Genomic DNA, 114,278 nt, shown 5'->3' on the forward strand with positions numbered 1-114,278 from the left:
CCGGGCGCAAGACCCGACCGGCAAGATCCAGAGCCAGCTCACACAGGAACATTGCCCGAGGCATGTCCACTGCGCTCAATCCACTCATATTGGGGGCCATATCGGAAATCACAAGGTCTACCTGTGTATTACCTACAGCTTCCAGAATTTGAGCGAGAACGGCGTCCTCGGTGAAGTCACCCTTGATGAAGGTCACATCGGGGATGCTGTCCATCTCCAGAATATCGGACGCAATCAGGCGACCCTGACCACCAATCAGACGACTGGTCACCTGCGACCACCCGCCTGGAGCCGCGCCCAGGTCGATGACCGTCATGCCCGGACGGATAATCTTGTCCTTCTCCTGGATCTCCAGGAGCTTGTAGCTGGCACGAGAACGGTAGCCGTCCTTCTGCGCCATTTTGACGTATTTGTCATCAAAGTGTTCTTTGAGCCAATTATGGCTTGTCTTGGAACGGGCCACGGGGCACCTCAAAAATAAAACGAGTCGTGATTAACTGGGCGGTCCCGGACTCGCTCGGGTAAACTGGCCGCCGCTTTTTTACAAGATCAGACGCAGGGGTCAGATTATGCCGCTCACTCAAGAGCAGAAGAAACAATACAAATCCATTGGCCACCATCTGAAACCAGTATTGATAGTGGCTGACAATGGTTTGACTGAAGGTGTGCTCGCCGAACTCGAGCGCGCACTGAGCGATCACGAGCTGATCAAGATCAAACTCAATATCCTCGATCGCGAAAGCCGCCTTCAGACCATTGCAGAACTCTGCAAGGCCGGTTCAGCGGACCTCGTACAGGTCATCGGCAAAATGGCGCTGATCTATCGCAAGAACCCAAAGGTAAACAAGCAACTGTCCAACGTCCACCGCGCAAGCTGATTTTAAAAGCCAGGGCGCCTTCAGCGCGCCCTGCTGCTCCTTCCCGGCACCGGCTGCAAGACCAGCAACAAGCCGCTCAATGCCAGCACCAGATAACTCAGCAGTTGCCAGTGCAATGCACCGGCAAACCAGTGCCGCAGCACGTAATAAGCCGCTGACGACAACAATGCAATTGAAAGCAATTGCCCGCGAAAATCCCGCCAGACACTTGCCAGACGCTCGAAGCGAACCAGCAACGTCAGTTGCAACACCACACAGGCTGCCGCAAAAGCTACCAGCAGAGCACTCGCACGATTGGCGAACTGATCGATGAACAGCGGCGCAAGGCCTGTCTGATCGAGCACCGCCAATGTCGCCAGGTGCAAAAGGACCAGCCCGCCCACCCATAAGGTCTGGACAAGCTGCCAGACTATTGCGCCCGCTGGAAACGGGCGCAACCCATCAAACGTGACGGACTTCAACGATCTCGTACTCGATGACACCGCTAGGCGTTTTCACCGTCACCACATCGCCCTCTTCCTTGGCAATCAATGCACGGGCGATAGGCGAACCAACGGAAATTTTGCCCAGCTTGATATCGGCCTCATCTTCACCCACGATCTGATAGGTCACAGACTCGTCGGTTTCAACGTTGGCGATCTGGACAGTCGTCCCGAAAATCACCTTCCCGGTATGAGGAATGGTAGTGACGTCGATGATGACCGCATTCTGCATGCGGCCTTCGATATCACGGATCCGCGCCTCGACCATACCCTGCTGCTCGCGGGCAGCATGGTATTCGGCATTTTCCTTGAGATCGCCCAGCTCACGCGCAGTACCGATGTCCTGGCTGAGTTTTGGACGAATCACCTTGGTCAGATGCGTCAACTCTTCTTCCAGGGCGCGAGCGCCCTGGACAGTCATTGGGTATTTGATCATGCCTTCAGTCCTGCATGTAGATCCTGCAAGCGACGCACGGTCTTTTCCGGACCGAACTTGAGCGCTTCGCAGATGGCTTCGCCTGCAGCAATAGTAGTGGTGCAGTAAATCTTGTGCTGCAAGGCGTTACGACGAATGGAGTAGGAGTCAGCGATGGACTGACGGCCTTCTGTGGTGTTGATGATCAGAGTGACTTCGTCATTCTTGATCATGTCGACCACGTGTGGACGACCTTCGGTCACCTTGTTGACGCGACGCACCTTCAGGCCAGCAGCTTCGATCAGCTTGGCCGTACCGGCGGTCGCCACGATCTCGAAACCGAGGTTGATCAGGTCGCGAGCGACGCCGGCCACCAGAGGCTTGTCGTCATTGCGCACGCTGATGAATGCAGTACCACCTGTCGGCAGAATCTCGCTGGCGCCAACCTGGGCCTTGGCAAAAGCTTCACCGAAGGTGTCGCCCACGCCCATCACTTCACCGGTCGACTTCATCTCTGGGCCGAGGATCGGGTCAACACCAGGGAACTTGGCGAACGGGAAGACCGCCTCTTTCACACTGTAGAAGTTCGGAATGATTTCCTTGGTGAAACCCAGCTCTTTCAGGGTTTTACCCGCCATGACGCGAGCAGCGATCATCGCCAGGGAAACACCGATGCACTTGGACACGAAAGGCACGGTACGGGATGCACGCGGGTTCACTTCGATGACGTAGATGTCCTCGCCTTGCAACGCCAGCTGAACGTTCATCAGACCGACAACGCCCAGCTCCAGAGCCATTTTCTTGACCTGTTCGCGCATCTCGTCCTGGATGTGAGCCGGCAGCGAGTAAGGCGGCAGCGAACATGCGGAGTCACCGGAGTGAACGCCCGCCTGCTCGATGTGCTGCATGATCGCACCGATCACGACATCGGTACCGTCGCAGACAGCATCGACGTCCATTTCGATGGCGCAGTTCAGGAAGTGGTCCAGCAAGACCGGGCTATCGTTGGAAACCTGAACGGCTTCACGCAGGTAGCGCTTAAGCTCTTCTTCCTGGTAGACGATTTCCATCGCCCGGCCGCCCAGTACGTAGGATGGACGCACAACCAGCGGGTAACCGATTTTTGCGGCGGCACGAATGGCTTCGTCTTCGCTGCGCACGGTGGCGTTTGGCGGCTGACGCAGGTTCAGGCGCTCAACCATCTGCTGGAAGCGCTCACGATCTTCTGCACGGTCGATGGCGTCAGGGCTGGTGCCGATAATCGGCACGCCAGCAGCTTCCAGGGCGCGAGCCAGTTTCAGAGGGGTCTGGCCGCCGTACTGGACGATGACGCCTTTAGGCTTCTCGACGCGCACGATTTCCAGAACGTCTTCCAGAGTGACAGGCTCGAAGTACAGACGGTCGGACGTGTCGTAATCGGTAGAAACGGTTTCCGGGTTGCAGTTGACCATGATGGTCTCGTACCCGTCTTCGCGCAGCGCCAGAGCCGCGTGTACGCAGCAGTAGTCGAACTCGATGCCCTGGCCGATACGGTTAGGACCGCCACCCAGGATCATGATCTTGTCACGAGTCGACGGGTTGGCCTCGCACTCTTCTTCGTACGTCGAGTACAGATAAGCGGTGTCGGTCGCGAACTCGGCAGCGCAGGTGTCGACGCGCTTGTAGACCGGGAACACTTCCAGCTTCTGACGATGAGTACGCAGGTTCTTTTCGGTAACGCCCAGCAGCTTGGCCAGACGCGCATCGGAGAAGCCCTTGCGCTTGAGGCGGAACATCAGATCACGATCGATGGCCGAAAGACCCAGGGTCTTGACCTTTTCTTCTTCCTTGATCAGATCTTCGATCTGCACCAGGAACCAAGGGTCGATCATGTTCATTTCAAAGATTTCTTCGACGGTCAGACCAGCACGGAAAGCGTCGGCGACGTACCAGATGCGCTCTGCACCCGGAACGGTCAGCTCGCGCTTGAGGGTGCTCATGCTTTCCGGATGGCTCAGATCCAGCTTTGGATCGAGACCGCAGACGCCGACTTCCAGACCGCGCAGGGCTTTCTGCAGGGATTCCTGGAAGGTACGGCCGATAGCCATGACTTCACCGACCGACTTCATCTGAGTGGTCAGGCGAGCGTCGGCCTTGGAGAACTTCTCGAAGGCAAAGCGCGGCAGCTTGGTCACGACGTAGTCGATGGACGGCTCGAAGGACGCCGGGGTCTTGCCGCCGGTGATGTCGTTCTGCAGTTCGTCGAGGGTGTAGCCGACCGCCAGTTTGGCAGCGACCTTGGCAATCGGGAAACCGGTAGCCTTGGAGGCCAGCGCGGAGGAGCGGGAAACCCGTGGGTTCATCTCGATCACGACCATGCGGCCAGTGTCCGGGCAGATACCGAACTGCACGTTGGAACCGCCGGTTTCGACGCCAATCTCGCGCAGAACAGCCAGGGAGGCGTTACGCAGGATCTGGTATTCCTTGTCCGTCAGGGTCTGTGCTGGCGCAACAGTGATCGAGTCACCGGTGTGCACGCCCATCGGGTCGAAGTTTTCGATGGAGCAGACGATGATGCAGTTGTCCTTCTTGTCGCGGACAACTTCCATTTCGTACTCTTTCCAGCCGATCAGCGATTCGTCGATCAGCAGCTCTTTGGTCGGCGAAAGATCCAGACCACGAGCGCAGATTTCTTCAAACTCTTCACGGTTGTAGGCGATACCGCCACCGGTGCCGCCCATGGTGAACGATGGACGGATGATGCAAGGGAAGCCCAGTTTTTCGAGAACTGCGTTGGCTTCTTCCATAGTGTGGGCAATGCCGGAGCGCGGGCATTCCAGACCGATGGATTTCATGGCCTTGTCGAAACGCGAACGGTCTTCGGCCTTGTCGATGGTGTCGGCATTGGCGCCGATCATTTCAACGCCGAACTTCTCCAGAACGCCTTCGCGCTCCAGATCCAGTGCGCAGTTCAGTGCAGTCTGGCCGCCCATGGTAGGCAGTACTGCATCCGGACGCTCTTTTTCGATGATCTTGGCAACGGTCTGCCACTTGATCGGCTCGATGTAGGTCGCGTCGGCCATGGCCGGGTCGGTCATGATGGTCGCCGGGTTGGAGTTCACCAGGATGACGCGGTAACCCTCTTCGCGCAGTGCCTTGCAGGCCTGGGCGCCGGAGTAGTCGAATTCACAGGCCTGACCGATCACGATAGGACCGGCGCCGAGAATCAGGATGCTTTTAATATCTGTACGTTTTGGCATGGGGTTGTCACTCAAATCCGTAGGTCAGTCGGCAAGCCGTCTTGAACATTTCTTTGCGGTGACCTGGGTGGCGACAACCGGATTCATTATCCGGGGCCACCCTGGGCACGTGCTTACTACATTCTCAAGGCAGCCGGTCAGCGTCGCTTGGCCATGGCTTCGATAAAGCGGTCAAACAGGGGAGCCACGTCATTTGGACCCGGACTTGCTTCAGGGTGACCCTGGAAGCTGAAGGCGCTCTTGTCGGTGCGCTCGATACCTTGCAGGGTGCCGTCAAACAGCGACTTGTGGATAGCGCGAACGTTGCTCGGCAGAGTCGATTCATCAACCGCAAAACCGTGGTTCTGGCTGGTGATCATGACGACGCCGGTGTCCAGATCCTGGACCGGGTGGTTGGCACCGTGGTGGCCGTGACCCATTTTTACCGTCTTGGCGCCGGAAGCCAGAGCCAGCAACTGGTGACCCAGGCAGATACCGAAAACCGGAATCTCGGTTTCCAGGACTTCCTTGATGGCCTTGATGGCGTAGTCGCATGGCTCTGGGTCGCCAGGGCCGTTGGACAGGAAAACACCGTCTGGGCTGTAGGCCAGTACATCGCTGGCAGGCGTTTGCGCCGGAACAACAGTAACGCGGCAACCGCGCTCGACCAGCATGCGCAGGATATTGACCTTGACGCCGTAGTCGTAGGCCACGACGTGGTACGGCAGCTCGGCAGCGGCGATTTCAGGGTGGCTGTCGGTTTTCAGGCTCCAGACGCTGGAACGCCACTCGTAGCTTTCCTTGGTGCTGACTTCCTTGGCCAGGTCCATGCCCTTGAGGCCCGGGAAGCCGCGAGCGGCTGCGATTGCGGCCTCTTCGGAAATGTTGTCACCGGCGATGATGCAGCCGTTCTGAGCACCTTTCTCACGCAGGATGCGGGTCAGACGGCGGGTATCGATACCTGCGATGGCAACAACGTTGTTGGCCTTGAGGTATTCGTCCAGAGGCTGCTTGTTACGCCAGTTGCTGGAGACCAGAGGCAGGTCACGGATAACCAGGCCTGCGGACCAGACGCGATTCGACTCGGCGTCTTCAGGCGTGGTGCCTGTGTTGCCGATGTGCGGGTAAGTCAGAGTAACGATTTGCTGGGCATAGGAAGGATCGGTAAGGATTTCCTGATAGCCGGTCATTGCGGTGTTGAACACCACCTCACCAACGGTCTGGCCGTCGGCTCCAATGGCTTCGCCGCGAAAAATGCTGCCATCAGCAAGGGCAAGTATGGCTGGCTTAGTCAAGAAGACCTCCCGTAAATAAAGCCTGAAAGGGCGTTCGCAGGTTGCAAAAAAGCGGAATGACGTAGATACGTCACCCCGCTTTCTTATAGATTCATCTGCGCGCTTTTAGTGGACACACTAAAGCTGTAGCTTACAGAAAAAGCCTTTTTTGGTCTACCACCAATGAGCCCGAAAACCCACGGAATGCGACAAGGCTGAATCCGGCACTCACAATCAACGCAGCTCCAGCACGTCCTGCATGTCATAAAGACCAGGAGCCCTACCATCGAGCCACATGGCAGCCCGGACGGCTCCCTTGGCAAACGTCATCCGGCTGGATGCCTTGTGGGTGATTTCCACGCGCTCGCCATCAGCGGCGAACAAGACCGTATGGTCACCCACGATATCGCCAGCCCTGATGGTCGCAAAACCAATCGCCTGACGATCACGAGCACCGGTCTGACCTTCACGACTATGGACAGCGACCTTTTCCAGATCACGACCCAGCGCCTCGGCAACCACTTCGCCCATACGCAATGCAGTACCCGAAGGCGCATCGACCTTGTGACGGTGGTGAGCTTCGGTGATTTCGATATCGACGTCGTCGCCCAGCACGCGAGCAGCCGTATCCAGCAGCTTCAGGCAGAGGTTCACACCCACGCTGAAGTTGGCAGCGAAAACGATAGGGATCTCTTTCGCTGCCTCAACCAGTTGCAGCTTCTCTTCAGCACTGAAACCCGTGGTGCCGATGATCATGGCCTTGCCCGCCTTGCGGCAGAAAGCCAGATTCTTGAGCGTCACCGTAGGGTGCGTGAAGTCGATCAACACATCGAACTCATCGGCAACCCGGGCAACATCACCCGACAACGGCACGCCGATACGACCCAGCGCAGCCAGCTCTCCGGCATCAGCACCCACCAGCGTGCTGTCCGGACGATCAATGGCTGCCGTCAGCCCGGCGCCCGGCGCCGACAGAACCGCCTCAATCAAAGTCTTACCCATGCGCCCGGCGGCGCCTACCACAGCAATACGTCGCATAACCTTCTCCTGCCCAGTCAGCCCTTACAAGTCACCGAAGAAACGCTTCACACCCTCGAACCAGCCACTGGCTTTCGGAGAGTGAGAGTCGTCGCCTTCAAGCGAAGTACGGAACTCTTCAAGCAGTTCACGCTGACGCTTGCCGAGGTTGACCGGCGTTTCAACCGCAACACGACACATCAAGTCGCCAGCACCGCCGCCACGCACCGGAGCCACACCCTTGCCACGCAAGCGGAACTGCTTGCCGGTCTGGGTGCCTTCAGGGATCTTCAACTTGACCCGACCATCCAGCGTCGGCACTTCAAGCTCGCCACCCAGCGCCGCGTCAGTGAAGCTGATTGGCACTTCGCAATACAGATGCTTGCCGTCGCGCTGGAAAATGGCGTGTTCACGCACATTGATCACAACGTACAGGTCGCCGGTCGGCCCGCCCTGGGAGCCCACCTCGCCTTCGCCGGACAGACGAATGCGGTCACCGGTATCGACACCTGGCGGAACCTTGACCGAGAGGGTCTTGGATTCTTCGACACGGCCTTCGCCATGGCACGAATCGCACGGATCGGAAATGATCTTGCCGTGACCATGGCAACGAGGACAGGTTTGCTGCACGGAGAAGAACCCCTGCTGCATGCGCACCTGACCAATGCCGCCGCATGTCGGACAAGTGACCGGCGAAGAACCTTTCTTCGCACCGCTGCCATCGCAAGGTTTGCAATTGACCAGCGTCGGAACACGGATATTCACGGTCGTACCGCGAACCGCTTCTTCGAGGTCCAGTTCCAGGGTGTAACGCAGATCGCTACCGCGCTGTGCGCCGCCACGACCGCCACCACCACGGCCACCACCGAAGAAGTCGCTGAACACGTCACCGAAAATATCGGAGAAGTTCGCACCGCCAGCGCCGCCACCGAAACCACCGCCACCCATGCTCGGGTCTATGCCGGCGTGGCCGTACTGATCGTATGCCGCACGCTTGCTGGCATCGGACAGAACTTCATAGGCCTCATTGGCCTCTTTGAACAGCTCTTCCGCAGCCTTGTCATCAGGGTTGCGGTCTGGGTGGTGCTTCATCGCAAGGCGGCGATAAGCCTTCTTCAGCTCAGCCTCGCTGGCACCCCGCTCCACCCCCAACACTTCATAATAATCACGCTTTGCCATAATTCTTCCGCACTCTTGAGGACGTTCGGCAAGACCCTCCTGAGCCTTGCCAAACTCGTTGAGCCCCATACAGGCCCGGACCCAACTCACGTCAATTCAACGATCCTGGTCTTGTTTAGACAGCCAGTTGCCTGACCGAGAAAGCGGCAGAACGAATCGCCACGCAGGAGCATGACGACCTTGCCACAGGGCGTACGGACCTTGACCCGAACGCCGGAATTTTGCCTGCTCCAGACACGCCAACGCGGGAGCAAGCTCCCGCGCGGCGACATCCTACCAGCCACCGCTCGGAACGGGTCAACTGGCTTTCAAGCAAGCCTGCGCTTACTTGTTGTCTTTCACTTCTTCAAACTCGGCGTCGACCACGTCGTCAGCCTTGGCTTTCTCTTCAGCAGGCTTGGCAGCCGCTTCAGGGTTTTCAGCCTGCTCAGCGTACATTTTCTGAGCGATTGGCGCGGAAACCTTGGACAGCTCTTCGATCTTGGCTTCGATAGCAGCCTTGTCGTCGCCTTTCACGGCAGCTTCCAGAGCAACCAGAGCAGCCTCGACAGCGGTCTTCTCTTCTGCGGTCACTTTGTCGCCAGCATCGCTGATCATCTTGCGAGTCGAGTGAACCAGCGCATCACCCTGGTTACGGGCAGATGCCAGCTCTTCAAACTTACGGTCTTCTTCGCTGTTAGCTTCAGCGTCGCGGATCATCTGCTGGATTTCTTCATCCGACAGACCCGAGTTAGCCTTGATCACGATGGACTGCTGCTTGCCAGTCGCCTTGTCTTTCGCGCCTACGTGCAGGATGCCGTTGGCGTCGATGTCGAAGGTGACCTCGATCTGCGGAACGCCACGTGGAGCTGGTGGAATCTCGGCCAGGTCGAACTTGCCCAGGGACTTGTTCTGACCGGCTTGCTTACGCTCACCTTGCAGTACGTGAATGGTTACAGCGTTCTGGTTGTCATCGGCAGTCGAGAACACTTGCGATTTCTTGGTAGGAATCGTGGTGTTTTTCTCGATCAGCGCAGTCATCACGCCGCCCATGGTTTCGATACCCAGAGTCAGCGGGCTGACGTCCAGCAGCAGAACGTCCTTGACGTCACCGGCCAGTACCGCGCCCTGGATAGCAGCACCCATGGCAACCGCTTCGTCAGGGTTGACGTCCTTACGAGCTTCTTTACCGAAGAACTCGGTTACCAGTTTCTGAACCAGCGGCATACGAGTCTGGCCACCGACCAGGATCACGTCATTGATCGAACCGATGTCGATACCGGCATCTTTCAGAGCGATACGGCATGGCTCGATAGTGCGCTGAACCAGGTCTTCAACCAGCGATTCCAGCTTGGAGCGCGAGATTTTCACGTTCAAGTGCTTTGGACCGGTAGCGTCTGCAGTGATGTACGGCAGGTTGACGTCGGTCTGCATGCTGGAAGACAGCTCGATCTTGGCTTTTTCAGCAGCTTCTTTCAGACGCTGCATCGCCAGCGGGTCACCTTTGAGGTTCATGCCGCTTTCTTTCTTGAATTCGTCGACGAGGTAGTCGATCAGACGAATGTCGAAGTCCTCACCACCCAGGAAGGTGTCGCCGTTGGTTGCCAGCACTTCAAACTGATGCTCGCCGTCAACTTCAGCAATTTCGATGACCGAAACGTCGAAAGTACCGCCACCCAGGTCATAAACGATGACAGTGTGGTCGCCCTTCGCCTTGTCCATACCGTAAGCCAGAGCGGCTGCGGTTGGTTCGTTGATGATACGTTTGACGTCCAGACCCGCGATGCGACCGGCATCCTTGGTAGCCTGACGCTGGCTGTCGTTGAAGTAAGCCGGAACGGTGATGACCGCTTCGGTGACCGTCTCGCCGAGGTAGTCTTCGGCGGTCTTCTTCATTTTCTTCAGGATTTCGGCAGAAATCTGAGGAGGAGCCATTTTCTGGCCATTTACTTCAACCCAGGCGTCGCCGTTGTCAGCCTTGGCGATTTTGTACGGAACCATCTGGATGTCTTTCTGTACGACGTCTTCTTCAAAACGACGACCGATCAGACGCTTTACTGCGTACAGAGTGTTATGCGGGTTGGTTACCGCCTGACGCTTGGCGGACTGGCCGACCAGGATTTCGCCATCGTTGGCATAGGCAATGATCGAAGGAGTAGTACGAGCGCCTTCGGCGTTCTCGATAACCTTGACGTTGCCGTTTTCCAGAATAGAGACGCAGGAGTTGGTGGTCCCCAGGTCAATACCGATAATCTTGCCCATCTTTGACTCTCCCGAAACTTTTGATTGGGTTGCCGCAACTGCGTTTACAAATTGCGGTAGCTCTTAAACGCTTGGCCTATAAATGGGGGCCAGACAGCTGATTTCAAGCCTGCTCATCAATTGATGGCGAAACAGGCGACGGTGCCTTGCTGACCACGACCATGGCCGGACGCAGCAGACGACCGTTGAGCTGATAACCCTTCTGGAACACTTTCAGAACGCTGTTTGGTTCGACATCCGCGCTTTCCTGCATCGCCATTGCCTGATGATGTTCGGCATTGAATGGCTGACCGTGCGGGTCGATGGCCTCCAACTGATAACGCTTGAGGGTGTCGTTGAACATCTTGAGCGTCAGCTCGATACCTTCACGCATCGGACGAATGCTTTCGTCGTCCGGATTGGACAGGTCCAGACCACGCTCCAGGCTGTCCACGATAGGCAGCAGATCGCCAGCGAACTTCTCAAGAGCGAATTTGTGAGCCTTTTCCACATCCTGTTCTGCACGACGACGTACGTTCTGCAGATCCGCAGCAACACGCAGGGACTGGTCCTGTGCCGCAGTCAATTGCTCTTCGAGCACCTGCACACGAGTTGCCAGATCATCACCCGAAGCTGTCTCGCCAGCCTGGTCCTGGGTTTGCGCATCCAGATTCTGTTCGTCAGCCATAGTGTTCTCCTCTCAAAAACGTCCGCGAACCCATCTCGCGCTTCTGCCCCCTATATGGGAACGGATTTTCAGGCTTCAAGGGCTCGACACGACGGATATGCGCATTGCCTGAAAATTTTCTTGAGCGATGCATACGCTGAGCGGAGCCGTTTTCATCACGGTCCGGACTAAAAAAGCTCGATAACCGATCAAATCGAGCTAAGTTCAAGCATTGTCAGAACCAAATAAAACACTGTATAAATAACCAGACAAATCGCTTGGGAGCCACTCCATGCTGGTGCACCTTTCCGTACATAACTACGCCATCGTCGAACACCTTGATCTGGAACTGGATCGAGGCATGAGCGTAATCACTGGCGAAACCGGTGCCGGCAAGTCGATCATGCTCGACGCTCTGGGCCTGACGCTCGGCGATCGCGCCGACAGCGGCGTCGTTCGCCCCGGAGCCGACAAGGCCGATATCCTGGCCACCTTCGATCTGTCCGATATTCCCGAAGCGCAAACCTGGCTGAAAGAGCGCGACCTGGACAACGACGGCCCGTGCATTCTGCGGCGAGTCATTACCGCTGAAGGGCGCTCACGCTCCTACATCAACGGCACGCCATGCCCCCAAGGCGACCTCAAGGCCCTGGGCGAACTGCTGATCGATATTCATAGCCAGCATGAACACCAGTCGCTGTTGAAAACCGATACCCACAGACGCTTGCTGGATGAGTACGCCGGCGCGACCGAACTGGCGCGCCAGGTTCAACTGGCCGCCCAACGCTGGCGCCAGACCCGTCAGGAGCTGGAACGGCTTTCCAACTCTGGCGACGAACAGCGCGCACGGCACCAGTTGCTCAGCTATCAACTGGAAGAGCTGGAAAGCCTGAGCCTGGGCGAGAACGAACTGGAGCAGCTCGAGCAGGAACACAAGAACCTGACCAACGCCGAAAGCCTGCTGAGCATCTGCCGCCAGGTCGTCGAGCAATGCAGCGAGAGCGATTCGGGCAATGTGCTGAATGCATTGACCGCCAGCCTGAACCGCCTGGGCAGCATCAACAATTCACCCACAGCCCTGAGTGAAGCCACCGGCCTGCTGTCCAGCGCACAGATACAGATAGAAGAAGCCGTCGGCGAACTGAATCGTTTCCTGGATCACTTCGATGCCGACCCGGCCCGCCTGCAACAGCTCGAAGAGCGTCTGGACAGCATCTACACACTGGCTCGCAAGCACCGCATCCAGCCAACCGAGCTGAGCGAACTGCAACAGAAGCTGCTGGATGAAATTGAAACCCTGAATGCCAACGACGAATCCATCGAGCGACTCGAGCACGAACTGGCTTCATTTGCCCGCCACTATCAGGAAAAAGCCAGGGAGCTGAGCGATTCGCGCCAACGCGCATCTACCGAACTGGCCAGCGCAGTCGAGGAAGAAATCCAGCGTCTGGGCATGCCCGGCGGTCGATTCACCATCGAGTTGAAACCCAATACTGGCAACGACCTGCTTCCCCATGGGCTGGAACAAGTCGAATTACTGGTCAGCGCCAACCCTGGGCAGCCACTGAAAGCACTGGCCAAGGTAGCCTCGGGTGGCGAGCTGTCACGTATCAGCCTCGCCATTCAGGTGATTACCGCACAGACCTCCCGCGTACCAACGCTGGTATTCGACGAGGTCGATGTAGGCATCGGCGGCCCGACAGCCGAAATTGTCGGCCAGCTACTGCGCCGCCTGGGCGAGCGCGGGCAAGTGATGACCGTGACCCATCTGCCGCAGGTGGCAGCGCAGGGCCATCAGCATTTGTTCGTACACAAGGTCAGAGGCAGCGACGCGACCCGCACCGCCGTCTCGAAGCTCAACAAGAACGAACGCATAGAAGAAGTGGCGCGCATGCTCGGCGGCATCGACCTGACCAAGGAATCCCTGGCGCACGCGAAGAAAATGGTCATCACCGCCAAAAACTGATGATCCATAAAGCACAAAGGCGACCCTGAGGTCGCCTTTGTCGTCGCAGGCTTACGCCTTTTTGTTACGAACGTAGAGCACAAGATTGTGATCTACCAGATCGTAACCGTGTCTCTCGACGATAGCCTTTTGCAGCTTTTCGATTTCTTCGTCGAAGAACTCGATCACCTCGCCGGACTCCACATTGACCATATGGTCGTGGTGGCCGCCATCAGCCAGCTCGAACACAGCATGACCGCCGTCGAAATTGTGGCGAACCACCAATCCAGCAGCTTCAAACTGAGTCAGAACACGGTAGACCGTGGCCAGACCGACATCCTCGCTAGCCTCCATCAGCGCCTTGTAGACATCTTCGGCACTCATGTGGCGCTGCTCGGCAGAATCGAGCATTTGAAGGATTTTGACCCGTGGTAAGGTCACCTTAAGTCCTGCTTTACGTAGTTCGCTATTTTCAACCATGGTCAGCTTTCTCGCAGACGCTGCTTCGCAGCTTCTCTTAATGCAGGTATGATCCGGGTTTACGTTGTCCCAGCCAAGATAGTGGAAGTCGCCCACCGATGCAAAACACCAAGCTCTTGCTAACCAGTTTCACCCTTGTGGGACTGCTCGCACTCGCCGGTTGTTCATTCCCCGGGGTTTACAAAATCGACATCCAACAGGGAAATGTCGTCACGCAGGACATGATAGACCAGTTACGTCCCGGAATGACCCGGCGACAAGTACGGTTTATCATGGGCAACCCTCTGTTGACAGATACATTTCACACTGATCGCTGGGACTATCTGTACAGCCTGCAGCCTGGTGGCGGTGAACGCCAGCAGGAACGCGTCAGCCTGATCTTCAACGGTAACGACCAACTGGTCAGCCTGTCCGGTGACTTCATGCCTGGCGTAAGCCGCGATGAAGCCATTCTCGGTAACAGCAGCAACCAGACAGCTCCAGCTGAAAACCAGCCACAGCAAGCGCCCGAAGCGCCAGCCAAGCCAGGCTCGCTACTGGACCAGATCCAGAAGGACGTGGACAGTGTCGAAACTGTTCCAGTGCCTGTGCAGGAACCCCTGGAAACAACTCCGCATTAATCGGAAACAGTTTCCACAAAAAAGCCCGGCATGCCGGGCTTTTTGCTGTCTGGCGCTTTTAAAAAATCAGGACCCGGCACCTCTGTTCAAGCGCGCCTTGGCCGCACGCAAGCGCCGCACTTCCATGGGGTCAGCCAGCAGCGGGCGATAGATCTCGATGCGATCACCCGCCTCCAGCAAACGAACCGAAGGATCTTTCACGGCCTTACCAAAAATGCCCACAGGGCATTCAGCCAGATCCAGCTCGGGAAACCGGCTCTGCATGCCTGATGCAAAAAGCGCCTGACGAACCGACGAGCCCGCTGGCACCGAGACGCTGAGCAACACCTGGCGATCAACGGCAGCATGCACCACCTCGATCTGGATCAGTTCGTCAGACATGCAGCTCTTTGGCTCGCTGACAAAAGGCATCCACCAGGGTATTGGCCGCCTGATTGAACAGTGGCCCCAGCGTGGCGCGCACAATGGAGCCGGCATAATCAAAGGTGAGGTCCAGGCTGATCTTGCAGGCCTTGTCACCCAGTGGCTTGAATGTCCAGACACCATGCAATTGACTGAAAGGCCCCTCGACCAGATCCATCACAATGGATTCTCCGGGCACCAGTACATTGCGCGTTACAAACTTCTGGCTCAGGCCACCTTTGGCGACCTCCAGACTTGCACGCATGTGCGTCTCGCTTTCCTCAAGCACCACCGCCGCAGCGCACCAAGGCAAAAACTCGGGATAACGAGCCACATCATTGACCAGGTCGTACAGAAACCGGGCCGGATACGGCAAAAGAGCCGAGCGCTGAATATGCGTAGTCATGTGAGCGTCATTTCCAAAGCTGAGCGGCAAACAATAGAGACAAGCATTGTCCGGGATTCATCCTTCGTGCTCAAGCGCACGCTTTCCCGTAGCCGACATTGAAGCAACTCCCTATAATGCGGCCCCTATGGCTAAGCTCAAGAAACATCCCACAGGGACCATCGCGCAAAATAAAAAAGCGCGTCACGATTACTTCATCGAACACAAGTTCGAGGCCGGTCTGGTCCTGGCTGGCTGGGAAGTAAAAAGCCTGCGTGCCAACAAGGTGCAGCTGGTTGACAGTTATGTGCTGCTCAAGGATGGCGAGGCCTGGCTGATGGGCAGCCATATCACGCCGCTCAAGACCGCCAGCACACACGTCATCGCTGACCCGACACGCACCCGTAAACTGTTGCTGAACCAGCGCGAGCTTGAAAAGCTCACAAGCTCGGTGCAGCAGAAAGGTTATGCCTGCGTAGCCCTTTCCCTTTACTGGAAGCAGCACTTGATCAAGTGCGAAATTGCTCTGGGCAAAGGCAAGAAGGAATACGACAAGCGCCATACCGAGCGAGAGCGCGATTCGGACCGCGAGCTGCAACGGGCCGTGCGCAGCAAGGGCAAAGACGACTGACCCAAGCCCAACCCGTGGGAACGAATTCATTCGCGAATAACTGTTTTCGCGAATGAATTCGCCCCTACACCGCCCTCTGTTTGCTGCGAGACAGCGCAGTGCCAGGGACACGGCGGAGCCTCTGCTGCATCACATCTTGTTTCGGCGCTCCGCACGCGCTGTGCGTTGAACCTGTTGCCGTACTTCTTCCAACACTTCCTGCACATAGGTCAGGTGGCGGCTGGACACCTCCCGCGCATCCTCGGCACGCCCTTCGATAATCGCCAGATACAACTCACGATGCTGCTGGATGAGCATGTCGCGGGTTTCAGCGCGCTGCTGGTACATGCCGCCGATATTGATCACCACATTGCGCTTGAGCAGGTCGAATAACCCCCGAATCGTATGCAGCAAAACGGTGTTATGGCTGGCCTCGGCAATCGCCAGGTGGAAGCTGGCATCGGCAGCGCCCTCCTCGGCCCGACTCACCTCGTCGGTGCAGGTGTAGCAGGCCTGCAAGGCATCGAAAGCCTCACGCAGGCGCTCACGGTCCACATCGGTGGCGCGCAGGGCTGCGTAGTAGGCGCAGGAAGCTTCCAGCGTGTGGCGAAACTCCAGCAGGTCGCGCTGGGCATCGGGGCTGCTTTCCAATAGATGCAGCAACGGGTCGCTGAAGGTCGACCCCAGGTTTTCGACCACATAGTTACCACCGCCCTGACGGCTGACCAGCAACCCCTTGGCCGTCAGTTTCTGGATGGCCTCACGCAGGGAAGGACGGGAAACACCAAACTGCTCGGCAAGCGCCCGCTCTGCTGGCAGGCGTCCACCTGACTTGAGCGTGCCTTCAAGAATCATTCGCTCAAGTTGCTCGACAATGTCATCAGACAAACGGCGCTGACGCACCTGATCAAAACCCATAACCCCTCACTTCATACCCGACTCTATTAGCGGGACCGCACATTCTGGTTTATCGCAGCCCTTCAGGCATCAGCCAGATGCAGCAGGCTGACCGTATTTTCAGGCGCACCCGACCAAAGTCCTGGCGAGACAAATTGACACATCAATAGCAAGGCTTCTAACCTAGCAATCAGACATTATAAATTGGTATTACCAATTTTCCAATGCCGGCGTCTGATGGCTGACCTCCATCACGCTGCAAGACCTTTCGATCAGAACGGCTTGAGCTGGTGAACTGTGCGATTCGTTGATCCACATCGGCCATGCGCACGACACAGAACACCGGGCCTTACCAAAAACAATTAGGGGCCACCTACATGCAGACCTGGCAACAACTCTATACACCTCTGGGCAGCCTGGGCATTTCCGCCGCCGCTGCACTCATCCCCATCGTCTTCTTCTTTCTGGCACTGGCCGTTTTCAGGCTCAAAGGCCATATAGCGGGCAGCATCACCCTGGCGCTGTCGGTGCTGGTGGCGATCTTCGCGTTCCAGATGCCTGCCGACATGGCACTGGCCGCGGCCGCTTACGGGTTCGCCTATGGCTTGTGGCCCATTGCATGGATCATCGTCGCGGCGGTCTTCCTTTACAAACTGACCGTCAAAAGCGGCCAGTTCGAGATCATCCGCAGTTCGGTCATGTCCATTACCGATGACCAGCGCCTGCAAGTGCTGCTGATTGGTTTCTGCTTCGGTGCCTTCCTGGAAGGCGCAGCCGGTTTCGGTGCGCCGGTGGCGATTACCGCGGCATTACTGGTGGGGCTGGGGCTCAATCCGTTGTACGCCGCAGGCCTGTGCCTGATCGCCAACACCGCACCCGTGGCCTTTGGCGCGCTGGGTATTCCGATCATTGTGGCCGGGCAGGTTTCGGGGATCGATGCGTTCAAGATCGGCGCCATGGCTGGCCGCCAGCTACCGCTGCTATCAGTGTTCGTGCCGTTCTGGCTGATGTTCATGATGGACGGTGTACGGGGTGTCAAGGAAACCTGGCCTGCCGCGCTGATTGCCGGCCTGAGCTTTGCGATTACCCAGTACCTCACTTCCAACTTCATCGGCCCCGAGCTGCCGGACATCACCTCGGCGCTGGTCAGCATCGTGTCCCTGACGCTGTTCCTGAAAGTCTGGCAGCCGCAACGTGCTTCGGACGCGGTCGTCGTCAGCGGTGGCTCGGCAGCTGTCGCTGGCAGCTCCGGTGGCTTCGGCCAGCCACGCACCACCGTCAAGTCGCCTTACAGCCTGGGCCAGATCATCAAGGCCTGGTCGCCCTTCCTGATTCTGACCGCCATGGTGACGGTCTGGACCCTCAAGCCGTTCAAGGCCATGTTCGCCGCAGGCGGTGCCCTGCAAGCCTGGACCATTAACATCGCAGTGCCATACCTGGACCAACTGGTGATCAAGGGCGCGCCCATCGTTGCCAAGGCCACCGCCATGCCAGCGGTCTACAAGTTCGACCTGATCGCCGCGTCGGGCACCGCGATTCTGTTCTCGGCGATTCTGGCCATGATCGTGCTGCGCATCAGCCCGAAGATTGGTCTGACCACCTTCAAGGAGACACTGATCGAGCTGCGCTGGGCCATTGTCTCCATTGGCATGGTGCTGGCCTTCGCCTTCGTCATGAACTACTCGGGCATGTCCTCGACCCTGGCGCTGGTGCTGGCCGGCACCGGCGCAGCGTTCCCGTTCTTCTCGCCGTTCCTTGGCTGGCTGGGCGTGTTCCTGACCGGCTCCGATACTTCGGCCAACGCGCTGTTCGGTTCGTTGCAAGCCACCACGGCACACCAGATCGGCGTCAGTGATGTGTTGATGGTTGCCGCCAACTCCAGCGGCGGCGTGACCGGCAAGATGATCTCGCCGCAATCCATCGCCGTAGCCTGCGCTGCGACCGGGCTGGTGGGCAAGGAATCGGACCTGTTCCGCTTCACCCTCAAACACAGCCTGTTTTTCGCCACCATCGTGGGCTGCATCACCTATGCCCAGGCCTACTGGTTCACCGGCATGATCGTTCACTGATTACAAAAAAGACGCGAAGCCCTGACGCCGGACCCAACCACTGGCGTCAGCCATTCATGCCCCGAACGGATAACCGGGCCCACCCGGAGAAACACCTGATGAGCGAGCTTTTCTACAACGCATCACCCAACGCCACCCGCGTCGCGCCACCGCGTCATGGGCCACGGCAATACCCGACTGAAAAACCGCAGCGGGTTTACCTGTTCGGCACCTGTGTGGTCGACCTGTTTTTCCCTGACGCCGGGATGGACGCCATTCACCTGCTCGAACGCGAAGGCATCCAGGTCGACTACCCGCAAGAACAAAGCTGCTGCGGACAACCGGCCTACACCAGCGGCTACACCGATCAGGCCCGGGAAGTGGCGCGCGCCCAACTGGCGCTGTTCGCGGGGGACTGTCCGGTAATCGTGCCCTCCGGCTCCTGCGCCGGCATGTTTCGCGAGCACTACCCCGAACTGTTCAAGGACGAGCCTCACACCCTTGAACAGGTTCGCGCCCTGGCCGCACGCACCTATGAACTGACCGAATTCCTGCTGTTCGTTTGCAAGGCCCGACTGAACGATCAAGGCCAACCGATCAAGATTGCCCTGCACACCTCCTGCTCGGCACGCCGCGAAATGAACACCCATCTGCATGCTCGCGAACTGCTGTCGCAGTTGGGCAATGTAGAGCGTGTCGAACATGACCATGAAAGCGAATGCTGCGGCTTCGGCGGGACATTCAGCGTGCGCATGCCGGATATTTCCGGAGCGATGGTGGCCGACAAGACACGCGCCCTGAAGGCGTCCGGTGCAGACCAGATTCTCACCGCCGATTGCGGCTGCCTGATGAATATCAACGGCGCACTGGAGAAACAACGCGAATCCCTGCGCGGCCTGCATCTGGCCAGCTTCTTGTGGCAACGCACCGGAGGACAGCGATGAACACGCAAACCCGGATTCCGGCCGTGGAAGTCGAGACGGACTTCCGCTCCCGCGCCCATCAGGCCCTTGGCGACACCCAGTTGCGCGGTAACTTCCGACGCGCCATGGACTCGCTGATGACCAAGCGTGCGGCAGCCTTCAGCGACCCCGAAGAACGTGAAGACCTGCGCGAACTGGGCAATGCGATTCGCGCACGAGCCTTGTCCAGACTGCCGGATCTGCTGGAGCAGCTTGAACGCAATCTGATCCGAAACGGCGTGAAGGTGCATTGGGCCGAAACCGTCGAGCAGGCCAATGACATCGTGCTCTCCATCGTCAACGCCCACGAAGCCAGGCAAGTGATCAAAGGCAAGTCGATGGTCAGTGAAGAGATGGAAATGAACGACTTCCTGGGCGAGCGCGGTGTCGAGTGCCTGGAAGCAGACATGGGCGAATACATCGTGCAGATGGACCACGAAAAGCCCTCGCACATCATCATGCCGGCCATCCACAAGAACGCCGGTCAGGTGGGCAAACTGTTCCATGAAAAACTGGGCGTCGATTACACCACCGACGTCGATCAACTGATCCAGATCGGCCGCCGTGTGCTGCGCCAGAAATTCTTCGAGGCGGATATCGGCGTCTCCGGCGTCAACTTCGCGATCGCCGAAACCGGCACTTTGCTGCTGGTGGAAAACGAAGGCAACGGGCGCATGGTCACCAGTGTGCCACCCGTGCATATCGCCGTGACCGGCATCGAGAAAGTCGTCGAAAACCTGCGCGACACTATCCCCTTGCTGTCACTGCTGACCCGCTCGGCACTGGGCATTCCGATCACGACCTACGTCAATATGATCTCCGGCCCGCGCAAGCCACACGAACTGGATGGCCCGCAGGAAGTGCATCTGGTGCTGCTGGATAACGGCCGTACCCAGGCTTTTGCCGACAGCGAATTACGCCAGACCCTGAACTGCATTCGTTGCGGCGCCTGCATGAATCATTGCCCGGTCTATACCCGCGTCGGCGGCCACACCTACGGCGAGGTGTATCCCGGCCCCATCGGCAAGATCATCACCCCACACATGGCGGGCCTGAGCAAAGTGCCGGATCACCCCAGCGCCTCATCACTCTGCGGTGCATGCGGCGAAGTCTGCCCGGTGAAGATCCCGATTCCGGCCTTGCTGCGCCGCCTGCGCGAAGAAAACGTCAAGGCACCGGATGCGCCCGACCGGGTGATGCGCGACCAGGGTCGCAAGTACTCGCGCAAGGAACGCCTGATCTGGAACGCCTGGTCGAAACTCAATACCTCGCCGGGCCTGTATCGCGCATTCGCTTACCTCGCCACACGCTTGCGCAGCCTGATGCCAGGTGATGTCGGGCCATGGACACAAAACCATAGCGCCCCAAAACCCGCAGCCCGCTCCCTGCATGAAATGGCCCGCGAGCATCTGAAAAAGCGGCCCGGAGAACTCTGATGAGCGCCAAGCAAAACATCCTCGCCAAACTGCGTCAGAGCCTGACAGGAACGACGCCGATTGCTGACAACTTCAATGAAGCCCTGGTGACAGAACCCTGGACCTACGCCCCTGAAGAGCGGATCGCCCAGCTACGCAAGCTGATGGAGGCCGTGCACACCGAAATCCACCTGTGTACGGAATCGGACTGGCCCCGAAGGCTTGGCGAGTTGGTGCATGATCGCCAACTGCCCAGCCTGCTGATCGCGCCCGGCACCGCCCATGGCCAACGTGTCACTGAACACTGGGCAACCCGCCCCGAACTGCCAACGCTCAAGCACTACGACCGCCCCATCGAGCAATGGAAAAAAGAACTGTTCGATGACACACCGGCTAGCTTCACCGCTACCGCCGGGGCAATCGCAGCCACCGGCAGCCTGATCCTCTGGCCGACCCGCGAAGAGCCGCGCTTGATGAGCCTGGTACCGCCCGTGCATTTCGCCCTGCTCAAGGCCAGCGATATCTACAACAACCTCTACGAAGCGCAGCGCAAACAGGACTGGACCGGCGGCATGCCGACCAATGCCCTGCTGGTTTCCGGCCCCTCCAAGACTGCCGATATCGAACAGGTGCTGGCTTACGGCGCCCACGGCCCCAAAGACCTTGTGGTCCTGATAGTGGAAGACGCATGAGCCTGTCAGAAAACTTCATCCGCGAAGCCCGACGCCTGATCCCCGAACACCGCCGCTTCGACGATCCGCTTTCGACACTGGCCTTCGGTACTGACGCCAGCTTCTATCGACTGATCCCCCAGTTGGTGATCCGAGTCGAGTCCGAAGACGAAGTGGTGGCCCTGCTCAAGCTGGCCCAGACCGAGAAAGTCCCGGTGACCTTTCGCGCAGCAGGCACCAGCCTTTCCGGCCAGGCCATCAGCGATTCGGTATTGCTGGTGCTGGGCGATAACTGGAACGCCCGCGAGGTCCGTGAACAAGGCGCGCAGATTCGTCTGCAACCCGGCGTCATCGGCGCACAGGCCAATGCCTGGCTAGCGCCGTTCGGACGCAAGATCGGACCGGACCCGGCCTCGATCAACGCCTGCAAGATCGGCGGCATCGTCGCCAACAACGCCAGCGGCATGTGCTGCGGTACAGCCCAGAACACCTATCACACGCTGGCAGGGATTCGCCTGGTACTGGCTGATGGCACACGCCTGGATACCGAAGACCCGGCCAGCGTGCAGGCCTTTCGCGCCAGCCATATCGTCTTACTGGAACAACTCGCCCACCTGGGCAGAAAAACCCGCGCCAATACCGAACTGGCCGCCAGAATCCGCCACAAATACCGCCTGAAAAACACCACGGGCCTGTCACTCAACGCCCTGGTGGATTTCGATGAGCCGCTGGATATCCTCAGCCATTTGCTGGTCGGCTCCGAAGGCACGCTGGGCTTCATCAGCGCCGTGACCTACAACACCGTGCCCGACCATCCGCACAAGGCCTCGGCCTTGATCGTCTTCCCGGACGTGGAAACCTGCTGCAACGCCGTCACCGTACTAAAAAGCCAGCCGGTCGCCGCCGTCGAACTGCTGGACCGACGCAGCATGCGCTCGGTGCAGGACAAACCCGGCATGCCAGCCTTTGTCCGTGAACTCTCGGAAAACGCTTGCGCGTTATTGATCGAAGCACGGGCGGCGTCCGAGGCTTTACTGCATGAGCAACTGGCACACATCATGGCGTCGCTGGCGTCCTTCCCCGTCGAGAAACAGGTCGACTTCACCGAAGACCCGCTGGAAAACGCACGCCTCTGGGCCATTCGCAAAGACACCTTCCCCGCCGTAGGAGCCGTACGCCAGACCGGCACCACTGTCATCATCGAAGACGTCACCTTCCCGGTCGAACAACTGGCCATTGGCGTTCGCCGCCTGATCGCGCTGTTCGACAAACATCACTACGACGAAGCCATCCTGTTCGGCCATGCGCTGGAGGGCAACCTGCACTTCGTCTTTACCCAGGGCTTCAACAATCCCGAAGAAATCGCCCGTTATCAGGCCTTCATGGAAGACGTTGCAGAACTGGTGGCCGTGGAGTTCGGCGGTTCACTCAAGGCCGAGCACGGGACCGGACGCAACATGGCACCCTTCGTCGAAAAGGAATGGGGCAGCGACGCCTATCAATTGATGTGGCAACTCAAACGCCTCCTCGACCCCAACGGCATCCTCAACCCGGACGTGGTGCTCAGCACCGATCCGCAGATCCATTTGAAGCACCTGAAACCGCTGCCAGCAGCTGACGAAATCGTCGACAAGTGCATTGAGTGCGGTTTCTGTGAACCGGTCTGCCCTTCCAAAGGCCTGACCTTGAGCCCGAGGCAACGCATCGTCATCTGGCGCGACATTCAGGCGAAGAAACGGGCCGGAACCGACACCCAGAAACTGGAGCGCGATTACCACTATCAAGGGATCGACACCTGCGCCGCCACCGGCCTGTGCGCCCAACGCTGCCCGGTTGGCATCAACACCGGCGAACTGGTCAAAAAGCTGCGCCATCAGGAAGCACACCATGCCAGGACAGCCAACTGGCTGGCGCACAATTTCAAGACAGCGGTACAAGGCGCACGCTTTACCCTGCATGCCGCCAACGGCGCGCGCATGCTGCTGGGTGCGCCGCGACTGGCAAAACTGTCAGCCAAACTGAGCAAGCTTTCAGCCGGCCGCATCCCGCAATGGACACCGGCCATGCCACAGCCGGAACAGGCCATCCGCTTCACCCCGCCCATCGAGGACCAACGTCCCAGAGTGGTTTATCTGGCAGCCTGCGTCTCTCGCGTGATGGGGCCAGCGGCCACTGATCGCGAGCAAACCTCACTGCTGGACAAGACCCGTGGCCTGCTGGAAAAAGCCGGTTATCAGGTCGTCTTCCCGGACAATCAGGACAGCCTGTGCTGCGGCCAGCCTTTCGCCTCAAAGGGCTACAACCAGCAAGCCGACGAGAAACGCCAGGAACTGCTGGCCGCGCTGATCAAAGCCAGTCGTGGCGGGCTGGACCCGATCTATTGCGACACCAGCCCTTGCACCCTGCGACTGGTGCAAGACCTCAAGGACACACGCCTGGATCTCTACGACCCGGTGCGATTCATCCGCACGCACCTGCTGGACAAACTCACCTTCACCCCGCAACAGGAACCCATTGCCGTTCACGTCACCTGCAGCACCCAACACCTTGGCGAAAGCCAGGCACTGATCGAACTGGCTCGCTTGTGCAGCGTCAATGTGGTCATCCCGGAAGGCATACATTGTTGTGGATTCGCCGGAGACAAAGGCTTTACCACCCCCGAACTGAATGCCCACGCCTTGCGATCTCTCAAGGATGCGGTGCAGTACTGCAACGAAGGCATCTCCACCAGCCGCACCTGTGAAATCGGCCTGTCGCAGCATGGCGGCATCGACTACCACGGGCTGGTGTATCTGGTTGACCGGGTGACCCGGGCGAAACCCGTTTAATGGGCCATGAAAATAAATAGAACCCCTGCGTTTCGTCACAGTCCATCCTTTTAACCCCTACACGAACGGGTTTATCCACCTCATGGGCATCCGCCCAAGCAACCGGTAATCAAGGAGAGACATATGAAGCGTACCGCCCTGACTGGACTACTCCTCAGCTCTGTCATGCTGGCTTCCCCGGTGTTCGCCGCCGACGACCTGTGCGGCAGCAACTTGCAGACCCTCAAGGATGCCCAGGTTTCCACCAACGCCAACCTGAGCCCCGACCTGAAACAGTCCCTGGCCAAAACCGAAACCGACGCACGCGCCGCCCAAGCCAAAGGCGACAACAAGACTTGCGTCGAACTGACCACCCAGGCCATCACCGAACTGAAAAACATCGGCTCGGGCAGCGAAGGCGGCAGCAAGTAAGAAAGAACCGCCCACCGATGCCAGCGAGCTGGCGTCGGTCGGCAAAGCAAGACGCGGGTCGACGCGCCGCCTCAATTGGCGTAGACTCCCGCCCAATGACTGCGAAAGCAGTCTCGGGGCCGATTAGGATTCGACGCCGGTGATGAAACTTTAGGTGCATGCCGACTTGGTAACAGAAGTCGTAAATCCACTGTTGCAACTTTCTATAGTTGCCAATGACGAAAACTACGAGGGCTACGCTCTCGCTGCGTAAGCGGCGCGACTAGCTCTTCTGGTAGCTTCGGCTCCAGCAATCATCAGGGGATGCCTGTAAACCCGAAATGATTGTCATATAGAACAGGATCGTCGCCTAGTACGTTGTGGACGAAGCGACTAAAACTTACACAGCTCGCCCAAAGCACCCTGCCCGTCGGGTCGCTGAGGGTTAACTTAATAGACACGGCTAAGCATGTAGTACCGACAGCGGAGTACTGGCGGACGGGGGTTCAAATCCCCCCGGCTCCACCACTTCAACATCTAAAGACGTCCAAGGACGTCTTTTTTTGTGCCTGAAATCCAGTGAATACGGGGATTTCAGGGCTGCGGGGGACTTTCCAGGTTTTTTGAGTTCCAGGCGGTTTGGTATTCCCAATGGTATTCCCGACTACCCGGAGCTAATCTTGGGAATACCAAAAGGTGTCATGGAGTACTTCTCATGTGCGCTCAAACCACCCGCCTCTCCGACCGCCAGCTCAAGGCGGTCAAACCGAAAGACAAGGATTACGTCCTCACCGATGGCGACGGGCTCCAGCTGCGAGTCAGGGTCAATCGCTCGATGCAGTGGAATTTCAACTACCGGCATCCAGTAACCAAGAACCGAATCAACATGGCTCTCGGCTCCTATCCCGAGGTTTCTCTTGCGCAAGCCAGGAAGAAAACCGTTGAGGCCAGAGAGCTGCTTGCACAGGGCATCGACCCCAAAGCTCAGCGTAATGAACTGCAGGAAGCCAAACGAGCGGAAACGGAACATACGTTCGAGAACGTAGCCACCGCGTGGTTCGAATTGAAGAAGGATTCCGTCACCCCGGCGTATGCCGAAGACATCTGGCGCTCACTCACGCTGCATGTATTTCCGAGCATGAAATCAACGCCGTTATCAGAAGTGAATGCCCCCATGGTCATCAAGCTCCTTCGGCCGATTGAGGCCAAGGGCAGCCTCGAGACGGTTAAGCGAGTGAGTCAGCGCCTTAACGAAATCATGACCTACGGGGTCAACTCCGGAATGATCTTTGCCAACCCTCTCAGTGGCATTCGAGCGGTGTTCAAGAAACCTAAGAAAGAGAATATGGCCGCGCTACCACCTGACGAGCTTCCGGAGCTCATGATGGAAATCGCGAACGCCAGCATCAAGCGGACGACCCGCTGCCTGATCGAATGGCAACTTCATACCATGACACGCCCTGCCGAGGCGGCCACCACTCGATGGGCAGACATCGACTTCGACAAACGCATCTGGACCATCCCTCCGGAGCGAATGAAAAAGCGTCGGCCACACACAATACCGCTGACCGAACATGCACTCTCGTTATTGGAGACGCTTAAGCACCATAGCGGCCACAGGGAATATGTGTTCCCGTCAGATAGAAACCCGCGCACCCACGCGAATAGCCAAACAGCCAACATGGCGTTGAAACGAATGGGCTTTCAGGACCGCTTGGTCAGCCATGGAATGCGCTCCATGGCCAGCACAATCCTGAACGAGCATGGATGGGATCCGGAGCTGATCGAAGTCGCGCTGGCGCATGTCGATAAAGACGAAGTTCGAAGCGCCTACAACCGGGCGGATTACATCGAACGCCGGCGTCCAATGATGGCCTGGTGGAGTGAACATATCCAGAAGGCGGCCACCGGCAGCCTGTCGGCATCTGCCATCAATCAAACCAGGGACCGTAAAGTGGTGCCGATACGCTGAACATCACCGGCGACAATCCATGTCATCGGCGTTGTGGAGCATGTGACAGAAATGATGACTGTCGATAAATCTCGCGCTTGGCTGTGCTTCTTCAGCCAAGCCCCTGAGTATGGGAAGGCTCCGCATTCCCATACTCAGGGGCTCACGCTTAAAGCGCCTATCAAACAATTACGACTTGCGCCTTTCTGCGGCGGATCAGTCCAGCTGTTAATTCGTAGTAGTAGACGGTCGCTGGTGCTGAGCATCGCAGGTAGTGTTCCAGGAACCATCTCACGTGCTTTTCTCTCCAGGACCAGGGAGTCGTGCATCCCCAGCGCTCACGAATCACCTCGTGCATCCTTTCTGCCTGCCTGATGTGACGCTGCCGCGTGGCATATGCACCTTTGAGCATCGGGTTCAGAAATAAGGCCATGTCAAACTCGGATGTCATCGCCGACCTCCGATGTAGGCACTGACCACATCGACGCGGTTATGTCCCAGCTCGTGGCTGATTTGCTCTCGTGCACGCTGATCAAGCTCTTGATCCTCCCGATGACCACGACCGCCATTGACGGGTGCAGGGAAACCGGTCAGTTGCTCATAGCGCTCACAGGCGTAAGCCGCCCGCAGCTCATGAAAACCTTTCAACCCATGCTCATGCAGGATATCCCGTGCCGGCCGCACGACTGTCTGTACGAAGTCTTTGTAGCTTTCGTCGGGCGCCAACAAATTCCGACTGCCACTGGGCGACGCATCGCTGGCTCTATCCAGGGCCTCTCGGACTTGATCCGTGACCGTAATCCAGCGCGGCGCCGATGCCCCTGATCGACCACCTTTGGTGCCGTCCTGGATATTGATCTTTCCCAGTCGCTGAGCCTCTCGTTGCAGGCGTGGCAGGTCGGCCAAGATCGCTTCACGCAGACGCATACCAGTCTCCCGGGCCAGATGCACAATTGCGGCCACTCGTTGCTGACCTCGCTCTGAGAGTGCGCGTTCGATCAATTCAATCTGAGCACGATCTTGGCCTTGCGGGGCCTCCCCACGCACGTTTGAGCGCTGCAGACCCAGCGCCTTGCTCGGACTGGGGATTTTGACGTACTGATCACCGCGCAGCGCAGCCATCGTTCGGTTCACGCTGGACAGTCGGTTCTGCGCGGTGGCGATGCCAACGTTGCCCTGGGCAACTTGCTCCCGCATATAGGCGGCGTACCGCATGAGGATCTCGCGGTCGATCTGTCGCGCGTCATTGAGTCCCGGTCCTTCATTGGATCGACCCCATTGCACGAAGGCCTGCCAGCGATCGCTATGGGCTTTGACGGTAGCAAAATGGCCGTCGCCAAACAGATCTTTCAAGGCTTGCGGTCCGGCATAGCTGAGCTGGCGACCGAAGCCAAAATTACGCCCAGCTCGCTTACCGACCCGAGCCATTTTTCTGTTCCTGATCGACTGCAGCGAGATCATGCAAAAGGGCTCGCCAGTTCGCACTCACGATAGCGAACTGGGACCAATCAGTCGGGCGAAAACACAGCGTGTTGTCGACGACGTAGAGATGCGCCCCCTCCTTTTCTAACCACTGGATAATGGCTGTCGTCGAGGTGATAGTTCTACGATCGGTGGCGACAGCGGCGACAGCGTCGACAACCCTTGTCCTACCTGGTTTTGAGCGTGGCGACAAAGTGGCGACACTCGCGGCGACAAACCGCACTTTCGGCTCACTGTGACGTTTGGCTAAGTGGTTGCGCAGTGCTTCATCAAGATTAAACATGGCGCACCTCGAAGGTGTGGCCGTCAGTGATCAGCCACTGATGATCAAGCAACTCGACTAACAGTTTGGTGGCATGGCGACTGCTTTTACGGGCAAAGCGGGGGCCGTTGCGGTTCAGGTCTCGAATACTAAAGCGCTTCCAATCTTTGACCTGCAGCCAACGCAGCAGCCGGTCTGCCTCCTCTTTTACCCGGCACACCGGTTCCTGTTCGGTCAGGCGCTGGATCTCGGTGAGGTAGTAGCCGACTAAGGCCGAGGCCCGTTGGATATGATCGACCTCCACGACGCTGCTCTCCTCCACTACTGCCAGATTGCCGGCGACGCGCAGCAGGTTGTCGGCGGCCTTCGATCCGCTAGGCCGTACGCTTGCCAACTCGCCAAACTCACCCAACTGGGCCTCGATGGCATCATGCAGATCAATCCAGCGACGACGAGCCAATGGACTGAGGCTCAGCGGTGACAGCCGCAAGGCACCGTCAGCGGAAAGCGACCAAGGCTGATGAAACAGGGCCGAAAGACGGTGGTGATATGGCTTTAGGACGGGGTCTTTGGACAAGTCGACAGCCTGGTAACTGCGTTGTCCGGCCAGGCTGGTGGGCCAGGTCATGAGGCAGCGACCGAGAATGCCTTGCCCCTGCAGCAACGGGTCACTGAGTAACTGCATGGCTAGATACGGTTGCAGCATCAGGTGCAGGCTTAAGCGTCGATCGTAAGCTCGCAAGCTTTCACCCAACATGGACCGCGCGCGATCTATCGGACTGCCGTCCCAGAGTGACGACAAGGTCGTAACCGCTTTCAAACGGTTATCCCGACTCATGGTGCTGCTACCGAGAAATTGTCCCCCCTCGTCACAGAACAGGCCCATGCTCGGCAAGTCATGGCAGAGTCCCTTGATCAGGGCCTCGATAGTCGGATCCGTGGTTATCAGCCTAGGTGCAGAGGGCTCCGCTTCAAGCGGTACGCCGTTTGTGGAGTTGGGATCGCGGGGGTTGATACGCTGCGCCTGTCGCTGCGCGACACGGTACCGGGCGAGTTGTTCGCGATAGCGCTGCCACTGCTCACGCTCCCATTGCCGTGCGGGCAGCAATGCAAATCGATCTGCCGCCGTTTTGCGATCGCCGGACGCGGCCACGGTGATCAGGTACAGCGACAGCGGATAATTTCTCCCATCGAGCTCTAAGCCCGCATGACCTTGAGTAGCCAGCGCCGAAGCAGCCAGCACGGATTGTGCAGCCAATGCCTGGGGCACCCCGATGACCTCAGCCATGCGTTCGACTGCAGGCCCAAGAATCCCACCCAGTGCCTGCACCGGATAAGGCTGGGCCACGGGATTCGACTCAATCAGCGGTCGAGGTGGTTGTGGTAGTTCAAGCTCCGGATCTAGCTGCTGCATGGGCCCTCTCCTCGTCATTGCTGGTTGTCCTCACGTAGTCCCGCCACGGCTGTTGAGTGTTATCAGGGATCAAGGCCCCTGCGGCCTGTGAGGTGTTCACTGACGCGGAACGAACGGCTCATTACGACCGAGAGCAAGGGCATGAACCCATGAATCTGGCCTCCTTAAACGCATCCGAAGATGCGGGCGGGTGGAGGCTGTGCCGACTGACGAGTTCGGCAGCTAGAGATCCAGGGTGAGAGAAGGCAACAACATCGACACCTCGGGCATGCCTGACTGTCAGTCAGGTGCAGCCTTTCCATAGGCTGCGGCACCGGTGCCTGTGTCCTTGCGGATGGCGACAAATCGGATTTGTCAGTCCGATTGTCACGAGGAGAGTTGCGGCAATGCCATGTACGACGTGGCTTGCAGCATTGGTACGAGCGCCCGTCTCTTTCCGGGAGAAAGAGACGGGCGCAGGTTGGCGCACGGGAATGGCCAAGTGGATAGGTTGCTGCAGGGCAGCTATGAAAGGGGAAGAGTTGCCGCAGTGGGCACACTGGTAAAAGTAGGCATCCATCACATCGCTGTGACCGTGCGAGCCGCCGGACGCTAATCGCACTTTGGGAGAACCACCACCGTGTGGCGTAGCCTTAAAGGTTCTGGCTACCTGGGCAGGTGCTGTCAACGACAGCGATCCGTGCGCCAACTTTTATACCCACTCGAAAAGGCGGTCAAGCGTCACGGCCAATGCGCTCAGAAAGTGGCGACTGTCGCCACTTTTGTCGCCATTCCCCAGGCCTCGTTCTACGTGGATTGTCGCCGGTGTCGCCACCGTCGCCACACTTACATCCATACCCAACGAAAAGATCCGCACATACACTGAATAACGTTGCGCTCGATGGAAATCGCGGGGAATTACTGACGGGTGAAAGCAGATGTGGTGTTAATCAAATTTTAAACAGGAGGGTATAACGCGGCGACGGCGAGAAAAAGCGAGTGAACCCTCCGATCGGCGCGATCAAAGATCGCTTGATCGGAGGGTTTGGCGGGAAAAGCAAATCTTAAACGTCAACGTTTTCCGTCGTCGTTTTAAGTCGAACTGGCGCATGAATAATCGTCGCATCAACGATGGTGCCTTGGCGTAGAGAAAGACCTTTTTCCTGTAAATAACTTTTGATTACGGCAAGGATCGCAGGGGCCAACTTATGCTTCTCCAGCAGGTGCCGGAAGTTCATGACCGTGGTGTCTTCCGGGATCGGCGCGCTCAGCGTCAGATGCGCGAACTGGCGCATGGGCGTGATTTCATACAGTGCTTCTTCTACAGTGCTTCTTCCATGGCCGGATCGCTCAGGGAGAACCAGTTCTGCAACAGGCGAATACGCAGCATGGTTTCCAGCGGATACGGTTTGCGGCCACCGCCAGCCTTCGGATAGCACGGCTCGATCAACGCCAACAAACCGCTCCAGGGCACGACCTGATGCATCTCGGCGAGGAACCGTTCGTGGCGTGTTTGCTTTCGCTTGCCGGCGTATTCGAGGTCGGAAAAGCTCATCTGGCTCATGGAGCGCTCGGGTCAGATAGTGAGGCCGTATTTCAGCATACTTGGGGACTTGTTCGGAGTTTCCCTAACGGCGAGTGCAGCGGCGCCATGTTAAATGTGGGCACAAAAAAACCTCCGCACCTGGTCAAAGTGGAAGGCGAGTTTTGTCGTGCTATTAGCAGCACGACGAGTTACTCAATACTCAAGGCGTTCGGATTACCGAATCATCGGCGATCATCTGACCTACGACTTCAACGATTTCTTCAGCGATTCGCCGACAGCGTTTTTGATTTTGCGCGTGACTGGCAGCAGACACACCAGACCTGCCCTTCGCGATCGGCCAATCGGAGACGACGGATAATTAGGGGGGCAATATTGATGAAGAGAAGAGTTTAATCATCTTACTCACCCGTTTTCATTACAAGTTCGTCATTCCTATGTATTGTTCAAATAAAAAGGCAACTCGTTCCGCGTCCGACCGCCAGGTTTTTTTTCCGCTAGCACTGGCATAAGCGTGATCTACAGCGCGATCTAAATCGCGATGAGATTTGATTAAATCGGACGGCATCGTCAATGGATCGTACAAATCAGCTAAAGAGGAGTCTTTGTATCTTGCACGAGTTGCAAGAATAGTCTCAGCCGCATTTTCAATTGCTTGTTTTTGCTGAGTAGTGATTTTTACCGGCCAAGGGAAATTATTATAGACGATTCCCACCGAGTATCGATAATCCGACTTCATTCGCCCGCACACGTTACGTGTCCAAGCGTTGTGCATGGTTGAGTTTAACACCCCAAAGTGAAACAGACTTGCATCGGGCATGATCTTTACTAGGTTACTGGCCATTGTTTCGGGTTTTTCGAAGCCGATGGGTATGAACTGGCGGCGCTCCGAAGAAACCTCTGGAATGACCAAGTAGTTACCTTTGGGCATATTCTCTACATGGAAACGAGTGGGCGTATCTGCGAGCTTGCGTGTGGGAGGACTTTTACTGGCCAGCCGTGATTCTCTAACCCTCTTGACTCGTTCGCATGCCATAGGCATCGCTCGCAAATCCTGAGGCGGGCATTCTCCTAGCCAAAGGCACCAACGCTCAAAGCCGTTAATGAACTCGTCTGCACCAATCCACCGCCGAAACCATATTTTCGACTTGGGCTCGTGCTTAATGAAATCCTCCATCTCATCGGTAGTGAACAAGTAATGACCTCCATCAATAGGCTTGTTTCCGATTCCTATTTTCGGTACGTCGCAAAGAGGGTTGGTACGGTTCTGTAATACCACATCAGCGGCATCGACCAGATATGGGTTGATATTGCTGGCAGGAATCGCCTGAGGTTCGCCGCGTATATCATGATAGTCGTAGAGCATACGCTTAGAAGGCTTAGAGTGGCTGAAGCCGATGATGACACAGTGAACAGCAGCAACACCTTTGGCCTCGTTGCGCCATTGGAAGGTACGGTGGGCGAAATGGATAGATATGCCCATGTTCAGCATCACTTGCCAGAGAGCACCAGCCTGCTCACCTTGAGTAATTGAGTTAGTGGATACGAATGCGCACATTGTCTCAGGGGATGCAAAACGAGCGGCCTTGATATACCAAGCAGCCACGAAGTCTAGGAGACCCGCATTCTTGATTCCACCTAATACTAATTGCATTTCTCGACGCTGTTCATCACTCAACATTTTCGCACCAATGAACGGTGGGTTACCCAGTACGAAATTGCATCGTTCAGCTTTAATCACCTCATTCCATTCAAGGTTCAGCGCATTGCCATGCACAATGTTCGCTGACTTTACCAGTGGAATGCGTACCAAGGCGTCGCCAAAAGTCTGTCCTACGAGAACGTTCATTTGGTGATCCATCAGCCACATGGCTACTCGAGCAATTTGAGCGGGCCACTCTTCTATTTCTATGCCGTGAAACTGATCGACATCAACCTTTACATAGTGCGATACCGCGTCCATAGAAAGCTGCTGCTGATCACGTTTATAGAGTCGCTTGATAACCTCGAGCTCCAATAAGCGTATCTCTCTATAAGTGATAACCAGGAAGTTACCGCATCCGCAAGCAGGGTCAAAAAAGTTCAGACGCCCAAGCTTTTCGTGAAATGCTCGAAGCTTTGTTGTTTGAGTTTTTACCTTTTCAAACTCAGCCTTCAGATCATCGAGAAAAAGCGGGGAAATGAGTTTGAGGATGTTTTTTTCGCTGGTGTAGTGTGCCCCTAAATTACGACGCACTTTTGCATCCATGATGCCCTGAAACAGCGAGCCGAAAATAGCAGGACTAATCGTGCCCCAGTCGAGACCACAGCACCACAGCAGCAGGTCTCGCATTTCTCGGTCGAAACTTGCCGTACGAAGGTGCTCTTCAAAAAGCTTGCCGTTAACATAAGGAAACGCGGCTAGTTGCTCATCAAGATTACGAAGTCGCTTGTTCGGGGGAGTATTTAAGACCTCAAACAACTCATTCATGCGTGCAGCAAGATCAGAACCATCTTCGCTGGTGCGAGTTTGAATAAAATCCTCAAACGCATCGCGAGGCATGAAAATGCCTGTGTCGTCAGCGAATAGGCAGAATAGGAGACGGACTAGATATACTTCGAGCTGGTGTCCGTCGTAGCCGACGTCGAACAACTTGTCGTGGAGCTTTCCAAGGCGCTCGGCTGCATCGATGTTCACCGGATCTTGCTCTCGGAACGTCCTCGCCTCGTACCCTGCGATAAATCCAAACGCAGTAATGTGTTGTGGTAATTCTTCCAAACGAAATTCGAATTCGGTATTTGCTTCCAAATCGTACAGCCGAAAACGTGCGAAATCTGAGACAACGATATATCGAGGAAGCTCTTTGTCTGACAGGCCGGGGAAGTAGTCAATGGCTTGATCATGGGCACTAGAGAGGTCTTTTCCCCTTGACTTGTGCTCGGCAAGCATTACGCCTGGCCAGAAGAGGTCTATGTACCCGTTCTTGCCGGTCGCCTTACGTACCAATTTTTCGAACTGAGCGATACGGCGTCGCGGTATTCCGAATACATTGAAAAACGCATCCCAGAAGCTTTTAGCTTCCGCGTCTTCGGACGACTCGGTCTCCCATTCGCGAACAAATGCTGTAGCACGATCTCGGATTTCGTTCCATGACAGCGGCATTGCGGTATTTTCCTCGTTGAGCTCGTGCGAATCGCAGCAAGGCTAATGTGAATAAAAAATTATGACCGGGTAGTATGCTAACGGTCGACGCCCAAGGACGTCGACACTACAAGAGGTTCTGCGAGGTATTATTCGAGTAGGCTACCTAGCTGCGATTGGTGCAACAGTTCCTATTAATAACTGCCCAAGACCAGCAGCTACCTGTTTTGAGAACTCCAGCGAAAAATACCCCGAAACTTTCGGTATTGGATTTGACTCTCCAGTACCGCGCTGCAACTCCGCTTCTGGAACATTCACTAAAGTAGTACGAGTTGAGTCATGGACGCCTGACGGATTATCTAATGTAACTCCAATGTGAATTTCCGCACTACGCATCATAATATGAGTATCATGCGGCGTCTCTAGATCGATATTCACATATGCATCTAGCTTCGACATTTGAGTTCCTGAGTCTACGCCCACGATAGCCTCAACGGTTTTTCCGAATTTACTCCATACGATCTCGGGAAGCGCCATCCGTCCAGATGCAAACTGGCCGGGGGATGCCGTAGACTGCCTCCAAGGAGTTGCAACACAACCTTGGGTCGCCGCAGCGAGCTCTCTACCTAAGGCATTGGCAGATTCAATAGGCATGTAAATATCAATTCGATTTTTGGTCTGAGGATTTTTCTTTACCTTGAAGAGTAAATCTTGACCTTCGATGAAAATTGAATTCCCATTTGTAGTAACTTCGAGCATCGGTGCATGACCTAAATCATGTGCGTGGCAATAAAATATCGGATGGCCACTATCTCGATGGGCTAAAAACTGAATTTTCGTAATATTGACAGCCATGTCTATTCTCAGTGTGGTTGTGAAAACGTATCCATAATGATGTCACATGGGCATCATCCTGCACAGTTTCTCCGCTCAAATTAGGTCTCTGTATAGTAGAGGGGACGTTGGTTTTTGGGCTTTTTCTCCCTATGAATGCACCAAACGTCTCGGACTACGAGCGACCGTTTTTGTCCGGTTTCTGCCATTCACCACCTTCAGCCTCTTATCAAGCATAACCTGTGTCTCGGGAGCGACAGGAAGATCACCCCTGATGCTAGATGAGAAGCAAGGGCGTAAAATCGATTACAAGCGATGGGCCAGAGCATGGATATGCTCGTGGGGTATTCCAATTGGTATTCCAATTAAAATTTAAAAATAAACTTTACGATAATAATCAATAGGATAGGGGACTAATTCAGATTACCCCGGCTCTAAAGAGATACACGGACGTCTTTTTTCGTGCCTGAAATCCAGTGAGTACGCGACCTCCAGCGCTTTTACGGTCTTCCGCGTTTCTTGGATTCCAACCATTAGGGTATTCCAAGCCACCCGCTGCTATTTTTTGGAATGCCGAATTCAGTGCCTGAAGAGAATCTCATCCCGGCTCAAAATCTCCGCCTCTCCGATCGACAGCTCAAAGGAGTCAAACCTCCTCACCAATAGTGACGGTTTGCAGCTCCTCGTACGCAGCAACGGCTCATAGTAGCGGTGGAGTTTCAACTACCGCGAAACGGTGACAAGAAGAGCATCAACATCAGTTTCGGGACCTACCCCCGACTGTCACTGGCGAACACCCGAAAGATGGCAGCCGAAGCACGCGAGCTGCTCGCCCAAGGCACCTGCCTGACCTGCCAGACACCGAAAAAATTCGATTCGGCCTGTCCCTCACATGCTGTACACATTCTCCCCTATCGCGGTTTGGGCACCGGCATCCCGCGCGCCATCGATGCTTGGCCAATGATCAGGCTGGAGGACGACCGGCAGAGTAATCAGTTCAAGGTGGTGATTCAGCGCGCCGTTGAAAAAGGGCCTCTTTCGGGACCAAGTGGGGACTAAGTAGGGACTAAGTCGGGACCAAGTAGGGACTGAGTCTGCTGCCGAAGAAGAACAAGCCGAAACTCGCCTGTCTTTACAGCAAGATCAGGTAACGCTGCTGTGCAAGATGACAGGCGATCACACTGTGCCAGAGCTAATGACCTTCGTCGGGCGCAGCAACCGCAGCAAGTTCCGCGAGCAGGTTTTGACCCCACTACTGACGCTTGGCGTGGTCGAGATGACCATTCCAGACAAGCCCAACAGCAGCAAGCAACGCTATCGCCTGACGGCGGCCGGCAGAGCGCTAAAAGCCGAACAACACTACCCGGGCGCCTGAACCTAGCAATCCTCGAACTGCGCACCAGCATCGCAGGCGACCAGCTAGACAGGCTGTTGCACAGCCTGGGCTACGGTGCGAACCGTCAGGCGCTGCAGCAAATCGGAAAACTGCGCCACATTCCTCATCCAAAATGGCGCAGTTCTAAAAACTGCGCCATAACTGCGCCAACAGCCGCTAAACGCTACCAACTCAGCAGCATCCGAGAAGCGGGAAGCAGACTGACACTGCCCAAGCACCCTGAACCGAAAGATCCCTCCCTTTCCTTCGCAAGAAATTTCCGAGAAAATCCCAACCGCTTGCGCCCATGAAATCCGGTCACTACTCTCCCTCCGTCGCTGCATATCAGCGAACGGGTTTAGTCGCCCGGGATGACTGGCGCACTGCGCCACCTTTTGCGAGGCGCTTTTTTATGGCCTGCATTTTATGGTGGCCGTGCGTAGGGCACCTTCGGGTGCGCCGGGTACCAGTCTCCGGTCGACTAACCTGCGCATGGCCGCCACCCATCGTTTAGTCGCGAGCATGGCGGCCCCCACTTCTGACTGGAGTTACATGATGCTCAAGATGACGTCCGAACTACCCTGCAAACACCCCGCTCGCAACCTTGAAGATCTCCTTGCGCGTGCCTCCGAGCTATTGAGTTGTGCCGCTGCTACAGCCTATGAAAGCGGCGACCGCTTGAGTGGTTCGCATCGGCATCTGGCCTTGTCTGTCGTCCATCTGGTGGAGATGGCCAAGGCCGAGGTTGATCGTTCGCTGGAGGGTCTTTCGATTCGTTGATGTGTGGATTACAAAACCTGCATTGCGCAGGTTTTGTATTTGCGTCGACTCACTGCGCGGTATTCATCGCATAAAACTCATGCAACTTGGCCTGTAATAGCTGCTTATCCGGCAAGCGGGTCTGGTACTCGGCAATCAAGGCTGGCGACAGGCTGCGGTTGAGGGCGTATTCGACCACTTCGTCGTCTTTGCTGGCACACAGCAGCACGCCGATGGCGGGGTTTTCATGGGGTTTGCGTTCGTTACGGTCCAGTGCTTCCAGGTAGAAGTCGAGCTTGCCCAGGTATTCCGGCTCGAAGCGGCCCACCTTTAGCTCGATGGCCACCAGGCAGTTGAGGCCGCGATGGAAAAACAGCAGGTCCAGGGCAAAATCACGCCCGCCGACCTGCAGCGGGTATTCAGAGCCGACGAAGCAAAAATCGCGACCCAGTTCGATCAGGAAATCCTTGAGCCGTACCAATAACCCCTTGTGCAGATCGGACTCGGCATGGCCACCGGGCAGGTCGAGAAACTCGACCATGTAGGCATCGCGAAACACGTCCAGAGCGGCAGGGTGCGATTGCTTCAGCAAGGCCGAGGCTTTTGCTGGCTGGGTGACGTTGCGCTCGAACAGTTCAGCTTTGAACTGGCGCTCCAGTTCACGCTTCGACCACTTTTCCTGAACGGCCATACGCAGATAGAACTCGCGCTCCTCTGGACGTTTACTTTGGCTGAAGATGATCAGGTTATGGGTCCAGGACAATTGTCGCACCAGTGGCGCGACTTTCTCCTCGGTGCGGTAAACCTCGTAGAACTGACGCATGCGGAACAGATTCGATCGGGTAAAACCGCGCAGTCCCGGTTGGGTCTGGGCCAGATGATCAGCCAACTGGCTGACAACGGCATCGCCCCACTCTGCTTTTTCCAGCTTGCGGCTGATGTAGGCACCGACCTGCCAGTAAAGCTCGATCAGTCGGCTATTCACGGCCTGCATGACCTGCTGCCTGGCGTTGTAGATCAGTGCGAGCACTTCATCAAAGCGTTCGTCTGCCAAAGGGCTGGGAGTGGCGGGCTCACTCATGTCGACAATATCTCCATCATCTGCTTGCAGTCATACCGGAATAGCCTGACGTCGCTGCGCAGCATGTTGTTCAGCCTCTGCCCTTCTTACCAGCCAGCCCCATCTGTGTCCCTTGAGCGAAGTTTCCGAGAAAATCTCGGCAGATTGCAGGTATGACTGGCGCGCTGCGCCACCTTTTGCGAGGCGCTTTTTACGGCATGCGTTTTATAGGGTGGCCGTGCGTAGGGCACTTTCGGGTGCGCCGGGTGTCTGTCTTCGATCAATAAGCTGTCACCAAGGAATGGTATGACTCCAACAGCTCGACTTGGCGATATGCACCTCTGTCCTATCCCTGGGCACGGTACATCGCCTATCGTTTCCGCATCACCCGACACCCAGATCAACTTCATGGGTGCAGCCCGAGTGGGTGATGTTTGTGGTTGCGGCGCCGTAATCACTACAGGCTTTCCATCCATCATCGTCGACCACCGCCCATTGGCTTATTTGGGGAGCCCAACCAGCCACGGCGGCACAATAATTTCGGGTAGCTCGGATACTTTCGGCGGTTTCCAGTTTGGTGGTACGGGAATTCAAGCCATCATCGACTTTGCCAAACTAGGTGCCGTGCGCCCGGATGGCTCAGTGGACGACCAACTGATGTCCGAGCTATTGGCTGATCCACAACTACAACAACGTGCTCTGCTATCTGGCGCTCTGGTGCAGCCTGGCAGCTCACCTTCAGCAACCGCCACGGAGCCGGTGACTCCCGAGCTGATCGCCGTTGCTGGCAGCCAACACGATACGGGGTCGGGGAACAAGATGATGTTTATCGGCCAGGCCGTGGGGGAACTTGCCGAGTTCAGGCGCAGCAAGAGCAACCTGACACGAACGCTGATAGTGTTCACGCCGTCATATAGCACCGAGATGCTTAGCGCGGCACGTAACTCTGCCAAGGCCTATGGCGCGGGCTATGTCAGCGTGGCTAATGCCAAGGAACTGATTGACTACTTGAATCGTGGCAAAGACCGGAAGCAGTCCCCCATCGAACACCTGTCACTGTTTAGCCATGGCGTGCCTCAACGGATTGCCTTCGGTTATCAACTCGTCGAAGACCCGCAGATGTCCCTCGATGTACTGAATTACAAAGATATTTCTGTACTGGCATTCTCCAGCGCAGCGCAGATTGACAGCTATGCCTGTAGAACAGGCATGGGCAACCGCTCCGAGTACCGCATAGAAGAGGGCATCCAGTTTTTCCCGCAGACCAACGAGAGTTTGGCGCAGTTGCTGGCTGATCATTTACAGATCAAGGTACGCGCTTTCATACGGCGCTCGGACTACAAGAATACTTGGGGTTCGTTTGAAGAACGCCAGTTAGGCAAGCTGTGCGGCATCAGTACCAGCACGTCGGAGAATCCGTGGTGCAAGCAGTGGAACACACTGAAGGATGAGCGGAGTATGCATCACCGAAAATACAAGTTCACCTACCAGACCATGGGAGCCATCAACCCTGTGATTTCTGGCGATACTCCCATTGGCGTACCAGGAGGCTACTTTGAGTTTTTACCGAAGTAAGGCCTGCTGGATTGCAACAGCCATTTTCTTTCCGCTACTACTGGTCGCGAGCTACTACGGGTTCAAGGTGATGATGAGCGTGTACAAAACGGATTTGGGTAATGGCGTAGTGATTTATGCCGACGATTACGTGAAGACCGGTCGATGGGTGTTCGATTGCGAGTATTCGCGATTGATCAGCCGCGAGCCGCTCCCCGTGCCATTCTCCGAGCTGGAAAATGTCGGGAAACTCTCTATTGGAAATGCACTTCTGAAAGAGGCAGATGAGCAACCAGCCATGGAAGCGTTGAACGCCATAACGAGCACTCGCGACTGGTACAAAAATCTTCGGTATCTCTACTCGGCACTGGATGAGAACAGCGATTTGAACTCCCACGCCTTCTATCTGGTTGCCCAACACGCTGGCCGTTCATGGGCTGTGGAAGTAGAACAGTCAATAAGCTATGACGGAAAGTCTCACTTCACCGTGACGATTGCCCCCTATGATGCGGATATCTACGTGGACTACGCCAAAGCGCTTCAGGCTGCCGCCAAGAGCTGTCCGGCTCCGCAGTGAATAAGATGCGACTGGGTATGAATGCCCCTACGGCAGATGCCATAAGGGTTCAACACCCTCACGTACCTGACTGGACACTATTCTGATGCGCGTTTTCGTAGCCCTGCTCGGCGTACTTTTAATAGTGGGTTGTCAGGCCTCAGATGCCTTACCGGGAAAAAGCTCTCCAAAAGACGCATGGTGGAGTCTGGATTTCATGGCCCCCACTTATATGCCAGGTTTGGTCGAACACAGTTCTGTGGTGGACATCCAGGACAGGACATTTGAGCGCCCCGGAGGCGGAGCAATAGGTACTGGCAACCCGGGCGATGCCACAGAGGTAGCCAAGGGCTGGGATCGAATAGGGGGAAACATAAAACCTGTAGTTGGGGCCGATCTGCCAAAACGAATTTTCGTACGATGGCAGTCAGTCGTAGAACCCCAGACTTACCGGGCCTGGATTGATATTCCGGAAAGTGCGCGTGAAATCATGCAAGCATCAACCCACCAACGCTGTCCACAGAAGCCAGAACAGACTGCTCGTTTCACAGCATCGGTAATTGTGGGCCTTGCCCCAGGCGGTGTTGTTCAGATGTGGGTACGCGACAGTTGCAACAAAGCAATCAACGTCACCCGAACTCAAGCCGAAGTGGAACCCCTGGGTCCGCATCTTGGCAAGTCAGGTGGTCGTTACTATCAGCAGCCTGATGCCTCCAGACGCTACATTGAAAAATATGGCATTCCTTACGGCAGTTGGTGAGTATTCCCTTTGTTGCTCAATCATTTCGACTATTGCGTTTTTCTCTTTCAAATAAAGCGCTGATCAGCGACCGCAGTTACGTCGTATGAACATGGAAATACTCATGACCACCGTCGACCTCTCTCGCATAGCTCTCCCAACCCAGAAAGAAATCGCTGCGGCTGTGGCGTCAAGCCGTCAGTTAGCCGCATTTCTTTCGACAAAATGTGAAACTCAGTGCATTGAGTTGATTGATGACACGCAGCAACGCAAAGTCGTTGAATTACCCACTTTCGCCCTGCGCTTACTCGGCGAAATCCTGAGTGAGCTTGCGTTGGGCAATGCCGTCAAAGTCGTTCCTATTCATGCAGAACTGACAACTCAGGAAGGCGCAGACATGCTCAACGTTTCGCGGCCCCATTTGGTAAAACTCCTTGATCAAGGTGCATTACCGCACACAAAAACAGGTCGACATCGCAGGATCAAATTCGCAGACCTGATGGCTTACAAAGAGCAGCGCGACCAGGCAAGCAGGGATGCCATGGATGAACTCGCAGCACAAGCACAGGAGTTGGGGATGGGGTACGAATGAGGCATTCACCGTTCACTGCTTTCTATGACGCGAATGTTCTCTATCCTGCGCCTTTGCGTACCTCGACAAGTTGCTAACCGTAAAATTGCTGTCTGGTTTTGAATTCCTGATTTGACGGCTCTACCGGGGCAAAAAGCCTTGGTGTTGGCCAAGACCTTGCTCATAGCGGTTATTTCAAGAAGTCTGGACACTCACTGCATCTTCATCGTCAGAAGTAACGCCTTCCCGGATAAATCCGGTCCCACAAACAACCCATCACAAAAACCGCTCCCCCAACTCCCGCCCCAAAAACCGCGTAAACGCCGATATCCGTTGCGGCACGTGCTGGCGATGTTGATAAACCACATACACATCCGCTCTCGGCGCGTGGTATTCGGGCAGTACGGCAATCAGTTCTCCACGGGTCAGATGCTCCTGTGCATCCCAACGGGAGCGGAGGATCAGGCCGTGGCCGTCCAGGGCCAGGCGCATGGCGACTTCGCCGTCGTTGCTGGACAGGGTGCCGGTGACTTTCTGGCTATATTCTCGTCCGTCGCGGGTAAAGCGCCAGATGGCGTAGTCGCTTCCGTATTGTTTGAGCACGATGCAGTTGTGTTGCGCGAGGTCGGCGACGTCTTGGGGTGTGCCTGCACGTTCGAGGTAGGCAGGTGAGGCGCAGAGGATGCGGGGGTTGTCGAGGACGTGGTGGGCGATCAGCCGTGAGTCGGGTGGTTCGCCCACGCGGATGTCGATGTCGATCCCCGCATCCAGCAGGTTGACCGGCAGGCTGGAGAGTTGCAGCGACAGTTCCAGATGCGGGTGTTGGGCGGCGAACTCGGACAGCAGCGGTGCGATATGGCGTCGGCCAAAGCCGAACGAGGCATTGATGCTCAGTTTGCCTCGCAGCACCGGCTGGCGGTTGTCGAGGGCGCTTTCCAGTTCTTCCAGTTGGCGCAGGATTGGCCGGGCACCTTCCAGGTAGATCACGCCCTCCGGCGTCAGGTCCAGCCTGCGGGTGGTGCGGCGGATCAGTTGCACGCCCAGGCGCTGTTCAAGCTGGGTCAGGCGTTTGCTGACAGCGGGCAGTGACAGGCCCAGCTCTCGGGCCACGGCGGTCAGGCTGCCGTGGGTCGCCACGCGATTGAAGAAGCTGAGGTCATCGGTATTGGTGACCAACTCTTTACTTGAATTCAAGAATGGATTTCCCGTAAGCCAAATTGTGCTTGATGGACGAATCAATACACTGGAGCACACCACCTGACAAGCACGAGAACCGATGCCATGACTCAATACAATTACAAGATCGCCGTCATTCCCGGAGACGGTATTGGCAAGGAAGTGATGCCCGAAGGCGTCCGCGTCATGGACGCCGTCGCAGAGAAATTCGGGATCGGTCTGCAATGGGACTGGTTCGATTTTGCCAGCGCCGACTATTACCTTGAGCACGGCAAGATGATGCCGGATGACTGGTTTGAAACCCTCAAGCAATACGACGCGATTTACTTTGGCGCGGTCGGCTGGCCGGATGTCGTACCGGACCACATTTCGCTGTGGGATTCCTTGCTGAAGTTTCGCCGCGACTTCGATCAGTACGTGAACCTGCGCCCATGTCGCCTGATGCCCGGCGTGAAAGCGCCACTGGCCGGTCGCAAGCCGGGGGATATCGATTTCTATGTGGTGCGGGAAAATACCGAGGGCGAATACTCCAGCGTCGGCGGCACCATGTTTGCCGGCACCGAGCGCGAAGTCGTGATTCAGGAAACAGTGATGACTCGCGTCGGCGTCGACCGCATTCTCAAGTATGCGTATGACCTGGCCCAGAGTCGGCCCAAGAAGCACCTGACTTCAGCCACCAAGTCCAACGGCATCGCCATCACCATGCCGTACTGGGATGGGCGTGTCGTGGAAATGGGCAAGCAGTACCCCGAGGTATTGGTCGACAAATATCACATCGACATTCTGACCGCGCATTTTGTGCTGCACCCGGATCGCTTCGATGTCGTTGTCGCGAGCAACCTGTTCGGTGACATCCTTTCCGATCTAGGGCCGGCCTGTACCGGCACCATCGGCATTGCGCCTTCGGCCAATATCAACCCGGACCGGACGTTCCCCAGCCTGTTCGAGCCGGTGCATGGTTCGGCACCGGATATTGCAGGCAAAGGCATCGCCAACCCCATCGGGCAGATCTGGTGCGGCGGCATGATGCTGGAGCATTTCGGTCATGCGGAGGCCGGGGCTGCCGTGCTGTCGGCGATTGAAGCAGTGCTGGCCCAAGGGCCGGAGAATGCACCACTGACACCTGACCTGGGTGGTACGGGGTCAACGGTTACGCTGGGCAAGGCCATCGCGGAACAGGTGCAGCGCGGGGAATAGACGTGCGTGTTACTGGCAGTAAATGTCCTCGATGCGGTTCTGCCCGTTGACCTCGATGTTCAGCCGCAACGGGCTGTAGCTCAGGTCTCTGGGGCCACCGCTTGAGGTGATGCGCGAGCTGGGCGCACGGGCGAGTCGCTCGATCTCTCTTCTGTTTTCCGGAGTGAATTCTTCGCCAAGCAGCGCAGAGGCTCGGGCGGCGTAGCAACCGTATACGGTTATCTTGCCGTGAATGGATTTGGCAGGTGCGGGGTCAGGCTCGACCGGCTGCTCACTGGCGAAAGAGCGCTCAGCGGGCAGGACAAAAAGCAGGCAGAATACTGTCGCGGCGAATGCACGCATGCGAGGTAAAGGATTGATTTTTTCCATAAAAAGAAACTCCGAAGTGGCTGTGAGACATCGCATCCCACAATCAGTTCGTCACAAACCCGCGCTGCATAGCCCCAATAGCAAGAGGCCTGTCTTTCCCTTGAATGGAATTTCCGAGAAAATTTCGACCGCTTGGGCCTGTGCATGAAAACCCTCTACCCGCCTGCTAGCCTCTCTCCTGCCCGTCAACAGGGCCACGACCAACAAGGAGTCAGCCATGCAGTATCCCGCGGTTGCAGTATCTTTTGTCTTGTTCGGACTGCTCAGCAGCACTGCCCATGCATTGGGCACTGAGGAAGTCTCGCAGCAGACATTGCAGGCCTATGGAGCAACACTCGATGCTTCGGCAGGAAGCTCTCAATGGCAGCAACTCTGGAAGCGCACTCGAGACCAGGGCATGTTCAGTTATCAAAGCCCGACGCATTTCACGATACCGAACAATCTGATACCCGATATGGTCAGGAGGACTCTGAGTGGGTCCCAAAGCGTCAAACCGATGAACACTACACAAGCCATGTATCGCTTTGACTTCGGCAGGCCGGTAGGCGTCGAAAGAAATCAGCCAGTGAATGCAATCTGCCTGACCGTCGACTGGCGGACGCTGCCTGCGGATACGGCCATAGACGACGTCTCTCGCATGAGCAGTGTCAGCCTGTTGGTGGCCCACCCCTGCGCCTGATCGAGTATGGCTGCGCGAGCCTCACTCTCGGGCAGCCATGCATGACGCTCCAACGACTCAATCACTCAACTCATGCACCAGAAAATCCAGAAACGCTCGGGTCTTCAAAGGCACACGCCGGGCGGACGGATACACCGCATTGATGGAAATCGGCGGAGCCTGCCAGTCGCACATCACCGGGATCAGTCGTCCTTGCTCCACAGCCTTTTCGACGATGAAGGTCGGCAGCAAAGCGATGCCCATACCCGCCTCTGCCGCTTGCGCCAACAGGTCGCCGTTGTTGGCGTGCAGCGGGCCGGTGACATGGACTTTCTGGGTTTCCTTGCCGTTGCTCAGTTGCAGGCTGACGCCGCTTTGCAGGTAGCCGTAGTTCAGGCACTGATGCGCCGCCAGGTCGCGGGGAACTTGCGGAGTTCCTGCGCGAGCCAGATAAGCGGGTGACGCCACCAACATGCGAGGTGCCGGGGCGAGATGGCGGGCAACCATGGAGGAATCCGCCAGGCTGGCGATACGGATGGTCACATCGAAGCCGCCCTTGACCGGATCAACCTGCTGGTCGCTGAACACCAGTTGCAACTCCACCTTGGGGTGTTGCTCATGGAATTTGGGAATCAATGGCCCCAACCGGCACAGCCCGAATGACATGGGCGCGTTGACCCGCAACACACCCTGCACCTCCCCCAGCCCACTGCGCGCCCGCTGCTCGGCTTCATCCAGCGACGCCAGTACTTCACGACAGGCATCGTAGTACTCGGCCCCCGCTTCAGTCAGATGCAGGCTGCGCGTCGTCCGCAACAGCAGTTGCACGCCCAGGTTTTCTTCCAGGGCCTGGATCTGCTTGCTGACTTTCGAGCGCGGTACATCCAGCACCCGAGCCGCCGCAGCGAAGCCATTGGCGTTCACTGTGGCAACGAATGTACGCATGCAGTCGATGCGATCCATGAATGTCCCTTTTCTGGAAACAATGAGTCTCAATTTTAGGGAATTGTCTCAACAACTGCCAGCCCGTAAATTTACTCCCAAGCCAGCAAGCAAACGCCAAGACAGGCAAAGCGGCTAACCCTTTAACGATTCGTACTGACTCAACTTGAAAGGAAATCATCATGTCCAAACTCGAACTGCTGAACCCGACCAACTCTGCACTGATCCTGATCGACCATCAGCCACAAATGGCTTTCGGCGTGCAATCGATCGACCGCCAGACACTGAAGAACAACACCGTGGGCCTGGCCAAGGCCGCCAGGCTGTTCAACGTGCCGACCATCCTGACGTCGGTGGAAACCGAAAGCTTCAGCGGTTACATCTGGCCAGAGCTGCTGGGTGTGTTCCCCGATCAACAGCCCATCGAGCGCACTTCGATGAACTCCTGGGAAGACAAGAAACTGGTTGAAGCGGTCAAGGCCACTGGCCGCAAGAAGCTGATCATTGCCGCACTGTGGACCGAGGTCTGCCTGACGTTCCCGGCGCTGGAAGCCATGGCCGAAGGCTACGATGTCTACATCGTCACCGACGCCTCGGGCGGTACGACCAAGGAAGCTCACGACATGTCGGTACAGCGCATGGTGCAGGCCGGCGCGATTCCTGTAACCTGGCAACAAGTGCTGCTCGAGTACCAGCGTGACTGGGCGCACAAAGAAACCTACGACGCCGTCATGGCGCTGGTTCTGGAGCACAGTGGTGCTTACGGCATGGGCGTCGACTACGCCTACACCATGGTGCACAAAGCACCGCAGCGGACCGTTTCCTGATAACCGATCGCAACAAGGCCGGCACGTCTTCCTGACGCGCCGGCTTTTGCTGTTTTGACGTGGCAGCTTGTCGTCTGGTGTTAATAAGCCATGAAGCCTTTGAGCAAATATGTCACGATCAGCCCAGCCGCAATGGCACACTGAAAATCAACAGGCTCGATATACCGCTACGCCTTGGAGTACAGCATTTTGAACAGCACATTGACGGCAGCAGAACTGGCCGTAATCAGTGAAATAGAAGCGACATCCAGCCTCTTGAAGCTGGTGACGCGGCTGACCGGTTTGAGATTTGCTGCCATCGCCAAGGTGACCGAAACCAACTGGACCGCCTGTGCGGTCTGCGACGAAATCCAGTTTGGTGTCGAGCCTGGTCACGAGCTTGAGATTGAAACCACCATCTGCAACGAGATCCGCGCCAGTCGCCATATCGTAATGATCGACGAAGTGGCGACGGACCCCGTCTATGCCAACCATCCGGTGCCGAAGCTCTACGGGTTCCAGAGCTACTTTTCCATGCCGATCATTTTTCCCAATGGCGTGTTCTTCGGCACCTTGTGCGGGCTCGATCCGTTGCCGGCCAAGCTTGGCAATCCGGAGACCGTCGATACCTTGAAGGTCTTCTGCACATTGCTGGGCAGCACGCTGTATGCCCATGAGCAGTTGCTGGAAGGTCAGGTGGAGATGAGCTGTTAAGGTGTTCGCGAATGAACGGAGCGCTGCCCAATTAGCTCCTGCCCGGGCATCTGATATGTGGTCCAAAGCCGTTCTCCCGGAGAATGGCGATGCCGCTATCAGGCAATTACTAAGCGCATGGCTGGGCTCGGTCCAGCGCTATATCGACATGCTGACTAACGATAACTGCTGGTGGCATAACGAACGCGCCAATATCAGCACACTGGCCGGCGCGGCATGGTCAATTGGCTGGGTGGCGCTCGAGGAATATCCCACACGCAAACATCGCCCCACGACCTCACATATAGATCAGCCCGAAACAGGTGGGCGTGGACGCTGCGACCTTTACATCAGCAATCACCACGAGGATTTCGCTTTCGAGGCCAAGCATGCCTGGCAAAGACTCGACGGGCCGGATGTCGTGAAAGTCGCAATGGATGCAGCAAGAAAAGATGCGCTGGCACTCAAGAAAGGAGAGGCTGGCCGTCATTTCGCCGCGACCTTTATCGTGCCGTTCCTGCCGAAAGCAGAGGTTCAAGGCATGACGGAGGAAGACTTGCGAGGGCGACTCAAGGAGTGGCTGGACAGTCAGAATACGTTTATCGGCGACACACAACGAAACATTGCCTATGCCTACACCTTTCCAGGAACAGGCACGGAATCATGGAGTAATGACATCAATCACTTCCCTGGCGTGGTGCTGGTACTGGAAGAGGTCCCTGTCGCGTAAAGATAAAGACCAACGCCCGCACCGCTTCTGCGATACGGGCATTCAGGCGGACGACGAGTCCATAGCCGCCTACAGCGAGCAAGAGAAACAATCACGTTTCCTGCCCGGTCCTTCACATTTACTCATCACTGCCTTTATTACTGCTCTGCCCACCCTTCTTGCCCGCTTCAGAAGCCTTTTCAGAATCCCTGGCGAAATGGCCGGGATTGTTGTCTCCAGTGCTAGCCATCTCCCTATCCTCCAGGCTTCATCGACCGCTTTAGTGCGTGTCGTATTTATTGAGAGGAAAGGGAAAATCTGTCGATCCATGAAAGCCGCTTCTCTTCGACGAGTGGTCAGCACTGAACTCCATAGCTACAGGCCAAGGCTATCAAGGCGTGTAGGTTTACCGGAGGTGGAAATATTTTTCTTCGGAAAACCTTGTTACTCGGTGATCAAAACAGTGGCACCAGTGTCTGATAGAGTGACCACTGCGTAGTGGCAATTAGTCACCACCCCGTTGATTCGAGAGTTCTATGAGCACCGGCGCCCCTCTTCCGCTGAACGAAACGCAACGTTTGTTGCGTATTACCGAACTGTGCGTGCTTGAAAACACGGTGGATGATGTCTTCGAGGAGATCGTGGCGATGACCGCCGAGTTCTTCCAGGCTCCCATCGTGCTGATTTCCATCGTCGACGAACATCGACAGTGGTTCCGCGCACGGGTTGGTCTGCAGGCTCAGGAAACGCCGCGTGATGTCTCGTTCTGCGCCTATGCGATTCTCACGGACGCCTCGCTGGAAGTGGTCGACGCCACCCTTGATGAGCGCTTCAAGGACAACGGCCTCGTGACCGGGGAACCGGGCATTCGTTACTACGCCGGCGCACCTCTGATTACCGACGACGGTATTGCGCTGGGCACGCTCTGCGTCATCGACACGGTGCCTCGCGAGGCCATGAGCGAGCGCGATGCGTTGATGCTCAAGCGTCTGGCCGGGCTGGTGATGAAACGTATCGTCGATCTGCGCCGCAGTTGCTTCGTCGATCAGACCACCGGACTCTACAACCGTCTGCGCCTTGAAGAAGACATTCTTCTGACGCTCAAAGCCGGTAAAGAGATGCGCCTGGTGGCCGTCGACATGATCACTCCCGAATTCCTCAACGATATCGTCAAAGCCTTGGGCTACAACTTCGCTCAGGATCTGATCGTGGCGATGAGAAACCGTCTGCAGGCCATGCTGCCGTCAGAATGCCCGCTGTATAAGGTGAGCCCTACGCGCTTCGGCTTTCAGTTGCCGGGCGATATGCCGGATGAGTCGATCTACCGCGCCATTCTCGAAGACCTTCAGTCTCCCGTGATATGCCACGGCATTCCGGTGCAGTTGCAGGTCGGCCTTGGGATTGTGCCTCTGCCGGGTGGTCAGGCAGAGGAGCAGGACTGGGTGCGCCTGGTCATCAGTGCCGCCGACGATGCCCGCGCTCGTCAGGTTGGCTGGGCCTTGTACGAACCGCACATGGACGCGACCCAACAACGCTCGTTCCAGCTTCTCGGCTCACTGACCAGTGCCGTGCATGCCCACGATCAATTGCGTCTGGTTTATCAGCCACGCGTTGATCTGGCCTCAGGTGAATGCACATCGGTCGAGGCGCTGCTGCGCTGGGTTCATCCGACACTGGGCCCCATCGGGCCTGCCGAGTTCATTCCCCTGGCTGAAAAGACCGCGCTCATGCGTCCCCTGAGCCTGTGGGTGTTGCAGACGGCCGTTGAACAGGCTGCCAGCTGGCAGCGCAAAGGTTTCGATATCCGTGTAGCAATCAACGTGACGCCTGACGACCTGACAGGGCCAGTGTTCACTGACCGGGTGATCTGGCTGCTGAAAAAGCATGACATTTCTCCTTCACTCTTCGAGCTGGAATTCACCGAAAGCGCGTTGATGCAGAACCCGACAGAAGTCCGCAGCCAACTGGAACGCTTACGCGAACTGGGCATGCATATCGCCATCGATGACTTCGGCACGGGCTACAGCAACTGGAACTACCTGCGGCAATTACCTGCCACAACCGTGAAGATTGACCAGTCACTGATGCGCAACCTCAACGTTGAAGAAGCGGACCAGCGCCTGGTCAAGGCCTTGATCGGCCTGGCCAAGAAGCTGTGCTATTGCGTGGTGGCCGAAGGTATCGAGACAGAGGCCGCCCGTAAACTGGTCAAGCAATGGGGCTGCGATGAAGGGCAAGGCTATCTGATTGCCAGACCTATGGAAGCAGACGCTCTGCTGAACTGGTTGCAACCCAGCCAGGTCATGCAAATCGCTGTCGACGCGCCGCCTGAAATCCGGATCCTGTAAAAACGGTTATAACCTTAGACCACATATTCATAACCGCTCAGAACATAAATCGTTATGCTGCCCGCCGGTTTTTACCTGACAACAGGTCTTACAGGGTCATATATGGACGTCGGCGGTCTGGGTTTTGTAGTAGCGGGTTTGGTGGTCGGTTTCATTGTCGGGATGACAGGCGTAGGTGGGGGTTCATTGATGACGCCCATTCTGCTCTGGTTCGGCATCAATCCGGCGACCGCCGTGGGCACAGACCTGCTCTATGCCGCGATCACCAAGGCCGGTGGCGTGGTGGTTCACAAAAAGAACGACAACATCGACTGGAAGATCACCGGCTGGCTGACCCTGGGCAGCGTACCGGCGGTGTTGATGACGTTATGGTTTCTGAGCACTCTGGACTCGGCACCCGATGCCCTGAATGCAATCATCAAGCAGGCGCTTGGCATCGTCCTTCTTCTGACGGCCATGGCCGTACTGTTCAAGAAAAAACTCCTGGCCTTTGCCCACAGTCGCGGCGACGGAGTTTCGTTCTTCAGCGGCTCTAAACTGAACGTTCTGACGGTGGTGACCGGGCTGATCCTTGGCACCATGGTGGCCTTGACGTCCATTGGCGCTGGCGCACTGGGCACAGTGGCGCTGTTCATTCTTTATCCCTTGCTGGCCACCCGGCGTCTGGTGGGCACGGAAATCGCGCATGCCGTGCCGCTTACGCTGGTCGCAGGCCTTGGGCATGCCAGTATGGGCAACATGAACTGGGAGTTACTGGCCTGGCTGTTAATGGGCTCATTGCCCGGCATTTACCTGGGCAGCCACATGGCCGGGCGCATATCCGACGACCTGCTGCGGCCCTTCCTGGCAATCATGCTGGGGATGATCGGCTTCAAGCTGGCGTTCTGATCGAGGCCAGAACCCGGTTGACGGCTTCTGGCACCGCAAGCTCGGAGGTATCGATCGTCACAGTGGCACTGTGCGGTGCTTCATAGACGCTATCGATACCGGTCATGTTCGGGATCAGCCCGCGGCGGGCCTTCTTGTACAGCCCCTTGGGGTCACGCTCTTCGCACACCTGGATTGGCGTGCTCACATAAACCTCTGTGAAGTCGTCCTCACCAATCACCTGCCGGGCCATTTCCCGCTCCCGGTGAAAGGGCGAGATAAACGCCGTAATCACGATGAGCCCGGCATCCATCATCAAGCGGGCCACTTCCGCGACCCGGCGAATGTTTTCCACCCGGTCTGCGTCGCTGAACCCAAGGTCCCGGTTCAATCCCTGACGAACGTTGTCGCCATCGAGCACGTAAGTCCGTTTGCCCTCGGCATGCAGAACCTGCTCCAGGGCATTGGCCAGGGTCGATTTGCCGGAGCCCGACAGACCGGTCAACCAGATAACCTGCCCGGTATGGCCATTGAGACGTTCTCTGCCCTGGCGGGTGATGCTGAGCGTCTGGCGATGGATATGCGGCTGGCTTTCATTGGCCATTATCAGACCTGTCCTTGTGGTTTGCCCGGTCCCGAACAGTACCGTTTCCGGCACCCTTGCCGCTGGATGTTATCAACAAGTTGATCCCGATCAAGGGAGATGAAACACGCTCATCGGGATATGTAATTTTTTGTAGCTCAATCGGCATTTTCGGCGCAGGATTTCGTGCGTCAACTTTCCGTGCCGGTGACTCGGCATCTGCTCACCTTACAAAATGGAGATGCGTACAATGCTTATCCGAATTGAAGAAGGTAATCACGGGGCAAACTGGGTAGTGAAACTGGACGATTACCCAGTGACCTGCCGGAGCTGGCAAGAAGCCAGGGAGTTCGCCGAGCGAATGAAATCGCGCATTGATGCGCCTCACCCCCTCCCACGCTCTGCCAGACGAGCAACGCCGGAACGCACTGCTGCAACCTGACACCCTCTCACCAGCCCTCCGGTGCTTGACGGATAAACTCCGGGGGGCCTGCTTTCGCTGCATCGAGCCCGCTATTTTCCGTGCATCGCCTACCTAAAAATCCGTTCTCGTTTTGCCAACATTCATTTCACATCCTCTTCACGTTTGGCTCTGTACATTCACATCACTCCTTTGATGAATCCCATTTGGCCCGCCGTGTTGTGGGCCATTTTTTTGCCTGTAAGAAACCGGTCAGTCCCGCCTTCGGCAAACCGCTCTATTCACCCTGACTGGCAAATGCGTTTTCCTGAACCGCAACCGATTTGCCACTCACGCCACCATTCAGCAAAACGCTCTCGTTCAACTGTGCCAGACGATCACTTCCCGAACCGCTGACAATCGTGCTGCTCCATTGCCCCACAACGGTCGCCATCCAGCCGAGCAGAAACAAGGCAACAACCTGCAACGCCCACTTTGCAATTATCGACATGTGTTTTCTCCATAACGGATTCGTGATGGCGAGGATATAAACATCCCTGCATTGCAGAAGAATTGCAGAAAACGGCGTTTTATCCACTCCGGTCACTCATCTCGTCGGCGGAACTCCTGCAGACGACCTCGATTCATAACCCATGAGGCCAGAAAAAACCTGTCCAGGCTGTTTCACTACGAGAGGAGAAATGCCATGCCTACCTCGAACAAAGACCTGTACACCGCCAAACAGAAACGCAAAGCCGCCAGCATCGAAGAAAGCTACGAGCAAAAAGGCGTGCCCAAAGACGAAGCACAAGCACGTGCATGGGCCACGGTGAACAAACAATCCGGTGGCGGCGAGCGTAAGGGAGGCTCGGGAACCCGCACATCCGCCGAGGCCAAGACCGAGGCACGTCAGGACTCGGCCAAGCGTGCCGCCGAAACCAGAAAAGGCATCCCGCGCAACGACCTTCCCCTGGAAGAGCAGACCAAAAACGATCTGATGCAGCGCGCACGAGCGCTTGAAGTTGCCGGTCGCTCGGCCATGAACAAACAGGAGCTGATCCAGGCCCTGAAAAAACGCTCATGAAAGGAGTTGCCTTATGAGCGGGTCAAGAACAGCACCAACAAAGCCGAGGTTGCGCGCAGTGAAAGCATCGAGATAAACGTTGAAAACCAATCCATCTCCGGAACCATCCTGACTCCCGGCGCGAAGATACCCGGCATACTCTTCGTTCACGGCTGGGGTAGCAGTCAACAGCGCGACCTGGCTCGCGCCAAGAACATCACAGGCCTTGGCTGTGTGTGCCTGACCTTCGACCTGCGCGGTCATGAGCGCCCCCGACAATCGCGCCCTGGCTGCCTGCAAGGATTTCTGATCGAGTCAGAACAGGACGACTACGTGCCCCATGCCACGCTGATGAGCTATCGCAGCGCCTTCGAGCTTGCCCATTCTCGAACTTATCGGCTGGTGGATGGCGCCGACCATGCGCTGAGCAGTGACATCAGCCAGAGCATTTACAGCTCCATGCTGACGAACTGGATCAGCGAAATGGTCATCGGCGCACGGCAGCTCAATTACCCTCACCATTCGGCGAAGTATTCCTGAAGCCGACATCAATACTTGCTGGCTTCCTGAGCCGGGTCCGCGGGTTTGGAGACATGCCGTGGCCCGGTCAGTACCCACAACAGCACACCGATCACTGGCACGGCAACGATCACGATGAACCACATCAATTTGTTGCTGGAGGACGTATCGCTCTTACGCACCCGCAGGACAGCCCAGATATCGGCCAGCACAATGAGTGCGACCAATGCCGTAAAGAGCCATAAACCACTTTCAGATATCCAAGGCATTTGAAACCTCCCACCTGTTTGAACAGAGGCCACCGAACAGGCGCCCTTGAAATAGAAGAGGTCCCGACAGGCCAGAAAGTTCAGAGAAGTAGGAAAACTCAATGCGTTCATGGCTCCGACCGTCCCATGGGTCGAAACCATTCAGGCATCAGCCAGTAAAGTCTATGGGGGCTCGCAGGAAGCAGGGAAAGTTGCGGGCAGACACTGAGAGGGATTCGCCATGAACGCGCCATTGATCGTCAAACTTTTCATCCAGCCCAGAGACGCCTGGCGAACCATCCGGCACAAGGAGGACCAGGAACCCCGGCATTACCTGCCCCACTTGATACTGCTGGCGCTGATACCGGTCGTCTGCCTGTATATAGGCACCACTCAGGTCGGCTGGAGCCTGGCTGAAGGTGAAAACGTGAAACTCAGCACCAAGAGCGCACTGCAGCTCTGTGCGTTGCTGTACGTGGCTTTTCTGATCGGGACGCTGATTATGGGAGGCTTCATTCGCTGGATGTCTCGAACCTTTGAAGCCCGACCGCCCCTCAACCAGAGCATCGGCTTTGCCACCTACACCACGACACCCTTTTTCCTGGCGGGTATTGCGGGCCTGTATCCCAGTCGCTGGCTGGCAATTCTGGTGCTGGGGCTTGCTTCGATCTATTCGACGGTGCTGCTGTTCGTGGGCATAGCCCCTTTCATGCGCCTGCCCGAAGGCAAGGCTCCGCTCTACGCCGCAGCGGTCTGGGCGGTAGGGCTGCTGGTGCTGGTCACGATTCTGGTATCGACGATTCTGCTTTGGTACAACGGCCTGACGCCGGAGTATGTGCGCCATTCGCTGGGTGAGGTAGAGGGTTGAGGGGCGTCGCGAATGAATCCGCCCGTGCAGGAGCGAATTCATTCGCGAAGCGTCTATCAGGTAATCGGAGCCGGGTTGAACAGGGTGATGTCGTTGTGCAGACGGTAATGCTCGGTCCAGGTCTTTTTCTTGCCGCTGGCCACATCCAGATAGAAGTGGAACAGCTCCCAACCCAGGTCTTCGATGCTCGCGCGACCGGTTGCAATGCGTCCGGCGTCGATATCGATCAGGTCGGGCCAGCGCTGGGCCAGTTCCGTACGGGTCGAAACCTTGACCACCGGGCTCATGGCCAGGCCATACGGCGTACCACGTCCGGTAGTGAACACATGCAGGTTCATCCCGGCAGCGAGCTGCAAGGTGCCGCACACGAAGTCACTGGCGGGCGTCGCACAGAAAATCAGCCCTTTACTCTTGAACCGCTCGCCCGGGCCAAGCACGCCGTTGATGGCGCTGTTACCGGACTTGACGATCGATCCCAAGGACTTCTCGACAATGTTCGACAACCCGCCCTTCTTGTTGCCCGGCGTGGTGTTGGCGCTGCGATCCGCTTCGCCCTTGGCCAGGTAACGGTCGTACCAGTCCATCTCGCGTACCAGTTCCTGCGCAACGGTTTCATCCTGTGCGCGGGAAGTCAGCAGGTAGATGGCATCGCGCACCTCGGTCACTTCGGAAAACATCACCGTCGCGCCAGCACGCAACAGCAGGTCCGAAGCGTAACCCAGTGCCGGGTTGGCGGTGATGCCGGAAAACGCATCACTGCCGCCGCACTGCATGCCCAGAATCAGTTCAGACGCCGGCACGGTTTCGCGACGACGCTGATCCAGCTTTTTCAGACGCACTTCAGCCAGTTCCATGATCTGTTCGACCATTTCATTGAAGCCATGGCTGGCATCCTGAAGCCGGTACAGCCATGGCTCGCTGAGATCCACGGAGCTGTCGTCTTCATGCATGACCTGCCCGGCCTGCAATTTCTCGCAGCCCAGGCTGATGACCAGCGCTTCGCCGCCCAGGTTCGGGTTGCGAGCCAGGTTGCGAACGGTACGGATCGGAATGTAGGCGTCAGTTGCAGAGATCGCCACGCCACAGCCGTAACTGTGGGTCAGGGCCACCACGTCATCGACGTTGGGATAGCGCGGCAACAGTTCGTCACGGATACGCTTGACCGCAAAATCCAGAACACCGGTCACGCACTGAACAGTGGTGGTGATGCCCAGGATATTACGAGTGCCCACAGTACCGTCGGCGTTGCGGTAGCCCTCGAAGGTGTAACCCTCCAGTGGCTCCCCTTTTTCCGGTACCGCATCGGACATCGGCAGGCTGTCCAGCGCCGGCGCAGAAGGCATGCGCAACAGGTCTTCCCTGACCCAACTGCCACGTGGAATAGGCTGCAGAGCATATCCGATGGTGTGGCCGTAACGAATCACGGCCTCCCCTTCAGCCAGATCCACCGTACTGACCTTGTGGCTCTGCGGTACGTTATCGACAGTCACCAGCCCGTTGTCGAACTCGGTTCCGGCTGGAACGCCCTGGTCATTGACCACTACCACCACGTTATCCAGCGGATGCAGCTGGATGTACCGTGGAGAGTCGGCATGTTGAATCAGGTTCATCACGGTTACCTCAAGATTTGGCTTGTGAAAGGTCGCTGGCCTGGTCGTCCAGCAAAGGCCCCTTGGTTGGCGGCTCTTTCAATTCCACTCGCTTGATTTCACCCACTATGAAGATGTAGCTGATTACCGCCAGCAGCGCGTTCGCGCCGACGAACACCAGTGCCCACTTGAAGGAACCAGTAGAGCTGATGATGTAGCCAATCACGATCGGAGTCGTGATCGAGGCAATATTACCGAAAGTGTTGAACAGGCCACCGCTCAAACCGGCGATCTGTTTTGGCGAGACGTCGGACATCACAGCCCAGCCCAGCGCACCGACACCTTTACCGAAGAACGCCAGCGCCATGAAACCTACGACGACCCATTCAACATCGACATAGTTACAGGTGACGATGGAGGTCGACAGCAGCAGGCCGCAGATGATCGGTGCCTTGCGGGCGAAGGTCAGCGAGTGGCCTTTACGCAGCAGGTAGTCGGAAATGACACCACCAAGCACGCCGCCGATGAAGCCGCAAATGGCCGGCAAGGACGCAATGAAACCTGCCTTGAGGATGGTCATGCCGCGTTCCTGCACCAGATACACCGGGAACCAGGTCAGGAAGAAGTAAGTGATACCGTTGATGCAGTACTGGCTCAGGTAGATCCCGAGCATCATGCGGTTGGTCAGCAACTGGCGAATGTAATCCCAGCGCGGGCCGCCGCCTTTCTTGTCCTTGCTCTTGTCCTGAGTATCCAGGTCGACCATGCCGCCGTTGCTGGCGATGTGTTCGATTTCGGCTTCGTTGATCAGCGGATGGTTACGCGGGCTATAGATGACTTTCATCCACAGCAGCGAGAACACGATGCCGCCGGCGCCCATGACGATGAAGACATGTTCCCAGCCGAAGGTGTAAACGATCCAGCCCATCAGCGGAGCGAACAGTACCGTGGCGAAGTATTGCGCAGAGTTGAAGATCGCCGAAGCAGTGCCGCGTTCGGCAGTCGGAAACCAGGAAGCCACGATGCGGGCGTTACCCGGGAAGGACGGTGCTTCGGCCAGGCCTACCAGGAAGCGCAGCATGAACAGCGCGACGATTGCAGTGGAGACGCCAAACTCACCCACATAGCCTTGCAGCAGGGTGAACAGGGACCAGGTGAAAATGCTCAGGGCATAGACTTTCTTCGACCCGAAACGGTCAAGCAGCCAGCCACCGGGAATCTGACCGGCCACGTAGGCCCAGCCGAATGCAGAGAAGATGTAGCCAAGGGTTACGGCACTGATGCCGAGGTCTTTCTGAATGCTTGAACCGGCAATTGCGATGGTGGCTCGGTCTGCATAGTTGATCGTGGTGACCAGGAACAGCATCAACAGGATCAAATAGCGGACGTGAGTCGGCTTGGACTTTTGCATGTTTTTGAACTCCCACTCATTATTTTTTTACGCGGGTAATACATTTTTTTTGGGTCCAGCTCTGCAGGCCCCTTAAAAGTGTCAGCGGCGACGACAACTTTTACCTGCATGGTCTTGCGGTCTAACGACAAAACCGCTGATCACTCAGCGGCTTTGCCTGTAGCGGTGTTACTGCTTGCCTTGTTTATCCATCAGCGCAGCCAGCATTTCGACTTCTTCGCCAGTCAGGTCAGTCAGCGGTGCGCGAACCGGACCTGCATCGTAACCAGCGATTTTTGCGCCGGCCTTGACGATGCTCACGGCATAGCCGGCTTTACGGTTGCGAATGTCCAGATAAGGCAGGAAGAAGTCGTCGATGTACTTGCCGACCGCTTCGTGATCGTCACGAGCGATAGCGTGGTAGAAGTCCATCGCCAGCTTCGGAACAAAGTTGAATACCGCCGAGGAATAGACCGGCACGCCCAGCGCCTTGTAAGCGGCGGCATAGACTTCAGCGGTCGGCAGACCACCCAGGTACGAGAAGCGGTCACCGAGGCGACGACGGATCGAAACCATCAGTTCGATATCGCCCAGGCCATCCTTGTAGCCGATCAGGTTCGGGTTGCGCTCGGCCAGTTTTTCCAGCAACGGAGCGGTCAGGCGGCAAACGTTGCGGTTGTAGACGACAACGCCGATCTTGACCGACTTGCAGACCGCTTCAACGTGAGCGGCAACGCCGTCCTGGCTGGCTTCAGTCAGGTAGTGCGGCAGCAGCAACAGGCCTTTGGCACCCAGACGCTCGGCTTCTTGAGCGTATTCGATGGCTTGACGAGTCGGGCCACCGACACCGGCCAGGATTGGCACGCTGGTTTCGCACGTGTCGACGGCAGTCTTGATGATTTCCGAGTATTCGCTGGCAGCCAGGGAGAAAAACTCGCCAGTACCACCGGCAGCGAACAGCGCGCTTGCGCCGTACGGAGCCAGCCACTCAAGGCGTTTGATATAGCCAGCGCGGTTGAAATCGCCCTGGGCATTGAAATCGGTAACCGGGAAAGACAGCAGACCGGAAGAGAGGATGGACTTCAGTTCTTGTGGATTCATTATTCGAACACCCTGTGGGACAGAATTATTAGAGGATCACCGGGGGGCAGATCCGATGTCGTAAGTCATCGTACAACTGAAAATAAAATGTCTCAACAGGGATTTGCAGGTTTTTCGGAACTAAAGCGATGAAAGGGCTTTGAGGCCTTTAAAGACGGGGCTTGGGGATTTTGGGAGGGAGGTGGAGCGTTATATGACCACTGGGGCTTTCGCGAATGAATTCGCTCCCACACAGGCTGTGCGGAGTGAATTCATTCGCGAACAGAGAGCGATAACGATCAGGCCCTCTGCGACTCTGCCTCTTCATGCGCATGGCGCAGACGTTCGCGGCTGTTGGTGAGGTGCAGGCGCATGGCGGCGCGGGCGGCCTCGGAGTCCTGGCGGGCGATGGCCTCGTAGATTTCTTCGTGCTCGCGGCTCAGGCGGCTCATATAGTGCTGCTGATCATCATGAGCCAGGCGTGCCGAGTTCAGGCGTGTGCGCGGAATGATGCTGGTGCCCAGATGGGTCATGATGTCGGTGAAGTAACGGTTGCCGGTGGACAGCGCGATCTGCAGGTGGAACTGGAAGTCCGAAGCCACGGCATCGCTGGCATGGGCTGCGCTTTCGTTCAGCGCATCAAGCGCGGCGCGCATGGCGGCCAGTTGCTCATCACTGCGACGCTGCGCTGCAAGGCCCGCAGATTCGACTTCCAGGCTGATACGCAACTCCAGAACCGCCAGGACATCACGCAAGGTGACGATGGTGGCCGGATCGATCCGGAAACCGCTGGGGCTCGGGATATCCAGCACGAAAGTGCCGATACCGTGCCGCGTCTCGACCAGACCGGAGGCCTGCAAGCGGGAAATGGCTTCGCGAACCACTGTCCGACTCACGCCCTGCTCTTCCATGATGGCGGATTCGGTAGGGAGTTTATCGCCGCGCTTGAGCTGCCCGCTGCTGATTCGCTCGGACAGCTCAGTCACCAGTTCCTGCGCAAGGCTGCGGTGCTTTCTGCGTGCGCGAGGCGCAGCGGTTTGCTTTTCCATATCCAACATCGATCTCGGCACTGTTAACAAAGACCAATCATAGCTCAGCGGTTATACGATAACACCCTGAAAACCTGAGAAGGGGGACAGACAGAATTCAGACAAGGTATTGCTGCCTCGTCTGTTCAAGCAGTTTTTCCCCTTCCACCCGCAGATATCGATCATGAAAATGCTTGAGACTGCTGCGGTGCCCGATGCTGAGAATCGTCATGTCGGGCAGCTCATCGATAAGCGCCTGATACAGCGCCGCTTCGTCTTCTTCATCCATGGCAGACGTGGCCTCGTCCAGATACAACCACTTGGGCGCAAACAACAGAGCCCTGGCAAAAGCGACCCGCTGCTGCTCGCCGGGTGATAACAGGCGCTGCCAATGGTTTTCTTCATCCAGTCTCGCGACCAGATGCTCCAGACGGCAGGTGTGCAAAACCTCGACAAATCGCTCGGACGAATACTGTGCCGTGGCCTGTGGATAACTCAAGGCTTCGCGCAACGTACCGATAGGCAGATAAGGCTTTTGTGGCATGAACATATAACGCTCGTCCGGCAAGCGGATGTGCCCCTGCCCTTCATGCCATAAACCGCCCAGAGCGCGCAACAAGGTGCTTTTGCCACTTCCCGAACGGCCACTGAGCATGACCCGCTCGCCCGCCTGGATAGACAGACTCGTATCGCGCAACAGTTCGCGACCACCGGTGAGGCCCAGCCCAAGCGCCTGCAGTTGCAAAGCTTCGCTACCGCGACTGAGGGTAATGGCCGGACGATGCGCTTCATTGTCATCCATGCCCTGGCGGAAGCTGAGCAGGCGATCACAGGTCGCGCGCCATGAAGCCAGCGAGGCATAGGCTTCGATGAACCAGCTGAAGTTTTCCTGCACATTGCCAAAGGCCGAGTTGATCTGCATCAGATCCCCCAGCTCGATCTTTCCGGCGAAATACCGGGGCGCCGCGACGATGAACGGGAAAATAAGCGCAATCTGTGAATAACCTGCGGTAAAGAACGTAAGGCTTTTCTGAACCTTCATGATCGAGCGAAAGTTGCTCCAGATCATGCCGAAACGATTGCTCAGCCGCTGCTTCTCGCTAGGCTCGCCATCGCACAGCGCAATGCTCTCGGCGTTTTCCCGTACCCGCACCAAAGCAAAACGCATGTCGGCTTCAAAGCGTTCCTGCTGATTGTTCAGCACAATCAGACGCCGCCCGATCAGGTGCGTCAACCAACTGCCGACCACGGCATATACCAGCGCCGCCCAGAACATATAGCCGTGAATCGTGACACCCATCACTTCGACGCTGCCGGAAACGCCCCACAGGATGACCGAGAACGACACCAGGCTGACCACGGTACTCATCAGCCCGATCCCCAGCGACAGGGTTCGGCTCGTGAACTCATCGAGATCTTCGGACAGGCGCTGGTCAGGGTTATCGGTGTAACCGGCCTGTTCCAGCTGGTAGTAATTCTTGTGGCTGAGCCACTTGGCAAAATGCTGCTCGGTCAGCCAGCGGCGCCAGCGAATGGTGAGCATCTGTGTCAGGTAAAGACGATACACCGCCACTAGAATCGCCACGGCAGCGATGCCGCAAAAATACAGAATCAGGTGAGAGAAAGACGCCAGGTCTTTCTTTTCCAGAGCGTTGTAGAAATCCCGGTACCAGCTGTTGATCTGCACCGAAATTTCCACACTGAGCAGCGACAGGGCAATCACCGCCGCCAGCAGCAACCAGGCCATGCGCCGGTCTTCGCTACGCCAGTAAGGCGTGATCAGCTTCCAGATTCTGGGGAGGAGCGTACCGCTCGGGGCGTCGTTGACTTCAGGGTTGCGATTCATGATTCAGGCCCGGCTTCTCTATCAGAAAGAAGAACAATGCCCGTTCACAATGAAGCAAAAACGCCCTCTGACCTCATGAATAAAACTTCATCAACGGCGCACAGGACGCTTCTGCAATTTGCGCTGCAAGGTGCGGCGGTGCATGCCCAGCGCACGGGCCGTGGCCGAGATATTGCCTTCATGCTCGGTCAGTACCCGCTGGATGTGCTCCCACTGCAGGCGATCCACCGACATGGGGTTTTCCGGCACCAGAGTGTCCAGGTTCGCATGCTCGGACAGCAGGGCCGCCAGCACGTCGTCGGCATCCGCCGGTTTGCACAGGTAGTTGCAGGCGCCGCGCTTGATCGCCTCGACCGCTGTCGCAATGCTCGAATAACCGGTGAGGATCACCACGCGCATTTCAGGGTCCAGTTCCAGCAGCTTGGGCAGCAGCACCAGGCCGGAGTCGCCGTCCATCTTCAGGTCGAGCGCGGCGTATTCGGGGATATCGTTCTGGGCAATCACCAGCCCTTCTTCGGCCGAACCTGCGGTGCTGACGCGAAAACCACGACGGCTCATGGCCCGCGCCATGACCCGGGTAAAGGTTGCGTCGTCGTCGACCAGCAGCAAATGCGGAAGCTCTTCGCCTTCGACCTGGATGTCATCATCACTCATGCTTCATCTCCTTGAGTGTCACGAGGCAAGCGCAGCTCGGTGAGCGTGCCGCCCTCTTCATGACGGTAGAGTTTTACAGAACCCCCGGCGCGGGTAACGCTGGCTTTGCTCAAAAACAGGCCCAGGCCGAAACCTTTGCCCTTGGTGGTAAAGAATGGCTTGCCGATCTGCTCGGCAATGGCCAGCGGCACACCAGGCCCGTGGTCACGAATATTGATACAGATTTCCGCGCTGTCCCAATCCAGGTTGACCTCCAGCCCGTCGGGACAGGCATCGGCCGCATTGTTCAAGAGGTTGAGCAGCGACTGGGTCAGGTCAGGCGGCGGCGCCAGCATCGGCACCTTGTCCTTGCCCAGCTGGAAAAAACGATAACTGACTTCAGGACGCATCAGGTGCCAGCGGTTCAGCGACTCGTCCATCCACTGAATCACCGTCTGATATTCCACCGCCATGCGCCGGTTGGCCTCAGCGGCACGCACCAGTTGCTGAAGCGTCTGCTTGCACTGCTTGACCTGTTCCTGCAGGACCGAAAGATCGTCCTGCAACTCAGGATTGCTATGATCCTGGCGCATTTCCTTGAGCAACACGCTCATGGTCGCCAGAGGCGTGCCCAGCTCATGGGCTGCGCCTGCGGCCTGGGTTGCAACGGCCAGCAATTGCTCGTCACGCAGGCCCTCTTCGCGGCGTACCGCTCGCAACTGCTCCTGACGACGCAGTTCTTCGGCCATCTTCGCCGCAAAGAACGTAATGACCGACGCCGCCAGGGCAAAGCTGAGCCACATGCCATAGATCTGCATGTTCTCTCTGGAGATCGGGTAGGTTTCCAGCGGATAGGACCGGTACAGCAGCGCGGTATAGAGCGTCAGGGCGATACCGGACAAGATCAGGGAATAGCGCCATGGCAAGGTGACGGCAGCGATGGTCAGCGGCACCAGATAATAAGACACGAACGGGTTGGTCGAACCGCCGGAGAAATACAGCAATGCACTGTGGATGATCAGGTCCAGCGCCAGTTGCAGCGCGTACTCCAGTTCCGTGACAGGCCAGGAAGTGCGCAAACGCACTGCCGTCAGCACACAGAGCGCGACCGAACAGCCCAAGGTAATCGACAACGGCAGCCAGGGCAGCGGCAGCACGTTGAACAGCCAGGCAATGCCGACCGAACCGGCCTGCGCAGCCAGCACCAGGGTGCGAATGAACGTCAGGCGCCACAGGTTCTGGCGCGAGGCTGAAAGCATTTGAACGGGGGCGAGCATGAGCTCTCCTGATGAGCGCTCCAGGCGGATCGAAACGAGTATAACCAAGCGAGAGACAAAACTGGAAAAGTGCGTCAAAGCGCCACATACCGAACTGTCCGGAACCGGAACTCCTGACTACAGTCATATGAAGTTGCATCAGTCCGACAATCGTCGGATGACGCTTTTATAACAAGGAGTTGCTCATGTTCAATCTTCGCCCTGTCGCCCTGGTCATAACGCTGGGAATCACGATCCTGGCCTGTGCCCAGGCCATTGCCGAGGAACCTCGTTACAACCAGATTTCATTGCGCGCCGAGGTCAATCAAGAGGTCCAGCGCGACCTGATGCTTGTCACACTCTACAGCGAAGCCCAGAACAGCGACCCGGCAAAGCTCGCGGCACAGATCACCGAAACCCTGAACAAGGCGCTGGGCCAGGCGCGTCAGGTCAAGGACGTGACGATCCGCCAGGGCAGCCGCAACAGTTACCCCATCTACGACGAGAAAGGTCAGTCGATCACTGGCTGGCGTGAGCGCGCCGAACTGCGCCTGGAAAGTGCCGACTTTGCCGCGCTGTCCAAGCTGACAGGGGAGTTGCTGACCGACCTGAAAATGGGCGGCATGGACTTCTCCATTTCCACGCCAACCCGCAAGGCCAGCGAAGATGCCCTGCTCAAGGATGCCGTGACCGCGTTCAAGGCTCGCGCCCAACTGGTCACCGAGGCTCTGGGTGGCACGGGCTACAAGCTGGTGAACCTGAACCTCAATACCTCGGGTTACCCACAGCCCTACCTGCGCGCGCCGGTCATGATGATGAAAGCCGAACGTGCCGACGCCGCCCCGACGCCTGATGTCGAAGCCGGCACCAGCCAGGTCAGTGTCGCAGCCGATGGTGTGATCGAAGTGCAGATTCCCTGACCCGTCTTCGCGAATGAATTCGCTCCCACTGCAGGAGCGAATTCATTCGTGCCCCCCGACACCCCCTGTCTACTTGCCCTACAACACTCAACGCCTCGCCTGATTCTCCCTCCCCGTACAACTCGTAAACTCACCTGTAACTTCAATAATCTTTCAATAAAGGAATCAAGGATGAATCCTGGCACCAGCACGTACGGCAACTATCAGCAGACTGAAAACACTACCGGTGAGGTCTACGAACCTCTGCCCGTGGCCGCCCGTTTTGAAGCGGGTCAGGGCGAAAAAACCAGGGCCACTCACGGCTCGATAGAAGAAATCCTTGAAACGGCTGGCTTCAAGAAAAATGAAATACGGGCCATTTACTTCGGCAACTGGCTGCGCGATTACTCGCAGTTGCTCGACCCGAAGATCGTCCGCGCCACCACCATGCCCAAGCGTTTCCCGGACCTGCTGTCCCGCGAGGCCCTGACCAGAATCGTGGATGTACTGGCCGTAAAGGAGTTCACCGACCTGATGCAACTCGACCGGTCGAGCTTCACCGTGACGCCGCAAAGGCTCGGTGTTTACCGCCCCGGCGAACACATCGACAACCCCAGGGCCATCAACCCGGAACCGGCCAACCCCAAAGAGCGTGACGCTGACTTCGAGGACTGGGTAAAACCCGACGACCCGGCCTTGCAGGTCGACTTCCAGACCTCAATGAAACGCTATATCCAGCGTTCTGTAGAAACCATGAGCAGCGAGCTGGATAGGGCAACGCAGGCCGGCCCGCAATCCTTCGATGGTCTGCGGGCGCTCGGTTCGGGCCTGCATATCCTCGAAGACTTTTTCTCCCACTCCAACTTCGTCGAGCTGAGCCTGATAAAGCTCGGCCACACGAACGTGCTGCCATGGACCTCCGAAGCCGACTGCCGACATCGGCTGCCTCTGGTGACCGGCATGTTTGGCGGCAGCGATATCATTGCCAGCCTTGCCGCACCACTCGGCAAGATACTGTTTTCGACAGAGAACAAACCGTTTGAAGCCATCAAGGCCGGAGAACGTTACGAACGCGACCAGATCATTCAGATCCTGCTCAGCGAACACCCGAACGAACAACTGTTGCAGAGTTATGAAACATTCCTGACCACCCGCGACCAATGGGCCAACCTGCCTTTCTCGGAACAGGTCGAACGGTTCTATGCCTTTATTGGCGCACCGGGAAGAATCGTCAGCAATGCAATCGGAACAGCCATGCAAGGCCTGGCTACCTGGCTTGGCAACAGCATCGACGACTTCCAGACGATCCTGGGTGACGACCCGAACACCAGCGGCTCTACGGACCCGTCACACTCACAGCTCGCCAAGGACCATGCCGAGCACCCGCTGCATTCTCTGGCTGCTCTCCTGGCGGAAAAAGCGGTACTGCAAGTGGGCCAGACGATATTGGGTCAATGGTCCAACAAAGACGCGGCAGAGCATCCTGCACAAGTGGCTGCGAAATTCTTCGTACACCCGATGGACAGCGACTGGCAGGACGAACTGGTTCGCGACTGGGCAAACAGGAACCCTGGCCGGGTGAAACATGCAACGCTCAAAAGCGATCTGGACCGCACCCAGGAGCAGTTGCGAATCAGCACAGAAAAAGCCCTGCTGACCTTCAACAAGGAAAGCTCCAGTTTCCTGCAAACCTTTTACGAGAGTCATTCGCTGTCAGACCTGTGGAATAAAATCACGGGCAAGTAAGAGCGTTGTCCGACTCCTGACAAATGCGGCACTATCCGCTGTCTATCTGCACGTTGATATTCAGAACGGTTATTGCCGCACTTTGCGAGGGGTTTCATGGGACATACGATCTTAAAACCGCTACTGTTGACCACCGCACTGCTGGCCTGCGCCCCTTTGGCTCAAGCCGCCAGCACTCTGGTGTACTGCTCCGAAGCCAGCCCGGCTGGCTTCGACCCGAGCCAATACACCAGCGGTACCGATTTCGATGCTTCGGCCGAAACGGTTTTCAACCGCCTGACCCAGTTCAAGCGCGGTGGAACAGAAGTGGAGCCAGGGCTGGCGACTCGCTGGGAAGTGTCTGCCGATGGCCTGACCTACACCTTTCATCTGCGTGAAGGTGTGAAGTTCCACACCACCGACTACTTCAAGCCAAGCCGGGCTTTCGATGCCGACGACGTGCTGTTTACCTTCAACCGGCTGCTTGACCCTGATCAGCCGTTTCGCAAGGCATACCCTTCCGAATCGCCCTACTTCACCGACATGGGCCTGAACACCACCATCAAGAACATCGAAAAGGTCGACGCCCACACGGTCAGGTTCAACCTGAACAATGTCGATGCCGCGTTCGTGCAGAACCTGGCCATGAGTTTCGCCTCGATCCAGTCCGCCGAATATGCCGCGCAACTGCTCAAGGAAGGCAAGGCCGCCGACCTGAACCAGAAACCCGTCGGCACCGGCCCTTTCGTGTTCAAGCGCTATCAGAAAGACTCGCAGATCCGTTATGTGGGCAACAAGGAGTACTGGAAGCCTGAAGATGTGAAGGTCGATAACCTGATCTTCTCGATCAACAGCGATGCGGCCGTGCGTCTGCAAAAACTCAAGGCGGGTGAATGCCAGGTCAGCGGCTACCCTCGCCCGCAAGACATCGAAGAATTCAAGAAGGACCCGAAGATCAAGGTCCTGAGCCAGCCGGGCTTCAACCTGGGCTTCCTGGCTTATAACGTCACTCATCCGCCGTTGGACCAGCTCAAGGTTCGTCAGGCGCTGGACATGGCCATCGACAAGCCAGCCATTATCAAGGCCGTCTACCAGAGTGCCGGGCAACTGGCCGAGAACGCGCTGCCGCCAGGCCAGTGGAGCTTCGACCCAACCATCAAGGACGCACCTTACGACCCGACCAAGGCAAAGCAGTTGCTCAAGGAAGCGGGCATCGCACCGGGCACCCAAATCAACCTGTGGGCCATGACGGTGCAGCGCGCCTCCAACCCCAATGCGCGGATGTCAGCGCAGATGATCCAGTCCGACTGGGACAAGATCGGCATCAAGGCCAACATCGTCACCTATGAATGGGGCGAGTACATGAAGCGCTCCCGTGCAGGCGAACACGATGTGATGATCTACGGCTGGACCGGTGACAACGGTGACCCCGACAACTGGCTGGGCGTGCTGTACAGCTGTGCGGCGGTCAAGGGCAGCAACTTCGCCAAATGGTGCGATCCGGCCTACGACAAGCTGGTGCAACAGGCCAAGGTGACCACCGATCGCGATGAGCGGATCAAGCTGTATAAACAGGCGCAGCAAGTGCTCAAGGCACAGGTGCCGATCACGCCGATTGCCAACTCCAGGGTCTTCCAGCCCATGCGCCAGGAAGTTCAGGACTTCAAGATCAGCCCGTTCGGCCTGACGCCTTTCTATGGGGTCAGCCTGAGCAAGTAAGCTCATACAAGGTAACAACCACACACCAACCGGGTGCATTCAACACGCCCGGTTGCGCGTTTATGGTGCGATAAACGGCAAAAATCCTTTGCGCAAACGATCAACTGCGCAGAAATTACACTTACGCGACATTCATGTACGCTCGTTCCACTTTTTACCGCCCCTTTGTCGTCAGCACCTTGCTTCGGGTACGACCCCTGCATAAGTATCGGATGGATCGGCTCACGAGGTCGTTCCCTCCAAATGACAATAACTGAGGCCTCCATGCTCAAACACGCAGTCATTCCGTTCATCGTCGGCGCAAGCCTGCTCGCCAGCGCACCCTTCGCTCAGGCGGCATCCAACCTTGTGTTCTGCTCAGAAGGCAGCCCGGCAGGCTTCGACCCGGCCCAATACACGACCGGTACCGATTTCGACGCCTCGGCAGAAACCATGTTCAACCGGCTGACCCAGTTCGAGCGCGGCGGCACGGCTGTCCAGCCGGGTCTGGCGACCAGTTGGGATGTGTCTCCGGACGTGCTGACTTACACCTTTCACCTGCGCAAAGGCGTCAAGTTCCACACCACGCCGTACTTCAAGCCAAGTCGCGATTTCAATGCCGATGACGTGCTGTTCACGTTCAACCGCATGATCGACAAGGACCAGCCGTTCCGCAAAGCGGCCCCGACCGAATTCCCGTACTTCACCGACATGGGCATGGACAGCAACATCGCCAAGGTCGAGAAAGTCGACGACTACACCGTGAAGTTCGTTCTCAACACCGTCGATGCCGCGTTCATCCAGAACCTGGCCATGTCCTTTGCCTCGATCCAGTCTGCCGAATACGCCGACCAGTTGCTCAAGGAAGGCAAGGCTGCGGACATCAACAGCAAACCTGTCGGTACCGGCCCGTTCGTCTTCAAGAGCTACCAGAAAGACTCGAACATCCGCTTCACCGGTAACAAGGATTACTGGAAGCCCGAAGACGTCAAGATCGACAACCTGATCTTCGCCATCACCACCGATCCCTCGGTACGCATTCAGAAACTCAAGAAGAACGAGTGCCAGATTACCGCCTACCCGCGTCCGGCCGACCTTGAAACGCTCAAGGCGGACAAAAAGCTGAAAATGCCCGATCAGGCAGGCTTCAACCTGGGTTACATCGCCTACAACGTGATGGACAAGATCAAAGGCAGCGACACACCGAACCCGATGGCGCAACTGAAGGTTCGCCAGGCGCTAGACATGGCGGTCAACAAGCAGCAGATCATCGACTCGGTCTACCAGGGTGCAGGCCAACTGGCCGTCAACGCCATGCCGCCAACCCAGTGGTCCTATGACACCACCATCAAAGACACCCCGTACAACCCCGAGAAAGCCAAGGCCCTGCTCAAGGAAGCCGGCATCAAGGAAGGCACCGAAATCACCCTGTGGGCGATGCCGGTACAGCGTCCTTACAACCCCAACGCCAAGCTGATGGCCGAGATGCTTCAGTCCGACTGGAAGAAGATCGGTATCAACGCAAAAATCGTCAGCTACGAATGGGGTGAATACATCAAACGCTCCAAGGGCGGCGAAAACGGCGCCATGCTGATTGGCTGGAGCGGTGACAACGGTGACCCGGACAACTGGCTGGGCACCCTGTTTGGATGCGACGCCATCAACGGCAACAACTTCTCCAAGTGGTGCGACAAGCCTTACGACGCAATCATCAAGCAGGCCAAGGCCACACCTGACCAGGCCAAACGCACCGAGCTGTACAAACAGGCGCAACACCTGCTCAAGGATGCCGTGCCGATGACGCCTATCGCGCACTCCACCGTCTACCAGCCGATGAGTAATACCGTTCAGGACTTCAAGATCAGCCCGTTCGGACTGAACTCCTTCTACGGTGTCAGCGTGAAGTAATAGCAATACGCCTGCGCTGTTATTGCAGCGCAGGCAACTGAACGTCGGCCTGAAAAATAAACTCGCCAAGTTGCGTAATTGCAGCTAAAAGCAATTACCTACTTGGTGAAAGTTTTTTTCCCACAACAACTAGAGCCTGCGAACCTATTTACCGCAAGCGCTGGCCGACATACCGTCGTGGCAGTTTTACTTACTTCAGATATTGTTTTCGGACGCGTCGTTACATATGAGCGCTATCACTCGCCCGTGGAAGGACAGGAATCCTTATGCGTAAAACAATCGCAATAACATCATTAGTTGGCCTTGGACTACTCAATGCGGCGACTGCAACCCAGGCCGCCAGCAGCCTGGTGTTCTGCTCGGAAGCCAGCCCTGCCGGCTTCGATACGGCTCAGTACACTGCCGCAACGGACAACGATGCCGCCGAGCCCATCTACAACCGCCTGACTGAATTCAAGCCCGGCGACACAAGCGTCTTGCCGGCACTGGCCACCCGTTGGGATGTATCGCCCGATGGCCTGGTCTACACCTTCCATCTGCGCGAAGGCGTCAAATTCCACAGCAACAAAGACTTCAAGCCCAGCCGCGACTTCAATGCAGACGACGTGGTTTTCACGTTCAACCGCATGCTCAAGCCCGACCACCCGTTTCGTGTCGCTTATCCCACAGAGTTCCCTTATTTCAACGGCATGGGCCTGAACAAGAAGATCAAGTCCATTGAAAAGAGCGGCCCACTGACCGTCGTATTTACCCTCAATACCGTCGACGCCGCTTTCATCCAGAACATCGCGATGAGCTTCGCCGCGATTCTTTCTGCCGAATACGCCGAGCAACTAATGGCCAAGGGCGACCCACGGGATATCAACCAACAGCCTATCGGTACTGGCCCGTTTGTGTTCCAGCGCTATCAGAAGGATTCGCAGATCCGCTACAAGGCCAACAAGGAATACTGGGACCCGAGCCGCGTCAAAGTCGATCAGCTGATTTTCGCCATCAATACCGACGCCTCGGTACGCATGCAGAAGCTGCGCAAGAACGAATGCCAGGTCACGCTCAACCCAAGGCCCGCCGATCTCGAAGCCTTGAAAGCCGACAAGCAGTTGCAGGTACTGCAACGTCCCGGCTTCAACCTGGGTTACATCTCCTACAACGTGCGTCATGAGCCGCTGGGCAATTTGCAGGTACGCCAGGCGCTGGACATGGCGGTCAACAAGCAGGCCATCATCAACGCCGTTTATCAGGGCTCCGGGCAACTGGCGGTCAACGCCATGCCACCCACCCAGTGGTCCTACGACGACAGCATCAAGGACACGCCTTTCAACCCGGAAAAAGCCAAGGAGCTGTTGCGGGCGGCAGGCGTCAAGGAAGGCACTGAGCTGACGCTGTGGGCCATGCCGGTCCAGCGACCCTACAACCCCAACGCCAAGCTGATGGCCGAAATGCTCCAGTCCGACTGGGCCAAGGTCGGGATCAAGGTCAAGATCGTCAGTTACGAATGGGGCGAATACCTCAAACGCACCAAGAACGGCGAGCACGATATCTCGCTGATCGGCTGGACCGGTGACAACGGTGACCCGGACAACTGGCTCGGTACCCTCTACAGCTGTGCAGCCATTGGCGGCAACAACTACTCGATGTGGTGCGACGAGAAATACGACGCCCTGATCAAGTCGGCCATCTCCACCACCGACCGGGAAAAACGCACGGACCTGTACAAACAGGCGCAGCGTTATCTCAAAGAGCAGGTGCCCATCACGCCGGTTGCCCACTCCACGGTCAACCAGCCATTGCGCACTGAAGTCGAAGGTTTCTACGTAAGCCCCTTCGGACGCAACAGTTTCTCGGGCGTCAGCGTCAAAGACTGATCCTCAATTCCTCCGCTTGCATCACTCACGCTCATACGTCGAGTGATGCAAGCGGGTGGCCGGACACATAAAAAAAGCCGGTTCCAAACCCGGCACCACCAAGCCAGACAGAAAAAACTGGCGCTTTAAAAAAGTGATAACAAAGGAGCGGTACCCCTTGAAAACAACCAGCACGGCATTGCTTGCCCTCTCTCTGACCTCCTTCGGCGCGGTAGCCCAGGCAGAAGAAAGCAGCCATACATTCATCCCGACGCAACTGAGCACCTCCAGCGCACAAGACGAGGCAAAAGGCTTCTTTGAAGACCAGCACCTGACGGGCACCACCCGTAACTGGTACTCCAATGAGCTACTACGTGGGGACGACCGCTTCAGCTACCGGAAGAACGGTGTGACGACCCCGACTCCGCGCCGAATCAACTGGGTGCAAGGCACCATCGTCAACTACAGCTCGGGCTTCACCCAAGGCACTGTCGGCTTCAGTACCGAAGTGGCGGTGTACAACGCCATTGCTCTGGACAGGGATCGCAAGCACATTGCTGGTGGTGGCAACCGCACACAGGCCGAAAACGACGGCGACGCAGTCGGTCAATGGAGCAAACTGGGCCTGGGCAACGTCAAGGCACGCATCTCCAACACCACCCTGACCGCCGGTCGCCAGTCGATCAACACACCGGTCGTTGCCTATCTCGGCAACCGGGCCTTGCCTTCCAGCTTCCAGGGTTTTGCCCTGCAGAGCGACGAGTTGAACAACCTGTCCATTCAGGCTGCCACCTTTGACCGGATTTCACCTCGTAGCGAGCAAAGCCTGACGAAGTTCCGCTCCACCTATACCAACATCAATGCCACCTCAGACCGCATGAGCATGGTGGGTGCCGACTACAAACCTTTTAGCAACGTGACCGCCAGCCTGTACGCCTCGGATCTGGAAGACTTCTGGAAACAGTACTACTTCGGCTTTACCCACGAGATCGGTGACAGCAAGGCGCTGGCTCTGAGCAGCAACCTGAACTACTACAAGACCAAGGACTCGGGCCAGAGCAAGCTCGGCGCTATCGATAACGATACCTACAGCCTGTCGTTCACCGCGACTCACCAGGCCCACAGCTTCGGCATCGCGTACCAGGAAGTCATGGGCAACGAATACTTCGACTATGCCCGGGAAACCAACGCCATCTTCCTGGCCAACTCCCTGCTGTCGGACTTCAACGGCCCGAACGAGAAATCCCTGCAACTCAGCTATGTCATCAACATGACCGACTACGGCGTACCAGGCCTGAAATTCAATGCCTATCAGGCACGTGGCTGGGGCATCGACGGAACCCATTACAGAGGCACAGGCTACTCTGACGTCACCGATCTGCGCGGCGAAAGTCATTACGAATATGGCATCGGCACCAGCTACGCCTTGCAGTCCGGCCCGCTCAAGGCCACAACCATACGCGCCACTTACACCACACACCGCTCCACTGGGGCCCAGATTGATGGCGACATCAATGAATTCCGCCTCGTAACCACGATCCCATTCAAGATCCTGTAAACAGCCATGCCACTGCGGCGTGCGTCGTGCCTGGGCATGACACACGCCGCAGCCACGGCCTTCGCACTACTCAAGGAGGTTTCCATTGAAACTGCTCACACTACGCGCCTCGATTGCCGTCGCGGCATTCGGCCTCGCCGCCAGTGTCTGCGCCAAACCGCTGGTGGTCTGTACCGAAGCCAGCCCGGAAGGCTTCGACATCGTGCAATACACCACCGCCGTGACGGCAGACGCCTCGGCAGAAACCATCCTTGAACGTCTGGTCGCGTTCACGCCTGGCACCACAGATACCGTTCCAGGTCTTGCCGAGAGCTGGGAGATCAGCCCAGACGGTCTGGTCTATACCTTCAAGCTGCGCAAGGGAGTCAAGTTCCAGACCACCGATTACTTCAAGCCCACCCGCGACATGAACGCCGACGATGTGCTCTGGAGCTTCAAGCGACAGATGGACACCAACCATCCCTGGCATGCGCGCTCACTGGTGGGTTACCCCTATTTCGAGAGCATGGGCTTCAAGGACCTGCTCAAGAATGTCGAAAAAGTCGACGACTACACCGTAAGGTTCACCCTCTCGAAACCCGAGTCGCCTTTCCTGCGCAATCTGGCGATGCCTTTCACCTCGATCTACTCGGCCGAATACGCCGATCAGTTGCTCAAGCGTGACAAGACCGCCGAACTCAACAGCAAGCCGGTTGGCACCGGCCCGTTCATCCTGACGCGCTATGCCAAGGATGCCCAGGTCCGCTATAAAGCCAACCCGGACTACTGGAAGCTGAAAGTCCCCAGTGAAGCGCTGATCTTTGCGATCACTCTGGACAACAACACTCGCCTGCAAAAACTCAAGGCAAACGAATGTCAGGTTGCGCTTTATCCAAAACCTGACGATATTGCGAGCATCAAGGCTGACCCGAATCTCAAGATCGACGAGATGGAAGCCATGATGACCAGCTATGTCGCCATCAACACATCCCACAAGTACCTTGGCGATGTGCGTGTGCGGCAAGCGATCAACCTGGCTTTCGACAAGAAGTCCTACATCAGGGCTCTGTTTGGCGAAGGCAAGGCCACCGAGGGCGTCGGCCCATACCCACCGACCATGATCGGCTACGACAACGATAGCCAAAGCCCGCCGTACGATCCGGCCCGGGCCCGTACCTTGCTCAAAGAGGCCGGTGTTCCTGAAGGACAGGTGTTTACCCTGTTCGCTCGCAATGGTGGTGCCGTGACCAACCCCAATCCGTTGGTGGGGGCGCAGATGCTTCAGGGCGATCTGGCCAAGGTAGGCATCAAGCTGGACATTCGCGTCATGGAATGGGGTGAAATGCTTAAACGCGCCAAAAATGGCGAACATGACATGGTTTTTGCGGGCTGGGCAGGCGACAACGGCGACCCGGATAACTTTCTGACGCCGAACCTCGGCTGCGAAGCCGCAAAAAATGGCGAAAACTATGCTCGCTGGTGCAACAAGGAGTTTGAAGACGCGATCACCCAGGCCAGGGAAAAAACCGCCCCTGCCGAACGTGCCGCGCTCTACAAAAAGGCCCAGCAAGTGTTCAACCAGGAGCAACCATGGATAAGCCTGGCCTATCCAAAACTGTTCGTAGCAATGCGCAAGAATGTCGAAGGCTTTCATATCAGCCCGCTGACCAATAACAACTTCACCACTGCACAGGTGAAGTAAGAAAAACAGCCGCCCGCGTCCACAAGATCAAGGGCGGCATGCCTGAAAGGCTGATGAGGTACACCACAAGATGTTTAGTTTTATTGCCCGCCGGGTGGGGTTACTGATCCCTACCTTCTTCGGCATCACCCTGCTGACCTTCGCTCTGATTCGCCTGATTCCGGGCGACCCGGTCGAAGTCATGATGGGCGAGCGCCGGGTCGACCCGGAAATGCACGCCCAGGCCATGGAACGCCTTGGTCTGAACAAACCGCTTTATGCGCAGTACATCGATTATGTCGGCAAGCTCGCCCAGGGCGACCTCGGCGAATCCCTGCGTACCCGCGAAAGCGTCTGGACCGAGTTCACATCGCTGTTTCCCGCGACCCTTGAACTGTCGATCGCAGCCTTGATCTTCGCCGGCATTGTCGGCCTTCTGGCCGGGGTGATTGCCGCACTCAAGCGCGGCTCGCTGTTCGACCACGGGGTCATGGGGATTTCCCTGGCGGGCTACTCGATGCCGATCTTCTGGTGGGGCCTGATCCTCATCATGTTCTTCTCGGTATCCCTGGGCTGGACCCCGGTATCGGGACGCATCGACCTGCTGTATGACATTCAGCCGGTAACCGGTTTCATGCTGATCGACACCCTGCTCAGCGATGAAGAAGGCGCCTTCCTCGATGCCCTGCATCACCTGATTCTTCCGGCCATCGTACTGGGCACCATCCCGCTGGCGGTCATAGCCCGGATGACTCGTTCCTCGATGCTCGAAGTGCTGCGCGAAGATTACGTGCGTACCGCACGGGCCAAAGGCCTGTCGCCCGCCCGCGTGGTGTTCGTCCACGGTCTGCGCAATGCGCTGATACCGGTCCTGACCGTTTTCGGCCTGCAAGTCGGCGCGCTGCTGGCAGGTGCCGTACTGACTGAAACCATCTTTTCCTGGCCCGGCATCGGCAAATGGCTGATCGAAGCCATCGGCGCACGGGATTATCCGGTCGTGCAGAACGGCATCCTGTTGATCGCCTGTCTGGTGATCCTGGTCAACTTCGTGGTGGATATCCTCTACGGCTTTGCCAACCCACGCATCCGTCACCAGCGCTGAGATCCTGACCAATGAGCACACCTACTCCTGAGGTAGCAGTCGATCAAAGCCTGCTCTACCCATCGCCTTACAAAGAATTCTGGCACGCCTTTTCCCGGAACAAAGGTGCCGTTGCCGGCCTGATGTTCATGATCCTGATCGTGTTCTGCGCACTGTTCGCCCCCTGGGTTGCGCCCCACGATCCGAGCGAGCAATACCGAGACTTCCTGCTGACCCCGCCGGTCTGGCTGGAAGGCGGTCAATGGCAGTTCATTCTCGGCACCGACGAACTGGGTCGTGACCTGCTGTCGCGTCTGATCCAGGGCTCACAGCTGTCGCTTCTGATCGGCCTGTCGTCCGTGGTCATGTCACTGATCCCCGGTATCCTGCTGGGCCTGCTGGCCGGTTTCTTCCCGCGCTTCCTCGGCCCTACGGTCATGCGCCTGATGGACATCATGCTGGCTCTGCCGTCGCTGCTGCTGGCTGTTGCCATCGTCGCGATCCTCGGCCCTGGCCTGATCAACACCGTGATCGCCATTGCCATCGTGTCGCTGCCTTCCTATGTGCGTCTGACCCGTGCTGCGGTCATGGGCGAACTGAACCGCGACTATGTGACCGCTGCCCGTCTGGCGGGCGCCACACTGCCACGCTTGATGTTCGTCACCGTGCTGCCCAACTGCATGGCGCCACTGATCGTTCAGGCAACCCTGAGCTTTTCCTCCGCCATCCTCGATGCCGCCGCACTGGGCTTCCTGGGCCTTGGCGTGCAACCGCCGACGCCAGAGTGGGGCACCATGCTCGCTTCGGCCCGCGATTACATCGAACGCGCCTGGTGGGTCGTGAGCCTGCCCGGTCTGACCATTTTGCTCAGCGTGCTGGCAATCAACCTGATGGGCGACGGCCTGCGCGATGCGCTGGACCCGAAACTCAAGAATGCCGCCTGAGGAGATTCGTATGTCACTTCTGCAAATCCAGAATCTCAACGTCCGCTTCGGCGACGCCAAGGCCGTTCCCGTTGTGGATGGCCTGTCCCTGAGTGTCGAGAAAGGCGAAGTCCTGGCCATCGTCGGCGAATCCGGGTCCGGCAAGTCCGTGACCATGATGGCGCTGATGGGGCTGATCGATGCTCCCGGCATCATCACCGCCGACGCATTGAATTTCGACGGTAATGACCTGCTCAAGCTCAATGCCCGTCAACGTCGCCGCATCATCGGCAAGGACCTGGCGATGGTATTCCAGGACCCGATGACCGCTCTGAACCCCAGCTACACCGTGGGCTTTCAGATCGAAGAAGTCCTGCGTCAGCACTTGAAGCTGTCCGGCAAAGCCGCCCGCCAGCGAGCGCTGGAACTGCTCGAAAAGGTGGAAATCCCCGGTGCCGCTTCGCGCCTGGATGCCTACCCGCATCAACTGTCCGGCGGCATGAGCCAGCGTGTGGCAATTGCCATGGCCATCGCCGGTGAACCCAAGCTGTTGATTGCCGACGAACCGACCACTGCACTGGACGTCACCATCCAGGCACAGATCATGGACCTGCTGCTGAGCCTGCAAAAAGATCAGGACATGGCACTGGTGCTGATCACTCACGACCTGGCCGTGGTTGCCGAAACTGCCCAGCGCGTCTGCGTGATGTATGCCGGGCAAGCCGTGGAAGTCGGTCAGGTGCCGGGGCTTTTCGATGTCCCGGCTCATCCTTACAGCGAAGCACTGCTGGCGGCGATCCCGGAACACAGCATGGGTGCAGCGCGTCTGGCGACATTGCCCGGCATGGTGCCAGGCCGTTATGACCGCCCGTTTGGCTGCCTGCTGTCGCCGCGTTGCCCTTATGCCCAGGAAAACTGCCGCATCCAGCGCCCGGCACTGGACCCTAAAGCCCATAGCCTGGCTCGTTGCTTCTATCCGTTGAATCAGGAGGTGGCGTGATGAGCGTCGTACTTACCGCCCGCGACCTTACCCGTCATTACGAAGTCTCTCGCGGCCTGTTCAAGGGCAATGCACTGGTGCGTGCCCTCAACGGCGTATCCTTTGAACTGGAAGCGGGCAAGACACTGGCTGTGGTCGGTGAATCCGGCTGCGGCAAATCCACCCTGGCCCGCGCCCTGACGCTGATCGAAGAGCCATCGTCGGGCTCCCTGAAAATCGCCGGGCAGGAAGTCGCGGGGGCCAGCAAGGCCGAGCGCAAGCAATTGCGCAAAGACGTGCAGATGGTGTTCCAGAGCCCTTATGCCTCCCTCAACCCCCGACAGAAAGTCGGTGACCAGTTGGGCGAGCCGCTGCTGATCAACACGGACCTCAGCCGTGCCGAGCGCCGGGAAAAGGTTCAGGCGATGATGAGTCAGGTGGGCCTGCGTCCGGAGCATTACCATCGCTACCCCCACATGTTCTCCGGTGGTCAGCGTCAGCGTATCGCCCTGGCCCGCGCCATGATGCTGCAACCCAAGGTGCTGGTGGCCGATGAACCGACTTCGGCACTGGATGTGTCGATCCAGGCACAGGTGCTGAACCTGTTCATGGACCTGCAGCAGGAATTCAATACCGCCTACGTGTTCATCTCCCACAACCTGTCGGTGGTGCGTCACGTGGCCGACACGGTATTGGTGATGTATCTGGGACGGCCTGCGGAAATGGGGCCGAAGGAAGAAATCTACAATCGCCCTCTGCACCCTTACACCCAGGCGCTGCTCTCGGCGACCCCGACCATTCACCCGGACCCGCTGAAGCCGAAGATCAAGATCGTCGGCGAGCTCCCCAACCCGCTCGACCCGCCAAGCGGCTGCGCCTTCCACAAGCGCTGCCCCTACGCGACCGAGCGTTGCGCCAAGGAAGTACCCGAGTTACGGGCGGTGGATAACCGTCAGGTAGCCTGTCATTACGCGGAGCAGTTTGTGGCCGCGTAATCCTTCGCGAATGAATTCGCTCCTACGGTAGGTGCGAATTCATTCGCGATTTCAATCAATAGACATCCCTTCTGTAACGCCCCTGCTCGACCAGTTCGGTCACCGCCTGTTCGCCCAGCACATCCTTCAACACCTGATCCACACCCGCCGCCATCCCTTGCAGGCTGCCGCAGATGTAAATGGCCGCGCCCTGATCCAGCCATGAACGCAACTCATCGACGGCTTCGCGCAAGCGATCCTGTACATAGACCTTTTGCGCCTGATCGCGAGAAAACGCCAGATCCAGCCGCTGCAGATCGCCACTGGCCAGCCAGCCTTGCAGCTCACCGGAACAATAGAAATCATGGGCCTCATTGCGCTCGCCAAACAACAGCCAGTTACGCGATTGCCCCTGAGCGATACGAGCCTTGAGCAGACTGCGCAGACCGGCTAGACCGGTACCGTTGCCCAGCAGGATCAGCGGGACCGGCCCGCTTGGCAGGTGAAAACTGCTGTTACGGCGCAGGCGCAGGCTCACGGTCCCCTCCAGTGCCACATGCTCGGTCAGCCAGCCAGAACCCAGCCCCAGGCTGCCATCGGGATGCCGCTCCTGACGCACGATCAGTTGCAGTACGCCATCTGCCGGAATCGAGGCGATGGAGTACTCGCGAGCGGACAACGGCACCAGTGCATTGAGCAACGCCTGAGCATGCAGCCCGACAAGATGCGCCCGGTGCTGCGGCAATTGGCGGGTAGCCAGGGCCTGAGCCAGGGTTTCCTGCAAACCGTCCACACTGACCGGCGTATCCTGAGCAATGCCCAACCCGCTCAGGAAATGCTCGATGCTGCCTGTGTTGTTGCGTGGCAAGACCTCGATCAGATCACCTGCCAGCCAGGTCGCCGGACCTGGCGCTGCCAGATCGACCAGAAAGACTTTTGAACCACTGCTGCCGGGGTTCAGCAGTTCGCGGCGGACCAGCGTCCAGTTCTCGAAAACCGGAGCCTGCCAGGTCGTGGAGGGTTTGCTGCCCGTCAGTTGCCCAAGTTGTTGTTGCCAGTGCTGCAAGGCAGTCGGGTCGGCACTGTCGACTTCAACGGGCTCAAACAACGTACGGCCGCCGCGCTCGGCCAGCCAGTCATGCAAACGGTGAGCGAAACCGCAGAAATGCTGATACTGCCGATCCCCCAAGGCCAGGACGGCGTAGTTCAGGTTTTGCAGCGATAACGGGCTGCCCAGCACTTTACGCTCGAAGCCACGAGCGCTGTCCGGCGCTTCGCCATCGCCAAAGGTACTGACCACAAACAAGGCATTGCTGCTCTGGCTCAGATCCTGTTGGGTCAATTCGCCCAGGCGCTGTACCCGCACCGGCAAACCCGCCGCCTGCAACTGCCCGGCGGTCTGCCAGGCCAGTTGCTCGGCAAAGCCGCTCTGGCTGGCAAAACCGATCAGCCACGATGACGCATCATTATTGGCTACCAGACCGCCACGAGCCTCTTTGATCTCGCGCTTCTTGCGACGCCGATCCAGATACAGCAGCCAGCCGGTGATGAAGAACAGCGGCATCATCAATGACGCAACGGTCATGACGATACGCCCGACAATGCCGAAATAACTGCCCACATGCAGCGCGTAATTACTGCTCAGCAATTGTGCGCTCAGGCTCTTGTCCTCATACCGCACGACAAAATTGATCTTGCCGGTGGCAGGGTCCAGATTGAGGGTGCCGAAGGCACGCGGATGCGGCGAACTTTTGAGCAGGTAGAACACGGTAGCAGGCTGACCGCCGCTCGCAGGCAGTCTCAGGTTATAGGAACTCAGTTCAGGTCCGGCGGCTTCCTGAATGCTGGCCCAGACGGCATCGTAATCCACAACCAGCGGGCCCGGAGGCTGCACAGGCTTCTCGCCTTTGCCCTGCTCGACAGGAGGAGGATCGCCCATCAGTTTGTTCATGCCATTGCTGAACCAGTCATAGGACCAGTTCAGGCCGGTCACGGCGAACAACAGATAAAACAGCAGGCACCAGGTCCCGAATATCGAGTGCAGGTCCCAGTTGAAGCTGCGGCCCTTCTTCGCCCAGTCCAGGGTCAGCCAGACGCGCCAGTCCAGTGCCTTGCGCGGCCAGCGCAGATAGAGCCCGGACAGGCAGAAGAACACCAGAATCAGGGTACAGACTGCCGTGATCTGCTTGCCGACCTCGCCTGCCGCAAGATAGCGATGCAGGTTCAGGACAAAATCGAAGAAGCCTTCGCCCACACCGCTGCCTCGAATTTCCCCGGTGTAAGGATCGAAATTGCGCTTGGGACCGCGTCGCTGGCCCGGTTCGGGCGTGAAATAGACCTGGGCAACGCGATTGCCCACCGTTTGAACACGAAGAATCGCCACCGTCAGCCCCGTGGCGGCCTCAAGCTTGCGGACCAGTTCAGGCGGCGGCAAGGTTGCGGCACGCTCCTGCACAAGTAGCACGTCGGGATTGAGCGCGTCGAGAATCTCATCCTCGAACGAATACAGCGCACCGGTAATGCCCATCAAGGCCAGAACCAGACCCGCCGTGATTCCGAAGAACCAATGAACCTGAAACAGGACTTTCTTCAACACACCCACTACCTCGCCGGCATTTTGCGGCGCGTAGTATGCGCTAAATGTTATTTATTCTCATCGTTAAGGCGTGGGCGCTCCCTGCAAACGGGAGCACTGTGCGGCGGGCTTGCAGGGGGATGAACCTCGATGCAGGTCCCTGTGCGGCATATCAAAGGCCGCAGGATGAAGAAGCATTCTCATGTTTTTTTCAACTTTTCGCCTTACGAACCACCAACTAACCCGCCCGCTGGGCATTTACACTTATTCACATTACATTAACTTTACAACTTACCAACCTCAAACATTTATCCTACAAGACACGACTGTCTTTCGCCTTTGACACTCAAGCTCGAAGCCCCCTAACCTTCATCTCAAGCAATAACTGAAACACATAAAACAGGGATCCAATAACGGCCCCCTTGGAAAATAAGGACATATCCAATGAGCGCACTACTTGAAAGATTAATCACCGACGACACCACGACTGCAGACCCTGTCACCGACGAAGCAGCAAAGGCACCCGAACTGTTTTTTGATGTTTCTTCCGGTAATGACACCGAGGTTCAACGCTCACCCGGCTTGATATTGACCAAGCAACAGATCGTCAATCTCAAACAATATGAACTGGCCGGCCTGGCACTTCCCATAGAACTTGAAGGCGTCATTGCCTACTTGGGCTACAGCAGCGGAGCCGGTGCCGGGCTGGAACCTGAAGACTTTCTGAAAAGCTACAAAATTGTGCATACGCATGCCAGACGCTGGAGTCCGCTACGCAGCCAGTTATTGACGGTAGGGAGCAAGCTGAAACTATTTGCTGGCCAGATGGTGATCTATGGCAAGAGCATGGAAGACATCTACAACGATATAAAAGGTGGAGTCATCGTTGAAAAGTTCGACATAAAAACACTGGAAGACGTCAAGCGGCTGACCCGCGAGCTGGGTGACAAATTTCCGGGAATAGAGCTGAGCGAGAGCGATAAAGAAGCAGCAAAGGATATCGGTTTCTACCTGGGTGAAATACTGCGCAAGGTCAAGGAAAACCAGGCAGATGCGCAAGACATCAAGGAGGAACTGGAAAAATTCGGCCAGGATCTTGCGCTTTACGTCACACCCGAGATTCAGCGCAAGGTCACTGCCATTGATAACAGCTCACTGCCCGCGGATGTCACAAAACTGAACGAGAGTATTGAGCGCAGAGCCAAGGATATCGATGAAAAGAACAAGGAGTATAAGGCCGCCGTTGAAAAATCCTTGGGGGCGGTTGGCAAACTGAATATTGTCGGACTTGCGCTGGGTATCTATTTCGGTGTTGAAGCCGAAGGTGTTCGTAAAGCCAGAAACGAACTGATCACACAACAAGACAAAGAGATCAATGAGCTACAACAAAAAAACAAGATTATCGGGTCATTGAGCAGGGTCAAGTTTGACCTGCAAAACCTTGTCACCGTCGTTATTGATGCGGACATTGCGACCAAGAACCTGATCACCGTCTGGAACAAGTTATTCATTTTCATTGAGGAGTCAGCACAGTCATCCACCGAGATCAATGATGCCTTGTCGCTCAGAGTCTTCATGAATCGCTTCAGAAAAGTCGTACAACCATGGAAGACCATCGAACAAGACTCCGATGCGTTACTTAACGTATTCAAAGAGGCTGACGATGAATTCAAACGAATTTATGGAAAATAAATATGAACACTACCATTACTGCCCTTGAGGCACCGCTGAATATCAAGACGCCAGACCTGCTGATCATGGCCAGCAGCCAGAGCGCACTAAGCAGCAAACTGGTCAATGCCGACGTCCTGTATTCCAAGACATCTTACCTGCCCAATACATATGAACGCTTCAAGCGTATCAATTATGTAATTATCACTGAGCATCAACATCTGGGCGAGGCTTGCATGCGGATGAAGATCGATATCGAGTCCCGAATCGCTCAATTGAGAAAGTACGATCAAGAACTCGGCGAAACCAAGAATCAGGATGATATCAATGATATTCAGGCTGAACGTGCATATACCCTGAAAAACGCCACAGCCATTGCAAGCGCGGAGTCAGCCAGGCTAGCCAGTGCTTTGAACGGGATGAAAGAAGCCGCCAATCGTCAGCAGACCCAAGAGTTTCAGACAAGTCTCGAGCAAGACGTTATCAAGACGAACACCGGGATCGACGATGCAAAAACCAGACTGGCCGCAATCCAGGAAGAGCGCAGGGTATTGACCGAGGCCATTGATGCCATTGAAAGCAAAGGGTTTGCCAGCATTGCCAAGGACACCCTTCTCACGGCAGAAAAAGTCATTGCTCTGGGTGTACAGCCACCACAAATCGCGGTGATCACCCTGGCAATCGAGCAGATGAAAGCAACTCTGGAATCTGGTGCCGAGGGGATCAACTTCATCGCCATGGTCAAGCGTCGTGACGGCATGCGCGAGCGAATCGACAAGCTGTTTGAGCAAGTGACACAGAGAGAAAAGGAAAAGCTGGCGCTGACTCAACGTATCGAGTTGATCGAATGCTTTCACGCAATGGACGATCAGCGCACCCTTTACGTAGAGCAATACCAGAAAATTGCTCAAACGATAGACAGCTTCCTCACCATCAATCAGGCAGCCGCGCTGGATGAAAAAGCGTTTGCCAGGCGCTTCATCAGTTCCGGGCTGCAACTGAGCAGCTACCTGCAACCCATCCGCTGATTAATTCGCACGCCGAACACAAGGGAAATGGCCTGCTCATTTCCCTTGCCCCACTACACGACTCATCAGGAACTCAATAATGGCAGGGAATCTGATTTATCAAAGTGACCTGACAGGGCTCGACAACTACATGCAGGTCTTGCGCGCACTCCCGGAGTCCACGCGCTCATTCAAGGTAGGCCTTGATCTGGTGCCGGTCCGAGAGTACGCCACCTACCGGATACCGGAAATTGCAGAGTTATTGACCAAGGCAAACCAGCACGCCTCCCTCTGGTCGAAAATCCTGCCAGCGATCACTGCATTACACAGAGAACTTGAGGCGTTCCTGGAAAAGCCCATTCAATTCATCGAGAAGATCAGAAACAGCCAGGATGTCACTCAGCAATTCATTGAGCAAAGCAGAAAACGCCTGAGCATGTTCCTGGATGAACTCGATGATCATATTAAAACGCTGCAGTCGCTCACCGAAGGCGTCTATGCCTTTCTTCCTCGCATCATCGACTTCATGAACAGCAACATCTATCGGCACGCCAACGAATACAACCTGATCGTAAAAAACAAAGAGCAGAGTATTGCGCTGCAAAAACTCACCGCTTCAATCCCTTTCAATCAAAGGGGTCCCGCGCTTTCCGCCGAGGCTCGGCTCAACGGAGCACAAAACTATGTACGCCTCGTCCATAGACAATATGCAGAAGCCTACTGCGCGGCAGTCAATATGGATACCTACATGGCACGGATGTGCGACTTACTCGGGATCGCTTTCGCCCACACCCTGCGGATGAGCAAAACCGATGTCCCTTCGCGCCCCTATGTGGAGGCAAATCTGATGCTTGTCACCCTGAAAGAAATCAGGCGTTTCACGCAATGGTTCAACAGCCTGACTGGCAACCCTACCTGAGCGGTTACCGGTCTGGCGCCCCAATAAAAAGCCCGCAATCGCTTGCGGGCTCTTGTGCAGCAGGCTGAACGCTTAGACGTAATACGACTTCAGCGGCGGGAAGCCATTGAATTCAACAGCGCTGTAGCTGGTGGTGTAGGCACCGGTGGACAGCCAGTACAGGCGATCACCGATGGCCAGGTTCAGCGGCAGGCCGTACTTGTAGTTTTCGTACATGATGTCGGCGCTGTCGCAGGTAGGGCCCGCGATAACCACTTCTTCCATCTCGCCTTTCTTCTCGGTCCAGATCGGGAACTTGATGGCTTCGTCCATGGTTTCGATCAGGCCGGAGAACTTGCCCACATCCGTGTACACCCAACGCTCGACGGCGGTACGCGACTTGCGCGCAACCAGCACGACTTCGCTGACCAGGATACCGGCGTTGGCGATCAGGGAACGGCCCGGCTCCAGAATGATTTCCGGCAGGTCATCACCGAAGTCTTCCTTCAGGAAGCGGATGATTTCCTCAGCGTAGGTTTCCAGGCTGTTGGTACGGGTGATGTAGTTGGCCGGGAAGCCGCCACCCATGTTGATCAGCTTGAGCTCGATGCCGTCTTCTTCTTTCAGGCGCTCGAAGATCACCTTCACCTTGGCGATGGCTGCGTCCCAGACGCTGATGTCGCGCTGCTGCGAACCCACGTGGAAGGAAATACCGTAAGGCACCAGACCCAGGTCACGAGCCAGGATCAGCAGGTCCATGGCCATGTCGGTCTGGCAACCGAACTTGCGCGACAGAGGCCAGTCGGCAGTGGTCGAGCCTTCGGTCAGGATACGCACGTAGACTTTCGAGCCCGGTGCGGCCTTGGCGATGTTACGCAGGTCAGCTTCCGAGTCGGTCGCGTACAGACGCACGCCCTTGTCGTAGAAGTAACGAATGTCCTTGGACTTCTTGATGGTGTTGCCATAACTGATGCGATCAGCGCCTACGCCACGGCTCAGCACCTTGTCCAGCTCGTAGATGGACGCGATGTCGAAGCTCGAACCCTTTTCCTTGAGCAGGTCAATGATCTCGACCGCCGGGTTGGCCTTCACCGCGTAGTACACCTGGGCGAACTCAAAACCAGCGCGCAGGTCATCGTAGGCCTGGCTGATCACCTGGGTATCGATGACGACAAACGGGGTTTCTTGCTTGTCAGCGAACGACTTGATTTTCTTGAAAGAAGCATCAGAGAAATAGTCTTCGACTTTGATCGGCATGCTTGGGAACTCCACTTGGCAAACAGATGAATATAAATGGGTGTAAATGAACGCCCTCCGTATCCCCACTTTGGTTCGCCTACTTCCCAAGGCATGTCGCCGAAAGCAAAAAGGCCATGGGGATCATGCCCCTTGGCCTTGCTGTCTCGTCGTCAGTACTTGAGCCGGATGGATCGTTTCCAGCATGGACGTTCGGCGCGAACTTTAGGACCTGAGAGGCTTGAGATCAACAAAAAATGTCGCGTTTGCAGACGTTTCTGCCGGAAGCAGCTACCACGTCGCCTTTCCACCTCTATGTAACCGACCAACATGACAGCCTCATGTTCCTGCACAAATCGATTTATCGACGAGGTGCCCCTGTGAAGAGTGTGTCGATACAGACACCGAAAACGCCTGGACAACGAAATGCCGACACGGATTTCCCCCGCGTCACACGGCACTCCCGACGGCACATAACCCGTCATCCACTGATGCAAAACGACACTAAGTACTGACATTTGTCACAGTACTTTCTGTGCCTGCGGTTCGACACAATCAGGTCTGAACCTGCGCAGGAGACGAACATGGCCACCTACATCAAAGAGCGCTCATTCGTTGCATCGCTGAAATCGATCCAGTCTGGTTACCTGGCCGACTTCGACTTCTCAAGACTGATCAAGGAAACGTATACGATTCCAGCAGGGGTGAGCATTTCGCAAACCGAAACCTACATTGGTAGTGATGAATACGACTATCTGACTGCCACCACCAAACCTCGTGAAGAACTGAACTTCTGGTTTTTGTGCCGACGCTGGGATAACGGCTCCGAAAGCTACGAAATCAAGGTGCGCCACGATATGTTCTTTGAGAACCCGTCGAGGATGGGAAGCCTGATAACCGAGGACAAGCGAGTGCTGTTCGGTCCCTTGGGCGATGTACGCTTCGTCACGCTTCATGTGCGCCCAGGCAAGTCACTTGCCAGCAATCCAGGCTGGAAAGTCCTGATTGCCGGTCGCCCGCTATCGGCCAGCGACATTCAAAAGGCCGAAGTCGGACCGGTTCAGATTCTGGCTCCCAACGGTAACCCGCTCGGGGTCTATGACAAGCAGAGCTTCGGCGATCAATGGTGGGCTTATATTTCATGCGCCAGAGAGAATGAACAACTGCTCCCGATGGCAACCCGCCCTGTTCAGATCATGATGAAAATCAGCCAGTACCAGATGAATGACCCCTTGAGTTGAGCCGTCAGAAGGTATTACCGGCGATACGGGCAGGCAAAAAAACCGCAGGCCGTCACGATTAGCGGGGCGGTGCAAAGACCCCGCGTCGTTGCAACGCAGGGCCTATGGAGTGGCGTTACGCCTGCGCGTCGGCCGCTGCTGCCTCAGCCGGCGAAACGATGCTGGTCTTGCCGCCTCGCGAACGGCCCGAGCTCAGATACTCGGCGATGGATTCCTGGGTCACCTCACCGAGGAATACCCGCTCTGCATCCAGCACCGGCAGCCAGGCGCGGTTGAACTCGTACATGCGCGACAGCAGGATGCGCAAGTGTTCGTCGTAGGCGGCCGTGGCGTTGAACTCACGCAGGAACTGGGCACAAGTGCCTTGCTGGCGATGCAGGTCGCGACGACGTACATAACCCAGAGCCTTGTTCTCGCCGTCGGTGACGACGATATAACGACGGTCGTTTTCGTCCATCGCTTCCAGCGCATCGGCCACCGGCGTTTCCGGGCTCACCGAAGGGGCGTTGTCGGCGGCGTCTTCGGCCTTGACCAGCAGCAGGCGCTTGAGGGTGCTGTCCTGACCGACGAAGTTGCTGACGAACTCGTCCGCCGGGTGCGCCAGCAAAGTGTCTGGATGGTCGATCTGCAACAGCTTGCCCGCCCGGAAGATCGCAATCTTGTCGCCCAGCTTGAGGGCTTCGTCGATGTCGTGGCTGACCATGATCACCGTCTTGTTCAACGCACGCTGCATCTCGAAGAACTCGTTCTGGATCATCTCGCGGTTGATCGGGTCGACAGCGCCAAACGGCTCGTCCATCAGCAGCAACGGCGCTTCGGCCGCCAGAGCACGAATCACGCCGATGCGCTGTTGCTGACCACCGGACAGCTCACGGGGATAGCGATGCAGATACTGCTTGGGTTCAAGCTTGATCATGCTCATCAGTTCGCGGGCACGGTCGTGGCAGCGCTGCTTGTCCCAGCCTAGCAACTTGGGCACGACCACGATGTTTTCTTCGATGGTCATGTTCGGAAACAGGCCGATCTGCTGGATCACGTAACCGATGTTGCGACGCAGGGTCACTTCGTCCAGCCCGGTGGTGTCTTCGCCGTTGATCAGCACCTTGCCGGAGGTCGGCACGATCAGGCGGTTGATCATTTTCAGCGTGGTGCTCTTGCCGCACCCCGAAGGCCCGAGAAAGACACAGATCTCACCTTCATTGACGGTCAGGCTTACCGAGTCCACGGCTTTGACGTCTTTGCCGTTGGAGGTGAAGGTTTTGGTCAGATTCTGAAGTTCGATCATTTGAGCAATCCTTTTGGAGTCAGGGTGCGTTGCAGCCATTGCAGGAGCAGGTCGGCGAAGATGGCCAGGATGCTGACCAGCACGGCGCCGACGATCAGCATCGACATATCGCTGCGGCTGATTGACGCGAGAATGAGTACGCCCAGGCCACCGGCACCGATGGTCGCGGCGATGGTCATGACACCGATATTCATCACCACGGCGGTGCGCACACCGGCGAGGATCACAGGCACGGCAATCGGCAGTTCGACCATGCGCAGGCGCTGGCCGAAGGTCATGCCGATACCTTTGGCGGCTTCGCGGATACCGGCGTCGACACCGGTCAGGGCCAGGTAGGTGTTGCGCATGATCGGCAGCAGTGAATAGAGAAACACAGCTGTAATCGCCGGCAGCGGGCCAAGGCCCTGGCCGAACTTGGAGTAGAACGGCAGTAACAGCCCGAACAGGGCAATGGACGGCACGGTCAGCAATACCGTGGCACTGGCTTGCAGCGGCCCCGCCAGCGCCGGAAAACGGGTCATCAGAATACCCAGGGGAACACCCACCAGAATCGCCAGGCTCACGGCGACTCCGACCAGGGTGATGTGCTGCCAGGTCAGTTGCATGACCTGGGCCCAGTCCAGATGGGAGAAGGCGTCAAAGAAACTCATATCGTCTCCTTCCTTAATTGAGTGGATGCTGACGCAGGAAGTCTGCGGCAACCGTGGACGGGCTTTCATGACCGACATCGACACGGGCGTTAAGCTCGATCATGGTCTGGTTATCCAGAAGGTCGGCCAGCGGCTTGAGCAACGTGGCGATTTCCGGATGGGCATCCAGGTACTCCTGACGGATCACCGGCGCGGCGGTGTAATCCGGGAAGTAGTGCTTGTCGTCTTCCAGCACCTTGAGCTTGAAGGCGTTCAGGCGTCCGTCGGTGGTGTACACCAGCCCGGCGAAGACTTGCCCGTTACGCAAGGCGGTGTAGACCAGCCCGGCGTCCATCTGCCGGGTGTTCTCGCGACCGAGATTCATGTCGTAATGCTTGACCATGCCGAGCAGGCCATCGGAGCGATTGGCAAACTCGGTGTCCAGCGCTACGACATGACCCTCTTTGGCTTCGTCCTTGAGCACCCTGGTCAGGTCGCTCATGGTGTTGACCTGCGGATACTGATCGGCAACGTTCTTCGGCAAAGCCAGGGCGTAGGTGTTGTTGAAACGGGACGGGGAAAGCCAGACCAGGCCTTTCTTTGCATCCACTTCTTTCACCCGGGCGTAGGTCTGCTCGCTGTCGAGCTTTTCATCGATATGGTTGTAGGCCACCAGCGACACACCGGTGTATTCCCACAACAGGTCGAGCTGACCGCTTTCCTGTGCGCTGCGGGCCAGGTTGCTGCCCAGGCCGCCCGTGATCTGCACGTCGTAGTTCTTGGTGCGCAGGTATTGCGCGGTGAGTTCGGCGAGCATGGTCTGCTCGGTAAATACCCGTGCGCCGATGCGCAGCAAGGGTTTTTCTGCTGTCTGGGCAAAACCGCTGAACAGCAGCCCGAGGCCCAGTAACAAAGCTAGTTTTTTCATGGTAATTCCTTTCTCTCAGCGGCTCAGGCCGCGCTCCAGCCAGAGACGACTCACCAGAGTGACCAGACCATCGAGCACCAGGGCCAGCAGCGCCGTACACGCCGCACCCAGCAGCAATTGCGGCTGATTGTTCAAGGCAATGCCGGGGAAGATCAGGCTGCCCAGGCTGTTGGCTCCGATCAGGAACGCCAGCGGCGCGGTCCCCACATTGATCGCCAGCGCCACGCGAACACCGCCGACGATGATCGGCACGGCATTGGGCAACTCGACACGCAGCAACACCTGACGCGGTGTCATGCCGATGCCGGTGGCGGCTTCCTTGAGTGAACCCTGAACGTTTTTCAGGCCTTCGTAGGTGTTGCGCACGATGGGCAACAACGAGGCGAGGAACAAAGCGAAGATGGCCGGACCACTGCCGATCCCGAGAATCCCGAGAGCGATGGCCAGAACAGCGAGAGGAGGAACAGTGTTGCCAATGTTGAAAATCTGCATGAAGCGTTCGGCGCGGCCAACCATGTTCGGTCGGCTGAGCGCAATGCCGGCAGGGATACCGACCACGACAGCCGCCAACATTGAAACCAGAACCAGAACCAGATGGGCCTGCAGGTAAAACAGCAGATCATCCTTGTACTTCATAAACGTATCGATGCCGATCCAGTGGACCAGCAGGGCCAGGAGTACGATGCCAACCGCACCTCCCAATAGCCCCTTGCCATAGCGATTAGCCACGGGCGGACTCCTTATTTCAGTCGGCGAACGCGCTGCCTGTGACGCCCGGTAATGAGCGCCTGCAATAACGTTCGCGAAGAGCAGCAGGTGGATCGCCAGTGAGGGTTTTTCCTCGGCGAAGACACAGGCCATGAGCGCAGCTTCGTCAAGCTAACTTGCTGATTTATCAGCTCTTGAAGCAGGCTATACATAACCGGTTACAAGAGAGTGGACGTCTCCACGGTCTGAAAGGTTCCCACGTGAGACAGCAATTGGCCACTCCGAATCGACTGAACGGCTCGGTTATTGCTTTGAGTTGAGCTATAATCTGCGCCCTTTTTTGACTCTCTTTCAGGCGATTTCCCATGACCCAACAGGCCGCCGAAGTCGCGAAACGCCGCACTTTCGCCATTATTTCCCACCCGGACGCCGGTAAAACCACCATTACGGAAAAACTGCTCCTGATGGGCAAGGCCATTTCCGTCGCCGGTACGGTCAAATCCCGTAAATCCGATCGTCATGCCACATCCGACTGGATGGAAATGGAGAAACAGCGCGGCATCTCCATCACCACCTCGGTCATGCAGTTCCCGTATCGCGAGCACATGATCAACCTGCTCGACACCCCGGGCCACGAAGACTTCTCCGAAGATACCTACCGCACCCTGACGGCAGTGGACTCGGCGCTGATGGTGCTGGACGGCGGTAAAGGCGTAGAGCCACGCACCATCGCCCTGATGGATGTCTGCCGTCTGCGCGACACGCCCATCGTCAGCTTCATCAACAAACTCGACCGAGACATCCGCGACCCTATCGAGTTGCTGGACGAGATCGAAGCCGTCCTGAAGATCAAGGCCGCGCCGATCACTTGGCCGATTGGCTGCTACCGCGACTTCAAGGGTGTCTATCACCTGGCCGACGACTACATCATCGTCTACACCGCCGGTCACGGTCATGAACGCACCGAAACCAAGATCATCCAGAAGCTGGATTCGGACGAAGCCCGCGCTCACCTGGGCGACGAGTACGACCGTTTCGTCGAGCAACTGGAACTGGTGCAAGGCGCCTGCCACGAGTTCAACCAGGAAGAGTTCATCAACGGTCAACTGACCCCGGTGTTCTTCGGTACTGCATTGGGCAACTTCGGTGTCGATCACGTGCTCGATGCCGTGGTGGAGTGGGCGCCCAAGCCTCTGGCACGAGTCGCCAACGAGCGCAGCGTAGAGCCGGTGGAAGAGAAATTCAGCGGTTTCGTGTTCAAGATCCAGGCGAACATGGACCCTAAACACCGCGACCGTATCGCCTTCATGCGCATCTGTTCGGGCCGTTACGACAAGGGCATGAAAATGCGCCATGTACGCCTGGGCAAGGACGTACGGATCGGCGACGCCCTGACCTTCTTCTCCTCCGAGCGCGAGCAGCTTGAAGAGGCGTATGCAGGCGACATCATCGGCCTGCACAACCACGGTACGATCCAGATCGGCGATACCTTCACCGAAGGCGAAAGCCTGGGCTTCACCGGTATCCCGCACTTCGCTCCGGAACTCTTCCGCCGCGTGCGCCTGAAAGATCCGCTCAAGTCCAAGCAACTGCGCCAGGGCCTGCAACAGCTGGCCGAAGAAGGCGCAACGCAGGTGTTCTTCCCGCTGCGCAGCAACGACATCATCCTGGGCGCCGTCGGTGTGCTGCAGTTCGATGTGGTCGCCAGCCGCCTGAAGGAAGAATACAAGGTCGAATGCGCCTACGAGCCGATCACCGTCTGGTCAGCCCGCTGGATCGACTGCGCAGACAAGAAAAAGCTCGAAGAGTTTGAAAACAAGGCTGTGGAAAACCTGGCACTGGACGGCGGCGGTCACCTGACCTACCTGGCCCCGACCCGCGTCAACCTTGCCCTGATGGAAGAGCGCTGGCCGGACGTGAAATTCCGCGCTACCCGCGAGCACCATTGATCTGAAGGAGCGAATTCATTCGCGATGCTGTTCGCGAATAAATTCGCTCCTGCCTCAGTCGCAGTGCGCAGGAGCGACTTCAGTCGCGAATGTACGAGCCCCCAAATTACTTGCAGGCGTACTGCGCCAGCTTTTCCTGCATGAAATCCAGAAAGCACTGAATTCTCAGCGCCAGCTTCGAGTTGCGGTAGTACACCGCATGGATGGGCTGTCGATACCCGCTGTGGGCATCGGCCAGCACAACCTGAAGACGCCCCTCACGAATATCTTCGTGGGTCATGAAGTGCGACAGGCACACGATCCCCTCTCCCGCCAGTGCAAGGTGACGCAATGTGTCGCCACTGGATGCTGACAATGCCGGCTGAATCGGCCAGCGATCTCCACCCGCATGACGCAGCGGCCAGTTATTCAGGGTTTCGCTGTGGGAGAACCCCAGCAACGTATGGTTCGCCAGTTCCTCGACCGAGGTCGGTACACCATGTCGTTTCAAATAATCCGGGCTGGCCAGAATATTGATTGGGGAACAGCCCAGAGAGCGGGCATGCAGAGTCGAGTCGGCCAAGATGCCGATACGAATGGCAATGTCGGTGTTCTGCTCCAGCAGGTCGATGACCAGATCGTTGCTGTTGAGTTCTAGCTGGATGTCCGGATAAAGCTCGCGAAACTCGGCCACGTAAGGCACAACCGAATGCAGCATGAACGGCGAAGCCGCGTTGATCCGCAGGCGGCCTGACGGCCTCTGCCGGGACAAAGACAAGTGCTCTTCCAGGTCCTCCATCTGCTCAAGGATCTGCCGGGCACGCGCCAGAAAAAACTTGCCCTCCTCCGTCAGGTCCATGCGCCGCGTGGTGCGGTTGATCAGCGTGGTTTCCAGCTTGGCCTCAAGCCGCGTCAGGGTTCGGCTGATCCCGGAAGGCGTTTGCCCCATGTGCTCGGCAGCGGCAGAAATCGATCCGCTTTCGATGACCGAAACGAAGACCTGCAATTCATCGGACCTGGCTTTCATTGTTGACTCCAGCTCAAAACAGACTGGATATTAGCGCCGTTCGTTCGCTGCCGTGGGAGCGGATTTATCCGCGAAACAAATCAAACCCCAAACACGTTGGCCAGATGCGCTTCATAGCGCTTGACGTCATTGTCGATATCCGGGCGCTTCATGACGTCCACGGCCAGAAAGGTCGGCAGGCCGGTCATGCCCAGGAACTGGTTGGCCTTGTGAAACGGGAAGTACACCGCGTCCACGCCCCTGGCTTCAAAGAAGTCGGTCGGGTCGTCGAACGCCTGTTGCGGCGCATTCCAGGTGGCGGAGATCATGTATTGCTTGCCGTGCAGCAAGCCACCGCTGCCGTATTTCTGCGAAGCATCGGAGCGGGTACGACCGTCGTTGGCGTACAGGCTGCCATGACCTTCGGTGAAGACTTCATCGATGTACTTTTTCACGGTCCAGGGCGCGCCCATCCACCAGCCCGGCATCTGCCAGACTACAACGTCCGCCCAGAGAAACTTCTGCACTTCTTCGGCCAGGTCGTAGCCACCGTCGATAAAGGTTTCCTTCACGTCGAAACCTGCGCGGTCCATGAAAGCCATACCGGCTTCGTGAAGGGTCGCGTTGTAGCGTCCTTCAGAGTGAGCGAATTGTTTACCGCCATTCAGGAACAGAATCTTTTTCATGCCAGCCTCATGGATAAATGCTTGAAGACCCGGCCGGTCGAAAGCCGGATCGAAAGTCAAAAACGATGGGCAGCAGAATAAAGAAACACGTGCCGATGAGTAATAAGCCATCAGGCAAAATACTTTTGCCTGAAACTCACGAATTACTCATCCATTGTTGATTTGAGATGATCAGCCACCTATCAGCAAATGCAGCCCCAAGGCTCCCATCCCGATAAAGAACACCCGCTTGAACATCAGGGCACTGATTCGCTGCCGAAGCCATTGGCCCAGTTGCATGCCGAGCAAGGCCGGGATCAGCGCCAGCAGTGAAGCCCCCAGCTCACCACCACCCAGCGAACCGTTCCACAACAGGCCAGCCGCCAGCGCCAGTGTCGAAACGGTGAATGACAACCCCAGCGCCTGAACCAGTTCATTACGCTCAAGCCCCAGCGCTTGCAGGTAAGGCACGGCAGGAATCACGAACACGCCGGTGGCCGACGTGATGATCCCGGTGATGAAACCGCATAGCGGCCCGAGCCAGCGCTCGGAACTGGCGGCAACCCTGAGCGTGGGCAGAAACAACCCGCTCAGCGCATAGAGCAACAAGGCTGCGCCCAGTGCCCGGGTCATGGAATGCCCGCCACTCATGCCCAGCCAGAACGAGCCCAGACTCGTGCCGATCACGATCAGGCTCAGTAGCGGCCACAGACGCTTGAGCAACGGTCGAAGATGCCCACCGGTCGCCAGTTGCCAGAGGTTGGTGACCGTCGAAGGAATGATCAGCAGGGCCGCAGCCTGTGCCGGTAGCATGGCCAGCCCCAACAGCCCCATGGCCACGGTCGGCAAACCAAGCCCGATCACGCCCTTGACTGTTCCGGCCAGCAGAAACGTGCCGATCACCAGCGCCGTGAGGCCCCAGCCGGCAGCCAGGTAAAAATCCAGGAGTGTATTCATGGCTCTATCCTGAACCCGCCTCGATCAAGGATCGAGGCGGGGTCTGTAGGTCGCAAACAGTACCGCTGACTCAGTAGCCCAACGACAACCCGGTATTACGGCGTGGGTCATTGGCACCGTAGAAACGGTTGTTGCCCACCGGCTTTCCGTCCAGCGAAGGCGCGCCCACCAGGATAGCTGCAACGTGGTTGAGCGGCTGAGGCCCGGCGAATTTGTGTCCCCAGCTTTCGAGGATCTTGCGGGTATCCGGGCTGACGGCGAATGCTTCAAGGTTGGTCGTCTCCGGCTGCCATTGCTGATGGAAGCGTGGCGCATCGACCGCTTCCTGAATGGTCATGCCGTAGTCGATCACGTTGAGCATGGTCAGCCAGGTCGCGGTGATGATCCGGCTGCCGCCCGGCGTACCGACGACCATCACTACTTTGCCGTCCTTGGTGACGATGGTCGGGCTCATGGAAGACAGCGGCGTCTTGCCCGGCGCGATGGCATTGGCTTCGCCCTGCACCAGCCCGTACATGTTGGGCACGCCTACCTTGGTGGTGAAGTCGTCCATTTCGTCATTGAGAATGACGCCGGTCTTGCTGGCCATGACCCCGGCACCGAACCAGTTGTTGAGGGTGTAGGTCACCGAAACCGCGTTGCCCCATTTATCGACGATGGAGTAATGGGTGGTGTTATTGCCTTCATGGGGCGCGACGCCCGGTTTGATCTTGTTGGAGTCACCGGCTTTTTGCGGCTCGATGGCGTCACGCAGCTTGGTTGCGTAGTTCTTGTCCAGCAGGTGCTCGATAGGGTTCTTGACGAAATCCGGGTCGCCCAGATAGCTGTTGCGATCGACATAGGCGTGACGCATTGCTTCGATCTGATAGTGCGTGCCCTGGGCCGAGCGGAAACCCAGCTCTTTCATCGGGTAACCTTCGAGGATGTTCAGCATCTGGCAGATGACCACGCCGCCCGAACTCGGTGGTGGGGCCGACACCACGTGGTAGCCACGGTAATCGCACTCGATGGGCGCCAGCTCACGGGGCTTGTAATGATCGAGGTCGGCCTGGGTAATGATGCCCTTGCCTGCCTGACTGGAATCCACCAAAGCCTTGGCGACCCAGCCCTTGTAGAAACCATCGTTACCCTTGCTGGAGATTTCCTCCAGGGTCTTTGCCAGATCCTTTTGCACCAGTTTCTGACCGACCTTCATCGGCTCGCCCTTGTCGAGAAAGATCGAACCCGAGTCGGCCATGTCCGCCCGAAACACCTCAGTGGCCGTCGACAGCAGATCGACATCGCCCTGCTGCAGGACAAAGCCGTCTTCGGCTAGCTTGATGGCCGGAGCAATCACTTCCTCACGTTTGCGAGTCCCGTACTTGCTCAGCGCCAGCTCCATGCCCGCCACCGTTCCCGGCACGGCCACGGACAGGTGGCCTTTGGCGCTGAGGTCAGGAATGACATTGCCCTGCTTGTCCAGGTACATGTCGGCCGTGGCCGCCAACGGGGCCTTCTCGCGGAAATCCAGGAACGTCTTGCGCCCGTCAGCCAGTTGAATGGTCATGAAACCACCACCGCCCAGGTTGCCTGCTGCGGGGTAAACCACCGCCAGTGCATATCCCACCGCGACGGCGGCATCGACAGCATTTCCGCCGTTCTTGAGGACGTCGACACCCACGTGGGACGCCAGATGCTGGGCTGTCACCACCATGCCGTTTTCAGCGGCGACCGGTGCCTGGGAGGCAGCGTGAACGGGGGCGTAAGCCAGAATGAGTGCGGTCGCGATCAGCGACTTGGCGAGGGGTTCAAACTTCATGTCGTTCCTTCTTCTTTTAGGTCGGGGGACGTTTGACGAGCGTCATGCAAAACGCCTCAAGGCCATGTGCGGCACTCTTGCGCGGATCAAACGCCGTCCAAAGTAGCGGTTCCTGCCGTCGCTGCCAACAACCGGGCCTGGCGAGACACTCAACGACCATGGGGTTTATGGGATAAGATCGCGCCTTGAAATGAGAATCATCCATACCACCATCGACCCGCTACCTTCCAGGAAACACCATGACATCCGCTGTCGCCGCTCCACGCATTCTAGTCGTCGATGACCACCGCAAGATCCGCGACCCGCTGGCCGTCTATCTGCGTCGCCACGAGTTCGAGGTGCGCACGGCGGAAGATGCTGCGGGCATGTGGCAGTTGCTCCGGCAGCAGGCATTCGATGTGATCGTGCTGGATGTCATGCTGCCCGATGGCGACGGTTTCGAGCTGTGCAGCAGGCTGCATCGTCGCGAGAACATTCCGGTGATCCTGCTCACGGCCCGCGACACCTGTGCCGACCGGGTTCGTGGCCTGGATATCGGCGCAGACGATTACGTCACCAAACCGTTCGAGCCTCGCGAACTGGTGGCGCGGATCCGCAGCCTGTTACGCCGTCGCGGCACTGGCCTGAGCCGGTCGGACAGCACGCTGCCGCCCGCCGACACTTCGGAACGGGCACAGGGTTACGCATTCGCCGGCCTGAGTTTCAGCGCAAGCAACAGCACCCTGACCCGTCCTGATGGCTCGGCGGTGCGGCTCAGTACTGTGGAAAGCCGTCTGCTGCAGGTCCTGCTCGCCAACCCCAATACCGTCCTGAGCCGCCAAAAACTGATCGACCTGACCAGCCGTCCCGGCACAGAAGTGTTCGACCGGGCCATCGACCGACAGATCAGCCGCCTGCGCCGCAAGCTCGATGACAACCCGCTGGAGCCGGACCTGCTGCGCACCATCTGGGGCGACGGTTATATGCTGGCGGCCACTGTTACCCTGCTCGACGCATGAAGCTGTTGCGTCGTTTATGGCCAAGGCGGATGGCCCATCAACTGGGCGTATTGCTGCTGCTTGCGCTGCTGGCTTCCAATGCCATCGCCATGCTCTACCTGCAACGCACCGGCGCCCTGATTCATCCACTGTCACGCACGCTGGCCATTGAACGACTGATCACCGCCTACCATGTCGCACAAGGCTTGTCCGCCGAAGATGCCTCGCGCCTGCTGGCCTCAATGCAGACACCTGACTCGCACTTCTGGGTCGCCAGCAACGCCATTGCCGATACCAACGGCATGCGCCCGGAAGAACAGCGTCTGGTCAGCGATCTCGGAAAACGTCTGACGCTGCCCGCCAATCCACTTATCGGCATGCAGCTGGAGCGCATCAGCGGTGGCCCGGCACGGGAGCATGTCTTTGTGGCAGCCGGTTGGTCACCCCTGCGGCTGCGCACCAGCATCGAGTTGCCTGATGGCAAACAGCTGAACGCCATCCAGCATCCGGCGGGGGGCTACGAATGGGGTCGTATGCTGGCCTACACCTTGCCGGTCACCACCATTCCGGTGTTGCTGATCGTGATCTTTTTCATGCGCCGCGTGGTGCAGCCGGTAAAAACACTGGCGCAGGCAACCGAGCGGGTCAGTCGCGGGGAATGGATATCGCCGCTGCAGCTCTCGGGTCCGCAAGAGGCCCGTGACCTGACCAGGGCTTTCAACGTGATGCAGGAGCGCATCGCCCGCCATGTCGAAGGCCGAACGCGCATGCTGGCCGCTATCAGCCATGACCTGAATACGCCCATTACCGAATTGCGTCTGCAAATGGAATTGCTGGAAGACAGCCCCGAACGCGACGACATGCTCGACAGCCTTGACGAATTGCGCGCCATGGTGCGCGAAACGTTGAATTTTGTACGGGGTGATGCGGTGCAGGAAGCGACGGTCAGCATATCGCTGACCGCCCTGCTCGACGACCTCGCCCGCCGCTACCAGAGCATGGGCCAGCCGATAGGCTGGGAGCGCGGGCAAGAGGTTTATTGCCACTGTCGTCCACTGGCGCTCAAACGAGCACTGACCAACCTGATCGACAATGCCTTGCGCCATGCGGGGGATGCGACTGTGAGCCTGGCCGTCGACGAGTCGGAAATCCGCCTGGAAATCCTCGACCACGGCCCGGGCATCGAACAGGCCTGGCTGACCCAGGTGTTTGAACCCTTCGTGCAATTGAGCCACAGCGGCGCGGATAACACCCAGGGCGGACTGGGCCTTGGCCTGGCCATCGCACGCTCCTGCATCCAGGCCCATGGCGGCGAACTCACCCTGGAAAACCGCCCGCCTGCGGGGTTATGTGCGGTTGTAAGGCTGCCCTCTGTTCGCGAATGAATTCATTCCTACCGGACTTCCATTCGCGAAAAACACAATCAGAACCGCACTGTCGTACTCGCCCACAAGGTACGGCCATAGTTCACGGTGCCATAGGTTTCATCATCCAGACGCCGGTCGGTCACGTTATACAGCGCGCCATTGAGCGAGACATTTTTGGTCAGTTCGTAAGATCCGCCAAAGTCAGCCGTGGTGTAGGCCGGTGAGGCTTCGTCGGTGAGGGTGTTGCCGTATTCCTTGCCGTAGTAATTGGTGGCTGCCCAGAGTTGGGTGCGATCGTTCAGTTGCCATTCGGCGCGCAGATTGGCTTTGCGCTCAGGCGTCAGGGCCAGTGGCGCGCCGGCGTTGGCACCGCTCTTCTGCTCGGAATCGGTGTAAGTGAAGTTGCCCTTGATCGCGACAGCCGATGTCACATCCCAGCGACCATTCAACTCGACGCCCTGGATCACGGCTTTATCGACGTTGACCCGATCCATGACCGTGAAACCGTTCCACACTTCTGTGGTGGTGACAGTCGACAGCTTGTCCTGGAAGTCGTTGTAGAACACGGTCGCGCCAGCGGACAGGTTATTGCGGTTGGACCACAACGCCGAGAGTTCATAGTTGGTGCTGGTTTCCGGCTTGAGGTCCGGGTTGCCGAACATCACGAACCTGTTGCGGCGCAGGTAGGAGTAACCGGGCACCACGGCCCTCACTTCAGGTGCCTTGAAGCCACGGGCGACACCGCCCTTGAAGGTCCAGTCATCCGTCGCACGCCAGACACCATAAACCCGCGGGCTGAAATGCACGCCGTACTGCTCGTGATCGTCCATGCGCAGACCGGTGGTCAGAGAGAACGTATCGGTCATCGACCATTCGTTTTCAGCGAACAGCGCTTTCTGCACAACGGAGAACTCGTAGTTTTTCCGGTCGCCCAGGCCCTGGTTCCAGTCAGTGACGGTGGTGTCGTTCCACTGCATGCCAACCGTGGTGATGTTGTGTTCGGTGGGCATCACCAGCTTGGCGTCGAATACGGTGTTCTCGACTTCCGGCTTGCGGCCCAGCACATCGGTCTGGGTCGAATCGGCCCGACCTTCGCGGCTGGATTTTTCATACGCCAGCGACACATCGGAAGTCGCCCAGCCCCAACGGCCCTGATGGGAAATGGACCAGTGATCTCGGTTGTTTTCCTGCTCGCGGGTCGCCCAGTTGGCGCTCAGGCCATCACCGTTTTTCAGGCGGGTTGCACCGGCTTCCAGCAGGATTTCGTGGTCGGCGTTCGGGGTAATCGCCAACCGCGCCGTGAGGTCACGGTGATCCGCCTTGCTGAAACCATTGGTCTGTTCGATATCGTCGTCCGCCTGACGATCCAGATAACGTCCCCACACCTGCAAGCCCAGCAAGTCTTCCTTGATCGGGCCGCTGAGGTAGAACTGGGTCTGGCGGGCATTGCCCTGATCGCTGTGCTGACGCGCCGAGTAATCGTAGGTGATCGAACCGCCCCACTCCGGCGTCACCTTGCGGGTGATGATGTTGATGACGCCGCCGATGGCATCGGAGCCGTACAACGAAGACATCGGGCCGCGCACCACTTCGATTCGTTCGATGGCTTCGGCTGGCGGAATGAAACTTTGCTCGTAGCCGCTGTTGCCGTTGACCCGTGATTCGCGAGCGCTCTGGCGTTTGCCATCCACCAGAATCAGCGTGTAATCGGCGGGCATGCCACGAATGGAAATGTCGGTTTCGTTGGCACCACCGTTTACGGTGACACCCTCCACATCACGCACCGCATCGGTCAGGTCGCGGAAAGACTTCTTGCGCAGCTCGTCACCGGTAATGACGGTCATCGAGGCAGGAGCATCCTCCAGGTTCTGCTCATAACCGGCCGCCGTCACCACCACGTCTGCAATTGACAGCACGTTGGCCGACGCTTCGGTTTCGGTCTGCTCTTGTGCATACGCCTGACCCGAAGCCAGACACGCCAGCGCCAGTTTGATCATCACAGCTGAAGGCCGCAAACGGAGGGGAGAATGCATGGAACGTCCTTACGATTCAAATAAGTAAAAGAGAATCGTATGCATCTGCATTCATGAAGGTTGGACAAGATGTGACAAGACGGCAAAAACACTCGCTGATTGCCAGAGATTCGCTGCCACGCGAGCGGGATGACTCTTGCTCTGCTGAGTGAAACTTCCGAGAAAGCCGCGCCCTATTGCGTGCCGGAATCGGCCTCTCTAGGCTCTGTGCGCTGCTTCAATTACCTTCGAGTTGCCCATGCCCGACATCAAACCGTTCATCGTCAACGAAGCCCTCAGCCAGCAGGATGGACTCAATATCGCGTCCGACTTGCTGCGTTGCATCATTGCCACCGCCAATGAAGCCAGTGACGGTCATAACCATGACCTGACGATCTCGATCCTGCACCTGGCGCAAATGGCCAAGGCAATGGTCGACCGTTCACTGGATTCGATAGTGGCCTGAGCCTTCACTCCTTGCGTCGATACCCTTCGACGATCGCTGAAAAATCCTTGTTGCCATCACCCCGCAGACTCATCGCCTGATAAAGCTGCTGGGCCAGGGCACCAAGGATCACAGGCTGATGCGCTGACTTGGCGGCTTCGGTTGCCAGGCCCAGATCCTTGAGCATCAGCTCTGCGCCAAAACCGCCGGTGTAGCCTCGCGAAGCAGGCGCGGTTTCCACGATGCCCGGCCATGGATTGTAGAACTCTGAACTCCAGCAACGTCCGGTCGACGTGTTGATGATCCCCGCCAGCACCTGAGGATCGATCCCCAGGGAATTGCCCAGAGCCATGGATTCGGAAATGCCGATCATGGAAATGGCCAGCAGCATGTTGTTGCAGATCTTGGCAATCTGCCCGGTCCCGACATCCCCGCAATGCACGATATTACGGCCCATCTGCTCCAGCACCGGCTTGAGCACGGCAAAGTGTTCAGGCGTTCCTCCCGCCATGAAAGTCAGCGTCCCGGCCTGAGCGCCAGCCGTTCCGCCAGAGACTGGCGCATCACTGACGACCACACCTTGTTTCGCGGCAATGGCCGATATCTCTCGAATGGTCTGTGGATCGATGGTGCTGCAATCCACGGCAGGCACACCGGCATTAATGCCTTCCAGCACGCCGTCCTCATCCAGATAAACGCTGCGCACATGGACTGCGGCAGGCAGCATGGTGATGACCAGTTCACTGCCCTGAGCAGCATGCTTCGGGGTTTCACGAATGCTTGCACCCAGGGCGGCAAGCTCGGCCAGTACGGTCTTGTTCAGGTCACACACCTGCAACTGATGACCGCCCTTGATCAGGTTGCGCGCCATGGGCGCTCCCATGTTGCCCAGGCCGATAAATGCGATTTTCATTGTTGTTCTCCGTGGCAGATTGGCGTGTGTGAGGTCAGCTCGCAATACATAGAATCTCGAGTATAGAAGAGCCTTGCCACGGGTAGCCGTGGAACCGGCCACGTCAATCAAATACGGGTGAAAACGGATTTATCCACAGAAGCGATGGTCGATATCGCTGTCCCGTCCAAGAACTCAACTGCACCAGCGCCTTCCGAGGAAAAAACAATGAATCACGTCGCAATGTGGAAGTCCTGGCTACTGGCTTGCTGCCTGTTGCTCAGCAGTTGCTCCAACATCGAAGTCGGCCAGTACCGTAACGAGAAACCCGAGCTGGATCTGCCTGCTTTTTTCTCTCAGCCAGTAAAGGCCTGGGGCATGTTTCAGAAGCGTTCGGGTGAAGTGGTCAAGCGCTTTACTGTGACCATCGAAGGCCGTAAACAAGGCGAGCAGTTGATTCTCGACGAACACTTTGTCTACAGCGACGGTACGCTGCAACGCCGGGTCTGGACCCTGACACCGGACGGGCCGGGGCGCTGGAAAGGAACCGCTGGCGATGTCATCGGCGAGGCCATTGGCGAAGTGGCAGGCAATGCACTGCGCTGGCGCTACACCCTCAACCTGGAGGTCGATGGCAAGTTCTACCCGGTGCAGTTCGACGACTGGATGTACCTGATGGACGAGGACACGCTAATCAATCGCTCGTTCATGTCAAAGTTCGGGGTCGAACTGGGGCAAGTGACGCTGTTCTTCAGACGCGGTGCCGACAATCACTGAGTCGGCAGGCGTCCTCTGACGGTTTCGCTAAAGCCCCAGCATCAACCCGCTCAGGCGCTTGACCTTGCGGCGCAGCGCCTCCTCGAACACGCCCTGGCGTGGCTCGATCAGGCTGAACCAGTGTTTGGCCCGGGTGATACCGGTATAGATCAGTTCCTTGGTCAGCACCGGGTTAAGGGCTTCGGGCAGGATCAGGGCGGTGTGGGCGAACTCAGAGCCCTGGGATTTGTGCACGGTCATGGCGTACACGGTTTCCACATCATTGAGCCGGCTGGGCAGCACGAAGCGCACACCGTCGCTGCCGTCATTGCGCGGGAAGGCCACGCGCAAGACCTGCTTCCCTGAGCCATCGCGCTCCGGCAGGTTCAAGGCGATGCCGATGTCGCCGTTCATGAGGCCAAGGCCGTAATCGTTGTGGGTCATCAGAACCGGGCGGCCTTCGTACCACAGTTGATCCTTTTCGATCAGGCCTGCGCCGGACAGGGCCTGAGTGATGCGCTGGTTCAAGCCCTCGACGCCCCAAGGCCCCTTGCGCACCGCACACAGCAACTGGAACGCATCGAAGGCCTGCAATACCTCACGTGCCCAGCACGTCCAGCATTCATCGTCCAGCGCTGCTCCCTCAGCTGGCCGCTGCCCGTCCAGCACGCCCAGGTAATGGCGATACCCCTGAGGCCCGCCGTCATGGCCGTCGAGTAACAGACGCTCAAGACGCTGATCCTGCTCGCCCTTGAGGGCCAGACTGAACAGGTCTTTGTGGCTGCGAGCCGCCAGCAACCCACGGGCTTCATGGTCCAGTTGCTGGTTGACCAGCCGCGACAACTGGCCGATACCACTGCCCTGCCCGAAACGCCGCGAGTGACGCAACATCACCACTTGCTGCGCGAGAGGATGCTGTTGGGCATCGCCTTGTTGCAGCGCGCTTCTGCTCAAATCCTCGCCGCTGATCGCTTCCAGCCAGGCCTGAGTCTGCGGGCTGTAGAACCCCTGCTCCGCATCGCGACACAAATCTCCCAGCACGGCGCCCGCTTCCACAGACGCCAGTTGATCCTTGTCGCCCAACAGCACCATACGTGCATCGGGCGGCAATGCATCCAGCAGGTTGGCCATCATTTCCAGGTCGATCATCGAGGCTTCATCGACCACCAACACATCCAGCGGCAATGGATTACTGGCGTGGTGACGGAAGTGCCGCGTTCCCGGACGACTGCCCAGCAGACGATGCACGGTGGTGACTTCACTGGGGATCTTCTGCCGCACGCCGTCACTGACGTCCAGGCTTTGCACTTGCTGACTGATGGACTCGGTCAACCGGGCCGCCGCCTTGCCGGTGGGTGCCGCCAGACGAATGCGCAGCGGCTGACCGCTCTGCACGGCGGGCGCTTGCAGCAAGGCCAACAGGCGCACCACGGTCGTGGTCTTGCCGGTGCCCGGCCCGCCGGTGATGATGCTGAAGCCACGGCGAGTGGCCAGGGCGCAGGCCAGTTTCTGCCAGTCGATCACAGCGTCAGGCGCAGTACTGGCCGCGCCAAACAGAGCGTCAAGACGCTGGGCCAGATCCTGTGGCGCGCTTTCCGGCTGGGCCAGCCGTTGACGCAAGGCCGCTGCGATGCGGCGCTCATACGTCCAGTAACGGCGCAGGTACAGACGTCGGTCAGACAACACCAGCGGCTTTTGCAGAGCAGCCGGGCTCATGTCTTCGGCCAATGCGACCAAAGGACTGTCAGCCAGAGCCTGACACCATGTCACGCCATCCAGCCCTTTGAGCAGTTGTGAGGGCAACATCACCGGTACGCTCTGCATGTCGCCTTCTGGCGGTAATGACAGGGCGAAATCCGGCTCCTTGAGGGTTTCATACAGATCCAGGCATACGTGCCCATGACCCAGTTGATGGCTGCTCAAGGCTGCCGCCAGCAATACCCGGGAATCGGCGTGCGGGTCGAGTTCGCCAAGAAAGGCCACGAAGGCCCGGTCCAGCGCCCGCAACCAGCCACGCTCCACCCAGCGGTCGAGCAACAGCAGCAAATCGTCGACCCGGCTCAGCGGGTTCAGATGGGTCAGGCTCTCGGCATCCAGTTGCGCGGGCAAGAGTTCGGCAAACGTGCGGCTCATGCGAACGCTCCAGGCTGGGCGGTGGACAGGGGTTGCCCCTGGAACAACAGGTCCAGGCTCTCGATCAACTCACGGGGTGGTCGGGTGAAGTACACGCCCTGGGTGGCCGAACGACTGCCACGCAGGAACAGGTACACCGCGCCGCCCATGTGCTGGTCGTAATCGTAATCGGCCAGCCGCGCCTTGAGCTGGCGATGCAGCGCCAGCAGGTAGAGGACGTATTGCAGGTCGTAACGGTTTTCGAGAATGGCCGCTTCCATGGACTGCTCGGTGTAGAACGTCTCGTCGCCGCCCAGCCAGTTGGATTTGTAGTCTGCCACGTAATAGCGCCCTTCATGCTCGAACGTCAGGTCGATGAAGCCTTTGAACATGCCATTGAGCGAAGTGGTCTGGGTCACCAGTCGCGGCGCATTGCCGTGGGTGTAATGACGCACGAGTTCATCCATCTGTGTCACGTTGACCTGGCTGCTGGCGAACCAGAACTCCATTTCAACCCGGTACTGATTGGGTTGATCCAGTTGCCCCAGGGCGACCGGCGTCACGTCATTGCCCAAGTGCAAAGGCATGTTGAGCAGGTGTGTCAGCCAGCCGGTCAGGGTGTTGATCCAGCCTTCCCAGCCTCGTCGGTTGCAGCGACGAGCAATGGCGTCGCTCAGCAGTTCAGGGTCATGAGCGGCGGCGGCAAAACCTTCGTTGCCTGCCCACTCCAGCAGACCATGCAAAAAGGTACCGGGGTTGGGACCACGGGGAAAACGGTGGATGTCGTCACCCGCTGCCAGCACCTCGCGAGGTGCCTGCGGGTCCAGGCGTTCGTCGTCGAACAGCTTCTGCGCTTGCGGACTGTCGGGAGACACATCGCCGCTCGTGGTCACGGTGTCGCCGATACGCAGCGCACTGTAGGAGGCGATCCACCAGTTTTCAGCGGCTCGGCGCTTGGGCATCAATGCCTTGACGAGTCGGGCTTCATTGCGGGGCGGGCTGAAGGTGTCGGCGGTGGGTTCGGGGACTGGCTGCAAGGCAATACTTTCACTGCCCTGGCTCAGGTCCCGCAGCCAGAGTTGCAGGTTGGCCGACTCGCCAAGCGCCACGCCGCCACCCAGCAAGTAACCCAACGCAGAGCGGTGCAGCATGGAGCTGTTGAGGTTGCCGCGTTTGAGGTCTGCGACACCTAGCCAGCAAGCGTGCTCGGAGCGGGTCAGGGCCACATAGAGCAAGCGCAGGTCTTCGGCCAGACGTTCATTGTCGGCCAGTTCGATGAGCTCTTGCGTGGGTTGCAGGCTGATCTGCGCATTGCCTTCGCCATCGTGAAACTGCAAGGGCAAGCGGCTGCCATCCACCGGTTTGGTGGAGCAAATGAACGGCAGAAACACCAGCGGATATTGCAGGCCCTTGGACTTGTGAATGGTCACGACCTTGACCAGTTGCTCATCGCTTTCCAGGCGCAAAATCTGCTCTTCGGCAGCCTGACCGGACAACGCCAGTTGCTCGCCCAGATGCCGGATCAAGGCTTGTTCGCCATCCAGTTCGGCGGCGGCCTGTTGCAGCAATTCGGACAAGTGCAGCAGGTTGGTCAGTACTCGCTCGCCATCGTTACGAGCGATCAGTGTCTGGGGCAAGGCAAAGTCATGCAGCAGACGGCGCAGCATCGGCAGCACACCCTGATGACGCCACAGGCTACGATAGCCGCGGAACTGCATGACGCGCTGCTCCCAGGCCAGTTCGTCCTGATTCAAGCGTTCCAGTTCGGCCAGCGGCAGGTTCAGCGTGATGCAGGCCAGCGCGGCGCGCAGGATGCGTTCGGCATCCGGTTCGGCACAGGCCTTGAGCCAGGCCAGCAGATCATGGGCCTCCTGCGCCGCGAACACCGAATCCTTGTCGGAGAGGTAGACGCTGCGCACGTTACGGGTCGCCAACTCATTACGCACGGCCTGAGCTTCCTTGCCATCACGCACCAGAATCGCGATGTCGGCAGGCAGCAATCCACGTAGCGCTTTATCGGGTGCCGCAAAGCCGGTCTGCCCTTGTTGCCCGCCCTTGAGCAGACGCACGATTTCACTGGCGCAACTGGCCGCCAGTTGCTGGCGATAAACCGTGCCGGACACCGGCTGCTCGCTGGGCAGATGCCAGACCGTCAGGGCCGCGAGTGGCGCGCCATCGACCTGCAGGGTTTCCTTGCGACCCTGGGCAAGTGCCTTGGTAAACGGCACCGGGTTATTGCCGCCCTCGCGAAACAGAAACGCGCCACGCCCTTCGGCGCGTTGCTCGGCCTGATCGAAGATGTGATTCGCAGACTCGACCATGGCATGGCTGGAGCGGTAGTTGGTGTCCAGTGTGTGCCAGCGCCCCGCCGTGGCCGTACGGGCGCGCAGGTAGGTGTAGATGTCCGCGCCACGAAAAGCATAAATCGCCTGCTTGGGGTCGCCGATCAGAAACAGGCCGGTCTGCTCGTCGTTCTCTTCAAGGCGATAAATGCTCTCGAAAATCCGGTACTGCACCGGGTCGGTATCCTGGAACTCATCGATGAGCGCGACAGGGAATTGTTCACGAATCAGCGTCGCCAGACGCTCCCCGCCTGCACCTTGCAGGGCGGCATCGAGCCTGAGCAGCATGTCGTCAAAACCCATTTCGGCACGACGACGCTTCTCTTCTTCAAAGCGTGCGCTCACCCATTGCGCGGCATGTTGCAGCACGGCGGCATCGGGTTTGGGCAGAGCGTCGAGGGCCGCTTTCAGTTCGAGCATGGCCTCCAGAGCCGGGTGCGACGGCGGGTCGCTTTTCCAGGCTTCGGCAATACCATCCGGGGTCAGGCGGGTGAAGCCGGTGCCAAGCTCCAGCACTTCCTGGGTTTCATCGGCGGCCCAGGCCTTGAGCTTTTCAAACCAGGGCGCAAAGTAGCGCTCCTGCATCTTGCGGCCATCGACGATCTTGCGTTTGACGCCGTCCTGACAAATCGCGTGCAGTTCATTGGCCCAATCGGTCCAAGGCGCTTTCAGCGTTTGCAGCGCTTCGCGGCGCTGTTGCAGAGAGGCCAGAATCAGCTCGGCCGGCTCTTGAGTCACCTGACTGCGCTCGCGGCCAAACAGACCCCGGAGACGTGGCAGCAAGGCGGCCGGACCGCCCCATTTTTCCCGCACCCAGTCCAGAGCATCGCCACTCATGGGATAGCAGAAACGCCGCCAGTAATCGCGCAGCACTTCGCCCAGCAGGTCACTGTGATCGGTTTCCAGGCTCTGGGTGAACAGACTTCCGCTGTCGAAAGCGTGCTCGCGCAACATGCGCTGGCACCAACTGTGAATGGTCGAAACAGCGGCCTCGTCCATCCATTGCGCGGCGATATCCAGACGGTTGGCACAGCCCGGCCATTGTTCGGCGCTGAACTGGGCACGCAAGTCGGCGATCAGGTCGTCGGGCGCGGGGATTTCGTCACGAAAGAAACGGGCGGCTTCGGCCAGACGGGTACGAATCCGGTCACGCAGTTCCTTGGTCGCAGCATCGGTAAAGGTCACCACCAGGATCTGCGGTGGCAATAGCTCGCGGCCAAAACCTGATGCTTCATCTCCGTGGCCAAGCACCAGACGCAGGTATAACGCCGAGATGGTGAAGGTCTTGCCGGTACCGGCGCTGGCTTCGATCAACTGGCTGCCGCGAAGTGGAAAGCGCAGTGCCAGAGGAACGGTGTGTTCTTGCAAGGTACTCATGCGCTGGCCTCCGCGCCGGACAGAGACTGCCAGGGTGCTTCGTAAATCGGTTTGTAGAGTGCTTCGCACCAGCCAACGAACTCTTCGCTTTCCATCAACGCATTGAAATCCGGGAACTGCCGGGCCAGTGCAGTACTTTCCCCGAGTTCACCATTACTGGTCACACCATCGCCCTCGTAAGCCTTGCGTGCAGCGGCTTCGGCCTTGTCCAGAGGTTGTCCCAGCCAGGCGAAGGCTGTCTTGACCGCTACCGGCAAAGGCTGCTGCATGCCGAACAGCCAGGTGGTCAGCAGGTCGTTGAGGATTGCGCTGGCCGCGTCTCTGTCCAGCGGGGCCAGCATGAGCATGTCATCGGTGGCCACCAACGCCGTATTGAGCGGCAAACCACAGGCGCTGGCGACCAGATGAGTCACCCAGGGACGAATCAGCCGGTGCCATTTGCGGGTTCGTTTCGAGCCAATGCCATTGGGGATGACCGTTACGGTCAGCAACTGGTTTTGCCCATTACTGTGCAGCCCGCCCAGCCAGCCTTCGAGGCTCACATCGTTATGGGCAAAGCTCATCGGCAAGGCGCTGCTCAAAGGTTCAGGCCACAGGGTCAGCAACTCCTGATAAAGCTCAAGCACACCCGGCAGCGGCTCGATCAGTTCAGCCTGAAGGCGAGTGCCGAATCCGGCCATGGGCAGCAGTCCGCTACTTTGCAGCTTGATTGCCTGAGCCTGCAAGGCCGAGTCGACATCGTCCAGGTTGGCCATGGCGGCGGCCAGCAGGCTTTCACTCAGGCTGTAACGCTCAAGGGCGTTGAGCACAAAAGGTTCTTCGTCGGGCACCGGCGCTTCGGCCGTCTCGAAGTAGATCTTCAAACGCTGACTGAAGAAGTGCTTGACCGGGTTTCTCAGGAAATCCTGCAACTGCGCAATCGTCAGGGGTTCATCCTGCTCGTGAGGCGGCAAGGCAGCAACGCTGATCGGCGCTGGTTTGTCTTCATGCAGCAGCCGCCATTCCTGGGCAAAACTGAAATAACCAGTGCCGGCATGGAAATAACTGGCACTGAAAGGTTGCAGCGGATGATGCAGGGTCAAGGCATCGAGCAGACGTTCGCCGGGGTCTTGCTTGCTGTCAGGCTCATCGTCTGAGGCGAGTTTCCAGCCGCTGGCCAGATGGTCGCGTAACTGGCCGATCAACACCGAAGCCGGGCGGTCGCTGTTGTCACGAATGCTGTGGCCGACCCAACTGATATAGAGCTGGTCCCGTGCCGAGAGCAATGCTTCAAGCAGCAGGTAACGATCGTCTTCACGGCGCGAACGGTCACCGGGACGGTAATCGCTGCCCATCAGGTCGAAGTCCAGTGGTGGCTGAGCGCGAGGGTAATCGCCGTCGTTCATGCCCAGCAGACAGACCACTTTGAAAGGAATCGCACGCATGGGCATCAAGGTACAGAAGTTGACCGAGCCCGCCAGGAAGCGCTGTGACAGACGGCCCTTGTCCAGACCGGCCAGCCAGGCTTCACGCACGACGGTCAGTGGTAATTCATCGAACAGATCGACCGTCTCACAGGTCTTCAGCCAGGTTTCCCGAAGCGTCTCAAGCTGACCCAGCAGGTAATCGTCATGTTCGCTTTCGGCCTGGAAAAACACCTGTACCAGAGCCTGCAAGCGTATTCCCCATTGCTCGGGGGTCGCGGGCAGGGACAGTTCGGCGTGGGCAACCTGCAATGCGTCGATCAAGGCAACCAGTGGGCCGATCAGTGCAGCATCCAGCCCGCCGATTTCGTCATAGGGTTCGATACCTTCATAAGCTTCACCTGCTCCAACGGCATAACCCAGCAACATTCGACGCAGGCCGAAATGCCAGCTGTTCTGTTCCAGCTCGTCGGGCAATCCCAGGCCGGCACGCTGTTGTGCATTCAACCCCCAGCGCACCCCGGCACCTTCGATCCAGCGATGCAGGGTCGGCAAGTCATGCTCCTGAATCTTGAAACGTGCCCGCAAGGCAGGAACGTCAAGCAAGTCGAGGATTTCGCTGACCGGAAAGCGGCTGTCGGGGAGCTTCAACAGATGCTCGACCGCAATCAGCAGTGGCTCGCGGCCACGTTGGCCCTGGTCAGCCAGGGTGAAGGGAATGAAGCGCTGGTCATAAGAATCGATCTGCCCGAACACGGCCCGGATATGCGGGGCATAACTGTCGATATCGGGGACCATGACAATTACATCGCGTGGCCTCAGGCCTGGGTCCCGGCTGAAACGTGCCAGTAGCTGATCGTGCAGCACCTCGACTTCACGCTGGGCACTGTGGGCTACGTGAAAGCGGATCGAGCGATCCTTCAGGGAGTCGACAGCGGGCCAGTGCTCACGGGTTTCGTCGAGAGGCCGGAGTTCGAGGATGTCATCCTGCAATTGGTTGAGCAGGGTTGTCGGCTCGCTCTCGCTGAACAGGTCGATGCGCTCATCCTTGAAAGAGGAGCGGTAGCTGTTGGGCTCGTCATGGCTGTCCAGCAGGTTTATGTAGTCACGGCCTTGCTTGCCCCAGGCGGCGAGCAGTGGATGGGCGTGCTGGTGCAAAGCCTCCGGATCAAGCGCCATTGGCATGCCGTTCTTGCGTGCCTGACGTTTGTATTGATGGCGGAGCAAATCCTTGTCGGCCACGATATCGGCCCAGTGATGGCGACAAGGGTTGTGTACGCAAAGCAGCACTTGGCTGAACTTCGATAACCCGGCCAGAGCTTCCAGTGCCTGTGCAGGCAGGGACGAAATACCGAAAACGATCACCCGTGCAGGCAAGCCGGGCGGTGCCTCGTCAAGGCTGTTGATACGCGCTAGAAAGCGCTGATGAACACCGGCACGGCTCTGGGCCATGCCTTCGGCACCGACATCTTCCAGCAGCGCACGCCACAGTTCAGCCTGCCAGCAATTGGCGGCACTCAGCGGCTTGGCTTCACCTCGGACATTGAGCAGTTGATGGCGACCTTCCGCCCAGTCCTTCAGCCAGTCGGCACGGTACACCTGATATTGGTCAAACAGATCAGCCAGACGCTCGGACAACTGGTAGCGCTTGCGCAGGTCCGTATCGTCAGTGAGGAAGCGCTGCAAGGGCTCGAAATGGGGCTGGTTGATCAGTTGCGGCAGGAGGCGCATCAGGCGCCATGTCAGCGGTGCCTTGTCGAGCAGAGAGATTTCCGGGATTTCGTTGCGGCCCAGTACAGAGCGATACAACTGCCACATGAAGCTACCAGGAAGCTGAACATCTATCGCGGCCGCAATGCCGCAGCCACCTTGATCTTCATCCTGGGCATCTTCGGCCAGAGCCAGCTTGAGCCACTGGGCGATGCCGTTGCTTTGCACCAGGGCAATTTCGTTTTCCAGAGGAGCAAGGGGATAGCGTCGCATCCAGGAGACAACCAGACTGCGCAGTTCATCGGGGCGGTTGCCATGAACCACCATGAAGCCGGCGCTCAGAGAGGTTGTGACGGACATGTATGCTTCCTTGACTCGAACGAGTAAAACCTGAAGCCAAACCATAAGGGCAAGCGACCGGGATTGCCATAAGCAATCCATCACATTTGATGTGGCAAGCCAGCAGACAAAGGGTTGGGACCAGAAAGACAAAACCCCCACCTGCGTATGCAGATGGGGGTTCTGAATTTGAATCTTGACGATGACCTACTCTCACATGGGGAAACCCCACACTACCATCGGCGATGCATCGTTTCACTGCTGAGTTCGGGATGGGATCAGGTGGTTCCAATG

Annotated in this window: 97 protein-coding genes, 1 rRNA gene, 1 other RNA gene and 2 pseudogenes (1 of these 101 only partly in view); 50 read left to right on the forward strand and 51 right to left on the reverse strand. The window is 57.5% G+C overall.

What is annotated here, in order from left to right; translation table 11 throughout:
* Positions 1 to 463, reverse strand: partial view of a 23S rRNA (uridine(2552)-2'-O)-methyltransferase RlmE gene (gene rlmE, locus CKW23_RS18855; protein WP_025258494.1) — the 5' portion only. 188 nt of this gene lie to the left of the window's left edge; only the first 463 of its 651 coding nucleotides appear in the window; the start codon lies at positions 461 to 463; its stop codon lies beyond the left edge, outside the window.
* Positions 464 to 569: 106 nt separating this feature from the next.
* Here rlmE and CKW23_RS18860 point away from each other — a divergent pair, with 106 nt between their 5' ends.
* On the forward strand, positions 570 to 878 hold the full coding sequence (locus CKW23_RS18860; protein WP_025258493.1) for a YhbY family RNA-binding protein: 309 nt from the start codon (positions 570 to 572) through the stop codon (positions 876 to 878).
* Positions 879 to 898: 20 nt separating this feature from the next.
* Here the strand turns inward: CKW23_RS18860 and CKW23_RS18865 are convergent, their stop codons facing one another.
* The 8 genes from CKW23_RS18865 to grpE form a co-directional block, all read right to left on the reverse strand.
* Positions 899 to 1,261, reverse strand: a complete 363-nt coding sequence (locus CKW23_RS18865; RefSeq protein ID WP_371856577.1) for an MFS transporter — start codon at positions 1,259 to 1,261, stop codon at positions 899 to 901.
* A 58-nt stretch (positions 1,262 to 1,319) separates the two neighbouring features.
* Positions 1,320 to 1,796 (reverse strand): transcription elongation factor GreA, encoded by a 477-nt coding sequence (greA, locus tag CKW23_RS18870; RefSeq protein WP_025258492.1) that lies wholly within the window; start codon positions 1,794 to 1,796, stop codon positions 1,320 to 1,322.
* Positions 1,793 to 5,014 carry a carbamoyl-phosphate synthase large subunit gene (gene carB, locus CKW23_RS18875; RefSeq protein WP_025258491.1) on the reverse strand — a complete coding sequence of 1,074 codons (3,222 nt, stop codon included), beginning with the start codon at positions 5,012 to 5,014 and terminating at the stop codon, positions 1,793 to 1,795. Before carB ends, greA begins: the two co-directional genes overlap by 4 nt.
* A gap of 137 nt (positions 5,015 to 5,151) precedes the next feature.
* Positions 5,152 to 6,288, reverse strand: a complete 1,137-nt coding sequence (gene carA, locus CKW23_RS18880; protein WP_025258490.1) for a glutamine-hydrolyzing carbamoyl-phosphate synthase small subunit — start codon at positions 6,286 to 6,288, stop codon at positions 5,152 to 5,154.
* Positions 6,289 to 6,501: 213 nt separating this feature from the next.
* Positions 6,502 to 7,305, reverse strand: a complete 804-nt coding sequence (gene dapB, locus CKW23_RS18885) for a 4-hydroxy-tetrahydrodipicolinate reductase (RefSeq protein WP_025258489.1) — start codon at positions 7,303 to 7,305, stop codon at positions 6,502 to 6,504.
* A 24-nt stretch (positions 7,306 to 7,329) separates the two neighbouring features.
* Positions 7,330 to 8,463, reverse strand: coding sequence for a molecular chaperone DnaJ (gene dnaJ / locus CKW23_RS18890; protein ID WP_025258488.1), 1,134 nt, complete (start codon positions 8,461 to 8,463; stop codon positions 7,330 to 7,332).
* A 324-nt stretch (positions 8,464 to 8,787) separates the two neighbouring features.
* The gene (gene dnaK / locus CKW23_RS18895) at positions 8,788 to 10,704 is read right to left on the reverse strand and encodes a molecular chaperone DnaK (protein ID WP_025258487.1); all 1,917 of its coding nucleotides are present in this window, start codon (positions 10,702 to 10,704) and stop codon (positions 8,788 to 8,790) included.
* Positions 10,705 to 10,807: 103 nt separating this feature from the next.
* Entirely contained in the window at positions 10,808 to 11,371 is a 564-nt protein-coding gene (gene grpE / locus CKW23_RS18900; protein WP_025258486.1) for a nucleotide exchange factor GrpE, read from the reverse strand.
* A gap of 271 nt (positions 11,372 to 11,642) precedes the next feature.
* Between grpE and recN the strand changes: the two genes are divergently transcribed.
* Entirely contained in the window at positions 11,643 to 13,316 is a 1,674-nt protein-coding gene (gene recN / locus CKW23_RS18905; RefSeq protein WP_025258485.1) for a DNA repair protein RecN, read from the forward strand.
* 51 nt (positions 13,317 to 13,367) lie between these two features.
* Here the strand turns inward: recN and fur are convergent, their stop codons facing one another.
* Positions 13,368 to 13,775, reverse strand: coding sequence for a ferric iron uptake transcriptional regulator (gene fur, locus CKW23_RS18910; protein ID WP_025258484.1), 408 nt, complete (start codon positions 13,773 to 13,775; stop codon positions 13,368 to 13,370).
* Positions 13,776 to 13,873: 98 nt separating this feature from the next.
* Between fur and CKW23_RS18915 the strand changes: the two genes are divergently transcribed.
* Entirely contained in the window at positions 13,874 to 14,395 is a 522-nt protein-coding gene (locus CKW23_RS18915) for an outer membrane protein assembly factor BamE (RefSeq protein ID WP_095068114.1), read from the forward strand.
* Positions 14,396 to 14,461: 66 nt separating this feature from the next.
* Here CKW23_RS18915 and CKW23_RS18920 read toward each other — a convergent pair whose 3' ends face one another.
* Positions 14,462 to 14,776 (reverse strand): RnfH family protein, encoded by a 315-nt coding sequence (locus tag CKW23_RS18920; protein ID WP_025258482.1) that lies wholly within the window; start codon positions 14,774 to 14,776, stop codon positions 14,462 to 14,464.
* The gene (locus CKW23_RS18925) at positions 14,769 to 15,203 is read right to left on the reverse strand and encodes a type II toxin-antitoxin system RatA family toxin (RefSeq protein WP_025258481.1); all 435 of its coding nucleotides are present in this window, start codon (positions 15,201 to 15,203) and stop codon (positions 14,769 to 14,771) included. Before CKW23_RS18925 ends, CKW23_RS18920 begins: the two co-directional genes overlap by 8 nt.
* A 127-nt stretch (positions 15,204 to 15,330) precedes the next feature.
* Here CKW23_RS18925 and smpB point away from each other — a divergent pair, with 127 nt between their 5' ends.
* Entirely contained in the window at positions 15,331 to 15,813 is a 483-nt protein-coding gene (gene smpB, locus CKW23_RS18930) for an SsrA-binding protein SmpB (RefSeq protein WP_025258480.1), read from the forward strand.
* 129 nt (positions 15,814 to 15,942) lie between these two features.
* Here the strand turns inward: smpB and CKW23_RS18935 are convergent, their stop codons facing one another.
* On the reverse strand, positions 15,943 to 16,710 hold the full coding sequence (locus tag CKW23_RS18935) for a GntR family transcriptional regulator (protein WP_025258479.1): 768 nt from the start codon (positions 16,708 to 16,710) through the stop codon (positions 15,943 to 15,945).
* Positions 16,711 to 17,066: 356 nt separating this feature from the next.
* On the opposite strand from CKW23_RS18935, the gene CKW23_RS18940 reads away from it, so the two are divergent.
* The 8 genes from CKW23_RS18940 (at position 17,067) to CKW23_RS18975 (ending at position 26,975) form a co-directional block, all read left to right on the forward strand.
* The gene (locus CKW23_RS18940) at positions 17,067 to 18,758 is read left to right on the forward strand and encodes a lactate permease LctP family transporter (RefSeq protein ID WP_095068115.1); all 1,692 of its coding nucleotides are present in this window, start codon (positions 17,067 to 17,069) and stop codon (positions 18,756 to 18,758) included.
* A 98-nt stretch (positions 18,759 to 18,856) separates the two neighbouring features.
* Entirely contained in the window at positions 18,857 to 19,681 is an 825-nt protein-coding gene (locus tag CKW23_RS18945) for a (Fe-S)-binding protein (protein WP_095068116.1), read from the forward strand.
* Positions 19,678 to 21,135, forward strand: coding sequence for a LutB/LldF family L-lactate oxidation iron-sulfur protein (locus CKW23_RS18950; RefSeq protein ID WP_095068117.1), 1,458 nt, complete (start codon positions 19,678 to 19,680; stop codon positions 21,133 to 21,135). The genes CKW23_RS18945 and CKW23_RS18950 overlap by 4 nt, the downstream gene beginning before the upstream one ends.
* The gene (locus CKW23_RS18955) at positions 21,135 to 21,806 is read left to right on the forward strand and encodes an LUD domain-containing protein (RefSeq protein ID WP_095068118.1); all 672 of its coding nucleotides are present in this window, start codon (positions 21,135 to 21,137) and stop codon (positions 21,804 to 21,806) included. Before CKW23_RS18950 ends, CKW23_RS18955 begins: the two co-directional genes overlap by 1 nt.
* Positions 21,803 to 24,613 (forward strand): FAD-binding and (Fe-S)-binding domain-containing protein, encoded by a 2,811-nt coding sequence (locus CKW23_RS18960; RefSeq protein ID WP_095068119.1) that lies wholly within the window; start codon positions 21,803 to 21,805, stop codon positions 24,611 to 24,613. Before CKW23_RS18955 ends, CKW23_RS18960 begins: the two co-directional genes overlap by 4 nt.
* A 123-nt stretch (positions 24,614 to 24,736) precedes the next feature.
* The gene (locus CKW23_RS18965; RefSeq protein ID WP_095068120.1) at positions 24,737 to 25,024 is read left to right on the forward strand and encodes a hypothetical protein; all 288 of its coding nucleotides are present in this window, start codon (positions 24,737 to 24,739) and stop codon (positions 25,022 to 25,024) included.
* Between the two features lie 115 nt (positions 25,025 to 25,139).
* Positions 25,140 to 25,531: a transfer-messenger RNA gene (ssrA, locus tag CKW23_RS18970) on the forward strand.
* Between the two features lie 187 nt (positions 25,532 to 25,718).
* Entirely contained in the window at positions 25,719 to 26,975 is a 1,257-nt protein-coding gene (locus CKW23_RS18975; protein ID WP_081352616.1) for an integrase domain-containing protein, read from the forward strand.
* A 160-nt stretch (positions 26,976 to 27,135) separates the two neighbouring features.
* Here CKW23_RS18975 and CKW23_RS27015 read toward each other — a convergent pair whose 3' ends face one another.
* The 7 genes and pseudogenes from CKW23_RS27015 to CKW23_RS19015 form a co-directional block, all read right to left on the reverse strand.
* Positions 27,136 to 27,405, reverse strand: a complete 270-nt coding sequence (locus tag CKW23_RS27015) for a hypothetical protein (protein ID WP_095068121.1) — start codon at positions 27,403 to 27,405, stop codon at positions 27,136 to 27,138.
* The gene (locus CKW23_RS18985; RefSeq protein WP_095068122.1) at positions 27,402 to 28,382 is read right to left on the reverse strand and encodes an integrase domain-containing protein; all 981 of its coding nucleotides are present in this window, start codon (positions 28,380 to 28,382) and stop codon (positions 27,402 to 27,404) included. Before CKW23_RS18985 ends, CKW23_RS27015 begins: the two co-directional genes overlap by 4 nt.
* Complete coding sequence (locus CKW23_RS18990) at positions 28,366 to 28,719, reverse strand: hypothetical protein (protein WP_095068123.1); 354 nt, start codon at positions 28,717 to 28,719, stop codon at positions 28,366 to 28,368. Before CKW23_RS18990 ends, CKW23_RS18985 begins: the two co-directional genes overlap by 17 nt.
* Complete coding sequence (locus CKW23_RS18995; RefSeq protein WP_095068124.1) at positions 28,712 to 30,112, reverse strand: YfjI family protein; 1,401 nt, start codon at positions 30,110 to 30,112, stop codon at positions 28,712 to 28,714. Before CKW23_RS18995 ends, CKW23_RS18990 begins: the two co-directional genes overlap by 8 nt.
* 1,049 nt (positions 30,113 to 31,161) lie before the next feature.
* Positions 31,162 to 31,655 (reverse strand): annotated as a pseudogene (locus CKW23_RS19005) (IS5 family transposase); the annotation flags it as partial.
* Positions 31,656 to 32,052: 397 nt separating this feature from the next.
* Positions 32,053 to 34,776 carry a DNA methyltransferase gene (locus tag CKW23_RS19010; protein WP_095068125.1) on the reverse strand — a complete coding sequence of 908 codons (2,724 nt, stop codon included), beginning with the start codon at positions 34,774 to 34,776 and terminating at the stop codon, positions 32,053 to 32,055.
* 141 nt (positions 34,777 to 34,917) lie between these two features.
* Positions 34,918 to 35,610, reverse strand: a complete 693-nt coding sequence (locus CKW23_RS19015; protein WP_143498977.1) for a hypothetical protein — start codon at positions 35,608 to 35,610, stop codon at positions 34,918 to 34,920.
* Positions 35,611 to 36,189: 579 nt separating this feature from the next.
* Here CKW23_RS19015 and CKW23_RS19020 point away from each other — a divergent pair.
* From CKW23_RS19020 to CKW23_RS19030, 3 genes and pseudogenes are all read left to right on the forward strand, one after another.
* Positions 36,190 to 36,429, forward strand: a pseudogene (locus CKW23_RS19020) (Arm DNA-binding domain-containing protein); the annotation flags it as partial.
* 343 nt (positions 36,430 to 36,772) lie between these two features.
* Positions 36,773 to 36,964 (forward strand): Fic family protein, encoded by a 192-nt coding sequence (locus CKW23_RS19025; protein WP_256590473.1) that lies wholly within the window; start codon positions 36,773 to 36,775, stop codon positions 36,962 to 36,964.
* A gap of 555 nt (positions 36,965 to 37,519) precedes the next feature.
* The gene (locus CKW23_RS19030; RefSeq protein ID WP_256590474.1) at positions 37,520 to 37,744 is read left to right on the forward strand and encodes a DUF6124 family protein; all 225 of its coding nucleotides are present in this window, start codon (positions 37,520 to 37,522) and stop codon (positions 37,742 to 37,744) included.
* 49 nt (positions 37,745 to 37,793) lie between these two features.
* Here CKW23_RS19030 and CKW23_RS19035 read toward each other — a convergent pair whose 3' ends face one another.
* Complete coding sequence (locus CKW23_RS19035) at positions 37,794 to 38,804, reverse strand: YhcG family protein (RefSeq protein WP_095068128.1); 1,011 nt, start codon at positions 38,802 to 38,804, stop codon at positions 37,794 to 37,796.
* A 285-nt stretch (positions 38,805 to 39,089) separates the two neighbouring features.
* Here CKW23_RS19035 and CKW23_RS19040 point away from each other — a divergent pair, with 285 nt between their 5' ends.
* From CKW23_RS19040 to CKW23_RS19055, 4 genes are all read left to right on the forward strand, one after another.
* On the forward strand, positions 39,090 to 40,358 hold the full coding sequence (locus tag CKW23_RS19040; protein WP_095068129.1) for a PAAR domain-containing protein: 1,269 nt from the start codon (positions 39,090 to 39,092) through the stop codon (positions 40,356 to 40,358).
* Positions 40,339 to 40,914, forward strand: coding sequence for a hypothetical protein (locus CKW23_RS19045; protein WP_095068130.1), 576 nt, complete (start codon positions 40,339 to 40,341; stop codon positions 40,912 to 40,914). Before CKW23_RS19040 ends, CKW23_RS19045 begins: the two co-directional genes overlap by 20 nt.
* A gap of 85 nt (positions 40,915 to 40,999) precedes the next feature.
* Positions 41,000 to 41,653 (forward strand): DUF2931 family protein, encoded by a 654-nt coding sequence (locus tag CKW23_RS19050; RefSeq protein ID WP_038399743.1) that lies wholly within the window; start codon positions 41,000 to 41,002, stop codon positions 41,651 to 41,653.
* Between the two features lie 103 nt (positions 41,654 to 41,756).
* Positions 41,757 to 42,224, forward strand: a complete 468-nt coding sequence (locus tag CKW23_RS19055) for a helix-turn-helix domain-containing protein (RefSeq protein WP_025258454.1) — start codon at positions 41,757 to 41,759, stop codon at positions 42,222 to 42,224.
* A gap of 255 nt (positions 42,225 to 42,479) precedes the next feature.
* Here the strand turns inward: CKW23_RS19055 and CKW23_RS19060 are convergent, their stop codons facing one another.
* Positions 42,480 to 43,397: a LysR family transcriptional regulator gene (locus CKW23_RS19060; protein ID WP_095068131.1), complete on the reverse strand. Its 918-nt coding sequence runs from the start codon at positions 43,395 to 43,397 to the stop codon at positions 42,480 to 42,482.
* Positions 43,398 to 43,484: 87 nt separating this feature from the next.
* On the opposite strand from CKW23_RS19060, the gene CKW23_RS19065 reads away from it, so the two are divergent.
* Positions 43,485 to 44,576, forward strand: a complete 1,092-nt coding sequence (locus tag CKW23_RS19065) for a tartrate dehydrogenase (protein WP_025258452.1) — start codon at positions 43,485 to 43,487, stop codon at positions 44,574 to 44,576.
* Positions 44,577 to 44,585: 9 nt separating this feature from the next.
* Here CKW23_RS19065 and CKW23_RS19070 read toward each other — a convergent pair whose 3' ends face one another.
* Positions 44,586 to 44,945, reverse strand: coding sequence for an I78 family peptidase inhibitor (locus CKW23_RS19070; protein ID WP_074569189.1), 360 nt, complete (start codon positions 44,943 to 44,945; stop codon positions 44,586 to 44,588).
* A 217-nt stretch (positions 44,946 to 45,162) separates the two neighbouring features.
* Between CKW23_RS19070 and CKW23_RS19075 the strand changes: the two genes are divergently transcribed.
* Complete coding sequence (locus tag CKW23_RS19075; protein ID WP_025258450.1) at positions 45,163 to 45,624, forward strand: hypothetical protein; 462 nt, start codon at positions 45,163 to 45,165, stop codon at positions 45,622 to 45,624.
* A gap of 57 nt (positions 45,625 to 45,681) precedes the next feature.
* Here CKW23_RS19075 and CKW23_RS19080 read toward each other — a convergent pair whose 3' ends face one another.
* Positions 45,682 to 46,566 (reverse strand): LysR family transcriptional regulator, encoded by an 885-nt coding sequence (locus CKW23_RS19080; RefSeq protein WP_025258449.1) that lies wholly within the window; start codon positions 46,564 to 46,566, stop codon positions 45,682 to 45,684.
* 161 nt (positions 46,567 to 46,727) lie between these two features.
* Here CKW23_RS19080 and CKW23_RS19085 point away from each other — a divergent pair, with 161 nt between their 5' ends.
* From CKW23_RS19085 to CKW23_RS19095, 3 genes are all read left to right on the forward strand, one after another.
* Entirely contained in the window at positions 46,728 to 47,372 is a 645-nt protein-coding gene (locus CKW23_RS19085) for a hydrolase (protein WP_025258448.1), read from the forward strand.
* A gap of 189 nt (positions 47,373 to 47,561) precedes the next feature.
* The gene (locus CKW23_RS19090) at positions 47,562 to 48,065 is read left to right on the forward strand and encodes a GAF domain-containing protein (RefSeq protein WP_025258447.1); all 504 of its coding nucleotides are present in this window, start codon (positions 47,562 to 47,564) and stop codon (positions 48,063 to 48,065) included.
* Between the two features lie 55 nt (positions 48,066 to 48,120).
* Positions 48,121 to 48,774, forward strand: coding sequence for a hypothetical protein (locus CKW23_RS19095; RefSeq protein WP_025258446.1), 654 nt, complete (start codon positions 48,121 to 48,123; stop codon positions 48,772 to 48,774).
* A 118-nt stretch (positions 48,775 to 48,892) separates the two neighbouring features.
* On the opposite strand, the gene CKW23_RS19100 is transcribed toward CKW23_RS19095, so the two are convergent.
* Positions 48,893 to 49,003, reverse strand: coding sequence for a KGG domain-containing protein (locus CKW23_RS19100; RefSeq protein ID WP_117148227.1), 111 nt, complete (start codon positions 49,001 to 49,003; stop codon positions 48,893 to 48,895).
* A 286-nt stretch (positions 49,004 to 49,289) separates the two neighbouring features.
* Here CKW23_RS19100 and CKW23_RS19105 point away from each other — a divergent pair, with 286 nt between their 5' ends.
* A complete protein-coding gene (locus tag CKW23_RS19105; protein WP_095068132.1) occupies positions 49,290 to 51,101 on the forward strand; it encodes a bifunctional diguanylate cyclase/phosphodiesterase in 1,812 nt (603 codons plus the stop codon).
* Positions 51,102 to 51,203: 102 nt separating this feature from the next.
* Positions 51,204 to 51,989: a sulfite exporter TauE/SafE family protein gene (locus CKW23_RS19110; RefSeq protein ID WP_025258444.1), complete on the forward strand. Its 786-nt coding sequence runs from the start codon at positions 51,204 to 51,206 to the stop codon at positions 51,987 to 51,989.
* Here the strand turns inward: CKW23_RS19110 and cysC are convergent.
* Complete coding sequence (gene cysC / locus CKW23_RS19115) at positions 51,973 to 52,572, reverse strand: adenylyl-sulfate kinase (RefSeq protein WP_025258443.1); 600 nt, start codon at positions 52,570 to 52,572, stop codon at positions 51,973 to 51,975. The two genes, CKW23_RS19110 and cysC, sit on opposite strands and share 17 nt — an antisense overlap.
* A gap of 229 nt (positions 52,573 to 52,801) precedes the next feature.
* Between cysC and CKW23_RS27020 the strand changes: the two genes are divergently transcribed.
* Positions 52,802 to 52,993, forward strand: coding sequence for a hypothetical protein (locus CKW23_RS27020; protein WP_074569191.1), 192 nt, complete (start codon positions 52,802 to 52,804; stop codon positions 52,991 to 52,993).
* Between the two features lie 256 nt (positions 52,994 to 53,249).
* On the opposite strand, the gene CKW23_RS19125 is transcribed toward CKW23_RS27020, so the two are convergent.
* Complete coding sequence (locus CKW23_RS19125; RefSeq protein WP_025258442.1) at positions 53,250 to 53,462, reverse strand: hypothetical protein; 213 nt, start codon at positions 53,460 to 53,462, stop codon at positions 53,250 to 53,252.
* Positions 53,463 to 53,657: 195 nt separating this feature from the next.
* Between CKW23_RS19125 and CKW23_RS19130 the strand changes: the two genes are divergently transcribed.
* Positions 53,658 to 54,035, forward strand: a complete 378-nt coding sequence (locus tag CKW23_RS19130) for a Rho termination factor N-terminal domain-containing protein (protein WP_025258441.1) — start codon at positions 53,658 to 53,660, stop codon at positions 54,033 to 54,035.
* 6 nt (positions 54,036 to 54,041) lie between these two features.
* A complete protein-coding gene (locus tag CKW23_RS19135; protein WP_095068133.1) occupies positions 54,042 to 54,554 on the forward strand; it encodes an alpha/beta hydrolase in 513 nt (170 codons plus the stop codon).
* 8 nt (positions 54,555 to 54,562) lie between these two features.
* Here CKW23_RS19135 and CKW23_RS19140 read toward each other — a convergent pair whose 3' ends face one another.
* Positions 54,563 to 54,802 (reverse strand): PLD nuclease N-terminal domain-containing protein, encoded by a 240-nt coding sequence (locus CKW23_RS19140; protein WP_025258438.1) that lies wholly within the window; start codon positions 54,800 to 54,802, stop codon positions 54,563 to 54,565.
* A gap of 220 nt (positions 54,803 to 55,022) precedes the next feature.
* On the opposite strand from CKW23_RS19140, the gene CKW23_RS19145 reads away from it, so the two are divergent.
* On the forward strand, positions 55,023 to 55,649 hold the full coding sequence (locus CKW23_RS19145) for a Yip1 family protein (protein ID WP_095068134.1): 627 nt from the start codon (positions 55,023 to 55,025) through the stop codon (positions 55,647 to 55,649).
* A 56-nt stretch (positions 55,650 to 55,705) separates the two neighbouring features.
* On the opposite strand, the gene garD is transcribed toward CKW23_RS19145, so the two are convergent.
* From garD to CKW23_RS19180, 7 genes are all read right to left on the reverse strand, one after another.
* Positions 55,706 to 57,259, reverse strand: a complete 1,554-nt coding sequence (gene garD / locus CKW23_RS19150) for a galactarate dehydratase (RefSeq protein WP_025258436.1) — start codon at positions 57,257 to 57,259, stop codon at positions 55,706 to 55,708.
* Positions 57,260 to 57,269: 10 nt separating this feature from the next.
* Positions 57,270 to 58,649 carry an MFS transporter gene (locus CKW23_RS19155; RefSeq protein ID WP_025258435.1) on the reverse strand — a complete coding sequence of 460 codons (1,380 nt, stop codon included), beginning with the start codon at positions 58,647 to 58,649 and terminating at the stop codon, positions 57,270 to 57,272.
* Between the two features lie 168 nt (positions 58,650 to 58,817).
* Complete coding sequence (gene kdgD, locus CKW23_RS19160) at positions 58,818 to 59,729, reverse strand: 5-dehydro-4-deoxyglucarate dehydratase (protein WP_025258434.1); 912 nt, start codon at positions 59,727 to 59,729, stop codon at positions 58,818 to 58,820.
* A gap of 278 nt (positions 59,730 to 60,007) precedes the next feature.
* On the reverse strand, positions 60,008 to 60,757 hold the full coding sequence (locus CKW23_RS19165) for a FadR/GntR family transcriptional regulator (RefSeq protein WP_025258433.1): 750 nt from the start codon (positions 60,755 to 60,757) through the stop codon (positions 60,008 to 60,010).
* Positions 60,758 to 60,854: 97 nt separating this feature from the next.
* The gene (locus CKW23_RS19170; protein WP_025258432.1) at positions 60,855 to 62,582 is read right to left on the reverse strand and encodes an ABC transporter ATP-binding protein/permease; all 1,728 of its coding nucleotides are present in this window, start codon (positions 62,580 to 62,582) and stop codon (positions 60,855 to 60,857) included.
* 90 nt (positions 62,583 to 62,672) lie between these two features.
* Positions 62,673 to 63,236, reverse strand: coding sequence for a response regulator transcription factor (locus tag CKW23_RS19175; protein WP_025258431.1), 564 nt, complete (start codon positions 63,234 to 63,236; stop codon positions 62,673 to 62,675).
* Positions 63,233 to 64,492, reverse strand: coding sequence for an ATP-binding protein (locus CKW23_RS19180; protein ID WP_025258430.1), 1,260 nt, complete (start codon positions 64,490 to 64,492; stop codon positions 63,233 to 63,235). Before CKW23_RS19180 ends, CKW23_RS19175 begins: the two co-directional genes overlap by 4 nt.
* A 185-nt stretch (positions 64,493 to 64,677) precedes the next feature.
* On the opposite strand from CKW23_RS19180, the gene CKW23_RS19185 reads away from it, so the two are divergent.
* From CKW23_RS19185 to CKW23_RS19235, 11 genes are all read left to right on the forward strand, one after another.
* Positions 64,678 to 65,391 carry an SIMPL domain-containing protein gene (locus CKW23_RS19185; RefSeq protein WP_025258429.1) on the forward strand — a complete coding sequence of 238 codons (714 nt, stop codon included), beginning with the start codon at positions 64,678 to 64,680 and terminating at the stop codon, positions 65,389 to 65,391.
* Between the two features lie 171 nt (positions 65,392 to 65,562).
* The gene (locus CKW23_RS19190; protein ID WP_025258428.1) at positions 65,563 to 67,116 is read left to right on the forward strand and encodes an HET-C-related protein; all 1,554 of its coding nucleotides are present in this window, start codon (positions 65,563 to 65,565) and stop codon (positions 67,114 to 67,116) included.
* A 96-nt stretch (positions 67,117 to 67,212) separates the two neighbouring features.
* Positions 67,213 to 68,814 (forward strand): ABC transporter substrate-binding protein, encoded by a 1,602-nt coding sequence (locus CKW23_RS19195; RefSeq protein ID WP_025258427.1) that lies wholly within the window; start codon positions 67,213 to 67,215, stop codon positions 68,812 to 68,814.
* A gap of 264 nt (positions 68,815 to 69,078) precedes the next feature.
* The gene (locus tag CKW23_RS19200) at positions 69,079 to 70,701 is read left to right on the forward strand and encodes an ABC transporter substrate-binding protein (protein ID WP_025258426.1); all 1,623 of its coding nucleotides are present in this window, start codon (positions 69,079 to 69,081) and stop codon (positions 70,699 to 70,701) included.
* 266 nt (positions 70,702 to 70,967) lie between these two features.
* Positions 70,968 to 72,566 (forward strand): ABC transporter substrate-binding protein, encoded by a 1,599-nt coding sequence (locus CKW23_RS19205; protein ID WP_025258425.1) that lies wholly within the window; start codon positions 70,968 to 70,970, stop codon positions 72,564 to 72,566.
* A gap of 157 nt (positions 72,567 to 72,723) precedes the next feature.
* Positions 72,724 to 74,103, forward strand: coding sequence for an OprD family porin (locus CKW23_RS19210; protein WP_095068135.1), 1,380 nt, complete (start codon positions 72,724 to 72,726; stop codon positions 74,101 to 74,103).
* Positions 74,104 to 74,188: 85 nt separating this feature from the next.
* On the forward strand, positions 74,189 to 75,784 hold the full coding sequence (locus tag CKW23_RS19215) for an ABC transporter substrate-binding protein (RefSeq protein WP_025258423.1): 1,596 nt from the start codon (positions 74,189 to 74,191) through the stop codon (positions 75,782 to 75,784).
* Between the two features lie 70 nt (positions 75,785 to 75,854).
* Positions 75,855 to 76,865: an ABC transporter permease subunit gene (locus CKW23_RS19220; protein ID WP_025258422.1), complete on the forward strand. Its 1,011-nt coding sequence runs from the start codon at positions 75,855 to 75,857 to the stop codon at positions 76,863 to 76,865.
* 11 nt (positions 76,866 to 76,876) lie between these two features.
* Positions 76,877 to 77,788, forward strand: a complete 912-nt coding sequence (locus CKW23_RS19225; RefSeq protein WP_025258421.1) for an ABC transporter permease subunit — start codon at positions 76,877 to 76,879, stop codon at positions 77,786 to 77,788.
* A 10-nt stretch (positions 77,789 to 77,798) separates the two neighbouring features.
* On the forward strand, positions 77,799 to 78,767 hold the full coding sequence (locus CKW23_RS19230) for an ABC transporter ATP-binding protein (protein ID WP_025258420.1): 969 nt from the start codon (positions 77,799 to 77,801) through the stop codon (positions 78,765 to 78,767).
* Positions 78,767 to 79,741 (forward strand): peptide ABC transporter ATP-binding protein, encoded by a 975-nt coding sequence (locus tag CKW23_RS19235; protein WP_025258419.1) that lies wholly within the window; start codon positions 78,767 to 78,769, stop codon positions 79,739 to 79,741. Before CKW23_RS19230 ends, CKW23_RS19235 begins: the two co-directional genes overlap by 1 nt.
* Positions 79,742 to 79,796: 55 nt before the next feature.
* On the opposite strand, the gene CKW23_RS19240 is transcribed toward CKW23_RS19235, so the two are convergent.
* The gene (locus tag CKW23_RS19240) at positions 79,797 to 82,313 is read right to left on the reverse strand and encodes a sulfite reductase flavoprotein subunit alpha (protein ID WP_025258418.1); all 2,517 of its coding nucleotides are present in this window, start codon (positions 82,311 to 82,313) and stop codon (positions 79,797 to 79,799) included.
* A gap of 426 nt (positions 82,314 to 82,739) precedes the next feature.
* Between CKW23_RS19240 and CKW23_RS19245 the strand changes: the two genes are divergently transcribed.
* From CKW23_RS19245 to CKW23_RS19255, 3 genes are all read left to right on the forward strand, one after another.
* Positions 82,740 to 83,987 (forward strand): alpha-xenorhabdolysin family binary toxin subunit A, encoded by a 1,248-nt coding sequence (locus tag CKW23_RS19245; protein ID WP_025258417.1) that lies wholly within the window; start codon positions 82,740 to 82,742, stop codon positions 83,985 to 83,987.
* A gap of 2 nt (positions 83,988 to 83,989) precedes the next feature.
* Positions 83,990 to 84,994, forward strand: coding sequence for an alpha-xenorhabdolysin family binary toxin subunit B (locus CKW23_RS19250; RefSeq protein WP_025258416.1), 1,005 nt, complete (start codon positions 83,990 to 83,992; stop codon positions 84,992 to 84,994).
* A gap of 79 nt (positions 84,995 to 85,073) precedes the next feature.
* On the forward strand, positions 85,074 to 85,892 hold the full coding sequence (locus CKW23_RS19255) for a hypothetical protein (RefSeq protein ID WP_025258415.1): 819 nt from the start codon (positions 85,074 to 85,076) through the stop codon (positions 85,890 to 85,892).
* 72 nt (positions 85,893 to 85,964) lie between these two features.
* Here the strand turns inward: CKW23_RS19255 and CKW23_RS19260 are convergent, their stop codons facing one another.
* Positions 85,965 to 87,128: a type III PLP-dependent enzyme gene (locus tag CKW23_RS19260; RefSeq protein WP_025258414.1), complete on the reverse strand. Its 1,164-nt coding sequence runs from the start codon at positions 87,126 to 87,128 to the stop codon at positions 85,965 to 85,967.
* Between the two features lie 563 nt (positions 87,129 to 87,691).
* Between CKW23_RS19260 and CKW23_RS19265 the strand changes: the two genes are divergently transcribed.
* Positions 87,692 to 88,348 (forward strand): hypothetical protein, encoded by a 657-nt coding sequence (locus CKW23_RS19265; protein WP_095068136.1) that lies wholly within the window; start codon positions 87,692 to 87,694, stop codon positions 88,346 to 88,348.
* A gap of 115 nt (positions 88,349 to 88,463) precedes the next feature.
* Here the strand turns inward: CKW23_RS19265 and CKW23_RS19270 are convergent, their stop codons facing one another.
* Genes CKW23_RS19270 through CKW23_RS19285 form a run of 4 tightly spaced genes read right to left on the reverse strand, consistent with a single transcriptional unit; the run spans position 88,464 to position 91,919 of the window.
* A complete protein-coding gene (locus tag CKW23_RS19270) occupies positions 88,464 to 89,633 on the reverse strand; it encodes a betaine/proline/choline family ABC transporter ATP-binding protein (protein WP_025258412.1) in 1,170 nt (389 codons plus the stop codon).
* Entirely contained in the window at positions 89,630 to 90,283 is a 654-nt protein-coding gene (locus CKW23_RS19275; RefSeq protein WP_025258411.1) for an ABC transporter permease, read from the reverse strand. The genes CKW23_RS19270 and CKW23_RS19275 overlap by 4 nt, the downstream gene beginning before the upstream one ends.
* 13 nt (positions 90,284 to 90,296) lie before the next feature.
* The gene (locus CKW23_RS19280) at positions 90,297 to 91,190 is read right to left on the reverse strand and encodes a glycine betaine ABC transporter substrate-binding protein (protein WP_025258410.1); all 894 of its coding nucleotides are present in this window, start codon (positions 91,188 to 91,190) and stop codon (positions 90,297 to 90,299) included.
* 15 nt (positions 91,191 to 91,205) lie between these two features.
* Positions 91,206 to 91,919 carry an ABC transporter permease gene (locus CKW23_RS19285; protein ID WP_095068137.1) on the reverse strand — a complete coding sequence of 238 codons (714 nt, stop codon included), beginning with the start codon at positions 91,917 to 91,919 and terminating at the stop codon, positions 91,206 to 91,208.
* Between the two features lie 344 nt (positions 91,920 to 92,263).
* Here CKW23_RS19285 and CKW23_RS19295 point away from each other — a divergent pair, with 344 nt between their 5' ends.
* Positions 92,264 to 93,847 (forward strand): peptide chain release factor 3, encoded by a 1,584-nt coding sequence (locus CKW23_RS19295; protein ID WP_095068138.1) that lies wholly within the window; start codon positions 92,264 to 92,266, stop codon positions 93,845 to 93,847.
* A 106-nt stretch (positions 93,848 to 93,953) separates the two neighbouring features.
* On the opposite strand, the gene CKW23_RS19300 is transcribed toward CKW23_RS19295, so the two are convergent.
* The 4 genes from CKW23_RS19300 to ggt form a co-directional block, all read right to left on the reverse strand.
* Entirely contained in the window at positions 93,954 to 94,853 is a 900-nt protein-coding gene (locus tag CKW23_RS19300) for a LysR family transcriptional regulator (RefSeq protein WP_095068139.1), read from the reverse strand.
* 80 nt (positions 94,854 to 94,933) lie between these two features.
* On the reverse strand, positions 94,934 to 95,518 hold the full coding sequence (locus CKW23_RS19305) for an NAD(P)H-dependent oxidoreductase (RefSeq protein WP_095068140.1): 585 nt from the start codon (positions 95,516 to 95,518) through the stop codon (positions 94,934 to 94,936).
* 171 nt (positions 95,519 to 95,689) lie between these two features.
* On the reverse strand, positions 95,690 to 96,454 hold the full coding sequence (locus tag CKW23_RS19310; protein WP_095068141.1) for a sulfite exporter TauE/SafE family protein: 765 nt from the start codon (positions 96,452 to 96,454) through the stop codon (positions 95,690 to 95,692).
* Between the two features lie 70 nt (positions 96,455 to 96,524).
* Positions 96,525 to 98,252 carry a gamma-glutamyltransferase gene (gene ggt / locus CKW23_RS19315; protein WP_025258404.1) on the reverse strand — a complete coding sequence of 576 codons (1,728 nt, stop codon included), beginning with the start codon at positions 98,250 to 98,252 and terminating at the stop codon, positions 96,525 to 96,527.
* 239 nt (positions 98,253 to 98,491) lie between these two features.
* Between ggt and CKW23_RS19320 the strand changes: the two genes are divergently transcribed.
* Together CKW23_RS19320 and CKW23_RS19325 are read left to right on the forward strand one after the other, a co-directional pair.
* Entirely contained in the window at positions 98,492 to 99,250 is a 759-nt protein-coding gene (locus tag CKW23_RS19320; protein ID WP_095068142.1) for a response regulator transcription factor, read from the forward strand.
* A 29-nt stretch (positions 99,251 to 99,279) separates the two neighbouring features.
* Entirely contained in the window at positions 99,280 to 100,614 is a 1,335-nt protein-coding gene (locus tag CKW23_RS19325) for an ATP-binding protein (RefSeq protein WP_095068143.1), read from the forward strand.
* Between the two features lie 38 nt (positions 100,615 to 100,652).
* Here the strand turns inward: CKW23_RS19325 and CKW23_RS19330 are convergent, their stop codons facing one another.
* A complete protein-coding gene (locus CKW23_RS19330) occupies positions 100,653 to 102,629 on the reverse strand; it encodes a TonB-dependent receptor domain-containing protein (protein WP_095068144.1) in 1,977 nt (658 codons plus the stop codon).
* 238 nt (positions 102,630 to 102,867) lie between these two features.
* Between CKW23_RS19330 and CKW23_RS19335 the strand changes: the two genes are divergently transcribed.
* Positions 102,868 to 103,074: a DUF6124 family protein gene (locus tag CKW23_RS19335; protein ID WP_095068145.1), complete on the forward strand. Its 207-nt coding sequence runs from the start codon at positions 102,868 to 102,870 to the stop codon at positions 103,072 to 103,074.
* Between the two features lie 4 nt (positions 103,075 to 103,078).
* On the opposite strand, the gene mmsB is transcribed toward CKW23_RS19335, so the two are convergent.
* Positions 103,079 to 103,966 carry a 3-hydroxyisobutyrate dehydrogenase gene (gene mmsB, locus CKW23_RS19340; protein WP_095068146.1) on the reverse strand — a complete coding sequence of 296 codons (888 nt, stop codon included), beginning with the start codon at positions 103,964 to 103,966 and terminating at the stop codon, positions 103,079 to 103,081.
* Positions 103,967 to 104,188: 222 nt separating this feature from the next.
* On the opposite strand from mmsB, the gene CKW23_RS19345 reads away from it, so the two are divergent.
* Positions 104,189 to 104,722: a DUF3833 domain-containing protein gene (locus CKW23_RS19345; RefSeq protein ID WP_095068147.1), complete on the forward strand. Its 534-nt coding sequence runs from the start codon at positions 104,189 to 104,191 to the stop codon at positions 104,720 to 104,722.
* Between the two features lie 27 nt (positions 104,723 to 104,749).
* On the opposite strand, the gene recD is transcribed toward CKW23_RS19345, so the two are convergent.
* From recD to rrf, 4 genes are all read right to left on the reverse strand, one after another.
* Positions 104,750 to 106,834: an exodeoxyribonuclease V subunit alpha gene (gene recD, locus CKW23_RS19350; protein ID WP_025258397.1), complete on the reverse strand. Its 2,085-nt coding sequence runs from the start codon at positions 106,832 to 106,834 to the stop codon at positions 104,750 to 104,752.
* Positions 106,831 to 110,532 carry an exodeoxyribonuclease V subunit beta gene (gene recB / locus CKW23_RS19355; protein ID WP_038399742.1) on the reverse strand — a complete coding sequence of 1,234 codons (3,702 nt, stop codon included), beginning with the start codon at positions 110,530 to 110,532 and terminating at the stop codon, positions 106,831 to 106,833. The genes recD and recB overlap by 4 nt, the downstream gene beginning before the upstream one ends.
* Positions 110,529 to 114,005, reverse strand: a complete 3,477-nt coding sequence (gene recC / locus CKW23_RS19360) for an exodeoxyribonuclease V subunit gamma (RefSeq protein WP_025258395.1) — start codon at positions 114,003 to 114,005, stop codon at positions 110,529 to 110,531. Before recC ends, recB begins: the two co-directional genes overlap by 4 nt.
* Positions 114,006 to 114,178: 173 nt before the next feature.
* Positions 114,179 to 114,278 (reverse strand): 5S ribosomal RNA (rrf, locus tag CKW23_RS19365); the annotation flags it as partial.

The organism is Pseudomonas sp. Irchel 3A18 (genome assembly GCF_900187465.1).
GTDB classification, from domain to species: domain Bacteria; phylum Pseudomonadota; class Gammaproteobacteria; order Pseudomonadales; family Pseudomonadaceae; genus Aquipseudomonas; species Aquipseudomonas cichorii.

Excerpts from the sequence above, each read along its gene's own strand:
- CKW23_RS18860 (WP_025258493.1), top strand. The coding sequence starts at position 570 with ATGCCGCTCACTCAAGAGCAGAAGAAACAATACAAATCCATTGGCCAC.
- greA (WP_025258492.1), bottom strand. The coding sequence starts at position 1,796 with ATGATCAAATACCCAATGACTGTCCAGGGCGCTCGCGCCCTGGAAGAA.
- carB (WP_025258491.1), bottom strand. The coding sequence starts at position 5,014 with ATGCCAAAACGTACAGATATTAAAAGCATCCTGATTCTCGGCGCCGGT.
- dapB (WP_025258489.1), bottom strand. The coding sequence starts at position 7,305 with ATGCGACGTATTGCTGTGGTAGGCGCCGCCGGGCGCATGGGTAAGACT.
- dnaJ (WP_025258488.1), bottom strand. The coding sequence starts at position 8,463 with ATGGCAAAGCGTGATTATTATGAAGTGTTGGGGGTGGAGCGGGGTGCC.
- dnaK (WP_025258487.1), bottom strand. The coding sequence starts at position 10,704 with ATGGGCAAGATTATCGGTATTGACCTGGGGACCACCAACTCCTGCGTC.
- grpE (WP_025258486.1), bottom strand. The coding sequence starts at position 11,371 with ATGGCTGACGAACAGAATCTGGATGCGCAAACCCAGGACCAGGCTGGC.
- recN (WP_025258485.1), top strand. The coding sequence starts at position 11,643 with ATGCTGGTGCACCTTTCCGTACATAACTACGCCATCGTCGAACACCTT.
- fur (WP_025258484.1), bottom strand. The coding sequence starts at position 13,775 with ATGGTTGAAAATAGCGAACTACGTAAAGCAGGACTTAAGGTGACCTTA.
- CKW23_RS18915 (WP_095068114.1), top strand. The coding sequence starts at position 13,874 with ATGCAAAACACCAAGCTCTTGCTAACCAGTTTCACCCTTGTGGGACTG.
- CKW23_RS18920 (WP_025258482.1), bottom strand. The coding sequence starts at position 14,776 with ATGTCTGACGAACTGATCCAGATCGAGGTGGTGCATGCTGCCGTTGAT.
- CKW23_RS18925 (WP_025258481.1), bottom strand. The coding sequence starts at position 15,203 with ATGACTACGCATATTCAGCGCTCGGCTCTTTTGCCGTATCCGGCCCGG.
- smpB (WP_025258480.1), top strand. The coding sequence starts at position 15,331 with ATGGCTAAGCTCAAGAAACATCCCACAGGGACCATCGCGCAAAATAAA.
- CKW23_RS18935 (WP_025258479.1), bottom strand. The coding sequence starts at position 16,710 with ATGGGTTTTGATCAGGTGCGTCAGCGCCGTTTGTCTGATGACATTGTC.
- CKW23_RS18940 (WP_095068115.1), top strand. The coding sequence starts at position 17,067 with ATGCAGACCTGGCAACAACTCTATACACCTCTGGGCAGCCTGGGCATT.
- CKW23_RS18945 (WP_095068116.1), top strand. The coding sequence starts at position 18,857 with ATGAGCGAGCTTTTCTACAACGCATCACCCAACGCCACCCGCGTCGCG.
- CKW23_RS18950 (WP_095068117.1), top strand. The coding sequence starts at position 19,678 with ATGAACACGCAAACCCGGATTCCGGCCGTGGAAGTCGAGACGGACTTC.
- CKW23_RS18955 (WP_095068118.1), top strand. The coding sequence starts at position 21,135 with ATGAGCGCCAAGCAAAACATCCTCGCCAAACTGCGTCAGAGCCTGACA.
- CKW23_RS18960 (WP_095068119.1), top strand. The coding sequence starts at position 21,803 with ATGAGCCTGTCAGAAAACTTCATCCGCGAAGCCCGACGCCTGATCCCC.
- CKW23_RS18965 (WP_095068120.1), top strand. The coding sequence starts at position 24,737 with ATGAAGCGTACCGCCCTGACTGGACTACTCCTCAGCTCTGTCATGCTG.
- CKW23_RS18975 (WP_081352616.1), top strand. The coding sequence starts at position 25,719 with ATGTGCGCTCAAACCACCCGCCTCTCCGACCGCCAGCTCAAGGCGGTC.
- CKW23_RS27015 (WP_095068121.1), bottom strand. The coding sequence starts at position 27,405 with ATGACATCCGAGTTTGACATGGCCTTATTTCTGAACCCGATGCTCAAA.
- CKW23_RS18985 (WP_095068122.1), bottom strand. The coding sequence starts at position 28,382 with ATGGCTCGGGTCGGTAAGCGAGCTGGGCGTAATTTTGGCTTCGGTCGC.
- CKW23_RS18990 (WP_095068123.1), bottom strand. The coding sequence starts at position 28,719 with ATGTTTAATCTTGATGAAGCACTGCGCAACCACTTAGCCAAACGTCAC.
- CKW23_RS18995 (WP_095068124.1), bottom strand. The coding sequence starts at position 30,112 with ATGCAGCAGCTAGATCCGGAGCTTGAACTACCACAACCACCTCGACCG.
- CKW23_RS19010 (WP_095068125.1), bottom strand. The coding sequence starts at position 34,776 with ATGCCGCTGTCATGGAACGAAATCCGAGATCGTGCTACAGCATTTGTT.
- CKW23_RS19015 (WP_143498977.1), bottom strand. The coding sequence starts at position 35,610 with ATGGCTGTCAATATTACGAAAATTCAGTTTTTAGCCCATCGAGATAGT.
- CKW23_RS19030 (WP_256590474.1), top strand. The coding sequence starts at position 37,520 with ATGCTCAAGATGACGTCCGAACTACCCTGCAAACACCCCGCTCGCAAC.
- CKW23_RS19035 (WP_095068128.1), bottom strand. The coding sequence starts at position 38,804 with ATGAGTGAGCCCGCCACTCCCAGCCCTTTGGCAGACGAACGCTTTGAT.
- CKW23_RS19040 (WP_095068129.1), top strand. The coding sequence starts at position 39,090 with ATGACTCCAACAGCTCGACTTGGCGATATGCACCTCTGTCCTATCCCT.
- CKW23_RS19050 (WP_038399743.1), top strand. The coding sequence starts at position 41,000 with ATGCGCGTTTTCGTAGCCCTGCTCGGCGTACTTTTAATAGTGGGTTGT.
- CKW23_RS19055 (WP_025258454.1), top strand. The coding sequence starts at position 41,757 with ATGACCACCGTCGACCTCTCTCGCATAGCTCTCCCAACCCAGAAAGAA.
- CKW23_RS19065 (WP_025258452.1), top strand. The coding sequence starts at position 43,485 with ATGACTCAATACAATTACAAGATCGCCGTCATTCCCGGAGACGGTATT.
- CKW23_RS19070 (WP_074569189.1), bottom strand. The coding sequence starts at position 44,945 with ATGGAAAAAATCAATCCTTTACCTCGCATGCGTGCATTCGCCGCGACA.
- CKW23_RS19075 (WP_025258450.1), top strand. The coding sequence starts at position 45,163 with ATGCAGTATCCCGCGGTTGCAGTATCTTTTGTCTTGTTCGGACTGCTC.
- CKW23_RS19080 (WP_025258449.1), bottom strand. The coding sequence starts at position 46,566 with ATGGATCGCATCGACTGCATGCGTACATTCGTTGCCACAGTGAACGCC.
- CKW23_RS19085 (WP_025258448.1), top strand. The coding sequence starts at position 46,728 with ATGTCCAAACTCGAACTGCTGAACCCGACCAACTCTGCACTGATCCTG.
- CKW23_RS19095 (WP_025258446.1), top strand. The coding sequence starts at position 48,121 with ATGTGGTCCAAAGCCGTTCTCCCGGAGAATGGCGATGCCGCTATCAGG.
- CKW23_RS19100 (WP_117148227.1), bottom strand. The coding sequence starts at position 49,003 with ATGGCTAGCACTGGAGACAACAATCCCGGCCATTTCGCCAGGGATTCT.
- CKW23_RS19105 (WP_095068132.1), top strand. The coding sequence starts at position 49,290 with ATGAGCACCGGCGCCCCTCTTCCGCTGAACGAAACGCAACGTTTGTTG.
- CKW23_RS19110 (WP_025258444.1), top strand. The coding sequence starts at position 51,204 with ATGGACGTCGGCGGTCTGGGTTTTGTAGTAGCGGGTTTGGTGGTCGGT.
- cysC (WP_025258443.1), bottom strand. The coding sequence starts at position 52,572 with ATGGCCAATGAAAGCCAGCCGCATATCCATCGCCAGACGCTCAGCATC.
- CKW23_RS27020 (WP_074569191.1), top strand. The coding sequence starts at position 52,802 with ATGCTTATCCGAATTGAAGAAGGTAATCACGGGGCAAACTGGGTAGTG.
- CKW23_RS19125 (WP_025258442.1), bottom strand. The coding sequence starts at position 53,462 with ATGTCGATAATTGCAAAGTGGGCGTTGCAGGTTGTTGCCTTGTTTCTG.
- CKW23_RS19130 (WP_025258441.1), top strand. The coding sequence starts at position 53,658 with ATGCCTACCTCGAACAAAGACCTGTACACCGCCAAACAGAAACGCAAA.
- CKW23_RS19140 (WP_025258438.1), bottom strand. The coding sequence starts at position 54,802 with ATGCCTTGGATATCTGAAAGTGGTTTATGGCTCTTTACGGCATTGGTC.
- CKW23_RS19145 (WP_095068134.1), top strand. The coding sequence starts at position 55,023 with ATGAACGCGCCATTGATCGTCAAACTTTTCATCCAGCCCAGAGACGCC.
- garD (WP_025258436.1), bottom strand. The coding sequence starts at position 57,259 with ATGAACCTGATTCAACATGCCGACTCTCCACGGTACATCCAGCTGCAT.
- CKW23_RS19155 (WP_025258435.1), bottom strand. The coding sequence starts at position 58,649 with ATGCAAAAGTCCAAGCCGACTCACGTCCGCTATTTGATCCTGTTGATG.
- kdgD (WP_025258434.1), bottom strand. The coding sequence starts at position 59,729 with ATGAATCCACAAGAACTGAAGTCCATCCTCTCTTCCGGTCTGCTGTCT.
- CKW23_RS19165 (WP_025258433.1), bottom strand. The coding sequence starts at position 60,757 with ATGGAAAAGCAAACCGCTGCGCCTCGCGCACGCAGAAAGCACCGCAGC.
- CKW23_RS19170 (WP_025258432.1), bottom strand. The coding sequence starts at position 62,582 with ATGAATCGCAACCCTGAAGTCAACGACGCCCCGAGCGGTACGCTCCTC.
- CKW23_RS19175 (WP_025258431.1), bottom strand. The coding sequence starts at position 63,236 with ATGAGTGATGATGACATCCAGGTCGAAGGCGAAGAGCTTCCGCATTTG.
- CKW23_RS19180 (WP_025258430.1), bottom strand. The coding sequence starts at position 64,492 with ATGCTCGCCCCCGTTCAAATGCTTTCAGCCTCGCGCCAGAACCTGTGG.
- CKW23_RS19185 (WP_025258429.1), top strand. The coding sequence starts at position 64,678 with ATGTTCAATCTTCGCCCTGTCGCCCTGGTCATAACGCTGGGAATCACG.
- CKW23_RS19190 (WP_025258428.1), top strand. The coding sequence starts at position 65,563 with ATGAATCCTGGCACCAGCACGTACGGCAACTATCAGCAGACTGAAAAC.
- CKW23_RS19195 (WP_025258427.1), top strand. The coding sequence starts at position 67,213 with ATGGGACATACGATCTTAAAACCGCTACTGTTGACCACCGCACTGCTG.
- CKW23_RS19200 (WP_025258426.1), top strand. The coding sequence starts at position 69,079 with ATGCTCAAACACGCAGTCATTCCGTTCATCGTCGGCGCAAGCCTGCTC.
- CKW23_RS19205 (WP_025258425.1), top strand. The coding sequence starts at position 70,968 with ATGCGTAAAACAATCGCAATAACATCATTAGTTGGCCTTGGACTACTC.
- CKW23_RS19220 (WP_025258422.1), top strand. The coding sequence starts at position 75,855 with ATGTTTAGTTTTATTGCCCGCCGGGTGGGGTTACTGATCCCTACCTTC.
- CKW23_RS19225 (WP_025258421.1), top strand. The coding sequence starts at position 76,877 with ATGAGCACACCTACTCCTGAGGTAGCAGTCGATCAAAGCCTGCTCTAC.
- CKW23_RS19230 (WP_025258420.1), top strand. The coding sequence starts at position 77,799 with ATGTCACTTCTGCAAATCCAGAATCTCAACGTCCGCTTCGGCGACGCC.
- CKW23_RS19235 (WP_025258419.1), top strand. The coding sequence starts at position 78,767 with ATGAGCGTCGTACTTACCGCCCGCGACCTTACCCGTCATTACGAAGTC.
- CKW23_RS19245 (WP_025258417.1), top strand. The coding sequence starts at position 82,740 with ATGAGCGCACTACTTGAAAGATTAATCACCGACGACACCACGACTGCA.
- CKW23_RS19250 (WP_025258416.1), top strand. The coding sequence starts at position 83,990 with ATGAACACTACCATTACTGCCCTTGAGGCACCGCTGAATATCAAGACG.
- CKW23_RS19255 (WP_025258415.1), top strand. The coding sequence starts at position 85,074 with ATGGCAGGGAATCTGATTTATCAAAGTGACCTGACAGGGCTCGACAAC.
- CKW23_RS19260 (WP_025258414.1), bottom strand. The coding sequence starts at position 87,128 with ATGCCGATCAAAGTCGAAGACTATTTCTCTGATGCTTCTTTCAAGAAA.
- CKW23_RS19265 (WP_095068136.1), top strand. The coding sequence starts at position 87,692 with ATGGCCACCTACATCAAAGAGCGCTCATTCGTTGCATCGCTGAAATCG.
- CKW23_RS19270 (WP_025258412.1), bottom strand. The coding sequence starts at position 89,633 with ATGATCGAACTTCAGAATCTGACCAAAACCTTCACCTCCAACGGCAAA.
- CKW23_RS19275 (WP_025258411.1), bottom strand. The coding sequence starts at position 90,283 with ATGAGTTTCTTTGACGCCTTCTCCCATCTGGACTGGGCCCAGGTCATG.
- CKW23_RS19280 (WP_025258410.1), bottom strand. The coding sequence starts at position 91,190 with ATGAAAAAACTAGCTTTGTTACTGGGCCTCGGGCTGCTGTTCAGCGGT.
- CKW23_RS19295 (WP_095068138.1), top strand. The coding sequence starts at position 92,264 with ATGACCCAACAGGCCGCCGAAGTCGCGAAACGCCGCACTTTCGCCATT.
- CKW23_RS19300 (WP_095068139.1), bottom strand. The coding sequence starts at position 94,853 with ATGAAAGCCAGGTCCGATGAATTGCAGGTCTTCGTTTCGGTCATCGAA.
- CKW23_RS19305 (WP_095068140.1), bottom strand. The coding sequence starts at position 95,518 with ATGAAAAAGATTCTGTTCCTGAATGGCGGTAAACAATTCGCTCACTCT.
- CKW23_RS19310 (WP_095068141.1), bottom strand. The coding sequence starts at position 96,454 with ATGAATACACTCCTGGATTTTTACCTGGCTGCCGGCTGGGGCCTCACG.
- ggt (WP_025258404.1), bottom strand. The coding sequence starts at position 98,252 with ATGAAGTTTGAACCCCTCGCCAAGTCGCTGATCGCGACCGCACTCATT.
- CKW23_RS19320 (WP_095068142.1), top strand. The coding sequence starts at position 98,492 with ATGACATCCGCTGTCGCCGCTCCACGCATTCTAGTCGTCGATGACCAC.
- CKW23_RS19325 (WP_095068143.1), top strand. The coding sequence starts at position 99,280 with ATGGCCCATCAACTGGGCGTATTGCTGCTGCTTGCGCTGCTGGCTTCC.
- CKW23_RS19330 (WP_095068144.1), bottom strand. The coding sequence starts at position 102,629 with ATGCATTCTCCCCTCCGTTTGCGGCCTTCAGCTGTGATGATCAAACTG.
- CKW23_RS19335 (WP_095068145.1), top strand. The coding sequence starts at position 102,868 with ATGCCCGACATCAAACCGTTCATCGTCAACGAAGCCCTCAGCCAGCAG.
- mmsB (WP_095068146.1), bottom strand. The coding sequence starts at position 103,966 with ATGAAAATCGCATTTATCGGCCTGGGCAACATGGGAGCGCCCATGGCG.
- CKW23_RS19345 (WP_095068147.1), top strand. The coding sequence starts at position 104,189 with ATGTGGAAGTCCTGGCTACTGGCTTGCTGCCTGTTGCTCAGCAGTTGC.
- recD (WP_025258397.1), bottom strand. The coding sequence starts at position 106,834 with ATGAGCCGCACGTTTGCCGAACTCTTGCCCGCGCAACTGGATGCCGAG.
- recB (WP_038399742.1), bottom strand. The coding sequence starts at position 110,532 with ATGAGTACCTTGCAAGAACACACCGTTCCTCTGGCACTGCGCTTTCCA.
- recC (WP_025258395.1), bottom strand. The coding sequence starts at position 114,005 with ATGTCCGTCACAACCTCTCTGAGCGCCGGCTTCATGGTGGTTCATGGC.